The following is a 112,826-nucleotide window of genomic DNA, read 5'->3' as shown; positions in this document are numbered from 1 at the left end:
GACCTCACCGAGCGCGATGGCGAGGCGCTGGGTGAAGGGCGGTTCGATCCGGTGCTGCAGGGCATAGGCGGTTTCAGTTTCATATTCCGACAGAAGCAGACCCGCCGGGGCAAGGTCGAGCTTGTGGAAATAGGTCTTGCGGATGACCTGGCTCAGCGGCACCGGCTCTTCATAGCGCAGGGCGTCATAGATCGTGCCGCTTTCGGCAAATTCGATCTCGGGACGGTAACCGAACATGGTGGTCAGGCTGGCCTGGGGGTCCATGTCGATCGCCAGAACCCGGTAGCCGCGCAGGGCATAGCGCTGTGCGAGGTGAATGGCCGAAGTGGTCTTGCTGGACCCGCCCTTGAAGTTGACGACCGAGATCACTTGCAACCCGTCGCCCTCGCGCCGGCCGGGCAGGTAGGATTCGCCATTGCGGCCGGTACGGGCCATCACCTGGCGGATCATGTCGAGCTCTTCGGCCGAATAGAGCCGCCTGCCGCGGGCATCGGTCTCCACCTCGGGGAAGTCGCCCTCCTGGTGGCGGGTGCGCAGGTTCGACATGCTGATCCCGGTCAGTTCCGAGACCTCGGCCGGATGCAGCTTGCGCAGCGTCTTGCGGCTTTCGGGCTGAAAGCTGTTGCGCATATGGGTGTTGAGCGCCTCGGACAACCGGGCGGCATTGGCGCTGATCGTGCTCGCGATCGAGCCAGGCGGTGGGAGTGGCGTGCTCGTCGTCATGTGCCCTCATGGGTCTCTTAGTGGACCTTGAATGTTTCGTCGCAAGAATGCGTCATAATCGGCATGTTGCGACAACACCAGTGATGGCACGCAACTTACGGTCGGGCAACTTTTTTCTGAGAGGGTCGAACAGAAGGTTACGGGGCACAGTTCAACAAAGATCTCAACTTTGCATCGCAATATGTTGATAAAGAATGATTAAAGCGTGCTTTGGCCGGGGTTTGGCGGGGCGTGCGGGTTGGAGTGTGCCAAGACGCCGATCGGGACGCAAGGGTGTGGATACGAATCAAGTTCCGGCCTGCGGTGCGATGTGGGGTGGCCTAAGGGAAGAAGCGGGGGCCAGCCCCCGCACCCCCGGGATATTTATGGACCAATGAAGGAGGAAGGGCAGGGGCGTGCTGGTCGTGGATTGCATTTGCGGCGGGAAGGGTCGATTTTTCGGATTGAGGGCGCAATCGCCGCGATTTCCGATCTGCGAGGTTCATGAATGAAGCGCGATGAGCTGGGCGACCTTCTGGCCTTTCTGGCAGTCTATGAGGAGAAGAGCTTCACCCGTGCGGCGGCCCGCATGGGCACCTCGCAATCCTCGATCAGCCATACGATCAAGCGGCTGGAAGAGCGGCTGGCCCTGCGGCTGCTGACCCGGACCACCCGCAACATCGCCCCGACCGAGGCAGGCGATCGCCTGGCCGAGACGCTGCGCCCGGCCTTTGCCGATATCGACACGCGGCTGGAAAGCCTGAACGCGCTGCGCGACCGGCCGGCGGGGACGATCCGCATCACCTCCAGCCGCCATGCAACGCAGGATCTGCTGTTTCCCAAGGCGCGGGCGCTAATGGCGGACTACCCTGACATCAACATCGAGATCTCGGTCGACCAGAAGCTGACCGACATCGTCAGCGACCGGTTCGATGCCGGGATAAGGCTGGGCGAGAGCATCGAGAAGGACATGATCGCCGTCCGCATCGGGCCGGACATGCGGATGATCGTGGCGGGCGCGCCCTCCTATTTCGCGCGGCGCGGGCGGCCGCAGACGCCGCATGATCTGACCGGGCACAGCTGCCTGAACCTGCGCCTGCCGACCCTGGGCGGGCTTTACGCCTGGGAGTTCAGCAGGGACGGCCATCCCCTCAATGTGCGGGTGGCGGGGCAGTTCATCACCAATGACGTCGATCTGCTGATCGAATCCGCCCTTGCCGGAGACGGGCTTTGCTGTCTGCCCGACCGCCATCTGCTGCCCTGGCTGCAGAGCGGCCAGCTGGAGGTGACGCTGCACGACTGGGCGCCGGTCTTTTCGGGCTATCATCTCTATTACCCGTCGCGGATGCAGGCCTCGCCTGCCTTCAAGCTCTTGCTGGACCGCCTGCGCTGGCGCGGCGATGCTGCGGCGCTTGACCTCGCCGACCTGGTGCCGCGCGGGTCCAGCTCTGCGCCTGTCAAAGTCCCCGATTCCGGTTGCACATGACGAACGCCTCTTCCACCGACTGTGCCCTGCGCCAGGCCTTCCTCCGCTTTGGTCTGGTCTATTGGGGCGGGGCCTTCCTGTCTTCGGCGGTGTTCTACGCCCTGAAGGTGACGGAGGCTGCCGACTACAGCGATCACATCGCCTATATCGCGGAGAAATTCGTCCGTTACGGGTCGGGCTGGCTGGTGACGGCGGCGATTTCCTACCTGCTTTTCCGCCTGCACAGGCGGGCGAGCCGGCATGGCCCGGCGGAAAGCGCGCTGCCGGTCTTCATCGTGGCGGCTTTCCTTCTGGCGCTGGCCGCAGCGCCGCTTTGGGCGCTGGCCGGTGCGGCGGCGCAGGCGGTGCGTCCCCTGGCCCAGGCGCGCGACTGGAATATGTTCATCAATGACACGGCCCTAGGCGCCGCGCTGTTCTTCGGTTGGTCCTGCCTTTTCATCAGCCTGATCTTCAGCTTTGAACTTCACGAGCGCGGGCTGCGGCTGGCCGCGGCGCGGGAAGAGGCGCTGTCGGCCCAGATGCGCGCCCTGCGCTATCAGGTGAACCCGCATTTCCTGTTCAACACGCTGAACGCGGTGGCCGGACTGATCGAGGAGGGCTCGGCCTCGCGCGCGGAGCGGATGATCCTGACGCTGTCGACCTTCCTGCGCACGACGCTGACGCTCGACCCCTTGCAGGACGTGCCCCTGGCCGAGGAACTGGCGCTGCAGGAGGAATATCTCGAGATCGAGCGCGAGAGGTTCTCTGACCGGATGGTGTTCAGCATCGACCTGCCGCCCGATTTGCGCGCGGCCCTGGTGCCCAGCCTGATCCTGCAGCCGCTGATCGAGAACGCGGTCAAGCATGGGGTCAGTGCCACCATCGGCAGGGTGGAGATTGCACTGCGTGCCCGGAGGGAGGGTGACCGGCTGCTGGTGACGGTCGAAAACGACATGCCGGCGCAAGCAGAGGGCGAGCCACCCGAGGGCATGGGCCTTGGCCTGCGCAACATTGCCGAGCGTCTTGCCGCGCGGTTTCAGGCGGCGGCGCAGCTGACCGCGGGCCCGGTGGCGCCCGGGCGGTTTCGCGCCAGTCTGAGCCTGCCCTGGCGCGAGGCGGGCACGCCCTGACGCTCAGCCCCTTGGCCCGAGGCTCGCGCGCAGCGCCGCGGCATAGGTGCGCCCGACCCGCTGCTCGCTGCCATCGGTCAGGACCACGATCAGGGCGGCAAAGCGGGCCGGCCTGATCCGCGCCACGGCGCTGCGCCGGACGATCGTGCTGCGGTGGATCCGCATGAACTCCCCCGGGTCGAGGCGGCGTTCCAGCGAGGCGAGGCTTTCCTGAAACAGGTAATCCGCGCCGGCAAGATGCAGGCGGACATAGTCGCGTTCGGCCTGGATGCGCAGGATCTGTTCCGGTGCGACCCGCAGAAAGGCGCCCTGCGATTTCACCCAGAAGGCGCCGCCCTGCGCCGCGCGGCGGTTCAGGGCGCGCTTGAGGGCGGTCACCGTCTCTTGCAGCTCGGCGATGCGGTCGCTGTGCAGGCGGTGGGCCGCGGCCGCGCGGGCGCGCTCCATGGCGAGGTGAAAACGCCCCGGCTCGACCGGTTTGGTCACATAATCGACGGCATTGGCGTCAAAGGCGCGCAGCGCGTGGTGATCGAAGGCGGTGACGAAGACCACCGAAGGCGGCGCGGGGGCGAGGAGGTCCAGCACTTCGAACCCGCTGCCGCCCGGCATCTGGATATCCAGAAGCAGGATGTCGGGCGGATGTGTCCTGGCCTGATGGCAGGCCTGGGCCACATCGCCCGCCTCGTCCACCCGGCCGACCCAGGCGATCTTGCCGATCAGGCGGGTCAGCCGGCGCCGGGCGAGGGGCTCGTCATCGACCACCAGAACCGACAATCCGCCCATGCGCCGCTCCACCCCTGGTCCGGCGGCCCGCGCCGCCCTGCGCCTGATTGAACATCGCGGCCCCCTGGCGATCAAGCCCACGTGCCCTTCGTCGCCCCGGGCAAGCGGTTCGTCGAAAATTCCCGGCGCCGGGCGGGGGCAGGGCGCCACCGGCAGGGCAGGGGATGGGACGGATTGCGACCGCCGCCTAACCTTGCCAAAATGATCAGACCGCCACCTGCCGAGGCAGGGCGCGCGGGAAGGACATTTCACGGCTGATTTTTGATCGACACAGGAGATTATCATGGCTGTAGCGCCACAAACCTACATCATCAACGACGACGGCACGCTGTGGCTTTGGGACAGCGCCACCCAGGCCAGCACCAACCTTGGCACCTTCCATCTGGAAGGCTCGGACACCGTGCTGCGCTTTCTGGATGTGGCGGTCGCGCCGGACGGGCAGGTCTATGTCGTGGGCGGCAGCCAGATCTTCCGGCTGGATCTGGAAACCCATCTGGCGACGGCGCTCTTCAACACCTTCAAGGTGATCAGCGCGCTGGAGATCGACCCGCAGGGCCGCTTCATCCTTGGCTATGACAGCCGCGACTTCATCGAGGTCTTCGACCCCGAGACCTTTGCCGTGCTGCAGCATTTCCGCACCGACCCGAAGGCGGGCTCGCTCTTCGGCGGGCCGACTTCGGCCGGGGATCTGGTTCTGGTCGGCAACACGCTGTATTTTGCCGCCAAACACGCGCTTGGCACCTCGCATCCTGACGAGATCATCCTTTACGACCGGACCACCGGCGCGATCATTGACCGCTGGGAAAATCCGCTGGCCGCCGATACCCAGGGGCTGACCCATGATGGAGAGAGCCTGATCGGCTTTGTCGGCCATGTCGCCTATCGCATCACGGCAAGCGGCTATACGCCGCTGCAGGACTTCGGCGCCGGGTGGGATGTGAATGGCGCCTCGGGGACCGTCTCGCTGCAGCGGACGGCGGGGGCGGATTTCCTGCAGGGCACGGCGCTGGACAACCTCATCGCGGCGCTTGGCGGCGATGACACGATCGTGGCCTTGCAGGGCAATGACACGGTGCAGGGCGGGGGTGGCCATGACCTGATCTATGGCGGCGACGGGGCGGACCTTTTGACCGGCGGCACGGGCCTCGACACGCTGCGCGGCGGGGCAGGGGCCGACAGCCTTTATGGCGGCGAGGACAATGACCTGTTCGTGGGCGGCTATGGCGCCGACCGATGCTTTGGCGGCAGCGGCGCGGACCGGATCTACGGCAATGCCGGCGCCGACAGTCTGAATGGCGGTGCGGGCCGAGACCGGCTGACCGGCGGCTCTGGTCCCGACACCTTCGTCTTCACCAGCGCCGCCGAGGCCGGCGACACGATCACCGACTTCTCGAACCGCCCCGGCAATGACGACCGCATCCAGATCCGCGCGGCGGGCTTTGGCGCGGAGATTCCCACCGGGGTGCTTGCGGCGGACCAGTTCCTGATCCGCGCCGACACCCAGGCGCAAGACAGCAACGATCACGTCATCTACAACACCAGCAACCACACGCTGTGGTTCGACGCCAATGGCAGTGCGGCGGGCGGCCTGACCCTTCTTGCCCGGCTGGAACACGCCCCGGTCCTGACCGCCGCGGATTTCCTGATCACCTGAGGCGCGTTTGGTCAGCTTTCCCTTTGCCTTTGCCAGAGCCCCGGTGTCGCCCCGACCAGCCTGGCGAAGGTGCGGGTCAGATGCGCCTGATCGGAAAAGCCACAGCTCAGGGCCACTTCGGCAATCGACGCCCGGGGATGGGACAGCATCTCCTTGGCGCGGGCTATGCGGCGGCGCTTCAGCCATTGGTAGGGCGCCATTCCGGTGGACCTGGCAAAACCATGGCTGAACTGGCTTGTCCGCAGGCCGCAGAGGCCCGCCAGGTCGGAAAGCGCGATGCCGCCCACGAGGCTGATCTCGATCACCTCCTTGGCGATCCGCTCTTGCCAGGTGGTCAGCCCGCCCTTGACCGGCCGGCGGATCGCCAGCCCGCCATATTGTGCGGCAAGGTAGATCCCCAAACTCCACATGTAGTGGTCGGCCAGAAGCGGGTCGATCGTCTCTGGCGCGTCGAAATAGGGATGGATCTGCAGGGCAAGCCGGCGCAGGACCGGGTCGTCGGTGATGTGATATCGCCCACGCCCAAGGCATGTGACCTGCGGCACCTCCAGATCATCGGCAATCTCGCGCAGGAAGCTGCGTTGCAGGATCACTTCCTGGGTATGGCGCGGGGTCTTGAAGTCGATATGCGCCAGATCCGAGACATAAAGAAAATGCGTCTGCCCCCGCCGCACCGGATAGGAATGGCAGCGGTCGCCGAGGAAGACCTCGGTCAGATCGTCATTGAAATGCACCCCGATGCTGTAGGCGCCCTCCCAGGCGGGAAAGTCGGGGTTGGCTTCTGACGGGTTGGCGCTATAGTTGACGTCCGCCGCCATCAGACGGGACCGCGAAAGACCGCGGACCGATAGTTTCAAGTCGGTCTTGCGCGGCAAGCCGATGGGAATCGTCGCGACTTCAACCAGTTTCACATTCAGGGTCATTGCGGTGCTGTCTCCCGAAGGGCGGGTTTCAGGTTACGCAGGATCGCGCGCGTCCGAAACCGGGCCCGCGCGATCTGCCAAAGGGTCAAGACTGGTCTATGCGTCCTGAAGGCGCGCCGCGGCCTGCATGATGAGATTTGCGACAGCGCCGGGATTGGAGATATAGACCGCATGGCTGCCGGGCACCTCGACCACGCTGGCCCCGGCCTGGGCCGCCATCATCCGCTGCGCCGCCGGTGGAATCATCCTGTCTTCGGTCGCGACAAGATACCAACTGGGGCGCGAGCGCCAGGCCGGTGCGCGGATCTGGCCGTTCAACGCCTCCAGCCCCCAGGGCACCTGGGAGTCGGCCAGAAATGAGGCCAGTTCCGGCCGCACATCGGCGGCAAAGGAGGCTGCGAATTTCGTCCGATCCAGCAGCAGAAACCCATCGACCGGCGGTAGAATCGGCGGCACCGGCGCGCCGGGAGGCGGATCGGCGATCAGGCTCGCGACGGATTCGCCGGCATCCGGTGCGAAGGCCGCGATATAGACGACCGCGCTGACCTTCGGATCCGTCCCGGCCTCGGACACCACCGCGCCGCCGTAGGAATGCCCGACGAGGATGACGGGGCCCGAAGCCGCCGCAATGGCGCGCCGCGTGACGGCAACATCACCGTCCAGCGAGAGGGTCGGATTTTGCACGATGATCACCGCGTGGCCCGCTTTCGTCAGGATCTCGTAGACCCCTTCCCAGCCGGACCCATCGACAAACCCGCCGTGGACCAGAACAATCGTGGTTGCGTTCGGCATGACATCTCCAATCGTGCTTTGCCCCGCGCCGCTCCTGACGGCGCCGGGGTCACGGATACCTTTGTCCGGCCCGTGTCGATTGAACGTTCTTGCAGTGCGCGCAAGGTCATTGCCCGATGCGGCAGCCGACGCGCCCGGCGCAAGGGGATCTCCGCAGGTGGCAAAACGGATGGTCCGGGCGGGCCTTTTGACCCACCCGCAAAATGCATCTGGTGATTTGAAGGACCTTAACACGCAGATACTGGCCAGCGGGTTTTCCTGCCCGTCGCCCCCCGGTTGCCGCGCGGTCGGCCGGTTCTTGAGGAGGAAGGGCGGACCCGCAAGAGTCCGATCCCGGGGAAGATCGGGCCAGCGCGCTGGCTGGTGTGGCGCCATTCCTCCGGACGCCGCGCATTGGCTCAGTGGATCAAGGAGCCGCCGTTCACATCAACTTCGGTGCCGGTGCAATAGGCCGACAGGTCGGAGGCGAGGAACAGCGCGCAGCCTGCGACATCGCTCGCCTCGCCGGCGCGTCCCATCGGGATGCCGTCCAGCACCATCTTCTGCTGTTCCGCCGTCAGTTTGCCCGCCGTGATGTCGGTGGCGATGAAGCCCGGGCAGATCGCGTTGACGCGGACATTGTCGGGCGCCAGTTCGCGCGCCATGGCCTTGGTCAGGCCCAGCACCCCGGCCTTGGCCGCCGAATAATGCGGGCCGCCGAAGATGCCGCCGCCGCGCTGCGCCGAGACCGAGGACAGGTTGACGATCGAGCCGGATTTCTGCGCCCGCATCGCCGGGATCACCGCCTGGCTCATGTAAAGCGTGCCGCGCAGGCTGACATCGGTCACCGCCTCGTAATTCTCCGGCCTGATCTCCATGATCTTCAGGGGCTGGGTGATGCCGGCATTGTTGACCAGAACGTCGATCCGGCCCCAGGCCTGCAGCAGGCTCTGCACGGCGGCTTCGCAGGCGGCCTTGTCGACCACGTTGCAGGCGAGGCCGCGGTGGCCCGGGCCCAGATCCGCCGCCGCCGCCTCTGCCGCGCCGGCGTCGAGGTCCAGGATGGCGACCGTGGCGCCGTGGCCGGCAAACATCCGTGCCGTGGCCTTGCCCAGCCCGCGCGCCGAAGCGGCGCCCGTCACGATGACATACTTGTCCTTCAGAAGCTGCATGGCTTCAGTCCTCCCTCATTGGTTTTCCTGACGGATCAGGGGCTTGGCCTTAAAGCCAGGCCTTGATCCGGGCTGCGACCTGATTGACGGTCAGGCCGTACATCTCGTGCAGGGTCGGCAGGGCGCCAGCCTCGAGAAAGGCGTCCGGCAGGCCGATCATGCGGAACTTCGGCGTCACATCCTCGGTCAGAAGCGTGCGCGCCACCGCTTCGCCAAGCCCGCCCACCACGGTGTGGTTTTCGGCCGTCACGACCAGGCGGCCGCCCTTGCGGGCCTCGGCCAGGATGGTTTCGGTGTCGAGCGGCTTGATCGTCGGCACATGCAGCACCGCGGCCGAGACGCCATCGGCCTCGAGCTTCACCGCCGCATCCAGGGCCCGCATCGTCATGAAGCCGGTCGCGATGATCAGCGCATCCTTGCCCTCAAGGATGATCTGCGCCTTGCCAAGCTGGAACTGGTAATCCGGCTTGTGGCGGGTCAGCACGCTGGGCACCTTGCCGCGCGGCAGGCGGGAATAGACCGGCCCCTGATGCGCGGCGATCTGCGGCACCATGCCGAGGATGTCGCAGGCATCGCAGGGGTCGATGATCGTCATGTTGGGCAGGCCGCGGAAGATCGCCAGATCCTCGGTCGCCTGATGGCTCGGGCCATAGCCGGTGGTCAGGCCGGGCAGGGCGCAGATGATCTTGACCGGCAGGTTCTCCTCCGCGATCGCCATGGCGATGAAGTCATAGGCCCGGCGCGAGGCGAAGACGGCATAGGTGGTGGCAAAGGGGTTGAACCCCTCGCGCGCCAGACCCGCCGCGGCCGAGATCAGGACCTGTTCGGCCATGCCCATCTGGTAGAACCGGTCAGGCATTGCCTGGGCGAAGATGTGCAGGTCGGTGTATTTCGACAGATCCGCGGTCAGGCCGACGATCCGGTCATCCGTCTGCGCCGCCGCGACCAGCGCATGGCCAAAGGGCGCCGTGACGGTGTCATAACCCTCGGCGGCGAGCGAGGCGATCATCGCGGTCGTGGCGACCCTTTGCCCGTCGGGGCCAAGCTGCACTTGGCGCGGTTCATATTTGCGCGTCATCGAGGCGAGGGTCATTGCGGCTTTCCTTCTTCCAGCCTGGCCAGCGCCTTGGCCCATTCATCGGCCTCGACCCGTACGAAATGGGTGATCTCGCGGCTTTCGAGGAAATCGACGCCCTTGCACATCCGCGTGTCGAAGATGATGACGCGGGGGCCGGGATGGTCGGTGGTGCGGGCGGCATCGAAGGCCGCCACCACGGCGGCAAGGTCGTTGCCGTCGACCCGCTGGGCATGCCAGCCGAAGGCCGCCCATTTCGCCTCTTCCTGACCCTGGGCCAAGGCATTGCGGGTCGGGCCATCGGCCTGCTGGTTGTTGAAATCGACGAGGCAGATCAGGTTGTTCAGCCTGTGCTGAACGCCCGACATCACCGCCTCCCAGGTCGAACCTTCGCCCAGTTCGCCGTCCGACATCAGGTTATAGACGAAGGCCGGGTTCTTCTTGCGCTTCAGCCCAAGGGCCGCGCCCACGGCGATGCCCAGACCCTGACCCAAGGAGCCGCCGGTGATCTCCATCCCCGGGGTATAGGAGGCCATGCCCGACATCGGCATCCGGCTGTCGTCCATGCCATAGGTCTCCAGCTCGTTCTCGGGCAGGATGCCGGCCTCCATCAGCACGGCATAAAGCGCGATGGCATAGTGGCCGATCGACAGGTAGAAGCGGTCGCGCCCCTCCCATTCCGGGTCTTCGGGACGGTAGGACAGGGCGTGGAAATACGAGGCGGCCAGCACATCGGCCACGCCAAGCGCCTGCCCGATATAGCCCTGACCCTGCACCTCGCCCATCAAAAGCGCCTTGCGCCGGATGTTCCACGCGCGCTGTGCCAGCGACACGTTCGATGCCGCGTGTTGGCGGCTTTGCTCTGCCATCTTGTGCTCCTCACCGGTCGGTCAGACCCTCGAGGGAAGAGATAGCAAGCGGGCGGCAGCCTGTCCGTTACCGATCATTTAGTAACTGTTAAGCCCTGCTTCACAACCCGAAAGGGCGCTCAGGCGCCGTCCTGCCCGCCCTCGGCATCGACGAAGCCGGCGCGCCGTTCGAACCGGATGCGGTGGCCGCGGCTTTCCAGCCAGGACCTTGCGATGGCCATGTCGCGCTGGCCGGTGGTCTCGATCCAGTTGGCAAAGAGCCGGACCGAACGGCGCCCGGTGTGGCGGGCCGGGCAAACCAGCCAATAGGCGGGAAATTCGATCACCTCGAAGACATCGGACAGGGGCACCAACTGGCCGGTGCGCAGCTCTTCGAAGGCGAGGGTGGTGCTTTCCAGGATCACCCCGCCGCCATCCTTGGCCAGTTGCACCGACATGGAGGAGCGGTCGAAGCGGTAGGGATAGGCCAGGGTCGCACCGGCAATGCCATTGCGCGGCAGCCAGGTGTCCCAGCGGAAGTAACCTTTGACCGAATCGATCAGCCGCGCCTTGGCCAGCTGTTCGCGCGGGTCGGCGGAGAGGGCCTGCAATTCCTCCAGATAGGCGGGGGCGCACATCGGCAGGACGAGGTCGTTGACGATGCAGGCCGCATGGAGCCCCGCCCAGCCCCCCTCGCCATAGCGCAGGTCGAGGTCGATCACCTCGGTCTCGAACTCGGAAAAGCTGGGGGTCGCATCGACGCGCAAATCCCAGTTCGGATGGCTGCGGGTGAATTCGATCAGCCTCGGCGCCAGCCACCTGACCCCGAAGGAAGGGCTGACCCGGATCGACAGGTTGTGGCTTTCGCGCTGCCGGACGATGGCGGCGCGCACCTCGCGGATGGATTGGAAGGCCTGGGTGGCGGTCTGGAACAGACGCTCGCCGTCGATGGTCAGGCGCAGGTGGCGCTTTTCCCGGTGAAAGAGCTTGACGCCCAGCTGATGTTCCAGAAGCCGGATCTGCTGACTGACCGCCGAGGCCGAGACCTGCAATTCCTCGGAGGCACGGGCGATGCCGCCGAGCCGGGCCACGGCTTCGAAATGCGCCATGCTGTTGAGGTTGAGATCGCGGGCCATGCCCAAGGTTATGAAGTCTGGCTTCACAGATCAATAAGAATCCAGACTTGCGATAGATTGCCCTCCTGCGGAAGATGGGTCCGGGCGGAGGAGAAACCCGATGACATTGCAAGGATGCAACCCTGCGGGGTTGGGCTGGGCCGTCTTCGGCCCCTGGGGGAGGCTGTGCCATGCCGGTCACTGATCGTCCTGGCCATGCGCTGCTGACGGCGCGGGCCATCGAGAAAAGCTACGGCGTGACAAAGGTGCTGCACGGCGTTGATTTCACGCTGCAATCGGGCGAGATCCATGCGCTTCTGGGCGGCAATGGCGCCGGGAAAAGCACGCTGATCCGGATCATCACCGGAACCATTCCGCGCGATGGCGGCGAACTGACCACGGCCTCGCAGCGCCAAAGCGGGCAGGCGCCGGTCATCGCCGTCGTGCATCAGGAACTGGCCCTGCTGCCGCAGCTGACCGTGGCCGAAAACATCGGGCTGGTGCATGAAAGGCGCGGCTTCGGTCTGCACCGGCCCGCCCTGCAAGCCAGCATCGCCTTCGATGCGCTGCAGCTGATCGACCCGGACATGGCCCGCCGCGTGCTGCATCTGCCCGCAGCCGCGCTTTCTCTGCACGAGGCGCAGATCGTCGAGATTGCCCGGGCCCTGTCCACCGGGGCCGAGATCCTGCTGCTGGATGAACCGACCGCCAACCTCACCTCGCAGGAAACCGCGACGCTCTTTGCCGTGCTGCGGCGGCTGGTCAGCCAGCAGGGCATCGCGGTGGTCTTCGTCTCGCACCGGATGAAGGAGATCCGCCAGCTCTGCGACCGCTGCACCATCATCCGCGACGGGCGCAGCGTGGTCGAGGGGCGGGCGCTGACCGCGCTGACCGACAGTGAGATCGTGGCCGAGATGGGCCAGCCGGCCGGAGAGGCCGCCCACCGCGACCGCAAGCTTTCGGCCGCCGCCGATCTGGTGCTGCACGGGCCGGGCGGGCACCGGATTCTGTGCGCCAGGGGCACGGTGATCGGCCTTGCCGGGGCACCGACCGGGCCCGGCGCCCTGATCGACGCGGCGGTGGGCAATGCCGCCAAACCGCTCTGGCGGATCGAGGGCGAGGGCCTGCCCACCAGCTTTCGCACCCCCGCCGAGGCGATCCGCCACGGCTTCGGCTTCGTCTCGGGTGACCGGCGGGGCAAGGGTATCCTCGCCGACCTGCCGATCTTCGACAATGTCATGGCCGCCCGCCGCATCCGCGAGGGCCGCCGGCTGATCCGCGCCAGCGAAGAGGCCGAATGCAGCGCCCTCGTCGCGGCGCTGAAGCTCAAGGCCGCCTCGACCGGCGATCTGCCGCGCGCGCTTTCGGGGGGCAACCAGCAGAAGCTTCTGGTGGCGCGCTGGCTGGGCCTGCCCTTGCGGGTGGTGGTCTTCGAAGAGCCGACGCGCGGTGTGGACATCGGCACCAAGCGCGAGATCTACGCCCTGATCCGCGGCATGGCGGAGGCCGGCTCGATCATCCTGTGGTGGTCCACCGAAAACGCCGAACTCCTGGAGCTCTGCGACCGCATCCACGCCTTCGACACCGAAGGCATGCCCGCGGGCGAGCTGCCGCAGACCAGTTTCACCGAAGACACAATTGCCGAACTGACGGGGATGGCCGCATGAACGCCTTGCCGAACAAGACCGCCGCCGTGGCGGCCACGATCCACCGCAAGCCCGCGCTCTGGCGCGATTACAGGACCGAGATCGCGATCTTCGCCGCCATCGTCGTGCTGATGCTGGCCGTGGGCGCCTTCGTGCCGCAGGCGCTGAGCGCGGGAAACTTCCGCAACATCCTGCAGGCGGCGGCCCCTCTGGTCATCATGTCGCTGGGCGTGCTGCTGGTCGTCATCACCGGCGGGATCGACCTTTCGGTCGGCTCGGTCTTCTCGCTGACCGGGATGATCACGGCGCTGGCGATGGATCAGGGCGCCGGGGGGCTGGTCGCCTCGGCCGCGGGTCTGGGGGTGGGGCTGGTCTTCGGCGCGATCAATGGCGCCCTGGTCACCCGGGTCGGGCTGGCGCCCTTCGTCGTGACGCTGATCACCTATGCGATCGCGGGCAGCCTGGCCTTCATCGTGACCAACGGGCGGTCCATGCCGATCGGCGCGCCGGACTTCTGGCTGTTGAACGCGGGCCACCTCGTGCCGGGGGTCAAGAACCACATCCTCTTCTGCATCATCCTGATGGTGGTGATCGAATTCACCCTGCGCAAGGTGGTGCTGGGCCGCTGGTTCTATGCCGTGGGCACCTCTGCCGCCGCCGCCCGGCTTCTGGGCGTGCCGGTGCAGCGCACCCGCTTTGCCGCCTATGTCGTCTCTGGCCTGCTGGCCTCTTTCGCGGGGCTGCTGACCGTCAGCTACATCCTGAATGCCGAATCCATGGCCGGGTCGAGCCTGATGCTGCAGGCCATCGCCGCCGTGGTCATCGGCGGGGCCAGTCTCGCCGGCGGCACCGGAAGCGCCATCGGCGCCGTGCTTGGCGCGCTGATGATCACCTGCATCCAGAACGGGGTGAACCTGATCGGGGTCAACAGCTTCTGGCAGGGCTCCGTCACCGGCATGGCGATCCTGATCGCCGTTCTCATCGACCGCTTCGGCAATGCCGGGCGCAGCTGAAGATCATCAAAAAGGGAGGAAACCACAATGATGAAGAAGATCCTGGCCGCCACCACCATCCTGGCCGCATTCACCGGGGCCGCCATGGCCGAGGGCAAGTATACCGTGGCCTATCTGGCCCCCTCGCTGGACATTTCCTACTGGCAATGGGTCGGCTATGGCGTGAAGGAAAAGGCGACCGAGCTGGGCATGGACTATGTCGAATACACCTCGGAAAACTCGCCCGCCAAGCAGATGGACAATGCCCGCACCGCCGTGACCAAGGGCGTCAATGCCATCGTGATCGGGCCGGTGTCCTCGACCTCGACCCCGCCGCTTCTGGACTATCTGGCTTCGGAGAACATCCCCGTGGCCTTTGCCGGCATCGGCCCGCAGCCCGGCCTGACCAATTACACCTCTTCCGTCACCGCCAACAATTACGAGACCGGCAAGGCGCAAGGCAAATTCACCTGCGAGCTGGCCAAGCAGCGCGGCGGCACTCAGGTCGGCATGCTGTCCTTGCCGCAGGACCGCGAGAATGCGCAGAAGTACCTCAAGGGCGCCAAGGAGGCCTTTGCCGCCGATGGCTGCGATCTGGTGCAGGTGCTGGAAACCCGCGGCCTGACGATCAACGAGGCGGTGACCCAAGCCAATGACCTGATGACCGCCCATCCCGATGTGAAGGCGATCTATGGCATGTATGACGAGGCCGGCACCGGCGCCGCCAAGGTGATCGAGACCATGGGCCTGACCGGCAAGGTCGGCATCACCGTCGCCGACGGCAGCCCCACCACGATCGGCCTGCTCAAGTCCGGCGCGATCAACGGCATCTTCTTCCAGGAGGCCGTGGGCCAGGGCATTGACGGCACGCAGCAGGTCTATAACGCTTTGACCGGCGGCAAGGTGACCCAGGACATGGCGCTGGTCATGCCCCTCGTCACCGCCGACAAGATTGACACGCCCGAGGCCAAGGCGGTCATCGCCCGCGTCTTCCCGCCGGCGAACTGAACCCACCCCGTGGCGCCCGGTCCGGGATCGGGCGCCACGCCGTAACCGATCGCAGGAGCAAGCCATGACCGAGATCCCGCTCATCGACCCGCATTTCCACCTCTGGGATCTGGAGACGAACTATTACCCCTGGCTCTCGGACGGGGTGAAGCCCTCGGCCTTCGGCGATTACACGGCGATCAACAAGACCTATCTGATCGACGACTTTCTGGCCGATGCGCGCGGCCAGAACCTGGTCAAGGCGGTGCATCTGGATGTGGGCTACGACCCGAAGGACCCCGCCGGGGAAACCCGCTGGCTGCAGGGCGTGGCCGACAAGCACGGCTTTCCGCATGGCATCGTCGGCTACGCCGATTTCCGCAAGGCCGATGTGGCGGACCTCCTGGACCAGCACCTGCAATACGCGAATTTTCGCGGCATCCGCCAGTCGATGAACTTTCACCCCGATCCGGCCAAGACCTATCTGGCCGAACCCTTCGTCAGCCGCAGCCCCGAATGGCGCCGCGGTTTCAAGGAACTGGCCCGGCGCGGCCTGTCCTATGACCTTCAGCTTTACTTCTGGCAGGTCGACGAATTCATCGACCTCGCCCGCGATTTCCCCGATACCCAGATCATCCTGAACCACACCGGGATGCAGGTCGACGGGCCGCATCTCTTCGCCGGCTGGCGCACTGCGATGCGCCGCCTGGCCGAGGCGCCGAACGTCGCCTGCAAGATCTCCGGCCTCGGGATGGGCGACTGGACCTGGACGACCGAGACGATCCGCCCCTATGTCGAAGCCGCGATCGAGGCCTTTGGCACCGACCGCTGCATGTTCGCCTCGAACTTCCCGGTGGACAAGCTCTTCTCCAGCTATGGCGCGATCTTCGACGCGTTCAGGGCGATCACGGCAGGCTATGCCCATTCGGAGCGCATGGCGCTGTTCCACGACAACGCCGCCCGCTTCTACCGGCTGTAGCGGAAGGATGAGCGATAGAAAGCGCTTCTATCGCTCATCCATTTGCAGTAGATTGAGCGATAGGGAAGGGGCCTATCACTCATGACATGGAATTGGGCGCAAGAGGGCTGGCCGGACTTCCGCTACGATACCCCGGCGCTTGACGCGCTGGAGCGGCGGTTCCTTCTGGCCTCGGGCGAGGTTCTGGGCGCGTTCCGCCATGTCGGGCCGGATGACCGCGCCCAGTTGCAGATCGAATTCCTCAGCGAAGAGGCGCTGCGCACCAGCGCCATCGAGGGCGAGGTTCTGGACCGGATGAGCGTCCAGTCTTCACTCCGCCGTCATCTGGGTCTGGTCCCCGATGCCTATCCCGTCAAACCGCGAGAGCAGGGCGTGTCGGCGATGATGGTCGATGTCTATTCCGGCTTCAACGCGCCGCTGGCGCATGAAACCCTGTTCACCTGGCACGCGATGCTTCTGGCGCATGACCGCAGCCTGCAGGTTTTGGGCGGCTACCGCACCCATGCCGAGGCGATGCAGATCGTCTCGGGCGCGCCGGGCCGCCCGACCGTGCATTTCGAAGCGCCGGCTTCGGCCCGCGTGCCGGGCGAAATGCAGGGTCTGGTGGACTGGTTCAACCGGACGGCGCCGGGGGGACCCACCCCGCTTGCGGCCCTGGCGCGGGCGGGGATCGGCCATCTCTGGTTCGAAAGCATCCACCCTTTCGAGGATGGCAACGGGCGTCTGGGCCGCGCCCTGGCCGAGAAATCCCTGGCGCAAAGCATCGGCCAGCCCAGCCTGATCGCGCTGTCCTTCACGATCGAACGCGACCGCCGGGCCTATTACGACCAGCTGGAGCGGCACCAGAAGACGCTCGACATCACGCCCTGGCTCGTCTGGTTCGGCGAGACCGTGCTGAAGGCGCAGGAGGTGACGCTGACCCGGGTCGCCTTCTTCATCGCCAAGGCGCGGTTCTACGACCTGCACCGCGCGGGGCTGAACGACAGGCAGGCGAGCGCCGTCGCCCGGATGTTCCGCGAAGGCCCCGCCGGTTTCGCCGGTGGCCTCAGCGCCGAGAAATACATCGCGATCACCGGAACCTCACCCGCCACCGCGACGCGGGACCTGCACGACCTGGTGGAAAAGGGCGCGCTGACCCGCACCGGCGAAAGGCGGCATACCCGCTACTGGCTGAACCTCGGCGCCGCGCCGGCCCAGGGCGCTTAGGCCCGGCACCCCACGGATTCACATTCCGCCTCACGCCACCTCATTCGACTTGCCAAGCCCGCAGACCCAGACTGGCCACAGAGATCCATGATCCTGCGCCACGCCGCGGAACTTGCCCGCCGGCGCTGCCAACCGAGGTGAACACCCATGAAACCTTTCCACACCCCCTTGCTGGAGCCCATCCGGTTGGGCGCCATCGACCTTCCCAACCGCATCCTCATGGCGTCGATGACCCGGGCGCGGACGGACAATCCCGGCTTCGTGCCCAATGCGCTGCAGGCGCAGTATTACGCGCAGCGCGCCTCCGCGGGTCTGATCCTGACCGAGGGGACCTGGCCAAGCCGCGCCGGGGTTGGCTTCATCAACGTGCCCGGGCTTTACACCCAGGCGCAGGCCGATGGCTGGCACCGGGTCACCGATGCCGTCCACAAGGCGGGCGGGCGGATCTTCGTCCAGCTTGGCCATATCGGATCGTCGTCGCATCCCGAGCTTCTGGATGGCGCCTTGCCGATGGCCCCCTCGGCGGTGAACCCAGGGTTGCAGGCCTATACGCCCTCGGGCTTCAAGGAGACGGTGGTCCCCCAGGCGATGACGGCCGGCGATATCGCCCGCACGGTGGACGACTATGCCAAGGCCGCTAGGCTGGCGCAGTCCGCCGGGTTTGACGGGGTCGAGCTGCATGGCATCAGCACCTATCTGATCCCGACCTTCCTCTATGAGGCGCTCAATCACCGTACCGATGATTATGGCGGCTCTGCCTGCAACCGTGCCCGCTTTCCGCTTGAGGTGGTCGATGCGCTTGTCGATGCCTGGGCGCCGGATCGGGTCGGGGTCAAGCTCAGCCCCGGCCTCAACGGCGTCGGCAAGTTCATCGCGGGGGCAGAGACGCTCGAGACCTTCACATATCTGATCGGCCAGTTGTCGCTGCGCCATCTGGCCTATCTGCAGCTGATGAACCCGATCAGCGATCTGACCGGCACCCCGCTGGAGGTTCTTGGCCAGCATGTCACGCGGCATTTCCGGCCGCTCTTTGCCGGGCCGCTGGTCGCCAATGGCGGTTACAGTTTCGAGACGGGCAATCAGGTGCTGCGCGACGGGATCGCCGATGCGGTGGCCTTCGGCGCGCCCTATATCTCGAACCCGGATCTGGTCGCGCGGTTTGCGCGGAACCTCGACCTTAGCCCCAGCGATCGCGACACCTATTACGGCGGCGGTGCGGCGGGCTATGTGGATTACCCGAACGCCACCGAAGACGTCGGCGTGTGAAGGACAGGCGGCGCCGGTGGCCTGTGCCACCGGCGCCCTTCTGCCTAGGCCAACCGCTTGTGGGTGGAGGCCGCGGCGATCTGGTCGATGGCCGCGCCCAGCGTCAGATCGAAGGCGGCGGCGTCCAGATCATGGCGGAGCCCCTCCAGCAGGGCGCGGGAGAAGCTGGCGATCATGCCGTGGTTGCAGGCCAGACGCGCGCAGGCCTCGGCGCGCGACAGCCCCCCGGACAGCGCCAGAACGCGCAGCACGCGGTGATGGGCGACGAGCGGGGCATAGGTGTCGGGGTGTTCGGGAAGTGTCAGCTTCAGCATCACCTGAACCGGGCCCTGCAGCGCGTCGAGGTGTCTGGTGATCTCCTCCGCCAGAAGCTGTTCGGCTTTGGCGCGGTCGGGCGTGGCCGTCAGAACCTCGGGCTCGATGATCGGGATCAGACCCGCGGCGAGGATCTGGCCCGCGACGTCGAATTGCTGCGCCACGATGGCGGCGATCCCGGCGCGGTCCGGGCTGCGGATGACCGACCGCATCTTGGTGCCAAGAACGCCGAGCGCCCTGGCCCGGGTGGTCAGGTCGGCAAGGCCTGCGATGGGTTTCATCAGCTGGACGCCCCCGGCCTCGGGCTCCAGCCCTTGGTCGATCTTCAGAAACGGTGCCACGCCGCGATGGCGCAAGTAACGCGGGATCGGCTGCCCCGCGACCGCGCCCTCCATCGTCCGTTCGAACAGGATCGCCGCCAGCACCCTGCTGCCGGAAAAGACTGGCGCGGTGATGATGCGCAGGCGCATCTGGTGGATCAGGGCGAACATTCCGGCCTCGTCGGCCCAGCTGTCGCGCGACAGGCCATAGGCCTGCAGCGTGGCCGCGGTGGAGCCGCCGCTCTGGTCCAGCGCCGCGAACATCCCGGCCCCCGCCCGCAGCTGGGCCATCATTGCCGCGTCATCCATGCCAGACCTCCATCCTGCCAAAGACAGCCCGGCCTGCCGGCGCGGGGCATTCCCGGGCAAGTCTAGCAAGACGGAAGCCCCTGCCGAAAGTGAAGCCTCGTGAGGCGGCATCAGGCGGCGTTTGAACACCCGAAGCGCAGCGCCCATGCCGGTGTGAGACGCCATAAGTCGTTAGGCAGGCTCACAAACTCTCACCCCCGCTCATGCCATCTTTTTGGCCCGCCGGACGGGGTTTGGCTAGCCTTGGGGAACGCAGCCTCAGGAGATCGCACGATGAGCATGCTCAAAACCAAGGATGGCACCGAAATCTATTACAAGGACTGGGGCTCTGGTCAGCCGATCGTCTTCAGCCATGGCTGGCCCCTGACTTCCGATGCTTTCGAGGACCAGATGTTCTTTCTGGCCTCCAAGGGCTACCGCTGCATCGCGCATGACCGGCGCGGGCATGGGCGGTCCAGCCAACCCTGGACCCGCAACGACCTTGACGGCTATGCCGATGACCTTGCCGAGCTGACCGCGGCGCTTGACCTCAAGCATGCCATCCATGTCGGCCATTCCACCGGCGGCGGCGAGGTCTGCCGTTATATCGGCCGGCACGGCACCGGGCGCGTGGCGAAGGTGGCGCTGATCGGGGCGATCCCGCCGGTCATGGTCAAATCCGAAAAGAACCCCGGCGGCACGCCGATCGAGGCTTTCGACCAGATCCGCGCCGCGGTGCTGGCCGACCGGTCGCAATTCTGGATGGACCTGAGCCTGCCGTTCTATGGCTACAACCGGCCCGGGGCCAAGGTCTCGGAAGGGGTGCGCAAGAGCTTCTGGCTGCAAAGCATCATGGCCGGCTTCCCGGCCTCGTACTTCTGCGTCAAGGCCTTTTCGGAGACCGACCTGACCGAGGATCTGAAGAAGATCGACGTTCCGGCGCTGGTCCTGCATGGCGACGATGACCAGATCGTGCCGATCGCGGATTCCGCACTTCTGTCGTCCAAGCTGATCAAGGACGCGAAGCTGGTGGTCTACAAGGGGGCGCCGCACGGGATGTGCACCACCCACAAGGACCAGGTGAACGCCGAACTTCTGGCCTTCATCGAGGCGTGACCTGCCCCGCGCGCCGCGAGCGAACCGGGGCGCATAGCAAAGGCATCCCTTGCACATCCGGGAGATCGGCAATGACCACCAAGGATACACTTACCGCCACGGAAACCGCACGGCGCAACCTTCTGACCGGCGGGGCAGGGCTGGTTGCGGCCTCGGTTCTGGGGATCGGGGGCCTGGCGCTGCGGCCGGCGCATGCCAAGTCGGCGCCTGTCCATCAGAAGATGGTCGGCAGCAGGCTGACCACGTCGGATGGCGCAGAGATCTATGTCAAGGACTGGGGCAGGGGGCGGCCGGTGGTCTTCAGCCATGGCTGGCCCCTGACCTCGGATGCCTTCGAGGACCAGATGTTCCACCTCGCCTCGCACGGGTTCCGCGCCATCGCGGCGGACCGGCGCGGCCACGGCAGGTCAAGCCAGGCCTGGGAGGGTAACGACCTCGACACTTTCGCCGATGACCTGGCCGCCCTGACTGCGGCGCTGGATCTGAAGGATGCCGTCCACGTCGGCCATTCGACCGGCGGCGGCGAGGTGGCCCGCTATATCGGACGGCATGGCACCGGGCGGGTGGGAAAGGTGGTGCTGATCAGCGCCATTCCCCCGATCCGCGCCCAGACGCCCACCAATCCCTTGGGCGCGCCGATTGCGGCCTTCGACGACCTGCGCGCTACCCTGCAGGCCGACCGCACCCAGTTCTGGCAGGATCTGTCGCTGCCCTTCTACGGCTACAACCGCCCCGGCGCGAAGGTCTCGGAGGGTGTGCAGGCGCAATTCGTCCAGCAATGCATGATGGCGGGCTTTCCGGCCTGTTACCTGGGGGTCAAGGCGCAGTCGGAAACCGACCAGACCGAGGACCTCAAGCAGATCGACGTGCCGACCCTGCTGATCCATGGCGAGGATGACCAGCTGGTGCCCATCGCCAATTCCGCCGAACTGGCGCTGCGGCTGATCCCCGGGGCGGTGCTCAGCGTCTATGCCGGTGCGCCGCATGGCCTGCCCACGACGCACAAGGACCGGCTCAACGCCGATCTGCTGGCCTTCTGCTCTGCCTGACCGCGGCGCCCCCTATCCCTTTCCCCCAGTCCGAGGATGAAATCATGCCCCAGAAGACCCAGCATATCATGTCGCGCCGTGGCTTTTGCCTGTGCTGCCTGGCCGCGAAGGGCGCGGCGCTGGCCGGCGCTTTCCTCACCCCGCGCGCGGCCTTTGCCGAGGCGCGGGGCCTCGTCTCGCTCATCAAGGACAGCGCCGCCACTTCGCCGATCACGACGTACAAGTTGCGCGGCAATGTCAGCATTCTGGAAGGGTCGGGCGGCAATATCGCCGTGCTGACCGGCCGCGATGGCAAGGTTCTGGTGGATGGCGGCATCGCCGTCTCGCGCACGCAGATGACCAAGGCGCTGGCCGATCTTGGGCCGGAACCCGTGACCCATCTGATCAACACGCATTGGCATTTCGACCACTCCGACGGCAATGCCTGGCTGAACGCCGAGGGCGCGGCCATCGTCGCGCATGACAACACACGCAAGTACCTCTCGCAGGTGGAGCGGGTCTCGGACTGGGATTACAACTTCCTGCCCCTGCCGGACGAGGGTTTGCCCTCCAAGGTCTTCACCCAAAGCATGGACATGGCGCTGAACGGTGCCACGATCGGCCTGAAATCCTATGGTGCGGCGCATACCGACAGCGACATCTCGGTGACCTTTGCCGAGGCCGATATCCTGCATGCCGGCGATACCTACTGGAACGGGATCTATCCTTTCATCGATTACTCGACCGGGGGCAGCATCGACGGCATGATCGCCGCCTCGGATGCCAACCTGGCCGCCTCCACCAAGTCGACGATCATCATCCCCGGCCACGGCAATCCGGTCAGCAACCGGACCGAGCTGCAGACCTTCCGGGACATGCTGGTGGCCATTCGCGACAATGTCGCTGCCCTGAAGGCCGAGGGCCGCACGCCCGAGGAGGCGGTGGCGGCCAAGCCCACGGAGAAATTCGATTCCGCCTACGGCAGATTCCTCATCGATCCCGGCTATTTCACGCGGCTGGTCTACGAAGGCGTCTGAGATCCTTCGCGCCTTGGACATGCCGCGAGGGAGCGTGCAGATGGAACCGGACGGCCTCCTTTCCTTCACCAGTCAGCACGGGTTCGCGGCAACTCTCGAACGTTTGGAACGCGCCAGTACCCAGATGGGTCTGGCGCTTTTCGCACGGATCGACCATGCGGCGGCGGCGGCCAGCGTGGGTCTTGCCCTGCGGCCCACCGTGGTTCTGATCCTTGGCAATCCGCGCGCCGGGACGCCGCTGATGGAGGCCTGTCCCGGCATCGCCATCGACCTGCCGCTGCGCGTTCTGGTCTGGGAGGATGACGCGGGCCGCGTCCGGATGGTGACCAACGACCCGGCCTGGCTGGCACGGCGCCACGCCGCCGCCCTGTCCGAAGATCCGAAGGTCAAGGCGATGCGGACCGGGCTTGAAGCCCTGCTGACCGCCGCGGGGGCAGGGGAAGACCCGGATCACGCCCCCGATCCCGGCTGACCCCCGGTCGCACCGCGACGAGGCGCCTCAGCGCCGCCCAACGATGCGCCGGATCGCCACATAGAACACCGGCGTCAGCAGCAGGCCAAAGAAGGTGACCCCGATCATCCCGGAAAACACCGCCGTGCCAAGCGCCTGACGCAGTTCCGCCCCCGGCCCTTGCGAGATCACCAGCGGCACCACGCCGAGGATGAAGGCGAAGGCGGTCATCAGGATTGGTCGCAACCTCTGGCGGCTGGCCTCGATCGCGGCGGCGGCGGGGGAGAGGCCGTGGTCGGCCTCGTTCTGCTTGGCAAACTCGACGATCAGGATCGCGTTCTTGGCCGATAGCCCGACCAGAACGATCAGACCGATCTGGGTCAGCACATTGTTGTCCATGCCCCGCAGGCTGACCCCGATCAGCGCGGCCAGGATCGACAAGGGCACGATCATCACGATGGCCATGGGCAGCGACCAGCTTTCGTAAAGGGCCGCAAGGACGAGGAAGGCAAAGACGATCGACAGGCCGAAGACGTAAGTGCCGGTATTGCCCTGGCTCTTCTGTTGCAGTGCCAGCTCGGTCCATTCCGAGGTCACGCCGCGGGGCGCGACCTCGGCCACCAGCTTCTCCATCGCGGCGAGGGCCTCGCCGGTGGAATGGCCGGGGGCGGGGCTGCCCTGCAGCGGGACAGACACCAGCATGTTGTAGCGCTGCACCAGCTGCGGGCCGGTCGCATCGCGGATCGTCACGACCGAACCCAGCGGCACCAGCGCCCCGGTGGCCGAGCGGACCTTCAGCTTGGGGATGCTGTCCTGATCGATGCGAAAGCGCTGGTCAGCCTGGGCGCGCACCTGGAACAGGCGGCCGAAAGCGTTGAAATCGTTGACATAGGAAGAGCCGAGGTTGATCGACAGCGTCTCGAAGATATTGCCGATCGGCACGTTCAGCATCTGCGCGCGGACCCGGTCGATGTCGAGGAAGACCTGCCGCCCGCCGGCCGAGAAGGTGGTGAAGACGCCGGCCAGGTTCGGGTCCTGCTGCGCCTTGCCCATGATCGCATAGGCCACGCCCAGCACGCGCCGCATGTCGCTGCTGTCGGTGTCCTGCAATTGCAGCTTGAAGCCGCCGCCATTGCCGACCCCGGGCACCGAGGGCGGCGGGATCACGATGATGAAGGCCTCGCGCAGGGCCTGCAACCGGCCGGAAAGCTCGCCGATGATCGCGCCGGCGGTGCGGCCGGTCTTGATGCGCTCGTCAAACGAGGTGAAGGGGGTGAAGAGCACCGCCTGGTTCGAGGCATTGGTGAAGGTCGCTCCCGAGAACCCCGCAAAGGCCACCGCGTTGGACACGCCCGGCACTTCCTTCGCGATGTCGGAGGCGGCGCGCAGGACCTTGTCGGTCCGCGCCAGCGAGGCGCTGTCGGGCAATTGGATGACGACGATGGCATAGCCCTCGTCCACCTGCGGGATGAAGCCCGCCGGCACCCGGCCCACGATCCAGACGGTGGCGCCGATCAGCAGGGCAAAGACAGCCAGCATCGCACCCAGCCGCCCCCAGGAGGAAACGAAGGCCCGCACAACGGCGCCATAGCCATGCGACAGCGCCTCAAAGCCACGGTTGAACCCCGCCGCCCCGGCCGCCAGGATCCGCCCCGGCAGAAAGCGCGGCGGCGGCACGTCATGCGGCCGCAAGAGCAGCGCCGCCAGCGCCGGCGACAGGCTGAGCGAGTTGAAGGCCGAAATCGCCGTGGCGACCGAGATGGTCACCGCGAACTGCGAATAGAAGGTGCCGGTGATCCCCGGCACGAAAGTGGTGGGCACGAAGACCGAGATCAGCACGAGCGCAATGCCGATCACCGCGCTCGACACCTCGTCCATCGTGCGGCGGGCGGCCTCGGTCGGCGTCAGGCCAAGGGCGATGTTGCGCTCGACATTCTCGACCACGACGATCGCGTCATCGACCACGATGCCGATGGCAAGGATCAGGCCGAACAGCGTCAGCAGGTTCAGCGAATAGCCCAGAAGCAGCATCACCGCAAAGGTGCCGACCAGAGACACCGGAATGGCGATCAGCGGGATCAGCGCCGTGCGCCAGGATTGCAGGAAGATCAGCACCACCGCCACGACCAGCAGAACCGCCTCGAAGATCGTGTGATAGACCGCCTCGACCGAGGAGCGGATGAACTCGGTCGGGTTATAGACGATCTGGTATTCCAGACCGGTCGGGAAATCCTTCTTCAGCTCCTCCATCGTGGCGATGATCGCATCCGAGGTGCCAAGCGCGTTGGAGCCGGGGCGCTGGAAGATGCCAAGCGCCACGGCGGGCTTGTTGTTGAGGTAGGAGTTGGTCGAATAGTTCAGCGCCCCGATCTCGACCCGCGCCACATCGGACACGCGGACGACGCGGCCATCGTCGGTGGCGCGCACGATGATCTGGCCGAACTCCTTGGGCTGCTGCAAGCGGCCCTGGGTCGTCACCGCCACCTGGAAATCGGCCGCGCCGTCGTTGGGCGGGGCACCCAGCGTGCCGCCCGACACCTGCACGTTCTGTTCGCGGATCGCGGCCACCACGTCGCCCGCCGTCAACCCGAAGGAGGACAGCCGGTCAGGGTCCAGCCAGACCCGCGCCGCAAACTCCCGCTCGCCGAAGATCGAGATGTCGCCGACCCCGTCCAGCCGGATCAGCCGGTCGCGGATCCGCGCCCTCGCATAGTTCGAGACGTAAAGCTGGTCGAAGGTGTCATCCGGCGACAGGATATGCACGACCATCATCAGGTTGGGCGAGCTTTTCGTCGTGGTCAGGCCCAGGCGGCGCACCTCGTCGGGCAGGCGCGGTTCGGCCACCGCCACGCGGTTCTGCACCAGGACCTGGGCCGCGTCGATGTTGGTGCCCAGCTTGAAGGTGATGGTCAGCGCCATCGACCCGTCCGAAGTGGCATAGGAGGACATGTAAAGCATGTTCTCGATGCCGTTGATCTCCTGCTCCAGCGGGGTGGCCACGGTGGCGGCCACGGTTTCGGCATCGGCCCCGGGGTAGCTTGCGCGCACCACGATCGAGGGCGGGGCGATTTCGGGGTATTGTTCGACCGGCAGGCGGAAATAGGCCAGCGCGCCCAGAAGGGTCAGCACGATGGACAGCACCGCGGCGAAGATCGGGCGATCGACGAAAAAGCGGCCCACGCCCTAGTTCTCCGCCACGGGGGGAAGATCGGCATGGACCGGGGTGACCTTGGACCCGGGCCGGGCGCGCATCAGCCCCTCGGTCACGATGCTTTCGCTGCCGTCCAAGCCCTCGCGGATCACGCGGTAGCCGTCGATGCGCGGACCGGGGCGCACCACCTTGGGGGTCACCGTGCCATCGGCGCCGACCGTCATTACCAGCTGGCGGTTCTGGTCCGCCACCAGCGCCGCATCGGGGATCAGGACGCTGTCATGCGGCAGCGAGCCCGGGACATTGACCCGCCCGAACAGACCCGGCGTCAGCACGCCATCGGGGTTGGCAATCAGCGCCCGCACCCGCATCGACCCGGTGGCGGCGTCGATGCGATTCTCGGAAAAGTCGAGCTTGCCGGTGAAGGGGCCAAGCCCCGGATCGGACAGCGTCACCGTCACGTCCAGACCGCCACCGCCCTCCTGCAGGGCGCTGCCGCGGGTGCGGGCATCCTTGGCATAGGCGAGGAAATTGCGCTCGTCGATGTCGAAGTAGAAATAGATCGGGTCCATCGAGACGATCGAGGTCAGCACCGTGTCATCGGCGCGCACCAGATTGCCCGGGGTCACCAGCGTCCGGTCGATCCGGCCGGAAATCGGCGCGCGGATGGTGGAAAAGTCCAGGTTGATCTGCGCCGTGTCCAGCGCCTGGTTGGCCTGTTCCAGGGCCCCGGTCGCGGCCAGAAACTCTTGCCGGCGCTGGTCGAGCAGGCTTTGCGTCGCGGTGCCATTGGCGGTCAGGGCGGTTGCGCGGTCAAACTGCTCCTTGGCGAAATCGTAGCCGGCCTGCGCCACCGAGACTTGCGATTTCGCCTGCTCGAACGCCGACTGGAACAGCCGCTGGTCGATGGTGAAGAGAACCGCGTCCTTGGTGACGAGGGCGCCGTCCTTGAAATCCACATCGCGCAGATAGCCCGACACCCGAGCCCGCACATCGACGGATTGGACCGCCTCGAAACGCCCGACGAATTCGTCATCCTCGACGATGGATTTCTTGATCGGGGTGATCACCGTGACTTCGGGCGGCGTTTGCGCCACCACCATCTGCGCGCCGAAGATCAACATCAGCATCAGGGCGAAAAGGCTACGCGTCATGGACCTACCTTTTTTTGGGGCTCCACCGTCTGCAACACTTCCTTTGCCACAACCATATGGCGTTTTGGCCATTTGCATAGGCGGAATTGCAATTCGGGAGGGCGTCTTTTGAACTTCCTGCGCCTCGGGACCGGCCTTGCCGTATTTCCCGGCGCTGGCACGCAGGCCGACAGGATTGGGGCCTTCCCGCTTAACCCGCGCCGGGGTATCCCTGCCCGCGGCCTTAAAAAGCGCATCTGTTCGGGCTGGACTTCCTGCATTTGTGAAATTTTGGCGACGCGCGCAAAAGATGTTTGCCATTCGTCCTTGGCGATCTAAAGTCCATAATTCAGCAAAAAGGCGGGGACGGCACCCTTGCGACCGAAACCGATCCAAGACATCGAGGACTTGGTTTTCTTCGGGCCATTCAGACTTTCCGCGGCCGGACGGCTGCTGGAACGAAATGGCAAGTCGGTCGCGATCGGGGCGCGCGCGCTGGATATCCTGATCGTGCTGGTCGAACAGGCCGGCCAGACGGTCAGCCAGCAGGACTTGCTGGCCAGCGTCTGGCCCAATCTCAATGTCGCCGAAAGCGCCTTGCGGGTGCATATCAACAAGCTGCGCCAGGTTCTGGGCGAAGCCGATTCCAGCGCGCGCTATGTCCAGAACGTGCCGGGCCGGGGGTACCGTTTCGTCGAGCCGGTCTCGCGCCTGCCCACGGCGAAGTCCTGGACGATCAGCGAAATCCGCTGGGTCCCGCAGCAAAGACTGCCCCCGGCGCCGATCCGCATGGTCGGGCGCGACGCCATCGCCGAAGAGATCGCCACCCGCGTCCGCGCCCATCGTTTCATCACCATCGTAGGCCCGGGTGGCGTGGGCAAGACCACGCTCTGCGTCGCCGTCTGTTACTCCCTTGTCGAGGACTTTGACGGCAAGGTCATCTTCGTCGACCTCGGCGCGATCAGTGACCCGCAGATCGTGCTCGCCAAGATCCGCTCGGCGCTGCAGATTTCGACCGGGATCGAGGCGCTGCCCCTGCTTGTGGCCGTCCTCAGGGGCCACCGCCTGCTTCTCGTGCTCGACTGCTGCGAACATGTCGCCGATGAGGTTGCCCTGATCGCCGAGCGGATCTTCCAGGATGCCGAGGGCTGCCATCTGTTGCTGACCAGCCGCGAGCCGATGCATTGCGACGGCGAGCAGGTCTTCAGCGTGCCGCCCTTGCCGGTGCCCGTCTCGACCGAGGCCCTGACCGCGCGGGAGGCGCTGGCCTATCCCGCCGTCAAGCTTTTCGTCGACAGCGTCAGCGCCCGCGACCAGGGCTTCCAGTTGCAGAACGCCGAGGCGCCGATCGCCGCCAGCATCTGCCAGCGGGTAGACGGGATCGCCCTTGCGCTGGAACTGGCGGCGGGCCGGGTCAGCGCCTTTGGTCTGGCCGAGGTGCACCGCCAGCTCGACGGGCGGATGAAGCTGCTCTGGCAGGGCAGGCGGACGGCGCCGCCACGGCAGCAGACCCTGTCGGCGACGCTGGACTGGAGCTTCAAGCTCCTGAGCCCGGCGGAACAGCTGTTGCTGTGCCGTCTGTCGATCTTTGTCGGCACCTTCACGCTGGAGGATGCCAGGGCGGTGGCGGCCGATGCGCAGCTTTCCGAACTGGAGATTTCGCAGCATCTGGGCAGTCTGGTCGACCGCTGCCTGATCGCGGTCGATCTGACGCGGCCGCCGGCGCAGTACCGCCTTCTGGACATGACGCGGGAATTTGCGCGGGACAAGATCGCGACGGTGGACGAGGTCTTTGCGCTGGCGCGGCGCCATGCCGAATATTTCCTGCAAGTCCTGACCGATGTGGCGGGCACCGGCGCGGGCCAGATGCCGATGCGGCGCAACGTGCCGCCGGCCACCCGGCTGGGCAATGTCCATGCCGCGCTGGAATGGTGCCTTTCGCCCGATGGCGCCCGGGACAGAAGTCTTGGCCTGCGTCTGGTCGCGGCCTCGGGTAATTTTCTTCTGTCGCAGGGCCTGACGATGGATTGCAGAACCCGGGCCAATGCCGCCCTGGCCCGGCTTGGCGCCGAGGAGCGCGGCACGCGGCTGGAACTCGATCTGCTGATCGTCCTGGCCTCGACCCATACGCTGGCCGATTACCCGATCCGCGCCCCGGTCATCGACCGGGCGATTGCGCTCGCGCGGGCACTGGGCGAACGGCGCCTGTCGCGCACCCTGCTTTATGACCGCCTCTACGATCAGGCTTTCTGGGGTCAGCCAGAGATCGCTTTGCAGGCGGCCTTTGCCGCGCGCGCCGAATTGGCCGAGACGGACGACCCGATCGAGCTTGCCATCGCCGAGGCGACGATCGCCTGCATCTCGCATACCTATGGGGCGGATGATCAGGCCTATCGCCATTTCATCACGGCCTTTTCCCATGTCGAGCGCGCCGGCGAAAAGGCGCATGAAGAGATCGACGAACAGGCGTTCCGGCGGATGCGGGCGACGCGGACCAACAATCTTTACACCTGCGGCTTCTTCGATCAGGCGGCGCGGTTGGGCGAGGCCTTCATCGACGAATTCGAGACCTCGAAAGACTATCCCGCCTGCGCCGAAATCATGCCGCGGATCTCCTTCATCTTCGAATGGATGCAGGAATGGCACATGGTCGCCCGGATCTATAACCTCTTCGTCAAGATCCAGATGGACCAGCCCTCGGATCGGCTGAACTATGTGGTCTCGGTGATTTGGTGCCGGCTTCTGATGGTGCGCGGCGAGTTCAAGGAAAGCGTCGCCCGGCTGGAACAGCACCTTGCCGAGGTGCCGCCGCTGTCGCCCGGCCGCTTCCTGCTTTACGCGCCGATGTGTGATGGCCTGACCCGGCTTGGCCGCTTTGACGAGGCTCTGGCCATCATCGACGAGGCGCTGGACTACGAATCCACCTTTGCCGGAACCGGTTTCCGGTCGGAATACCTTCTGCAAAAGGCACGCATCCTGATGGCGATGCGGGGCGCGGACCCGGTCGAGATCGAAAACCTCCTGCGGCTTTCGCTGGCCGCCGCCGTCAGGCAGACCTCGCTCAGCCGCGAACTCGACGCCGCCCTGGCCCTGGCGCAACTGCTGCACGGCCAGCACCGGCCGGCAGAGGCGCGGGCCGTTCTGCAACCGGTCTATGATCGCTTCACCGAAGGGTTCGCCACCAAGGTTATGGTCGAGGCGCGGGAGCTTCTGGACAAGCTCGGCCCTCCGCCAGAGCGGCCTACCTGAGCGCCTGCTGACCCGCGACCGCAGCGGCGCCGTCGTGACGCAGATACCCATGGCCCCGCCTCAGCCATTCAGGCTGGACAGCGCCTTGCGGGCGGTTTCCACCGACCCGTAATAGGCGACCAGCTGCTGGGCAAAATGCATGAAGAGGTCGACGACATGATCCTTGTGCAGGGCGGTCTCGTTCATCGCGATCTGGAGGGTGGCGTCCTCCGCCGCGTCGTGGCGGGGCGGTGCCGGCGCTTCGGTCTTGCCATCTTGGGCGGCCTCTTCGCGCTCCCTCGCTGGCAGGGCATCGGTTTGCGGATCGAAGGCAAAGAAATAGCCGCGGCCCGGAACGCTTTTGACCAGATCACGGTCGGGCCCCAGCACATTGCGCAGGGTGGCGATCTGGAACCGCAGGTTGCTTTCATCCACGATGGTCGAGGGCCAGACCCGCTTCAAAAGTTCGGCCTTGTCGACCACGGTGCCGCGACAGTTCAGCAGCACGACCAGAAGGTCGAAGGCCCGGCTGCCGACGCAGATCACCTCGCCCGAGCGCAGCAGAAGCCGGGATGTCGGCCAGACGCGGAAGTCTCTGAAGGCAATGGCATCCTGCGCCGCAGGGGCCCTGTCATCGCCAGGGGGCACAAAGGCGCTGTCTTGCGGGAAAGGGTCAGGTTTGATCATGTTCAATCCTCCAAGGCGTTCAAATCCGAGGCGCAAGGCCGTGCCGCGCGCCTCACCGGTGCAACAGTGTCGTGGGGCAGATGTTCTGGGATCATGCTCGCTCTTTTGACGGCAGAGCGTGAGTCACGAGTTGTTAAGACATGTTAAGCCCGCGCCGTTGCTGGGAGAGCGTTGGGATTATTCTATGTAATATCAATGGCTTGAAATCGCCTCGGCACCCCGGAGACGCAGGCCCCCGGTGCAGGCGCGTTAACAAGCGGCAGGATCAGCGCTGCTTTCCTGGCCCCTAGCAACCGGACAGGACGGGACCGGGGCAGGGCGGGCCGCCCTCGGATCAGGCCCGGCTTGCACCATCTTGCACCGTCTCTCGGCATATTCTTTGAGCCGACCTTGGCGGCCTGATAGACGGGAAGCGCGCACCGGCTTTGTCACCCTGCGGGAGGTCTGCACATGTCCACTTCTGATCCCGGCGTGGGCCGGGCCATGCGCCGGGGGCTTTGTGGCCTTTGCCCGAATTGCGGCGTGGGGCAGATGTTCTCGGGTTACCTGAGCGTCACGCCGCAATGTCTGGTCTGCGCCGCACCCCTCGGGCGATACCGCGCCGCCGATGGTCCGGCCTTCTTCACCATGACGGTTCTGGGCCTGTTGCTGATCCCGGTGGTCGGCGTGGGCTATGTCAGGTTCCGCCCCGATCCCCTGGTTCTGGCAAGCCTGGTTGCGGTGATCTTCTCGGTCCTGACACTGGTGGTGCTGCGGTTGTCCAAGGGGATGTTCGTGGCCTATCTCTGGGCCACGGATGCGGTCGACGAAGGCGCGTAAGGCCAGCGCGGCCCTGGCAGGACGGGACTTCTCACGACAGTTCATGAAATCTAAACTCACCTCCGTCGCCTTATGCTGCCGCCGCATCCAGGCTTGCGGCGCAGGCGGCGGCCCAAGGCAGATGCAAAGTGAAAGAGTGACGCCATGACCACAGCCGATGTGACAGACCTTCCCCGCAAGGGCGAGCCGCCGGCCATGAGCCTGCGCCGGATGGAGTATCTGCCGGTCTCGCTCTTCGGTTCGGTCATGGGATTGACCGGGCTGAGCGTGGCCTGGCGCCTTGCGGCAGAGCGGTTCGGCCTGCCTCTGGCGGTGGCCGAGGCCATCGGCGTCCTGGCCATCGCGGTCTTCGTGGTTCTGGTGCTGGCTTACGGCGTCAAGGCGATCTCGGCCCCCGATGCGGTTCTGGCCGAGTTCCGCCACCCGATCGCGGGCCCCTTGTTCGGCACTTTCCTGATCAGCCTTCTGCTGCTGCCGATCGTGCTTGTCCCCTATGCGCCAGGGCTGGCGCAGGGGCTTTGGGTTATCGGGGCGGTGGCGATGCTGGCCTTTGCCTGGCATGTGGTCGATCGCTGGATCGGCTTGCCGCAACAGGTGGAACAGGCGGCGCCAAGCTGGCTTGTGCCGGTGGTGGGGCTGCTGGATGTGCCGCTGGCGGTGCCATCGCTTGGCCTGCCGCCGCTGCACGGGCTGATGCTGGCCTGCCTTGCGATCGGGATGTTCTTTGCCATCCCCTTGTTCACCATGGTCTTTTCGCGCGTGCTGTTCCAGCCGCCGCTGCCGAACCATTTGCAGCCGACGCTGATGATCCTGCTGGCGCCCTTTGCCGTGGGCTTTCTGACCTATGTCTCGGTCATCGGCGCGGTGGATGACTTTGCGGCGGCGCTTTACGGGCTGTCGCTGTTCATGCTGGTGGTGCTGGCGGGCCGGCTGCGCCATGTGCTGTTGTGCTGCCCCTTCCGGCTGGCCTGGTGGGCGGTGAGCTTCCCGCTCGCCTCGGCCGCCGTGATGGCGCTGCGCTTTGCCGCAGCAAGGCCGGGCCCCGTGACCGAGGGGGTTGCCCTGGCGCTGCTGGCCCTCGCCTCCTTGACCATCGCCGTGCTGGCGGTTCAGACGCTTTACCGCACTTTGCGCGGCGATCTGCGCCGGATCAGCGGGTGAAAGGCGGTCCGCACCCCGCGCGAAAGCCCGCCTCCGGCGAGGAGGCGGGCTGCATGGGGGCCGGGGCGGATCTCAGCTTGCGCTGACGAAGCGATAGGCGCCGTCCTTGCGTTCGGCATAGCCGACACCCGGATAGGTCCAGTGATAGCCCAGCAGCTTGACCCTGTCGGTCGCGGCCCGGTCGAGCAGCTTTTGCCGGTTGCGGATCGCAAGGTCGGGCAGCGTGTCATAGCCGAAGGCCCAGTCCGGATGCGCGAAGGAGACGATCTGGTTGTTGGCGACATCGGCGGTGATCAGAAGCCCCTCCGCCCCGGCGAGCTCCAGCGACAGATGGCCCGGTGTGTGTCCTGCCGTGTCCAGGACGCGCAGGCCGGTCACCACATCCTCGCCCGGTTTCATCCTCACCACGCGGTCGCGCACCGCCGTCAGATCGCGCTGCGCGCCGCGGAAGAAGTCATGAAAGGCAGCGGGGGCCTTGGTCGCGTAATCGGGGTCCATCCAGAAGTCCCACTCGGTCGCGCCGACATGATAGGTCGCGTTGGCAAAGCGCAATCCGCCATCCTCGGCCAGGGTGGCCCAGATGTGATCGGGATGGGCATGGGTGAAGACCACGCGGGTGACCGAGGCCGGTTCGACCCCCGCGGCCCGCAGGTTTTCGGTCAGCTGCCCGTCGGTGGGCTGGTACCGTCCGGCCGAGCCGATGTCGACCAGGATCACCTCCTGACCGGACCGGATCAGGGGCAGGTTGCAGGGCGCATGGACGATGCCGCCCGGGGCGTCGACCTGGCTCAGCACGGCGGCGCGGTCCGCAGTTGCGCCATCGGGCACCAGAATCTCGCCCGGCAGGGTGATGAACCCGTCGCTGAGGACGGTCACATCGAAAGCGCCGTGGGTGAAGCGGTAGCTCGGCTGCGCCGTGGCACGGGCGGGCAGCGCGCCGGCTGCGGCCACGGCGCCGGCGCCAAGCAGAAGGTCACGACGGGTGATCTTGCCAAGGCTCATGTTCTTTCCTTTCGCGGCGGGAGGGGAAGACAAAGGTCCGGACGCCCCTAGGGTAGCACAAAGCTGACGGTCTGCCGATCGATCACATGATGGGTCGGGTCGGCGAGTTCGACCAGCACCCGGTGCGGACCCGGCGGCAGGCCGACCACGATGATTGTCTGGCCGGTCGCATCGACGAAATGCCAGGGCGCATCGTCCACCGTGATATGGACATGGCCGATCCGTGGCGACACATCCAGCGCACCGGGGCCGAAGACCGGCACCACGCGCAGGTTCTCCGCCCGATACTGGATGAAGACCAGACCGCGCGACAGGGGCTCTGCCAGCGGCGGATCGACGACGAGCCGGGCGGGCGGTTCGGCCTCGATCGCGACGAGGGGCGAGGGTCCGACGATCTCGCGCGCGGTCTGCGCCGGGGCGGGGGTGGCAAGCAGCAGGGAAGCCGTCATGGCAAGCAGATCCTTCTGAAGGTGGGGCATCTTGTGTCCTGTCATCCGGGGAAAGGCGGGGGGAGGTTCGGGTCAGGGCCGCGCGCGGCCCAGAACATCGCGGATCAGCGGCGCCATCTCGTCCAGCCTGAATTTCATGCGGTGCATCTTGAACTCCGGAAGGGCGATGAAGAGTGAAAAAACGCCACGCGGGAGGGTTTCGACCGCGTGGCGCAGTTGGCGGCCTGTCACGGGGAGGGGACAGTCAGGCCGGGTCTTCAGAGAGCAGGACAAGCGTGGCGAGGGGTCGAACACGAGGGGAAAGGCCGGGCCGGGCCGGGCAGGGCGGCGCGCGCTTGGCGCCTTGTGGCGCCTCCGCCTTGTCTGTACCAGCCCCTGTCTTAAGCCTAGGCCGATGCGGCGGATCGATCCAACCAGTTGTCGTGAAAGCGCGCGAGATCAGGGGAGGGCGGGGTCGAGGGGCCCGCTCCGGCGCGCGGTCCGGTCAATGGGTTGCCACCAGATAGGCCGTGATCGCCTTGGCATCCTCCTCCGATATCGGGGCGGCATAGGTCTTGATCATCTTGGCGACTTCGGCTGCCCAGAACGCCTCGCCCATATGGGGCGGCTGATAGTTGATGTAATCGGTCGAGTGGCAGGTGGCGCAATTCGCCTCGGCCGCATCCACACCCGGGCCGGGCGGAAAGGTCGCGGTTTCGTCTGGGACCGTGTAGGTGACGGGCGCTGCCAGGGCGACGATGGGCAGGGTCGCCAGGGCGATTGCCCCGGCATTTCGCAGCATTCGGTTCATTCTCACCTCCTCAGTCGGCCGTGATCCGGGTGGTTTCGACGCTGTTGCGCCCATAGCCCGACGGGTTCCAAAGCGGCTCCATCGGTTGGGTCTGCCCGATCCTGTTGACGGCGCGCACCTGGATCGCGGTCTCGCCCCTTGGCAGGGTGAGGGTGGCGGTCCAGGTGCGGAAGGCGTATTTTCCCAGATCCACGCCCAGGTGAGCGCCCTGCCAGGTCAGGCCGCCATCGGTGGAAAGAGCGACCTCGGTGATGCCATAGCCGCCATCGAAGGCGATGCCGCGCAGGGCCAGGGGTCCCGGCGCCACCCTGGCGCCATCCAGGACATTGGTGATGAAGGAGCGGACGCCGAACCGGTTGATCGGAACCGAGGACAGGACCGCCGCACCCGGTTCCACACAGGCGCAGGCGGTGTCGGGGATGCGGTAGGCCTTGGTCATCCAGAAGGAGTCGAGCGGCTTGTCCAGCACGGTGATCCTGCTCAGATGCTTGACCCAATAGGTGCCGAAATAGCCCGGCACCACCAGCTTGACCGGATAGCCGTTGAGCCAGGGAATATCCGCGCCGTTCATCTGCCAGGCAATCATCACCTCGCCGTCCAGCGCGTGGTTGATTTCCAGCGACTTGATGAAATCGGGGGTATCGTCCAACACGGGCGCATCAAGCCCTTCAAACGCCACGAATTTCGCAGTCTCGCTCACCCCGGCTTTCTCCAGCAGGGTCTTGAGCGGCACCCCCTTCCAAAGCGCGCAGCCCATCAGGCCGTTGCCGGCCTGACCGCCGCCGACGCGCGGGGCGGCAAAGCCGCGGCTGTTGCCGGAACATTGGTGCACCGCCGCAAGCTCCACGGTGTCCAGCGCCATCAGGTCCTTCAGCGCGATGGAGAAGGGCGCATGCACGCTGCCGGCGATCTCGATCCGGTAGGTGTCCGGGTCGATCTCTGTCGGGATGCCTGCCAGATGGTAGCGGACAAAGAACGCATCGTTCGGGGTGAAGGGACCCTCGTCGAAGACCGAAAACGGCGTTTCAAGCTGTGGCGGCCGGGCGGTCAACTGCAGGAGGGGCCGCTTGCCGGGATAGGCCACAAGGTCGCGCGTGCCATTGGCGAAGGGCAGCGTCACCGTCTCGGCCGAGGCCGCGCCCGTCAGCCCCGCCCCGAAGGCCAGCGCCGCACCACCCGCAGAAAAGAGCATTTGCCGTCTGGTCGTCATGGTCGCCTCGCTGGTTGATCTGGCCCTGACCTGCCCCGCCGCTTCCGGGCGAGTCACTTCTTCTGCCGCGCGTTGTGGATGGTCAGGAAGGCGGCGTCCGGGACGAAGCCATCGCGGTTCGGCATCCGGACCTTTGGCAGGCTTGTCCGGTCAAGCACATCATGCGGACCGAGGATGCCGTTGAGGTTCAGGATATAGGCCGAGACGGCGTAAACCTCGTCATCGGTCAGGGTCCCGGGCGCGCTGTAGGGCATGGCGCGGCGGACATAGTCGAAGAGGGTGGTGGCATAGGGCCAGAAGCTGCCGACCGTCTTGACCGGCTTGTCCGAGGCGAGGCTGCCCGCGCCGCCGAAGAGCCTGCCACCGATGCCGCCCTCGCCCCTGTCGCCATGGCAGGCGGCGCAGTTGTCGGCAAAGACCTGTTCGCCCGTCACGGCATCGCCGCTGCCGGGGGGAAGGCCGGTGCCGTCGGGCAGGATGTCGATATCCCAGAGCGCCACCTCCGCCGGTGTCGCCGGGCGCCCGACGGGGTCCGCCGCGGCACCCGCCGCGCCAAGGCCCGTGACGGCCAAACCCAGGGCCGTGATCCTAAGCCAGCACATTGCGCACGTTCCCCTCTGCATCGATCGCCCAGGTCTGCTGGGCGTTGTAATGGAACAGCGCATTGGTCCCGGTCCGCGCGATCAGCTCGGCGCGGCTTGGCTGAAGGTTTCCCGCCTCGTCGGTGGCGCGGCTGGCGATCCTTGCCGGCGTGCCGTCCCAGGTCCATGGCATCTGGAACCGGGTCTGCGCCTTGGGACGGGCTTCCGGGCTGACCTCGGCCTCCTGCCAGCTGGCGCCGCCATCGCTGCTGATTTCAACCTTCAGGATGCGGCCGTAACCGCTCCAGGCCAGACCGGTGATGCGGTTGTAGCCCTTCGCGATCCGCATCATGCCGGAAGGCGCGGTGATGACCGAATTCACCTCTTGTCGCAGCTGAAACTGGCGGGCACGGCCATCGGCCTGCAGTTGGGTATATCGCGCGGTTTCCCAGCGGGTCATGAAAGGCTGGGTGCCGAACTTCAGGCGCCGCAGCCATTTGATGTTGAGGTTGCCCTCGAAGCCCGGCAGAAACAGCCGCAGCGGAAAGCCATGCGCGGGGCGCAGGGGTTCGCCGTTCTGGCCATAGGCGAGCATGCCCTCGGCGATGATCTCATCGGTCAGGGGAATGCTGCGCGCCACCGCCGCGCCGTCGCCACCCTCGGCCAGCATCCAGGTGGAGTTGGGGTCCACGCCAACAAGATCAATGAGATGGGACAAAGGCACCCCGGTCCATTCATGGGTGCTGACAAGGCCATGGGTGTTCTGAACCGTCAGGTCGGGCGCCGCGGATTTCCAGTTCTCCCATCCGTTGCCGGTGCATTCGAGGAAGGCCACCCGCGACACGGCAGGCATGGCGCGGATATCCGCCATGTCCAGCACGATGGCCCTGCCCACCATGCCATGCACCAGCAGCCGATGGGCCGAAGGGTCGATCTGCGGCACCCCGGCATGGCTGCGTTCGTAATGCAGGTCAGAGGGGGTGATGGTGCCGACAAGCTTGTGCAGCGGCGTCTTGGAATTGATCGCCTCGCCGGGGTCGAGCGTGCTGTGGCCCGGGGCGGATTCAAAGACCCTGCCGATCTCGACGAAGTCGGATCGCGCACTGGTCGCCGACAAGGCCTCGCCGGGCCCGCGCGCCGGGACATCGGCAAGGCTTTCCGCCATGGCCCCCTGCGCGAGGCCCGCAACCGCAACGCCCTGCGCGCCGGCCACCAGAAAATTCCGCCGTGTGAGGGCGGGTGAGCCCGGGAAGGACCGGCCAGCGGCAATGGTCTTCTTCGTCATCGTGATCCTCCAGGCCGGCAGAATGCCGGTTGGGTTCGGACGGGCAGATGAGCCCGGCTTGGGATGGTCATTGGTCGCGGGTCTTGAAATGCCGCAGATCTTTCGCGGCAGGGACACTGCGCGCCCATTCCAGAAGCGGCTGATCGAAGTCGGCTCAGACCTTGGTTTCAGAGTATTTTCGCAAGCCGCATTGCGCAAATCAGGCGGCGTGAGTTGTCGTTAAACAGTGCTCGCGCGTGACTTCACCGCATGTCCGTTGTCGCCGCCCGGCCCCCGACCCTCCACCTCATCTGCGACACCTCCCGGCTTGGCACCCGACCCATCCGGACGTCTGGGCGGGAGGTGAGGTGATTGCCTGCCAACGCGATCTCGCCTCTTGGTGCCGGCGGAAGTTCCTGTTAGCCATGGGCGCATGCGCCGGGTCCGTTCCTCAGTCCTTTCCCTTCTGCTGACGCTTGCCGTCGGCCTCGGTTTGGCGACTTCGGCCTTTGCGCACCGCATGCCGACGCAGAAAGAGCTTCAACTGCAGGCCTTGCAGGTCATCGGGCTGGGCCTCGAAGCGGTCTGCGGCGACTTGGAGGAGGGCAGGGGGCCTGCGCCCTGTGCCGACGACACCTGCGGTCTTTGCGCCGCGACCGCCGCCTCGGTGATGCCCGAACCCGCGCTGGTTCCGCTTCCCGCGATCCGCGCCGGTGCCGGCATCGCCTGGCCCTCCGTGGCGGCCGTGCTGCGGCCTTTCGCGGCAACGCGACCGCACGGACAAGGCCCGCCAACCGCGCTCTGACGGTGTGATCTTGGGGCTTTGCGGCCCTTCTTCTTCCCAAGTTCCCCATCGGGCCGGCATCCCGCCGCGCCCTTCTTCGTGCAGGAGCACGCTGATGAAACGCATTCTTCCCCTCGTTCTGGTTCTGGCCTTGCACGCCGGTTCCGCCTTTGCCCATGCCGGTCTGGAAAGCGCCGTTCCCGCCGATGGCGCCACGGTTGCTGCACCCGATGCGCTTGTTCTGACCTTCACCGAAGCCGTCAGCGCCACCTTGAGCGGGGTTGTCGTCAAAGCCGCCGATGGCAGCACGGTCGCCACCGGCGATGCAAAACTTTCCGATGACAAGGTCACGCTGACCATCCCGCTGACCGCGAAACCCGGCGCCGGGGTTTATACCGTCACATGGCACGCTTTGTCGGATGATGGTCACAAGACCCACGGCACCTTTACCTTCACGGTGCAATAGGCCGATGATCGAGACCGCGCTGATCCTGTCGAGGTGCCTTCACTTCGCCGCAGCCATGCTGCTGTGGGGCGCTGCCGGCCTCTATCCCGGCGCGCCGGTGCGGTCCGGCATCGACAGAGCCGCGCGGGTCCTTGCCTTCCTCAACCTGTTTGGCGCGCTGGCGTGGTTTCTGGCCGAAAATGCCATCGCGGGGGAGGGATGGCGGGACGCCTTCAACCCCGATGTCATGTGGGCGATGGCAACCGACACGCGCTTTGGCCTGGTCTGGGTCCCGCACCTGATTGTGGCGGCGGCGCTTGCCGTCTGGTCGTTTCGGCCGCCCGGTTGGACCCTTCTCGTGCTGGCGGGGTTGAACCTTTGCAGCATCGGTCTGACCGGGCATGCGGTTCTGCCTTCGGGCGGGCTTGGACTGGTGCATCAGGCGATTTCGGTTCTGCACCTGCTGTCGGGCGGCTACTGGGTCGGCGCCTTGCCCTTCGTGCTGGCCGAAGTGCGCCGGCCCGTGGGCACGCGGCTGCTGTTGCGGTTCTCGACGGCGGGGCATTGGGCCGTGGCGCTGGTCCTTCTGACCGGAGTTGCAAAGACCGTCCTGATCCAGACCTCTCGCGGGGCATTTGACCCCGCGCCGGTGTGGAGCATCCTTCTGGCAGTCAAGGTCCTCGTGGTTCTGGCAATGACCGGGCTTGCCCTGCACAACCGCTATCGGCTGGTGCCGCAGGGCGCCGATGGTCTGGCCGCCCTGCGCCGGGGAACCTTGGGCGAAATCGCCCTGTCTGCTGGCGTTCTCTTGCTTGTCAGCCTTCTCGCGACGCTGTCGCCGTTCGGCCATGACACATAGTCGCGCGCCCTTTGTGCTCCGCCTCCTGGCGGTTCTGGCGCTGTTGCTCGCCTTGGTCCTTGATATCGGGCTGATGCCCGCCCGCGCGGCTGATGGGCAACAGATCCTCGTGCTCTGTTCCGGGTCCGGGCCGATGCAGTTGGTGCTCGATCCGGTGACGGGCAAGTTCAGCCCCGCCGATCCCGCCCGGAATAGCGCCGGAGGCTGCGACTGGGCGGCGGCACATGGCTGCGGCCTGATCCCAGGCAGGGCGAGTTCGGCACAGATCCTCGAGACCCGCTATGAAACCGCATTTTCCGGTGACGTGGTCTGGCTTGTGGCCCGAAAGGTCACCGCTGTCTGGGCGCGGGGTCCCCCCGTTTCGTTGTGATTGAACCTCAAACCTCAACACATCGGAGACCATGATGGCCACCATCGACCCGGGGCTTGACGCCCCCGCGGTGAAAGACCGCAACCAACGCCTCTATTTCGCCGTCTGGCGCTGGCACTTCTACGCCGCAATCTACGTGATCCCGTTCCTCGTGATGCTGGCCGCCTCCGGCCTGATCATCCTCTGGGTCACCGCGATCGCGCCCGAATATGGCGACCGGATCGCCGTGACACCCGGCGGGCAGGCCCTGAGCCTTTTCGATCAGGAGGCCGCCGCCATCGCAGCCCATCCCGGCGGCAGCGTGGACAAATACATAGCCCCGATCGACGCCGCCAAGCCCGCGATCTTCCGCGTGCAGACAAACGAGGGCGCGATGATGGTGGCGCTCGACCCCTATACCGGCAAGGTCCTTCGCGACCGGCCCGAGGATGGGACCTGGAACGCCTGGGCCACTTCGCTGCACGGGCAGCTCTTGACCGGCATGGACAAGGGCTGGGCCGATTACATGATCGAAACCGCCGCCTCGCTCGGCATCCTCATGGTCTTCACGGGCCTCTGGATGGCTTGGCCCCGCAATGGCGAGGGATTCTCTGCGATGTTCATCCCGCGGCTGTTGGCAAAGGGGCGCGGCTTCTGGAAATCGACCCACCGCGCGCTTGGCAGCTGGATGGGCCTCGTGTTGATGTTCTTCCTGATCTCCGGCCTCGCCTGGGCGGGGGTCTGGGGCGGGCGGATGGTGCAGCCCTGGTCCAGCTTTCCGGCCGAGAAGTTCGGCGCCCCCTTGTCCGACAAGACCGAGGCGAGCCTCAACCACACCGCCGTCAAGGAAGTGCCCTGGGCGCTGGAGCTGACGCCGCTGCCGATGTCGGGTTCGATGCTGGGCAGGCAGGTCCTGCCGGCGGGCACCCCTGTCGTCCTGCAGACCGTGGTGGAAGAGGCCCGCGCGCTCGGCTTTACCGGCCGGTTGCAGGTCACCAAACCCGAAGGCGACACTGGCGTCTGGACCATCAGCCAGGATTCGATGAGCTATGACAGCCCGAACCCCACCGCCGACCGCACCGTGCATCTGGACCAGTACACCGGCAAGGTCCTGGCTGATGTGCGCTTTGCCGATTACTCGGTGATGGGCAAGTCCATGGCGGTGGGAGTGGCGCTGCACGAGGGCCAGCTGGGACCGCTGAACATCGCCCTCAACATCGCCTACTGCCTTTCGGTGATCTTCCTCTGCATCGGCGGTGTGGTCATGTGGTGGATCAGGCGGCCGTCCAAAGCCCTGAACCTGGCGGCACCACCCTTGCCGGACCGGGTGCCGCTGACCGGTTGGGTGGTCTTCTGCGCCATCGTCTTGTCGCTGACCGTTCCCGTCCTCGGGATCACGTTGATCGGCATCATCGCCATCGACCGGATCGTGCTGGCGGCACTCCCCGCCGTGAAGCGCGCGGTATCGTGACCATCCGGCGGGGCCTTCGGGCCCCGCAGCCACAAAGGCCAGACGGCTTAGGGGAGTCGCTGGCCGAACACGAGATCTGGCGGGCGGACGCAACGGTCCCCTGCGTCTTGCAGGCGTTGAACCCTGACGACAGGGCCGGGAATGGCCAAGGGGCCGGCCACCGGAGCCACGGCGCCCTCCGTTGTACAGAGAAGCTTGCGACGGGTGATTTGGCGGCGCAGATCGGCAGAGCCCGGCCATCCTTCCGGATTGTGCAAGGCAAGATCCCGCATTTCCTCAATATTCCTCATTTCTGAAAGGATCTACCCAGCTCTTGCCGGGACATGATTTGCCTCAACCCTGAAGGATCGGCCTGCCGGATGCGGGTCAGTTTGGGGGGTTGCAGGCAGGTCATCGGCGTCTTGCCGTGCCGGTCTATGGCCGGTGGTTCCGGACTGCGTGCCACACATCCTGTCAGAATGCGAAAGTCGACATCACGATGATCAAGGAAATCACCACCGCCGCAACCGCCACGCTGGGCGCAAGCCTGATCGCGGGCGCCGCCAGCGCCGGGCCTGTCACCTTCCACAGCGTTAAGGTCGAGGGGCTGGACATCTTCTACCGCGAGGCCGGTCCCGCCGATGCGCCGACCGTGATCCTGCTGCACGGCTTCCCGTCCTCCTCGCACATGTTCCGCGACCTGATCCCGCTGCTGGCGGACAAGTACCACGTCTTTGCCCCCGACTATCCGGGCTTCGGCCAGTCGAGCGCCCCGCGGGTCAGCGACTACAGCTATACCTTCGCCAATCTGGCCGGCGTGATGGAGGGTCTCATCATGACCCTGGGCCTGCACGACTATGTGCTTTACATGCAGGATTACGGCGGCCCGATCGGGATGCGCCTTGCCACCAAACACCCCGAGGAGGTGCGCGGGCTGGTGGTGCAGAACGCCGTCGTCACGGTCGAGGGCTGGAATCCCGAGGTCGTGAAAGCCTTTGCCCCGGCGTGGCAGAACCGCACGCCGGAGACCGAAAAGCCGCTCCGCGGCGCTTTCACGGCCGAGGCGACCAAGTTCCAGTACACCCATGGCGTCTCGCGCAGCGACCGGGTCAATCCGGATGCCTGGGTCTATGATCAGGCCCTGCTGGACCGCCCCGGCAATGCCGAGGTGCAGGTCGAACTGCTCTACCAGTATCAGGACAACGTGGCCCACTACCCGGAATGGCAGGACTTCCTGAAGCGCAAACAGCCGCCGCTTCTGGTGGAATGGGGCAACAACGACCCCTTCTTCACCCTGGCCGGCCGGGACGCCTTCAAGACCCTGGTGCCGGGTGCGATCGTGCATTCCTACGACGCGGGCCACTTCGCGCTGGAAACCCATGCGCCCGAGATTGCCGCCGAAATGCGCAGCTTCCTCGACGGGCTGCCGAAGTAACCCCGCGCCGCAGCCCGGGCCCCGGGTTCGGGCTGCGCCCCCTTATCTTTCACCTCAAAGCGGTATGCCTGATGCGAAACCTGAAACGAAACGCCCGGACTGCGGGCGCGCTGGCCATGGTGGCGGCGCTTTACCCCCTTGCCAGCCTGGCCGATGACGCCCCGGGCCTGAGCCTGCCCCTCGCGGTCGAGGCGGCCTCGGCGGCGGTAGCGGCCTGCGCGGCGCAGGGCTGGTTCGTCAGCGCCTCGGTCGTGGATATGTCGGGCCGCGTGAAGGTCCAGCTGAAGGGCGATCACAGCACGGTCCACACCCAGACCTCCAGCTTTCGGAAAGCCTATACCGCGGTGACCATGGGGCCGGTGTTTCACTTCGACGCCCTGGGCGACTGGGTGGGCCGTCTGAAGGACAATCCCAACGCGCCGGCGCTGGCGAGCCTGCCCGACATCCTTCTGCTGGCCGGCGCAGTCGCCATCCACCAGAACGGAGAGATGGTCGCAGCGCTTGGCGTCGGCGGCGCGCCGGGGGGCGAGAAGGACGAGGCCTGCGCCGCGGCGGGTCTCGCCAGCATCAAGGACCGGCTGCACCCTTGAGCGGGCGGCCTAGGCTTTCTGCGGCAGGGCCCCGACCGGGCAATTGGCAAGCCGGTCGACCTCGTCCAGCTCCACCGCGTGGCGGCGGCCCCATTCGCAGAGCGCCAGCAACACCGGTTCAAAGCTGAGCCCGAGCGGCGTGGCGCTGTAATCGACCCGGGGCGGCACCTGGCGATAGACCTCGCGGTGGACGATGCCATGTTCCTCCAGCTCGCGCAGCTGCTGGATCAGGACCTTCTGGCTGACCTCGGGCATCAGGCGCTGCAGTTCCGACAGGCGCTGCGGCGCGTCGAACAGGTGGTAGAGGATGATCGCCTTCCAGCGCCCCGAGATCACCTTGAGCGCGCGTTCCGCCGGCAGCGAAGGCAGCCGTTTGGTCTGATCGGCCATACTTACCTCCTGGTCTGTATCAGACAAACTTGTCTGTAACACCAAAAGGGAGGGTACAGTAAACAGCGGTCCTCAGCAACGTCAGCGTCAGGACATGAAGATGAAAGCCGTAGAGATCGACCGCTTCGGCGGCCCGGAGATTTTCGCAACCGTCGAGGTGCCGACCCCCGTGCCGGGCCCGGGTCAGCTGCTGATCCGGGTGCAGGCCGTGGGTGTGAACCTGTCCGATGCGATGATGCGGGCAGACCGCTACGCGATGACCCCTGCGCTGCCCGCGATCCTCGGCTCTGAAGCGGCCGGTCTGGTCGCGGCGGTCGGGGCAGGTGTCAGCGAATTTGCCCCCGGCCAGAGCGTGGCGGCGCCGCTGTTCGTTGCGACCGGGCTTGGCGCCTATGCCGAGTTCGTGGTGATCGATGCGGCGCTGGCCGTCCCTCTGCCCGAGGCGATCAGCTTTGAAGAGGCCGCCGCCGTGCTGAGCCAGGGGCTGACCGCACTATACCTCGTCCGGCAAGTGCCGCCGGCGGGAAAAACCGTTCTGGTCACCGCGGCCGCCGGGGGGGTGGGTTCGCTTCTGGTGCAGCTGGCCAAGCGGGCCGGGGCAAGGGTGATCGCGGCGGCGAGCAGCGGCGCCAAGCTTGACTTTGCCCGCAGCCTCGGTGCCGTGGCGGGCGTGAACTACGCCGCGCCGGATTGGACCCGCGCGCTGCAACAGGCGACGGACGGCACCGGCCCGCAGATCATCTACGATTCGGTGGGCGGCGAGATCACCGCGCAGAACCTGGCCAACCTCGCGCCCGGTGGGGAGATGGTGATTTACGGCGCCCTGAACATCCAGAGCTTTCATCTGGGCGTGCCCGAACTGCTGGGGATGATCTTCAGGAACCAGTCAGTGACCGGTTTCGCCCTGGCCCCCTTGCTGACCCCGGCAGAGCTGCGCTCCGCCATGGCGGAGATCTTCGATCTGATGGCCAGCGGCGCGCTGAAGGTGACGATTGGCGGGCGCTATGCCCTGCAAGACGTCGGGCTCGCCCATGCCGCGCTTGAAAGCCGCGGGACCACGGGCAAGTTGATCCTGCTGCCCTAGGCCCCGCACCGGGGCCGCAGGGTCAGGGCCGCACCGGCGCGGCCTGCAAGCCGGAGATTTTCAGCACGATCATGTCATGGTCGGACAAGGGCCTGCCCGCCGCATCGGTGGAGGCGACGATGTGGCATTCGGCGCTCTCCAAACCCCGTGCCAGAAACCAGTCGAGTTTCATCGCGCGCTCGGGCCAGCGGGTGATCAGGCTGGGGCGCGTCGTCGGGGTGGTTTCGGGTCCGCCGTGGCGGGTGAAGCCGCGGGCGGTGGCAAGGTCGAACAGCGTCTCGTCGCGCCAGTCGCCGCCGATGTGGTTGCCGGTGTTGAGATCGCCGCCGATCAGCAGTGGCAGGCCGGGGAAGGCGGTGTCGAGCGCGTCGATCAGGGCGCGAATCTGGGCTTCGCGGTGGGCCGCATCGGCATTGCTTTCAAGATGGGTGGAGACCATCACGATCGGGCCGGCCTCGGTCTGGATCACGCCGCCAATCGCCATCCGCTCCCCCAGTCGCGGCTGGTCGCCGCCGGAGAGGAACCAGAAACGCGTGCCCGGCAGACGCAGCAGGAAAGGCCGCCCGATCTGCGCGGCCAGAAGGGCATTGCCGTGAAAGCCAAGGCGGTTGTGGTCGTCGCTGCAAAAGCCGCGCTCGGTATCGGAGCCAAGGCCAAGTTCGACGAACTCCACCCCATAGGCGTAGCCGAGCCCCAGGGCCGCCGCGACCTCGGCGGTGGTGTGGGCCTGCCCGGTGCGGGCCATCCCATTGTCCATTTCCGACAAGAGCACGACATCGGCGCCGGAGGCCTGGATCTTTGCGGCGCTGTCGGCGGGGAAGAGGCAGCGTTCCAGGTTCCAGGCCGCGACCGTGATCGGGAAGGAGAGCGGCGGCGAGGGCGGTGTTTCGCCCAGCTCCACCATGGTCATGCAGGGCAGGGCGGCCAGATGGGCGTCATGCGCCGCCACGCTGCGCGGGAGGTCGGCAATCCGGTCCCGCTCGGCCAGGGAGAGGGGGGTGAGCTGCGGGGTGGATGCGAAGATCATGCCGGCACCGCGGCGAGGGTCGGGGCGGCAGGCAGACGCTTGCCACTGACGGTGTCGAACAGGTGCAGCTTCTCTGCCGCGACCGACAGGCGCAATTCCTCCTGCAGCACGACCTTCGGGTCGATCGACAGGACCAGCGCCTGCCCGTCGACATGGCCATGCACCAGACGCTGCGCGCCGAGTTCCTCCACAAAATCGACCTTGAAGGCCAGACCCTGCGTCCCGGCCTGCAGATCCTCGGCCCTGATGCCCAGGGTGATCATGCCCTGCGCGGGGATCATCCGGCCCAGGTCGAGGATCTGGCTGCCGATGCGCAGATGCCGGCCCTCGGCCTCGGCATCGAGGAGGTTCATCGCCGGCGAACCGATGAAGCTTGCCACGAAGGTCGTGGCGGGCCGGTGGTAGATCTCCAACGGTGCGCCGACCTGTTCGATGCGGCCCGCGTTCAGGACGACCAGCCGGTCGGCGAGGGTCATCGCCTCCAGCTGGTCATGGGTCACATAAAGCGAGGTGGTGCCGAGCCGCTTCTGCAAGCGGCGGATTTCGCCCCGCATCGACGCCCTGAGCTTGGCATCGAGGTTGGACAGCGGCTCGTCGAAGAGGAAGGCCGCCGGCTGGCGCACCACGGCACGGCCCATCGCAACGCGCTGGCGCTGGCCGCCGGACAGCGCGCGGGGCTTGCGGTCGAGGTAGGGGCCAAGCTCCAGCATCCGGGCGGCCTCGGCCAGGCGGGCCTCGATCTCGGGCTTCGGGGTTTTGCGGTTCTTCAAGCCATAGGCCATGTTCTCGCGCACGGTCATATGGGGGTAGAGCGCGTAGTTCTGGAAGACCATCGCGATGTCGCGGTCGGCGGGGTCGATCCGGTTGACCACGCGGTCGCCGATCCTGACCTCGCCTGCGGTGATCTCTTCCAGCCCGGCCACCATGCGCAGCAGGGTGGACTTGCCGCAGCCCGAGGGGCCGACCAGCACGATGAACTCGCCATCCGTCACGGTCAGGTTGATGCCGGTGATCGAGGGCGCGGCGCTGCCGGCATAGGTTTTCGACACGTCGGTGATGGTGATCGATGCCATTATTTATCGCTTTCCGTCAGGCCCTTGATGAACCAGCGCTGAAACACCACCACCACGATGACCGGCGGCACCAGCGCCAGAACCGCAAGGGCAAAGGCTTGATTGTAATCGGGGATCTGGCTGCCGACCCAGACCTGCAGGATCTGCTTGATGCCGCGCATCAGGGTGAAGAACCGCTCGTCACTGGTCATCAGCATCGGCCAGAGGTACTGGTTCCAGCCATAGACGAACATGATGATGAAGATCGCGGCCATCATGGTCTTCGACAGGGGCAGGATCACGTCGAAGAAGAACCGGATGGGGCCCGCCCCGTCGATGCGCGCGGCCTCCAGAAGCTCGTCCGGGATGGATTTGAAGAACTGCCGGAAGTAGAAGGTGCCGGTCGCCGAGGCCAGCAGCGGCACGATCAGCCCGGTATAGCTGTTGAGCAGACCCAGCCGCGACATGACCTGATAGGACGGCATGATCCGCACTTCGAGCGGCAGCAGGAGGGTGGTGAAGATCACCCAGAACATCAGCGTGGCAAGGCGGAAGCGGAAATAGACCAGCGCATAGGCCGCCGCCATCGACAGCACGATCTTGCCCGCGGCAAAGCCAAGGCCAAGGATCAGCGAGTTCATCATCATCCGCGCGCCAGTCACCTGGCCGGTGAAGCCGCCCTGACGAGTCAGCACGGTGTGGTAGGTCTCGTATCCATCATCGCCGGGCAGCAGTTGCAGGCCGCCGGTGTGGATCTCGACCGCGGTATGGGTCGAGGTGGTGATCGCAACCACCACCGGCATCACCATGAAAAGCGTGCCGAGGATCAGGATCAGATGGTCAAAGGGGCGTATGCGGTTCATCATCTCACCCGTAATGGACCCGGCGTTCCAGCCAGCGGAACTGCACCAGCGTCAGGACCAGCACGACCAGCATCAGGATCACCGACTGCGCCGACGACCCGCCGATGTCATTGCCGCGAAAGCCGTCGAGATAGACCTTGTAGACCAGGGTGATCGGGTTGTTGGCCGCCTTGTCCTTCACCATCACGTCGATCACCGCGAAAGTGTCGAACAGCGCATAGGTGATGTTGATGATCAGCAGGAAGAACGCGGTCGGCGCCAGCAGCGGCAGGATCGCGGTGAAGAAGCGGCGGGTGCCGTTCCGGCAATCGATCAGCGCCGCCTCGCGCACGCTTTGCGGGATGCTTTGAAGGCCGGACAGGATGAAGATGAAGTTATAGGGCACCTGCTTCCAGACCGAGACGAGGATCATCGCAACCGCGGTGTCAAAGTAGTTGAGGCCCACCTTCATCTCCCACCCGAACCAGCCGGCGAGGGTGACGAAGGGCCCGATATGCTGGTCAAACAGCATCATCCCGATCAGGCCCGCCACCGGGGGCGCTATGGCATAGACCGAGATCAGCGCCGTGCGGTAGGTCGCGCGCGCCCGCACCACCTGATCGGCCTTGACCGCCAGCAAAAGCCCGATACCCAGCGAAAAGGCGGTGACCAGCACGGTGAACAGTGCCGTGAAGCCCGCGATGTGGCGGTATTCGGCGGACCCCAGCGCATCGGTGTAATTGTCAAAGCCCACGAAGGTCGAACCAAAGCCGAAAGGGTCCTCGACATAGAAGGAGGAGGTGATCGCCTGGGCAGAGGGCCAGTAGAAGAAGATCACGATCACCGCCAGTTGCGGCGACAGGAACAGCCAGGGCAACAGCGGCCGGTCGAACTGGACGCGCTTGGCGGGCGCGGGCCGGGCGGTGGCGCGGGCGATCCAGCGGCGGATCGGCCCGGGCGCCGCGGCGGTGGGGATCATGTCGGTCATGCGGTCTTCTTGTCAGCTGGCACCGGGCCAATGGAAAAAGCCGGGCCCGCAGAACTGCGGCCCGGCATCGGGTTCAGGGGCGATCAGCCCGCGGTCTTGGCGAACTTCGCCAGAAGCGCGTTGCCTTCGGTCTCGATGGTCTTGAAGGCATCATCGACCGTGGTTTCGCCCGAGAAGATCTTGTTGAACTCGCGCTCTTCCACCGCACGGATCTGCGGGTAGAAGCCCAGACGATAGCCCTTGGACCATTCGCCGGTCGGCAGCAGCAGCTGCTTGATCCCCACTTCGGCGACCGGGTGCTTGTCATACCAGCCTTCGGCCTTGGAGGCCTCGTAAGCCGCCTTGGTGATGGCGACATAGCCGGTGGCCTGATGGTAGAAGGTCTGGATCTCGGTCGTGGTCAGGAAGCTGAAGAAATCGGCCGTGCACTTGTTTTCGGCTTCGGGCTTGCCCGACATGGCGAAAAGTGCCGCGCCGCCGATGAAGGAGGATTTGTTGCCCTCGCCGATGGCGGCGACATAGGGAATGAAATCGGCCGAGAAGGGCATGGTCGCGGTCTTCGACAGCCCGCCGAACGAACCCGAGGACCCGATCCACAGCGCGACCTTGCCCTCTTCGAAGGGCTTCTGGTTGTCAGCCCAGCCCGCGCCGTAGAAGCCGAACAGGCCCGCGTCATGCCAGGCCTTCAGCTTGGTCCAGAAGGCGATCAGCTCGGGCGCGGTGGCGTTCAGCGTCGTGCCGTCGAGGCTGTCGAAACCGTTGTTGTTCGAGGCCATCTCGATGTTGTTGCGCGAGAAGAAGTTCTCGAACAGCATCCAGGTCAGCTGGCTGGCGGCCAGGGGGACATAGCCGGCCTCTTTCAGCTTGGGCGCCTCGGCCTCGAACTCTTCCCAGGTTTTCGGCGGGGTCACACCGGCTTTTTCGAAGGCCTGGGTGTTGATGTACATGATCGGCGCCGAGGAATTGAACGGCATGCCGATGAACTTGCCGTTCGCATCGGCGTAGAAATAGCGGATGCCGTCGATGAAGGCGGCGCGGTCGAAGGCATGGCCGTTCTGGGTCAGCAGGTCTTCGGCGGGGATCGTGGCCCCCTTGGCCGCGATGATGGTCGCGGCACCGGCATCGAAGACCTGCAGGATGTTGGGCTGTTCGCCGGCGCGGAAGGCCGCGATGCCCGAGGCGAGCGCCTCTTCATAGGTGCCCTTGGAAACCGGGGTGATCGCGCAAGCCGCCTGGGCCGCGTTGAATTTCTCGGCCACCTGGTTGATGACCTGCTCGTTCGCGCCGCCCATGCCGTGCCACCAGGTGATCTGGACGGGTGCGGCAAAGGCCGCGTTGGTGGTCAGCGCCAGCGCGCCGAGGATCGAGAGACAGGTCTTCATCATGGTTCCTTTCGGGAGTTTGCGCGGACCATAGAAAGCCTGGGTAACGGTTTTGCGATGACGACCGGCCCCTGCCGCGCGGCTTTGATCCTCGTGCGGGACGGGGCCGGAATCTCGCAGGTGAAGAGGTCAGCCGCCTTCCCAAGGCAGCCCCATATGCAATAGAGTTTTGCGGAGTTGGAGATTTCGGACCGTGCCTTGCGCAATGAAACTTGCGTGCTGCAAAGACATGACTATGATCGCGGGAAAAGGAAATCCCATGCCGCAGCACCGCCTGAAACCGCAAACCGCCCGAGAGCTTCTGACCCTTCTGGAATCTTCCGACGGGCGTTTGGGCCATGGCAGCCAGCGCCTCGCACAGTTCTTTGCCGCCAATATGGGCGAGGCGGCGATGCTGTCGACTGCCGAGGTCGCGGCGCGCTGCAACGTCAATGCCTCTTCGGTGGTGCGGATGGTGCAGGGGCTGGGCTTTGACGGCTACCGCGATTTTCAGGCGCTTTTGCAACAGCACCTTTCGGCCTCGCTCAGCGGCAAGCCGCTTGGTCTTGCGCCGCTGTCGCGCCCGGACCGTCCGCTGCGCCTGCATCTTCTGGCCGATTCCGGCAGGTCCTTCAACGAGGCGGCCGATGCGGCGGCGCAAGCCTTCCACGCCGCCAATCCGGGGGTGGAGATCACCTCGGACCTGAACGTGTCCCACATGGTCAACCCCAGTGATTTCGCCCGAAGGATCGAGGCCACCCAAGCCGAGGGCCTGATCCTCGTCGCCCGCGAACATCCTGCGATCAACGAGGCCGTGCGGCACCTGACGGCCAAGGGGGTGCCGGTGATCTGCCTGACCACCGATCTGCCCTCTTCCGGGCGGACGGCCTATGTCGGGTCGGATCAATATGCCTCCGGCGCCACGGCGGGCTGGCTGTGCGGGCGGCTCTTGCCGAAGGGCGGGGCGGGGCGGGTGCTTTTCGTCTATTCGGTGCCCTTCCGCTGCCATCAGGACCGCGAACAGGGCTTTCGCCACGTCCTGCGCTCGGAATTTCCCGGGCTGGAGATCGACGAAAAGCTCAGCTCGGACGAAAGCATCGAGGTGATCTATGACGCGGTGCGCCGCTCGATTGCCAAGAACGGGCCGCCTGCGGCGATCTACAATGTCTCGGGTGCCAATCTGGGGGTGGGCCGCGCGCTGGAGGACGAGGGTCTGATCGGCGCCACCCTGTTCCTTGGCCATGAATTGAACAGGAATTCCCGCAGCTTGCTGGAACGTGGCATCATGGACGTGACCATCGGCCACGATTTCGACCGCGAGATTGCCCTCGCGGTCGATTGCATCCGCATGGCGCGGCAGGGGGTGCAGCCGGTCAATCGCATCACGCAAAGCCAGGTCTTCACCCGCTTCAACTGCGCGACGTTCTGAGGGTTACAGCGCCAGCTTGCCCTGCGGCGTCGGCGGCGCGAACTGGTAGCCGCCCCAGACCGACTGGTCGAAATGGATCACGGCGCCGGTCATCATCCCGGCATCCTGCGAGGCGAGGAAGACCACCGCCCGGGCCACCTCTTCGGGCGCCAGCAGGCGCTCAAAGGGCTGCTCGGCCGCCACCTTCTCCAGCCAGTTCGCCTCGGCCCCGTGGTATTCGCGCTGGGTGCGATCCTCGCCATCCGAGGCCATCCAGCCGATGTTCAGCTGATTGACCCGGATCTTGTTGCGCATGGCGGCAAAGGCGGTGTTGCGGGTGAAGGTCGCCAAAGCCGCCTTCGAGGCGCAATAGGGCGCGATGAAGGGCTGCCCCGCCAGCGCCGAGGTCGAGCCGATGTTGACGATGGCACCCGGGGTTCCATCGCGCACCATGCGCCGGATCGCCTCTTGCATCAGAAAGAAGGGGGCCTTGGTGTTGACGGCGAACATCTTGTCGAACAGCGCCTCGTCGGTGGTCAGGATATCGCCCCGGTCGGTGATCCCGGCGGCATTGGCCAGGATGTCGATGCGGCCAAAGGCCTGGTCCAAAGTGTCGAAAACCGCCCGGCAATCGGCCACATGTTCCAGATCGGCCACCACAAAGCGCACAGGGCAGCCGGTTTCGGCCTGGATGGTCTCGGCCACCGCCTCGCCCTTCGCCCGGTTGCGCCCGCAGGTGACCACACCCGCCGCCCCGGCCCTGGCCAGGGCCAGGGCAATCGCAGCACCCAGCCCTTGTGTGCCGCCGGTGACCACCGCGATCTTGCCATCCACTCGGTTCATTCCGCCTTCTCCCCCTTATGCAACGTTTTGTGCGTGATGATATGCAACGAAATATGTATTGACACGCAGAGCAAATTGCAACAGATTTTGCGAAGACGGCGCGGCATTGCAAGATTCGATGCGTGACCGCGCCGCAAGTCCGGGAGAGAGAGAAGATGCTTCGCATTGCCGTTTTGGGCTGTGGCAGGATTGGGCAGATGCACGCGGCCAATGTGGCGCGCCATCCGCGCGCCGAGCTGGTGGCCGTCTATGACGTGAACGCGCCGGCCGCGGATACCGTGGCCAAGGCGCTTGGCGTGCGCGCCGCGACCTCGGCGGCCGAGGTCTTTGCCGCCACCGACATCGACGCCGTGCTGATCGCCACCGCAACCCCGACCCATGCCGATTACATCGAGATGGCGGTGGCGGCGGGCAAGCCTGCGCTTTGCGAAAAGCCCATCGACCTGAGCCTGGCCCGGGTCAATGCCTGTGCGGCCAGGATCGGCGCCACGACGCTGCCGATCCAGCTGGGCTTCAACCGCCGCTATGACCCCGGCCATGCCGCGGCGCGCCAGGCGATGCTGGCGGGCGAGATCGGCGATCTGCATCAGGTCATCATCACCTCGCGCGATCCCGCCATTCCGCCGCGCGCCTATCTGGAGGCTGCGGGCGGCCTCTTCCGCGACATGACGATCCATGACTTCGACCTTGCCCGCTTCATGCTGGGCGAAGAGCCCACGGAAGTCTTTGCCATCGCCGGGGCGCTGATCGACCCCGCGCTCGGGGCTGCGCTGAACGAGGTCGACAGCGCCATGTTCATCCTGCGCACCGCCTCGGGCAAGCAATGCCATATCAACAACTCGCGCACCGCGGTTTACGGCTATGACCAGCGGGTGGAGCTTTTGGGCGCCAAGGGCATGATCCTGTCCGACAACCGCAAACCGCACGAGATGCGGCGCTATTCGGCCCAGACGGTCGAGGCGGCGGCGCCCTATCAGTTCTTCTTCCTGGAACGCTACAACGAGGCCTTCATGGCCGAAATCGACGGTTTCGTCGATTGCGTCGAGAAGGGCGCCAAGCCGCTCGCCAGCTTCGAGGATGGTCGCCGCGCGCTGATCCTGGCCGAGGCCGCCTATCTTTCCCTCAAGGAGCGCCGTCTGGTCCAGGTGGCCGAGATCGCGGGCTGAGCGCCGCCCGCGCGCCCCAACATACCCCGCGCCCTCCCAGGGGGCCCGGGTCCTGATCTTGCGACCTGCGAGGAGGCAGGCCGCAAGGAAGATCCCTTTGCCAGATCGCAAAGGGCCAAAGGCGGTCCGTCTTGCCCCAAGCGGCAGCAGAACCCCAAAACCCAGTGGAGGAAAGAATGAAACTCAGCACGATCCGCCTGTCCCGGCGTCGCACGGCCCAGCTTCTGGCCGGTTCGATGGCACTGGCCCTGACCGCCGGCGCCGCCCTGGCCGGCGGGGCCGATGTGAAGATTGGCTTCACCCCGAAATTCCTGAAGGACGATTTCCAGACCCTGATGCTGGACCTGTCCAAGAAGGCCTTTGCGGCCAAGGGCTTTACCCTGGTCGGCGCACCGGACCCCAATGGCGATATCGCCGCCCAGGTCGATGCCCTGAACAACCTGATGGCCAATGGCGCCAATGTCATCGTCTTTGCGCCGCTGGATTCGGCGGGCATCGTGCCGGCGGTGAAGAAGGCCAACGAGACCGGCGTGCTGGTCTTTTCGATCGACGACGCCCCGGCGGGCGGCAAGGTCACGGCGACGGTGCGGGCGGACAATGTCAATGCCGGCGCTCAAGGCGCCGAAGAGATGGCCAAACGCCTGCAGGACAAGGCCTGCTGGAAGGACGACAGCTGCATCGTTCTGGAGCTTCAGGGTGCTTTGACCACGCCGAACGGGCTTGACCGCTCCAAGGGCTTTGCCGAGACGCTGGCCCAGCTGGCGCCCAAGGTGAAGATCATCCAGCGGCCCACCGAATGGACCGCCGACATGGCCGCCGATGCGGCGCAAAACGTGCTGACGCAGAACCCGAACCTCGCCGGGATCTTCATGGCCTCTGAACTGATGGCCTCGGCGGTGAATGCCCAGCTGGCCGCCGCCGGCAAGGGCGCCGCCGTGGGGGATGCAGCCTCGGTCATCCGCATTGCCATCGACGGCACGCCGCAGGGTCTGCAACTGATCCGCGACAAGGCGCTGGATGCGACCGTCTCGCAGCCGCTGTCGGCCTATGCCGACAAGACCGCCGAGCTGATCGAGCTGGTGATGGGCGGCGGCAAGATCGAGCTGGGCCCGCGCCCGGATGGTCAGGTCATCGATACCCCGGTCGGCCCGCAATATCAGCTGAAGGCGACGCTGGTCACGGCCGAGAATGTCGACTCGCCCGATCTTTGGGCCAACAAGGTCGGCAAGTAAGGGCGGATGGAACCGAATATCATGGACCCCCTGCGACCCATCGTCGAGATGCGCGGCATCTCCAAGACTTTCGGTTCCACGCGGGCTCTGCGGGGCGTGGATTTCACCGTCATGCACGGTGAGGTTCACGCCCTTCTGGGGCGCAACGGCGCGGGAAAAAGCACGCTGGTCTCGACGATGAGCGGGCTTGTCGCCTCGGACACCGGAACCATCCGCATCGCCCAGACCGAGGTCGCGGCCAATGGCCAGCCCTACGCGGCCCGCATCAGGGGCGACATCGCCCATGTGCAGCAGACCCCGCAGCTGTTCAACCTTCTGACCGTGGCCGAGAACCTGTTTCTGGAAAACCCCCTGGTGCAGAAACGCTTCGGCCGGGTCAGTTACAGCCGGATGAAGGCCGAGGCGGAAGCTCTCCTTGGCAAATGGAACATGGATATCCAGCCCGGCGCCCTGGCGGGCGAGCTTGGCGCCGGAACCCGCCAGATCCTGGAGATCATGAAGGCCCTGTCGCGCGGCGTGCCGGTCATCATCCTGGACGAGCCGACCGCCGCCCTCTCCAATGCCGAAAAGCATATCCTGTTCGAGCAGGTCAGGGTGCTGAAGGCCGCCGGTGTCTCCTTCATCTATATCTCGCATCACCTGGACGAGATCTTCGAGATTGCCGACACCGTCACCATCCTGCGCGACGGCCAGGTGGTGAAGGCGCGCGAGAAGGTCAGCGCGCTGGATGTGGAAACCATTGCCGACCTGATGATGGGCGAAAAGACCCACCGTTCGCTGCGCGAGGATCACATGGCGCCGGGTGCCCCGATCCTCTTGCAGGCCAAGGGCGTGCGGGTGCCGCCGAAATACGACCACGACATCGACTTCGCCATCCGCGCCGGAGAGATCGTGGCCCTGGCCGGTCCCGTGGGTTCTGGCAAGGAGGCGCTGGCCATGATGCTGGCCGGGCAGCTGACCTCGCCCCTTGGCCAGATCACCGGAAGGGCAGAGACCCTGCCGACCATCGGCTATGTGCCCACCGACCGCCATGCCAGCGGCTATGTCGGGATGTTGGGCGTGCGCGAGAATGTGGCGATTGGCGGGCTCGACCTTCTGTCCGGCGCCCTGGGGTTCATCGACCGGGGAAAGGAGGCCGCGCATGTGGGTGGTCTTGCCCGCCAGACCAACGTGATCTCCTCCTCGCTGGAGCAGCCGGTCAGCCAGCTTTCGGGCGGCAACCAGCAGAAGGTCGTCTTTGCCCGGGCGCTCTGCCGGAACCCGCAGGTGATCGTGGCGCTCAGCCCGACGCGTGGCGTGGATGTGGGCGCCAAGGAACAACTCTACGCGCTTCTGCGCGGCCTTGCGGCCAAGGGGCTCGGCGTCATCGTCGTCTCGGACGAGGAGGACGAGATCGCCCAGCTGGCCAACCGCGTCGTCATCATCTTCGAAGGCCGGATCGTCGACGAATTGCGCGGGGACTACACGATGAAGGATCTGATCTTGCGCATGGAGGGCGTGGTATGAGCGTGACACAAAAGAAGGGCCAGGGCTTTGCCAGCGCCTTCGTGGCCGGGGGCTATACCATGTATCCGGTCCTTGCGGCCCTGGTCCTGGTGGGCGCCATCGTGGCACCGGCCTTTGCGACGACGATCAACCTGATCAACATTCTGGAACAGGTGAGCGTCCTTGGCCTGACCACCATCGGCCTGACCTTCGTCGTGCTGATCGGTCGGCTGGACCTGTCGCTGGAGGGGATCGTGGGCTTTGCCCCAATGTTCGCCGCCGTCTGCCTGGTGCCGGCCTCTGCCGGGGGCTTCGGGATCGAGCTTCCGGCCTGGACGGGGATGATCGTGGCCCTGGGGGTGGCCGGATTGATCGGCTATTTCAACGGCTTCATGGTGGTGCGGGTGGGGCTCAATCCTTTCATCTCGACCCTTGGCCTGCTGGTTTTGTTGCGCGGCGGGGTGCTGATCATCTCGAACGGGCGGTCGATCTATTCGCCGGGGCTGGCGCTGACCTATCTGGGATCGGCCAAGATCCTCGGGCTGCCGGTCTCGGTCATCGTCTTTGCCCTTGTGGCCTTCGTGGTCGGCCTGATCTTCAAATACCACCGCTATGGCCGCGCCCTCTACGCCATCGGCGGCAACGAGGATGCCGCCCGCGCCGCCGGCATCAATGTGGACCGGGTGATCTGGTCGGCCTTCGTCTTCGCGGCGCTGCTGGCGGGTCTGGCGGGCATCCTGATGACGGGCCGTCTGGACTCGGCCGTGACGACGCAGGGCCAGGGCATCATCTTTTCGGCCTTCGCCGCCGCCGTGATCGGCGGGGTCAGCCTCAGCGGCGGGCGCGGTACCGTGGTGGGGCTGGTCAGTGGCGTCTTGCTGATCGGCGTCATCAACAACCTGCTGACCCTGGCCCAGGTGCCGTCCTTCTATGTGCAAGCCTCGACCGGCGCCGTGATCATCGTCGCCGCCGTGCTGACCACGATCGCCAGCCGCCGCTCCAGCGGGGTGCGCACCAGGACGTGAATCGGGAGCCATAACCACTTGCGGCCCTGCGCCGTCCAAGGTGGCCAACCGCCAGTCGTGGTCTGCTTTAGACACAACGGCTCCAATCAGCAGGGGGCCAGCCTCTGCCCGATCCGGTCGCGCCCGAAAGCCGATGAGGGGAAGGCGGGCCGGCGCTTGTACCGGCCCGCGCGAGGTCAGAGGATGAAGTCGTTCAGCGTATAGGTGCTGGACAGCACGGCACCGTCCTGGATGACCAGCCGGAACTCGAAGGCTCCGTCATTGTCGGTATTGCCCAGGATCACCGTATCCGTCCCGACCGTGACCAGCTTCAGCGTGCCCACGCCACCGCTGCCGAGGACGAAATGCTGTTGCCCGGCCGTGGTGGTATCGGCATCGATCGCCGAAAGGTTGATCTTGTCGCCTACCGCCGCACCTGCACCCTCGAAGGCGATGGCCCCACCGCCGGCCTGGATGATGTCCGCATTCGCGCCGACCGAATGGCTGGCGACCTTGAAGATGAAGACATCGTTGCCAAGACCGCCGATCAGATCGTCCTGTCCGGCGCCGCCCACCAGCTTGTCGGCTCCGGCCCCGCCGGTCAGCACATCGGCGCCGCCGCCGCCGTTGATGGTGTCGTTGCCGTCGCCACCGCTGATCGCGTTGATCCCGCCCGTCCCGGTCAGCGAGTCGCTGCCGATGCCGGAGATCAGGTTCTCCATGTTGATGAAGCTTTCACCGGCGAAGTTGGTCAGGCCGGTGACGAGGTTCACCACATAGTTGCCGCTGAAGGGCGTGGTGTCCAAAGTGTCGATGCCGGCGCCGCCGTCGATCGACTCCGGCGTGCCGAGGACGGCAAAGATATAGTCATCGCCATTGCCGCCGAAGGAGGAATCCGACCCGCCGCCGCCGTTGATCGTGTCGTTGCCATCCCCGCCACTGATCGAATTGGCCCCGCCGGTCCCGGTCAGCAGGTCGTTGCCGATGCCGGAGATCAGGTTCTCCATGTTGATGAAGTTCTCACCGGCGAAGTTGGTCAGGCCGGTGGCGAGGTTCACCACATAGTCGCCGGTGAAGGGCGTGGTGTCCAAGGTATCGGTCCCGGTGCCACCATCGATGGATTCCGGGGTACCAAGGACGGCAAAGATATAGTCGTTGCCATTGCCGCCGAAGGAGGAATCCGACCCGCCCGCGCCGTTGATCGTGTCGTTGCCATCGCCGCCGAAGATGGAATTGGCCCCGATTGTCCCGGTCAGCGAGTCATTGCCGCTGCCGGAGATCAGGTTCTCCATATTCGTGAAGCTTTCACCGGAGAAGTTGGTGAGCCCCGTCGCCAGGTTCACCACATAATTGCCGGTGAAGGGCGTGGTGTCCAAGGTGTCGGTGCCAGCGCCGCCGTCGATGGATTCCGGGGTGCCAAGGACGGCAAAGATATAGTCGTTGCCATTACCGCCGAAGGAGGAATCCGACCCGCCCGCGCCGTTGATCGTGTCGTTGCCATCGCCGCCGAAGATGGAATTGGCGCCGCCGGTCCCGGTCAGCGAGTCGTTGCCGCTGCCGGAGATCAGGTTCTCCATATTGGTGAAGCTTTCACCGGAGAAGTTGGTCAATCCGGTCGCCAGGTTCACCACATAGTTGCCGGTGAACAGCGTGGTGTCCAGGGTATCGGTCCCGGTACCGCCGTCGATGGATTCCGGCGTGCCAAGGACGGCGAAGATATAGTCGTCGCCATTGCCGCCGAAGGAGGAATCCGACCCGCCCCCGCCGTTCAGCGTGTCGTTGCCATCGCCACCGAAGAGGCTGTCGTTGCCGGCGCCGCCGTTGATCGAATTGGCCCCGGTGGTGCCGGTCAGCGTGTCATTGCCGCTGCCGGAGATCAGGTTCTCCATATTGGTGAAGCTCTCGCCCGCAAAGTTGGTCAGGCCGGTCGCGAGGTTCACCAGGTAGTTGCCCGTGAAGAGCGTGGTATCCAGCGTATCGGTGCCAGCGCCGCCGTCGATCGACTCCGGGGTACCCAGCACGGCGAAGATATAGTCGTTGCCATTGCCGCCGAAGGAGGAATCCGCCCCGCCGCCGCCGTTGATCGTGTCGTTGCCATCGCCGCCGAAGATGGAATTGGCGCCGCCGGTCCCGGTGAGCGAGTCGCTGCCGGCGCCGGAGATCAGGTTCTCCATGTTGGTGAAGCTTTCACCGGAGAAGTTGGTCAGCCCGGTGGCGAGGTTCACCACATAGTTGCCGCTGAAGGGCGTGGTATCCAAAGTGTCGACGCCAGCGCCGCCGTCGATCGACTCCGGGGTGCCCAGCACGGCAAAGATATAGTCGTTGCCATTGCCGCCAAAGGAGGAATCCGACCCGCCCGCGCCATTGATCGTATCGTTGCCGTCGCCGCCGAAGATGGCGTTGGCGCCCCCGGTCCCGGTCAGCGAGTCATCGCCGATGCCGGAGATCAGGTTCTCCATGTTGGTGAAGCTTTCACCGAAGAAATTGGTCAGGCCGGTGGCGAGGTTCACGACGTAATTGCCGGTGAAAGGCGTGGTGTCGAGGGTGTCGGTCCCGGCGCCGCCATCGATCGACTCCGGCGTGCCCAGCACGGCAAAGATATAGTCGTTGCCATTGCCGCCGAAGGAGGAATCCGATCCGCCCGCGCCATTGATAGTGTCATTGCCGTCGCCGCCGAAGATGGCATTGGCGCCCGAGGTCCCGGTCAGAGAGTCAGCGCCCGCGCCGGAGATCAGGTTTTCGAAGTTGAGGTAGCTTTCGCCGGAGAAATTGGTCAGCCCGGTCGTCAGGTTCACCACGTAATTGCCGGAAAACAGAGAGGTATCCAGCGTGTCGACCCCCGCGCCGCCATCGGCGATGTCGGTCCCCAGCGAGGCGAAGATCAGATCGTTGCCATTGCCGCCGAACTGCGAGTCCGCCCCGCCGCCGCCGATCATCGTGTCATTGCCGTCGCCACCGAAGATCGAATTGGCGCCTGACGTGCCGGTCAGCGAGTCATCGCCCGCGCCCGAGATCAGGTTCTCGAAGTTGACGTAGCTTTCCCCGATGAAATTGGTCAGCCCGGTCGTCAGGTTCACCACGTAATTGCCGGAAAAGAGCGAGGTGTTCAGCGTATCGACCCCCGCGCCGCCATCGGCGATGTCGGTCCCCAGCGAGGCGAAGATCAGATCGTTGCCATTGCCGCCGAACTGCGAATCCGCCCCGCCGCCGCCGATCATCGTGTCATTGCCGTCGCCGCCGAAGATGCGATTGGCCCCCGAGGTGCCGGTCAGCGAGTCATTGCCCGCGCCCGAGATCAGATTTTCGAAGTTGATATAGCTTTCACCGGTGAAATTGGTCAGCCCGGTCGCCAGGTTGACCACATAATTGCCGGAGAAGATCGAGGTGTCGAGCGTGTCGATCCCCGATCCGCCATCGGCAATGTCGGCGCCAAGGACGGCAAAGATATAGTCGTCCCCATTGCCGCCAAACTGGGAATCCGCGCCGCCGCCGCCGTTCAGGGTGTCATTGCCGTCGCCGCCGAAGAGTTGGTCCGCCGACGTGCTGGGAAACACACCTCCGGGCACGACGACGACAGTACCGGAAACCGTTCCGGGCGTGATGATTTCATTTCCGCTTGATCCGATAAACGTAGCCATTTTGCACCTCGCGTAAATTGCATTGATGAAGGATGAAAGGCAGAACCCCAGATACGCTGGGTCTTTTAAATCGATTAATGAACAACTAAGGAAACGATCTTACGCTTGCGGCTTGATTCTAGCAACAATCGTTCTATTTCATTAAGCCCGAAAATTATATCGCCGCTGTGACATCCTTCGAGGCGAGGGCGCTCCGGCGCGCTTCAGGCGAATCCCGCCCGGCGTCAAAACCGGCGCCGTCAGCGTTAAATCGTCATGCCAAGGCCTCTAAAGGCCGGTTTCCCGCGATCCTGCTCGCGTTTTCGTGATAGGATCGGACCCAAGTCATGCGTCGGGTGGTGCTGATGGATCTATGCCGTCACGGGGCCGGGGTCAGGATCGTACTGGACGAGCCGCTGAAAGACGTGTCGGCCGGTCACCCTTACACGGCGCATGCTTTCTCTGGCCTGCCGGGCATGGCGCCGGAAACGCTGCAGGTGGTTGCGCTGAACAACGGTTTTGCGACCAGTTTGCCCGATCAGCTCTTCAGCAACGCTTTTGCCGCGGCAGAGATCCGTTATGCGGCCTATGGGCGTTTGGCGCCGGCGGAGCCCGATGCCCGGAGCGGGGCGCTGCAGGCCCTTGCGGATGCCTTTCTCGGCGCAGCACCGGCCCCGTCCTGCAACGCGCCTTTCCTGCCGTCGATCTACACCTATTTCGGCCAGTTCATCGCGCATGAAGTGAGCAAGCTCAGCCGCTCCACCGACCCTGTTCCCGGCGATCCGGACACGGTTGCGGGCATGACCAATCTGAATACCGCGAGCTTCGACCTCGACACGGTGCTGTTCGAGGCCAGCAAGTATCCCGGCGAAATTCAGAAAGCCGCGCCCCTGTGCAGCGCCTTCGGCCGCGCGGCCTTGGGCAACACGGCGCCGGGCACCACGCCCGACCTGTCGGACCTGCCGCGCACCGATCTTGGCAGGCCGGTGGTGCCGGATGGCCGCAATGACGCCAATCCGCAACTGGCGCAGCTCCATGTCGCCATCCTGAAGACCTATCAGGCGCTGCTGGAGACCAGCCCCGACGCCGAGGCAGAGCTGACACGGCTGCTGCATGCCATCACGATCCACGACTACCTGCCGAAGGTCATCGATCCCTGTGTCTACCTCGATGTCATGACCGGCGGGCGCAGGCTGGTGCATCCGCAACAGGACGCGAAAAGCTATTTCCTGACCCCGATCGAATTTGCCGCCGCCGCCCAACGCTTTGGCCATGCGATGGTGCGGGGCGCCTATCGGTGGAGCAGGGCAGGGCTGCCCTCCGACCCCTCGCTGCACAATCTGATGCGGCATACATATGTGGGCGAGGGGCTGGCCTTCGACACGGGTCCTGGTCCGAACGACGCGATCCGGCGGCTGCCGTCGAACTGGACGCTGGAGACATCCGACATGCTGCGCTGTCCCGCAGCGCCGGAGCCCAACCTTGCCCAGCTGATCGGCCCGGCCCTGACGGACCCGTTGCAACACCTGCCCGGCATCCATGTTCAGGATGCCGACCCGCTTTCGACGGTGAACCTCGCCGAAAGGACATTGCGGCGCGGGCAAGAGGTCCTGCTGCCCTCGGCGCAAAGCCTCTGGGCCGCGGTCGAGCCGGTCTGCGGCCGGTTCCTGACGCCGGCCGAAATCTGCGGCCCGGTCGGCGGCCCCTTTCATGCCGTCCTGACGATGGCCAATCCCGATGGCCCGCGGCTCGTCGACCGGACGCCCCTGTGGTTCTACATCCTGCGCGAGGCCGAGGTCCTGCAGGGCGGGCGGAAACTCGGGCCGCTTGGCGGTCGCATCGTGATGGAAACGATCCATGCCGCGATCGAGGCGGCGGGAAGCGCGCCGGGGGGCCTGGCCCCTGCGGCGCTGGTCAATCTCTTCACCTGAAAACTTCGGCAAGGAGGCCGCGGTCATGAGCACGATCATCGTCTACAAACGTACCGGGCAGACCAACTTCGTCCTCGACGCGGTCGAGCGGCAGAACGGCATGACCGATGCCGGCAAACTGCTGCGTATTGCCCTGTCCGCCTCTGGTGGAAGCGGCAACGACCAGGACGCCGACGACCGCGTGCGCAAGGTGTTCGACAAGCTGATCAGCGACATGATTCCGCTGACGGCGCTGCACCAATACGAAGTCCGGCTCGAGGAAAGCCGGGGCACGGCGCCGATCTACAAGATCGTGGGCCCTACCGACGGCCTCAAGCGCTATTTCCTGAAGCATCAGAGCAATCTGGTGGCGGGGGACCCGAACAACACCCCGATCCCCGACAACCAGCTGACCGCGGCGCAAAAGGCGCTGAACGGCAAACTGAAGCTGGACATCGGTCTGGACAACTTCGCCAACTCCGGAAACGTCTACAAGATGCGGGTGACGGTGCCGCGGGCGGCGGCGGTCAGCGCGAGCTGGGGTTACCTTTCGACCGAGATCTTCCAGGACGAGAAGGCCATCGAGGCAGCTTCGACCGCGGTCACCCTGGCCGAAAACATCGAAGGCTACCTGATCTCCAGCTTCACCTTCAGCCGCTGCCGCTGATCGCGGACGCGGCCGGCATGGCAAGGCGCAGGGCGCGGGACAGGGCGGCGCGGTCCTCCTCGCGGCGGATCGGGTAGGCCGTGGTGAACCAGGCGTGCACGCTTTCGGCGTCTGGCCTCCCTGCGCCGGCCCAGACCGGCGCAATCTCGGCCATCAGCTGGGCGAAGGCCGCCTGCGCCGCGGCAATCTCACCCTGCCGGGCGAGGGCGGCGGCGAGCCAGCCCTGATTGTCGACGATCTGGTCCCCCGACCGGCGTGCCGCCTCGATGGCAGCCGCATCATCCCCGCCCATGAAGCGCACCGTCGCGGCATAGCACCACTGGTACGACCGCAGCATCGGTGCGAGGGCGATCGCCCGGTCAAGCACCTGTCCGGCCCGCAGGTGATCGCCAAGGAAGGCATAGCCCATCGCGGCCGAAATGGTCGTGGTCGGGCTGAAAGGGTTCAGCGAAAGGGCCAGGTCAAGATGGACAGCGGCCTGATCGAAGCCGCCGGTCAATGCGGCCGACCAGGCCATGGCCAGGTGGTTGCGGGCATCCATCGGGTCAAGCTCGACGGCGAGCGCGGCGCTGTTCCGGGCGACCCTCGCAGCCTCGGCCTCAGGCGCGCAGCCCGGAAAGACGATGTGGCGGACATTGTGGATGCTGGCGAGGCTGGCATGGGCCGGGGCGAAGTCGGGGGTGCGGGAAATGATCCGCGAGAACAGCTCCTTGGCTTCGCGGTCGGCCTCGGGCGTCCAGCGCAGCAGCAGCGACTCGCCGCGCAACCAGTCGTCGTAATCCGCCATGTCGGTCGGCGCGGTGCTGATCCGCTGCGCCAGCCGGTCGGCCGAGACATAGACCTCCAGCGCCGCCGCGATCTTGCCGACGATCTGGCCCTGCACCCCGCGCCATTCCTGGGCCGAGATGCTGTAAAGCGCGCTCCAGGCGATGCGGCGGGCCTTGGGCTCCACCAGCCGCAGGCTGAGGCTGGCGCCACCCTCGGCCATGTCGCAGCGCGCGGACAGAAGGTAATCGGCACCGCCGGACTCTTCCCCTGCCAGGTCCAGCACCGCCCAGGTGCGAAAGCGGGAGAGGTTGTCGAGCAGGTCGGCGCGGAACTTTTCCGCGACCGATTGCGCCTGCGGATCGTCGGCGCTGAAGCTGCCGACGGCAATCTTCGGCAGACGGACGGCTGCGCCGGTCAAAAGCCCGTCCGCGCCCCGCGATGCCGCACCGTGCAGCGACGCGGCAAAGCTGCTGATCTCCTGGCCGGGGGCCAGCTGATAGACATCGCGCAGATGGGCGGAAAGGCGGTCAAACTCCCGCAGGGCCGCCTCCTTGCGGCCGGTTGCCGAGAAATGCCGCATCAGCGCATGGCAGGCCGGTTCATGCCCCGGCTCGAAGGCCAGAAGCGCCTCGGCGGCGGCGCGGAGTGCGGGTTGCGCATCGGCGTGCCGCTCGAGGCAAAGCTCCAGCCCTGCGACAAGCCGATCGCGCCAGATCTCGCGCTGGACCTTGAGCCAGGTGGAAAACAGCGGGCTGATCGCCTCCAGCCCGGACAGCAGCCCCTCGAAAAGCCTGTCAGGCCTGCGCAGGGCCGGCGCCACGATCCCGGCCAGCAGCGACTTGTGCAGAAGATGCAGATCGACCTCGATCGCAGACATGTCCAGCTGCAGCATCGGGCCATCGGCAAGGATCAGGTCGGCCGTGCCCTCGGCGCAGGCATTCGTCAGGCGTCGCGTCTGCGTCAGGGCCTGGCGCGCCTTCCGCGGCTCCTTGCCGGGCCAGAGCATCACCGCGATCCGCCGCGCCTCCAGCCCGTCTTCGGGATCAAGCGCAAGCGCGCCAAGCAAGGCCATGGCGGTGCGGGACCGCAGGGGCAGCGTCGCGCCGGTCTTGGTCTTCAGACGGATGCCGCCCAGAATTTCGAGGCTGAGGTCGACCTTCGCCTGCCGTTTGCCCGCGCCTTCGATCAGCCGATAGGCCCCCAGATCATCGCCGATGTTCTTCAGCAACGGGTGGCCGATTGCGTGAAGGTGATAGCCCGACGAGGGCGCGAGCATGGCGATGACGGGTTGCGAGACGATGATGCCGCCCGGATCGGCCAGGGCCTGCAGCCGTGCCGCGATGTTGACGGCGTGGCCGTAGACGTCGTTGCCCTCCAGCCGCACCTCGCCCAGATGCACGCTGATGCGAAAGCGCGAGGGCGGGTCGACCTCCAGCCGGCAGGTCTGGCGGTGCAGCAGCCTCGCGCAATTCACCGCCTGGCCGGCGCTGGGGAACAGCGCGATCCAGCCATCGCCCGTCGTCTTGACGAGGGTCCCCCCGAACCGCATACTTGCCCGACGCGCCCGATCGAAGCTGCGCTCCATGAAGGCGATCGTCGCCACTTCGTTTCTCGTCATGTGCCAGCTGTAGGCTTCGAGATCGGCAAACATGATGGCTAGAAGCTGGGGTTTGTTCAGCATGCAGCTACCTTGATGGGAACCGGCTTCGGTCATGCTATCTGAAACCGGGAAAAACAGCGAGGAAATGCCGTCGGCAGAGTGGCGGCTGGGGCATCTTGAACCCTTCTTCGACACGCTTCCCATGCCGGGTTTCCCTCAGGTCCGGATCTGTGCGGCACTTCCAAATGCGCGCGCCTTCGAGAAGTGGCCGGATTTCCCCGCCGCCGCCTTGCCCTCCTCGGGCCGCGTGGCAACCGGATGCGGCCTGACCTGGGCGGCCTGCCGGCGCAGCGGGATCGGGGAAGCCGTCGAGCTGATGAAAAGCTGCCTCTGGGGCGACGAAGACCTGATCACGGCCACGGCAAGCGCCCTGGGGTCGCGCGCTGTCCGCCCCGACCGGATCAACGGATTTTCCACCAATCAAGTGCGCGCGCGTGCGAGGACAAATCACACCCTCGCCGGGCATGACTGGGTGCCGGAGCCGTTTCGCGCCGACATGGCCCTCGACTGGATCGAGGCCGAAGAGGTGGCCACGGGGCGGCGCCTTTACGTTCCGGCCGATGCGGTGCTGATCGGGTTGCGCAAGCCAGGCGATGCCGGCGCCGTGGCCGTGGCGGACAGCAACGGCTGTGCCTGCGGCCCGACGCCCGAGGCCGCCATGTGCGCGGGCCTCTTGGAGGTGATCGAGCGGGATGCTGTCGCCAGATGGTGGTACGGCAAAAGAAGGCGGCCGCCCCTGTCCCTGTCGATTCTGGAGGCCCAGCCCGACCTGCGTGCCTTTCTCACCCGGCGCGCGCGGATCTGCCGGCTTTTCGACATCACCACCGATCTGGCCGTGCCCGTGGTCGCCGCCGCCTCTTTCGAGGAGGATGGCACCGTCATCGCCCTCGGCTTTGCCGCAAAGCCGGATCTGGCCGCGGCAGCCCTGGCCGCAACAGTGGAAATGCTGGCGATCGAGACCTCCCTGCCGCCCTGGCGCGATCTGTCCAGTGATCCCAGGGCGCAGGCTTGGGTTAACCAGGCCCGCGCCTGCGACCCGCCCCTGCAGGAGGGGTCCCTCCCGCCCGAAGCCGCGCCGCCGCAAGGTGCGGAGGCGACCTGGCAGCTTGAGGCCTGCATCCATTCCCTGATGGCCCACAGCTGCCAGGTCCTTTTCGTCAATCTCTCCCGCGGGGACTTGCAGGCCCCTGTCTACAAGGCGATCGTTCCCGAGCTTTGTCACATGAAGCCAAGGTTCGGTAAGCCCCGCTTGTTCGCGCCGGATGCCCGCGACCTTGCCCCATCCCTGTGCCGGTCTGATGAGGCCGCTGCTGGACCGGTTCTGCTGTAGCGTCTCTCGAATGAACGGACTGCGCCAGCGCACCTCGGGTCACCGCCGCGTGCTGTGGGAGGCTACCAAAGTGCGATCATCGCTCTACCTCTCCCCAGCAACCCGAACCCGGAGCATTCGATGATCCTCTATGCCGTCACCGCCATCATCTTCCTCGTCCTCGACGCGGTCATGCTGACCCTCGTGATGAAGCCGCTCTTCACCCGGCATCTGGGCGCGGTGATGCGCGAGAGTCCCTTGCTGGTGCCGTCGGGTTTGTTCTACCTCGCTTACGTTGCCGGGCTGGTGTTCCTCGTCTCTGCACCCGCCTTGCGCGACTCCCTTCCGATGCGCGCGGCGCTGCAGGGGGCGGTGATCGGCGCGATGGCCTATGGCACCTATGAATTCACCTCGATGGCGATCATGAAGGATTGGAGCTGGGCGATGGTGGCGACGGATACGATCTGGGGGGCGCTCCTCACCGGTTTTGCCGCCTGGGCGGGGGTGGCGATCATGCTGCGCTTCCAGCTTTGACAGGTCTGCCGCAGGTCAGGGCTGCGGCCGAGATTCAGAACACCGCATGGGCGCCGCGGTCGTCGGCGACCTCTCCCGCGACCAGGCGCCGGTAATGGTCGGCGAGCGTCTCGCTGCCGAATTCCGGTGTCGCAGCGGCATCGTAGCGGCCCTCGGCCTCATCCCAGACCAGCATGGAGTGCGTCGCATAATACCGTCCGATCCGCGCCAGTTCCGCCTTGTCGCGCAGGCGCGGTGAGACCGTGCCGGCGACCGAGAGTGCTGCGACGATGGCGGACATCAGGGCAATCGGCACCGCTTTGAAGCGCGGGGTCTGGCCCAAGGCTGCAAACAGCATTTCACCCTGGGCGCGGGGCGTGATGGCGGGGCCGGGGCCGCCGATTGGCAGGATGCGGTTCTGAAGGTCGGGGTCCGTCAGGCACTGGACCAGATAGCGGCCCAGATCGGCGTTGCCGATCGGTTTGCAGGCGGTCAGTTCGCCGTCGCCGAAAAGCAGAAAGGGCTTGCCCGCGCGCAGGCGGTTCAGCTGGCCCGAGAGGGATTTGAAATAGGCCGTCGGGCGCACGATGGACCAGGTCAAAGGCGCGGCGCGCAACTCGGCCTCGAAGGCGAGTTTGGCCTGCTGGAAGGCCAGCTTCGGCCTTTGCACGCAGATCGCCGACAGAAGGACGAAGTGTTTGACCCCGGCGGCTATGGCCGCGCCGAGGGCCGCGCTGTTCAGGCCATGGTCGATGGCGCGCGCCTCGCGCGTGATGCCGCTGCGCGCGGCGATGCAGGAGATGACGGCCTCGCAGCCATGGTCCCTCATCAGGGAAAGCAGGGCATCCCGGGTCATCGGGCAGGGCAGGGCAAATGCCATGCCGGCAGCGTCAGAGCCCGGGCGCACGGGGGCGGTGACCTTGTAGCCTGCGGCGACGAGGGCCAGAGCCGTCGCGCGCCCGATGGTTCCCGTGGCACCCAGCAGAAGAACGGATCTGGGGGGATGTGTCATGCGGTGAGGTTACATCAGGCCGCGTGGCCAAGGATACCGGATTTTGCCCCTCCGCCCCCAGGCGATCCGGCGTCTGGCCTTGCCCGACCTGCGGCGGCTCGCCCGTCAGGCCGCGTGACGCCGCGCAAGAACGCCCGCCATGGTCTGCCCCATGGCCGAGGGGTTGGGGGCCACGGTGATCCCTGCGGCCGAGAGGATTTCGACCTTCTCCTGCGCGCTTTCGCCAAAGGCGCTGACGATGGCGCCGGCATGGCCCATCTTGCGACCCTTCGGCGCCGAAAGCCCGGCGATATAGGCCACCACGGGCTTGCGCATCCTGTCGCGGACGAAGGCTGCGGCATCGGCCTCCTGCGGGCCGCCGATCTCGCCGATCATCATCACGGCATCGGTGTCGGGGTCGGCCTCGAACAGCTCCAGGATGTCGCGGAAGCTGGACCCGTTGATCGGATCGCCGCCGATGCCGACCGAGGTGGACACGCCGATCCCCAGCGCCTTCATCTGGGCCGCCGCCTCGTAACCCAGTGTGCCCGAGCGCCCGACGATGCCGATCCGCCCCGGCATGTAGATATGCGGCGGCATGATCCCCATGAAGCCGCGCCCGGGCGAGATGACCCCGGCGCAATTCGGCCCTATCAGCCGCATCTTGCGGCTTTCCGGGTAGCGGCGCAGAAAGCGTTTGACGCGCATCATGTCCTGGCTCGGGATGCCGTCGGTGACGCAGACGGCGGTGCGGATGCCGGCATCCGCCGCCTCCATGATCGCGTCTGCCGCGAAGGGCGGTGGCACGAAGATCAGCGAGGCCTCGGCGCCCACCGTGTCGACCGCCTCGCGCACGGTGTTGAACAGCGGGCGGCCGAGGAGGGTCTGGCCGCCCTTTCCGGGGGTGACGCCGCCCACGACATTGGTGCCGTGGCGGATCATGTCGGCGGCGTGAAAGCTGCCGATGCGGCCCGACATGCCCTGCACGATGACGCGGGTCTGTTCGGTGATGAGAATGGCCATGCTGTCCTCCTTCAGGCCGCTTTGTGCGCGGGGGTTTTCGGGCGGGCCGCTACCGCGGCGGCGGCGGCCTCGGCAAGCGTGTCGGCAGAGATCAGCGGCAGGCCGGACCCCTCGATGATGGCCTTGCCCTCTTCGACATTGGTGCCCGCCAGCCGCACCACGACCGGAATCGTCAGCCCGACCTCGCGGTAGGCCTGGACCACGCCATAGGCGACCCAGTCGCAGCGGTTGATGCCGGCGAAGATGTTCACCAGGATGACGGAGACATTGCCATCGGCCAGCACGGTCCGGAAGGCGCGCACCACGCGTTCGGGCGAGGCGCCGCCGCCGATGTCGAGAAAGTTCGCCGGCGCCCCCCCGGCCAGCTTGATCATGTCCATCGTGGCCATGGCGAGGCCTGCGCCGTTGATGATGCAGCCGATATCGCCGTCCAGCCCGACATAGGACAGGCCGTGATCGCCCGCCGTGCTTTCGCGCGGGTCTTCCTGGCTGCGGTCGCGCAGTTCGGCGATCTGCGACTGGCGGAAGAGCGCATTGGTGTCGAAGCTCATCTTGGCATCGAGGGCCACGAGGTCACCGGTGCGGGTGATGACCAGCGGGTTGATCTCGACCATGACCGCATCCAGATCGCGGTAGGCGCGGTAGCAGGCGCGCAGGGTGGTGACCATTTGGGCCACCTGACCGTCCTTCAACCCCAGCTGAAACGCCAGCTCGCGGGCCTGGAATTCCGAGAGGCCCACCGCCGGGTCGATGGTCATTCGGCGCAGGCTGTCGGGGTCGCTGTCGGCGAGGTCTTCGATCTCCATCCCGCCATGGGCCGAGGCCACGATCATGATGCGTTCGGATTTGCGGTCGAGGACGAGGCCGAGGTAAAGCTCCTGCGCTATGTCAGAGGCGCCCTCGACCCACACCCGGTAGACGCCCTTGCCACTGGCATCGGTCTGCTTGGTGACGAGCTGCCTGCCGAAGAGGGTGGCTGCGAAGGCATGCACCTCCTCGGGCGTCTTGCAGAGCTTGACCCCGCCCGCGGCGCCGCGGCCCCCCGAATGGATCTGCGCCTTGACCACCCAGGCGCTGCCCCCCAGTTCCCGCGCACGGTAGCCCGCCTGTTCAGGGCTGTAGGCCAGTCCGCCGCGCGGCACGGGCACGCCGAAGCGGGAGAGGATTTCCTTGGCCTGGTATTCGTGTATGTCCATATTTCCCCCTCTGCGCCCCGAATTTTCTGCGAAAATTCAGGCGCTTGATCCTGTTGACTTGGCATAGGCGCGGGCGGGCTAGCGGGCCGCGATCGCATCCGCCAGAACCAGCACGTTCATCGCCATGCGTTCGGAGGCGGCGTCGATCATCCGCCCGTCCAGCTGGGCTGCGCCCTTGCCCATCGCCTCGGCCTTGCGCAATTCCTCGATGATGCGGCGGGCGCGGGTCACCTCCGGTTCGGGCGGCGAGAAGACCTCGTTGGCCAGCGTGATCTGCGAGGGATGGATGGCCCATTTCCCCTCGCAGCCCAGGGCAGCCGCCCGGCGGGCGCCCTCCTTGTAGCCCTCCGGGTCGCTGAAATCGCCGAAGGGCCCGTCGATCGCCCGCAGGCCATAGGCGCGGCACGCCACCACCATCCGGCTGATCGAGGCATGCCATTGGTCGCCCGGATAATGCGGATTGAGCCCGCCGATGTTGGTGGTCCGCGCCCGCATCGAGGCGGCAAAATCCGCCACGCCGAAATGCAGCGCCTCGAGCCTGCCGCCGAACCGGGCGATGGCCTCGACATTGGCCATGCCGAGGGCGGTTTCGATCAGCGCCTCCAGCCCGACGCGGGTGGCATGGCCCTTGGCCTGTTCGATCTGGTTGACCATCGCCTCGACCATGTAGAGGTCGCCGGTGACACCGACCTTGGGGACCAGCAAGGTATCGACCCGGTCGCCGGCCTGTTCCATCACGTCGACCACGTCGCGGTACATGTAATGGGTATCCAGCCCGTTGATGCGCACCGAAACCGTCTTGCCCTTGGCCCGCCAGTCGATGTCGTTCAGGGCCTGGATCGCGTTCTTGCGGGCCTGCACCTTTTCGGAGGGCGCTATGGCATCCTCCAGATCCAGAAAGACGTAATCCACCGGGCCCTCTGCCGCCTTGTCGATCATCGTGGGGTTGGAGGCCGGCACCGCCAGTTCGGACCGTTGCAGACGGGGCTGGCGCAGGGGGTGAAGGGTGTGGCTCATCTTGGGCTCCTTATAGGGCGGATTATTCTGCGGCGATCCGGGCGGCTTGCGGCGCGGAGAGGGCGTAGACCTCCTGCGCGGCCGCCACACCCGACCCGAAGGGGATCGTGGCCCCTGCCGCCACCAGCGACAGTTCGGCCAGGGCGATGGCGGTCAGGCACATGCCTTCGTTGCTGTCGCCGATATGGCCGATGCGGAAGACCTTGCCCGCCAGCGGCCCAAGGCCCGAGCCGAAAGAGGCGTTGTAGCGGTCATAGCCGATGCGGATCACGTCGCGCGCATCCACGCCCGCCGGCGTGCGGATCGCGGTAACGGTGTCGGACTGCAACGAGGGGCTTTCGGCGCAGACCTCCAGCCCCCAGGCACGCACCGCGGCCCGCACGCCTGCGGCGAGATGGCTGTGGCGGGCGATGATCGCATCGAACCCCTCTTCCAGCATCCGGTCGAGTGCTGCGCGCAGGCCATGCAGCAGCTGGATCGGCGGGGTATAGGGGAAATAGCCGGTCTCGTTGCCGCTGACCTGATCGGCAAAGTCAAAGTAGGCCCGGCGCATCGTCGCGGTCTTGCTGGCCTGCATCGCCTTCGCACTGACCCCCAGAATCCCCAGCCCAGGCGGCAGCATCAGCCCCTTCTGGCTGCCGGTCACCGCCAGATCGACGCCCCATGCGTCCATCTCGAAGGGCAGGCAGCCGATCGAAGAGACGCCATCGACAAAGAGCAGCGCGTCATGAAACGCCTCGTCCATCACCCGGCGCACCGCCGCGATATCCGAGGTCACGCCGGTGGCGGTTTCGTTATGGGTGACGAAGACCGCCTTGATCTCTCCCTTCGTGTCGGCGCCAAGCTTGCGGGCAAATTCGCTGATCGGCGCCCCGGCCCCCCAGGGCAGGTCGATCAGATCCACCTGCAGGCCAAGCCGCTGCGCCATCTGGGCCCAGAGGACCGAAAACTGGCCATGCCGCGCCATCAGCACCCGGTCGCCGGGCGACAGCGTGTTGGTGATCGCCGCCTCCCAGGCCCCGGTGCCGGAGCCGGGGAACAGCAGGACCTGGCCCTTGGCGGTGCGGAACAGGCGCTTGAGGTCGGCGAAGATCCCGAGGTTCAGCGCCCCGAAATCATGCGCCCGGTGATCCTGCATCGGCACGTTCATGGCTTGCCGCACGGTTTCGGGCACGTTGGTCGGGCCAGGGATGAACAGGTGATTGATGCCGGTGCGCATGATGTCCTCCTTGCGTGTCAGGCAGCAATCGCACCGCTTCAATTTTGTGCAAAATGAAAACAAGTTTCGCTGTGACTGCGAGAATTTACAGAATTAAAATTGTGTAATATTGTAAATGCAGCAAACCCGGAATTGTGTGCGATTGTATGCAGAAGACCTTCATCGGCCCGCATCTGCGCCGCCTGCGGCTGGACCGCAAAGAGACGCAAGCCACCATGGCCAAGGCGCTCGGCATCAGCGCCTCTTACGTCAACCTGCTGGAAAACAACGAAAGATCGGTGTCGGTCCAGGTTCTCTTGCGCCTGTTCGAGGCCTATGGCGTCGAGTGGCGCGATATTGCGGACGAGGATGGCACCGCCCAGCTTTCTGACCTGCGCGCCGTGATCCAGGACCCGCTCTTCGCGCGGACCCGGCCCGACCTGCCGCAGCTGCGGGCCGCGCTGGTCCATGCACCGGGGTTGGCGCAAAGCTTCATGACACTGTACCGCAGCTATCAGGTCGTCTCGGACCAGCTTCTGTCCCTGACCGAAAGCGGTGCCGCGCAAAGCTCGGCCTCGCCGGAAGCGGCGGTGCATGATGTCTTCCGCCGCAACCGCAACCACTTTCGCGAGCTGGAGGAGGCCGCCGAAGCCTTCTGGCCCGGCCCCCTCGTCGAGAGGGACGAGATCTATGTCACCCTCAAGCGCCGGTTGCGCGACGCTCTTGGCGTCGCCGTCCGGCTGTGCCGGGTCGAGGATCTGCCCGGTGCGCTGCGCCAATATGACGAATCCCGCCGCGAGATCCTGCTGTCAGAGGCGCTGGATCAGCCCAACCGCACCTTTCAGCTGGTGCATATGGCGGGGCTTCTGGAACAGCGCGCCTTGCTGGACAGCCTGATCGCGCGCAGCGGCATCCTTGAGGCGCGGGGGATAGCACGGCTTAGGGTGGAGCTGGCCAATTACTTCGCCGCCGCCGTCCTGATGCCCTATGCGGAGTTTCTGGCCGAGGCCCGCGCCTCGAAATACGACTTCGACCATATCGCCACCCGCTTTGGCGTCAGTTTCGAACAGGCGTGTCACCGCGCCACCACCCTGCAACGCGAGGGCGCGCAGGGCGTGCCCTTCTTCTTCCTGCGCATCGACAAGGGCGGCAATGTCACCAAGCGGTTCAATGCCACCGACTTTCACCTGGCCGAATATGGCGGGGCCTGCCCGAGGCTGGATGTGCATACCTCGTTCCGCACGCCCGACCGCATCATGCCGCAGTTCGTGGAGATGCCAGACCGCAGCCAGTTCTTCGTGTTCTCCCGCACCGTGGACCGCCCGACCTGGGCGCGGCACACGCAGGACAACCGCCTCGCCGTGGCCATGGGCTGCGCGGTGCAATACGCGCCGGAAATCGGCTATGCCGAAAGCTTCTCGATGTCAGAGGCGCGGCTGACCCAGATCGGCATCAACTGCCGCATCTGCCCGCGCGCCAATTGCGACCAGCGGGCGCATCAGGCGGTCATCCTGACCCAGCCGGTCGATGCCCTGCGCCGCGGCGTCACGCGTTACGACGTCTGACCCGCCACAGGGCGCAAGTGCTGTCGCAACCCTTCAGGGCTTGTCGGGGTTCAGGCGCATCGTGGTGTAGTTCAGCGCCGCCGCGATCGTGACCCAGATCAGGTAAGGCACGAACAACAGCCCGGCGACGCGGTCGACGCCAAAGAAGCTGAAAGTTGCCAACGCGACCGCAAGCCAGAGGCAGACCATCACCACCATGGCGGCGCGGATGCGGTGCAGGCCGAAGTAGATCGGCGTCCATAGGGTGTTGAGCGCGATCTGCAGGGACCAGAGCGCCGTGGCGTTGCCATTGCCCGCCGCCTGCGCCACGCGCATCCCGGCCAGCGACATCAGCAGGTAAAGCGAGGTCCAGGCCACCGGAAACACCCAGCGCGGCGGGGTCCAGCTGGGCTTGTTCAGCGCATCATACCAGGCGCCGGGCTGGATCATCGCCCCGGTCGCCGCGGCGGCGCCGCAGGCGGCCAGATAGGTGAAAAACACGCTCCAGTCCATCAAGGTCCCTCCCTGGGTTTCCCGATAGCTAGTTCAGGCCCGCGCACGATCCAATAGTTTTTGCGTGCGATCCCGCGACTCGAGCTGTGTGAGGGCGGCAAAAACCGCATCGGACCGGCTGAACCGCGCCTGCTGGACTGCCGTGGCCTCGACAAGGAACGCGACCTCCGGCTGGGGCGGGGCGTGAAGGATCGCCGACTTCGGCAGCAGGGTCGATGCCCCGGCACGCAAGAGGGACAGTCCCAGCCAGCCGAGCTTCTGCCCGGTCGAGGTGCGGGCGCGGCGGGTGACGCTGTCATAACCCTGCCGCGCCACGGCGCCGCCGATTCCGGCATAGATATGGCGCGCGGCGAAGATGCCCGGGCGGCAGGACAGGGGCAGCCCGGCCAGACCGGCCTCGGACCGCAGGTAAAGCGCCTGCGCCTCGTCCAGAAGGCGGCGCGTCACATCTTGCAGGCGGGGGTCGGGGAGGGGGTTGCCCAGCAGCGCTTCGGGCTGAAGACCCTCGGCCGAAAGCCAGTCCAGCGGCAGGTAGATCCGCCCGGCCCTGGCATCCTCGCCCACGTCACGGGCGATGTTGGTCAACTGCATGGCAAGGCCCAGATCGCAGGCCCGCGCCAGCGCATCGGCGTCGCGCACCCGCATCAGCACGCACATCATCACGCCGACGGCGCTGGCCACGCGGGCGCAATAGGCGCGAAGGTCGGGCAGGGACGGGTACCTTTTGCCAAGGGCGTCCCAGGCCAGACCCTCCAGCAGGGCCTCGGGCAGGGCGCGGGGCATCGCGAAATCCTCGACCACCGCGGCAAAGGCCCGGTCCGCCGGGGCATTGCGCGGGCGCCCGGCGTAGACGGCATCCAGCCGGTCGCGCAGGCCAAGGACGGCGGGCGCCTTCTCGGCCCCTTCGTCCACCGCGTCATCGGCGAGGCGGCAGAAGGCATAAAGCGCCAGCGCCGGGTCGCGCACCTTGCCGGGCAGCAGGCGCGAGGCCGCGTGGAAAGACAGCGATCCGGTGCGGATCGCCGCACGGCAATGGGCAAGGTCGGCCGGGGCGATCATTCTGCCGCCATCCGCAGGCCGAGGGGGCGCGGCGCCTCGGGGACCAGCTTGCCCAGAACCTCGGCCGAGGCGATGACCCCCGGCAAACCCGCGCCCGGATGGGTGCCCGCGCCGACAAGGTACAGGCCCGCCGCTTCCTCCGAGATGTTATGCGGGCGGAACCAGGCCGATTGCAGGATGCGCGGCTCCAGCGAGAAGCCGCTGCCATAGGGCGAAAGATAACGGCTTTCGAAACTGTTCGGCGTGAAGACCAGCTGTTGGCTCAGATGGTCGCCAAGCCCGGGCAGGAGCCGCTCTTCCAGCATGGCCTGCACCTTCCGGCGGTAGGGTTCCGCTTCGGCCTTCCAATCGGTGCCGCCAAAGCCCAGATGCGGCACGGGCGACAGGGCATAGAAGGTGTCATCGCCCGCAGGCGCCACCGAAGGGTCGGTGACAGAGGGGCGATGGACGTAAAGGCTCATGTCCTCGGCCAGCCTGCCGCGGATGAAGATGTCGCGGATATGGTCCTTGTAGCGCGGCCCGACGAGGATCGTGTGATGCCCGACCTCGGGCCATTTGAGCCGCGTGCCCCGGGTGCCGAAATACCAGACGAAAAGCCCCATCGACCAGCGTTTGCGCGCCAGCTTGCCGGGGGTCCAGCGCTTGCGGGGATGGTTGCGCAGCAGATGGTCATAGGTATGGCCAGCATCGGCATTGGCCACCACGACATCCGCGGGCAGCATCTGGCCATCGGTCAGCCTGACGCCCCGGGCGCGGCCCTCTGCCAGCAGGATTTCGTCCACCTGCGCATTCAACTGCACCTGTCCGCCCTGCGACCGGATCACCCCTGCCATCGCCAGGGCAATCGCACCGACGCCGCCCATGGCGTAATGCACGCCGAAGGCCTTCTCCAGATGGCTGACCAGAATGTACATCGAGGTCACATGGAACGGGTCGCCGCCGATGAAGAGCGGATGGAAGGACAGGGCAAAGCGCAGCCTTTCATCCTTCACCCGGGCTGCGGCATGGGCATGGACCGACCTGTCGGCCCTGAGCCGCGCAAAGGTCGGCAGCACCTTCAAGAGATCGGCGAAGCGGTGCATGGGTCTGCGGCCCAGATCCTCGAACCCGAAGCGATAGCGCCGCTCGCTGTCGCGCAGGAAGCGGTCGTAGCCGGCCAGATCGCCCGGCGCCAGCCGCGCCACCTCGGCCCGCATGGCGGTGTCCGAAGGGTAAGCAGTGAAGGAGGAGCCATCCTGGAACCGGATCTGGTAGAAAGGGTCCAGCGCGCGCAGGTCCACGTCCTGATCGAAGTCGCGCCCGCAGGCGGACCAAAGCTCGCGCAGGCCCTGCGGCACGGTCACGATGGTCGGGCCCAGATCGAAGCGGTGCCCGCCTTGGGTGATGGAGGTGCCGCGCCCGCCCGGCATGTCCAGGCGGTCGATCACCCGCACCCGGTAGCCCTTGGCGCCAAGCCGCATCGCCGCCGCCAACCCGCCGAGGCCCGCCCCGATCACAATCGCATCCGCCCCCGAACTGGGTGGCAACGGGCGAAGGGGAGAGTCGGCATGTGTCAGCATGGAATTACGATATACTGTCCAATCTAATTTACAATACTTGCTTGTGGCCTGCAAAATTTTTGCATTTCCCCTTTGATACCGCCGCAAGAAATGTCAATCTGGCGTGACAGAGCCGGGGGGATTGCCATCAATACCGTGAGTCTCAGCCTCTTCCGCTTCTCGGGCCTTGCCGCCCGGCTCTGGGTGATTTGGCAGATGGGCGCGGCACGGCTGGCCTTTCTGAACATGCCGGAGGTGGGGTTCCTGAAGCTCTGCGGCTCTGGCACGGGCGAGGGGTTCACGCCCCGGCCCAACTTCGGCATCTGGGCGATTCTGGCGACCTGGCCCGATGCGGCGACGGCGCGGCGCGGCTGTCAGAGCGCCGCGATCTATGGCCGCTGGCAGGGCATGTCGGCCGAACACTGGACGATCCTGCTGGAGCCCGTCTCGGTCCGCGGCGCCTGGTCGGGGGTGCAGCCCTTCACGCCTGACGCGGCGCCCGACAGACCGGAAGAGACGCGCCCGATCGCCGTCCTGACCCGGGCCACGCTGCGCGCCTCGCGCTTCCTGAAGTTCTGGCGCCGGGTGCCCGACATTTCGGCGGTGATCGGGCAGGACCCCAACGTGATCTTCAAGATCGGCATCGGCGAGGTGCCCCTGCTGCACCAGGTCACCTTCTCGATCTGGCCGGACGTCGCCGCGATGGCGCATTTCGCGCGGGGCGACGGGCCGCATGGCCGCGCCATCAAGGCGGTCCGGGCCGAGAACTGGTTTTCCGAAGAACTCTACGCCCGGTTCCGCATCCTGGACGATTGGGGCAGCTGGGGCGGCTGCCGCCCGCTGGGAGGCGAGGGCGAGAGATGAGCCAGCCTTTCCCCTTTTCCGCCATCGTCGGCCAGGAGATGATGCGCCAGGCCATGGTGCTGACCGCGATCGATCCCGGCATCGGCGGGGTTCTGGTCTTTGGCGACCGGGGCACCGGCAAATCGACGGCGGTCCGCGCCCTCGCGGCCCTTCTGCCAGAGATCACGACCGTCGAGGGCTGCCCGGTGAACTCGGCCCGGGTCGAGGATGTGCCCGACTGGGCCGGTCCGGTGGCCGGGCGGCTGGTGAAGCGGCCGACCCCGGTGATCGACCTGCCGCTGGGTGCGACCGAAGACCGTGTCGTGGGGGCGCTCGACATCGAACGCGCTTTGACGCGGGGCGAGAAGGCTTTCGAGCCGGGGCTGCTGGCGCGGGCCAACCGGGGCTATCTTTACATCGACGAGGTGAACCTGCTGGAGGATCACATCGTCGACCTTCTTCTCGACGTGTCGCAGTCGGGCGAAAACGTGGTCGAGCGGGAGGGCCTGTCGATCCGCCACCCGGCGCGCTTCGTTCTGGTTGGTTCCGGCAACCCCGAGGAGGGAGAGCTGCGCCCGCAACTGCTTGATCGCTTTGGCCTTTCGGTCGAAGTCGTCTCGCCGCGCGATGTGGAAACCCGGGTCGAGGTGATGCGGCGGCGCGATGCCTATGAAAATGATACGGCTTCCTTCCTGAAGAAATGGCGGGCGCGCGACAGCGCCCTGCGCAAGGCCATCCTTGCCGCCCGTGCGGCCTTGCCCCTCTTGAAGACGCCGGGCCAGGTGCTGCACGATTGCGCGTCGCTCTGCATCGCCCTGGGGTCGGATGGCCTGCGCGGCGAGTTGACGCTGCTGCGGGCGGCGCGGGCGCAGGCGGCTTTCGAAGGCGCTGCCACGGTCACGCGGGCGCATCTGAAAAGCGTGGCGATCAGCGCGCTGTCGCATCGGCTGCGGCGTGATCCCTTGGATGAGGCGGGCTCCGGGGCGCGCGTGGCGCGGATTCTGGCCGATACCCTGCCTTGAGCGGCCCGCTCTCCGCGTGGGACAGGGTTCAGACCGCGGTGGCGCTGCTGGCGGTGGATGGGGCAGGGGTCAAGGGGCTTTGGCTGCGCAGCCGTGCCGGGCCGGTCCGCGACCGCGTGACGATGGCGCTGGCCCCGTCGCGGCGGGTGCATCCGGGGATCGACGACGCCGCGCTTTTCGGCGGTCTCGATCTTGCCGCCACCCTGGCCGGCGGCCGCTTGGTCCGCAGCCGGGGCCTGCTGGGAGAGGCCGCACCTGTGACCCTGACCATGGCCGAGCGCTGCCCGCCCGGCCTGTCCGCCCGCCTGTCGCGCTGGCTGGACGATCCGGGCCCCTGCCTGATCGCCCTGGACGAAAGCGCCGAGGAGGGCGAGGGGCTGACCGGGGCGCTGGCCGATCGTCTGGGCCTGTTTCTGGATCTGGGGGAGGTTGTCTGGTCCGACACCGCGCCCCTGCCGCCCGACCCGGCGCGGGTGGATGCCGCGCGCCTGGCCCTTGCCACAACCGCTCTGCCGCCGGGTTGTCTCGCCGACCTCACCCGGGCGGCCTTTGCCCATGGCATCGCAAGCCTGCGCGCCCCGCTTCTGGCCCTTGCCGCCGCACGGGCGCTTGCGGCCTGGCGGGGCGAGGCCGTCGCTTCGCAGGAGTCGATCCGCCACGCCGCCGAACTGACGCTGGCCCATCGCGGCACGCCCCCGCAGGCGGCGGAGGACGGCGAAACGGCCCCGCCACCGCCGGAGCCCCGTGAAGATGGCGGGGAGCCGAGTGCGCAAAGCGAAGGCCTGCCCGACGAGATCCTGCTCGAGGCGCTGCGCGTCGCGCTGCCCGCCGATACCCTGGCGCAGATTGCCGCCGCAAAGGCCGCGCGCGCGGCCACGGGGGCGGGGGCCGGGGCGGATCGCAAGGGCAACCACCGCGGGCGGCCCCTGCCGTCGATGCCCGGCATGCCGGGGTCGGGCAAGCGCATCGACATCGTGGCCACGCTGCGCGCCGCAGCACCCTGGCAGAGCCTGCGCCGCCCGGGTGAATGGCGCGAGGGCCAGCCGCTCGCGATCCGCAAAGCCGACCTCCGGGTGAAACGCTATCAGGAAAGCTCTGACCGGGTGCTGATATTTGCCGTCGATGCCTCTGGCTCGGCGGCCTTCGCGCGGCTGGCCGAGGCCAAGGGCGCGGTCGAGATGTTGCTGGCCCAGGCCTATGCCCGGCGCGACCATGTGGCGCTGGTGGCCTTTCGCGGGCAGAGGGCAGAGCTGTTGCTGCCGCCCACCCGCTCGCTTGTCCAGACCAAGCGCCGGCTGGCGGCCCTGCCGGGCGGGGGCGGCACGCCGCTGGCGGCCGGGCTGCGGCTGGCCTTCGATCTGGCGCTGCGGACAAGGGCGCGCGGCATGACCCCGACGCTGGCCCTGCTGACCGACGGGCGGGGCAACATTGCCCTGGATGGCACAGCCAACCGCGACCGGGCCGAGGCGGACGCGGTGCACATGGCGCGCGCGCTACGCAGCGCCGCGGTGCCCGGGCTGGTGATCGACACGGCAAACCGCCCGCAACCGGCCCTGCGCCGCTTGGCCGAGGTCCTTGACGCCGCCTATCTTGCCCTGCCGCGCGCCGATGCCCAAAGACTGTCCCAGGCGCTGCAAGCCGCGCTGGGGCCCTGAATGCGCCCGCCCGACATCCCCCCCGACTGGCCCTTCAGCCACGCCTCGCGCCACATCGCCTGCGCGCCGCATCTCTGGCATGTGCAGGATCTGGGCACCGGCCCGACCCTCTTGCTGATCCATGGTGCAGGCGGCGCCACGCATAGTTTCCGCCATCTGATCCCCCATCTTTTGGCCGATCACCGCGTGATCGCCATCGACCTTCCGGGCCAGGGCTTCAGCGTCCTCGGCGCCCGGCACCGCTGCGGGGTTGACGCCATGGCCGAGGATCTGGCCCGGCTTGTCGCCCAGCAGGGATGGGAGCCTGCGGCCCTCGTCGGGCATTCCGCCGGCGCCGCCATCGCCCTGCGCCTGGCAGAGATCCGGCCGGTCCGGGCCGTCATCGGCATCAATGCGGCCCTTGGCAAGTTCGAAGGGCTGGCGGGCTGGCTCTTCCCGGCGATGGCGCGGCTTCTGGCGCTGACCCCTTTTGCGGCGCAGATTTTCAGCCGGATGGCGGGCACGCCTTCCAAGGTGCGCCAGCTGATCACCTCCACCGGCTCGCAGATCGACGCTGCGGGTCTGGCGCAGTATCTGCACCTCGTGCGGATGCCGAGCCATGTGTCGGCCACGCTGGCGATGATGGCGCAGTGGAACCTCGATGCGATGACGGACAGGCTGGGCCGGCAGAATACTCCCTGCCTTTTCATCACCGCCTCCGGCGACCGCGCGGTGCCGGCCAGCGTCTCGCAAAAGGTCGCGCTTGCCATGCCCAATGCCCGTTGGGTCAATCTGCCCGGCTATGGCCATCTGGTGCATGAAGAGGCCGCCGACACGGTCGCCCGCATCCTGCGCGACTTCCTCGCCCTGGGGGAAGCAACCGGCCGGCCCCCGTCCTGAAGGCTGCAAGGCCCGACCCGACCGCCGACCAATCGGCAATCCGTTCAAATTTTCTGAAATCTCTTGCCAGATAAAAGCAGCGCGCTAACTTCGTCCGCACCGAGGAAAACGGAGACATTCAGATCTCTGAGTCCATTGGCGCCTGTGACTTTGGGGGAGGTCAAGATGTCTGGTCCCGTGGTCTTGGACAGAGAACAGCTCGCCTTGGCGATTTCGGAAGTCGAGGCGCTTGCCCAGACCTTGCCGAAAGCCGCGGTCGCGCAGTTCGCGCAGGAGGTCGTCCGGCGCGTGGCCGACAACCTCGTCGTCCCCTTGCCGCGCGAGGTCTTTCCGACATCGGAAGAGATCGACGCCCTGAGCGAGGCCCTGCTGGACGGCGATGACGGCACGGCCATCGCCCTGATAGAACAGGCCCAGAAAAGCGGCGCGCATTACGAAGCGGTCTGCCAATCCTATCTGGCCGAATCCGCCCGCAGGCTCGGCAGCTGGTGGGACGAGGACAAGGTATCCTTTTACCGCGTCACCGTCGCCGCCGGGCGCATCTACACCATCCTGCGCCTTCTGCGGCTGCACCGCCCGGTCCAGCTGCAGAACCTGCGGCGCTCGGCGATCTTTGCCGCCGTCCCGGGCGAGGATCACACGCTTGGCATCACGATTGCCACCGACATGGCCCGCGCGCGCGGCTGGGACATCGAGCTTTTCGTCGGCCGCTCGCATGAGGACCTGGTCGAGGTGCTGGGCCGCAGGGAGACGGTCCTGATCGGGCTGTCGGCGGGCACCAGGCGGGTTCTGCCGGCCCTGATCAAGCTGATCGTGGCGCTGCGGATCAGCAATCCGGGCGCCAAGATCATGATCTGCGGGCAGATCGCGGTGAACAACCTCAATCTGGAGGGGATCACCGGGGTGGATGCGGTCGCGGCGGATTTCGAACAGGCCTTGGCGCAGATGGAACGCTTTGTCATCGCGGGTACGACCTAGGCCGCTCAGGGCCAGTTCGCCCGCCGCGGCACCCGCAAGGCCAGCATCGCCTTGATGAGCGGTGAACGGAAGCGGCCCAGATCCAGCGCCTCGTGGACGCCGGTCACAGCCTCGCCGTCGAGCGTGGTTTGAACCAGGGACCGGCTGTAGAACGGGGCGTCGAGCAGGGCCCTGGTCTGGCGGGGATGCTGGCCGGGGTCGCAGCGGGTGGCGCGCGCAATGCCCCAGCCGCTGCGCCGCAGCGCTGCAAGCGGCGGCGGGGCGCTTTGCGTCACCCCACCATCCGCCGCCACGTCCAGACACAGCGCCAGGGTTGACCCATCCACCCGCGTCCCATCGTAAAAGCAGGTCGTGCCGCCATTGGCCCTTGGATAGCGGCCCCAGGTCCAGCGGTGAAAATCCGCCTCAAGCGCAGCCCGGCCGAAGTTCGCGTCGAAATAGCCGTGGCCGTGCCAGACGTGACCCTGCGACAGCTCCACCTCGATCCGGGCCGAGGGCGCGAAGGGGCGCCAGATGTGCCGCCCGTCCGCGGTCAGGGCGGCCTCCACCCCGGTGATGGCCGTGGGGATCAGGCGGATCTGGCCGCGCACCCGGCTGATCAGCGGAAAGGACGATACCTCGTCGACATCGATGATCAGGCTGCCATTTGCCCAAGTCATCCGGCTTCCGCCGACGGCAAGGCTGTTGCGGCTGCGCCGCACCGCCGGGCGCCCGCGGTCCGTCATGGTGAAACGGGACCCTGCGCCATAAGTCACCACATTGATGCAGCAGTGGTTTTCCGGATCGCGCCGGCCCGACCAGGCGTACCACGGCGAGAAGACCGAGCCGATGAAGCCGATGACGCTTACCGCGCGCGACCCGTCAGCCGCAACGCCATCGACATACCACCATGCATAGCCATCCGGGCAAACCTCGATCCCGAAGTCAGGTCGCTCAAGATCGCCTCGGCCGCGTGCCTGCCGGACAAGGCCGCCATCGGCACGCCCGCGCCCGGATGCGCCCCGCCCCCCGCCAGATAGAGGCCCGGCAGCGCCGTCCGGCTCCCCGGCCGCTGAAAGCTCGCCCGCAGCCCATGCGGCGACCGTCCGTAGATCGCCCCCTGCGAGCCCGGGAACAGGGCCGCAAAGCCGTGCGGCGTCATCAGGGCCTGATCCGGGGGCAGCTGATCGAAGGTCAGGCCGAAGCGGGCCAGTTTCGGAAAGGTTCTGGCGCGACATTCGCTGACCTCATGCGGGGAAAGGGAGGGTTTGGGCGGGGCGTTCATGATGATCTCGAACCGTTCGGGCCCGGTGGCGGGGCCCAGGGCGCGGTCCTGCGCGCAAAGGTAAAGCGTGGCGTCTTCCGGCATCCGACCCTGGCCGATCGGGGAGAATTCCAGCGCCGGATCACGGCCGAAAAACACGTTGTGGTGGATGAGATCGGGGCCGCTGACACCGGCTGCAAAGGACCAGACCCAGGCCGACAGGCTGCGCGGATGCGCCTGTGTGGGCTGCAGCGCCTGTTGCGGCCCGTTGCCCAGCAATCCGGCCAGCAGGGCCGCCGGATCGCCGTTGAAGACCACCGCGTCGCATTTCAGGTTGCGGGCGTTCGCCAGCACAACCTCGGTCACGCGCCCGGATTTGCGCGCAATTTTCACCGCCGACGCGCCGTACAGTTGCGTCACGCCCAGCCTGTCCGCCAGATCGGCCAGCGCGCGCGCCAGCCGGTGCATGCCGCCCGCGACTGCCCAGACCCCCTGCGCCTCGGCCGTCCAGATCAGGGCCAGAACAGCGGGCGACAGATTCGGCATGCCCCCGACATAGGTGGCGTAGCGGCCAAACAGCTGGCGCAGCCGCGGGTCGGTGAAGCTATGGCTCAGCTGCCGCGCCAGCGTGGCACGGGGCAGCAGGGCCGACCAGATCGCAGGCCTGCGCAGGCTTTGCAGTAGGATGCCCGGCACATCGGGCTTTGCGGCCTGCATCATCGCGGCATCGAAGGCCTGATAAAGCTGCAAGGACAAGCGGTTGAAGCGGATGAACTCTGCTTCGGCCACCGGCCCGGCAAAGCTTGCGATGGCGGCGGCGCTGGCCTCTGTCTCGGAAAAAAGGTCGAGCGGGCCGGAATCCTGCCAGAAATGCCTCGCCAGAATCGGCTGGGCGATCAGGGTCAGATGATCCTCCAGCCTTTCGCCGGCAGCGGCGAAGAGGTCGTCGAAGACGTGGCGCAGGGTCAGAACCGTCGGCCCCGCATCGACCGGCCCTGCAGCCGAGGGCACCGTCCGCATCTTGCCGCCCGGCGTGGCCTGCGCCTCGACGAGCGTCACGGACAGTCCGGCGATGGCAAGCCTGATCGCCGCGCAAAGGCCCCCGATGCCCGCGCCGATGACCACGACCTTTGCCGTCTCTCCGGTTTTTCTCATAGCGGATTGTTGACTCACAGGCCGAAACTGTCCAGTATTATTTACACTGTATTGTCTATCATGCGTTACAGTACAGCGCTCGGCTTTTTGCAAGGAGGACGCGATGTCCATCACGGCGCGACTTGATGCTGCCACGGCTTCGGTGTTGAAGCGGGCCATGGGTGGGGCGGATGCGCCCGGCAAACTCGCCTCCGCGCTCCACTATGCGGTGACCCCGGGCGGGGCGCGGATCCGGCCGACAATCCTGATCAGCGTGGCGATGGCCTGCGGCGACGACCGGCCCCAGCTGGCCGATGCGGCGGCGGTGGCGCTGGAGCTGATCCATTGTGCGAGCCTCGTCCATGACGACCTGCCCTGCTTTGACGACGCCGATCTGCGGCGCGGCAAGGCGAGCGTCCACAAGGCCTATTCCGAACCGCTCGCGGTCCTGACCGGGGACAGCCTGATCGTTCTGGCTTTCGACGTTCTGGCCGCCGCCGCGGGTCAGGATGCCGACCGCGCCCTGAAGATGATCCGCGTCCTGTCGCATCGCACGGGTATGCCGCACGGCATCTGCGCCGGCCAGGGCTGGGAGAGCGAGGCGCAGGTCAACCTCTCGGCCTATCACCGTGCCAAGACCGGCGCACTCTTCATCGCGGCCACCCAGATGGGGGCGATCGCGGCGGGTCAGGAGGCCGATCTTTGGGAAGAGCTTGGCGCCCGCATCGGCGAGGCCTTCCAGGTGGCCGACGATCTGCGCGATGCGCTTTACGATGTCGAAACGCTCGGCAAGCCTGCGGGCCAGGACGCGACGCATGGCCGGCCGAACGCGGTCAGCGAGCTGGGCGTGCAAGGGGCCATCCGGCGCTTGCGCGATATTCTGGGGGGTGCCATCTCCTCGATCCCGGCCTGTCCCGGCGAGGCGATGCTGGCCGAGATGGTGCGCCGCTATGCCGAACGCATGACCCCGGTGGCCCCGGCCCTGCATCAGGCCGGCACCCCGCTTTGACATGACAGCCTTGCCCGGCGTCAGACCCGCGCGAAACGGATGGCTGCTGCGGCTGGTCGCGTCGCGCGGCTTTCAGGTCTGGGCCGCGCGCATGCCCTTCCTCCGACGCCTGGCGCGGCGCGAAGGGGAAAGGCTCTTCGACCTCGTGGCGGGGTTCGTCAATTCGCAAGTACTTGCAGCGCTTGTGGAATTGCGCATCCTTCACCTTCTTGCGGAAGGCCCGATCTGCCCGCGCCTTCTGGCGGATCTTTGCGGGATTGCCCCCGACCGGATGCAGGTCCTGCTGCAGGCGGGGGCCGGCTTGGGCCTGTTGCGGCGCCACAGGAACGGCGATTTCGGCCTGGCCCTGCGCGGCGCATCGCTGCTGGCCGTGCCGGGGCTGGAGGCGATGATCCTGCATCATCGCAGCCTTTATGCCGATCTGGCCGACCCGGTGAAGCTGCTGCGCAGCGATCAGCCGACCGCGCTTTCGCTGTTCTGGCCCTATGTGTTTGGCGCGGCGGGGGCGGTCGATCCGGTTGTGACGGCGCGCTATTCCGACCTGATGGCCGACAGCCAGATCCTCGTGGCAGAAGATGTCCTGGCCCTGACCGACCTTTCCGCGGTGGGCCGTCTGATGGACGTGGGCGGCGGGGCCGGCACCTTCCTGGCCGCCGTCGCTGCCCGCTATCCCGCCATCGCTTTGGACCTTTTCGATCTGCCCGCCGTGCTGACGGGAACCGAGGCGCGGCGGCTGCAATCCGGGCTCTCGACCCGCGTCACGCTGCACCCCGGCAGTTTCCGCGACGATCCTTTGCCGAGGGGAGCCTCTGCCATCAGCCTGATCCGGGTGCTGTATGACCACGATGATTCTACCGTCGCCCGGCTTCTCGCCTCGGTCCACGACGCCTTGCCTGCGGGCGGCCGCCTGATCGTGGCAGAGCCGATGTCGGGCGGCGCAACTCCGGACCGAATTACCGATGTGTACTTTGCAGTTTACACCCTTGCGATGCAAACCGGGCGCACCAGATCAGCCGCAGACATCAGTGCGGCCCTGGCGCGGGCGGGATTCGTAAACATATGTTACAAAAGAGGATTCCGGACTTTTGTCACCTCGGTCATCACCGCCGAGAAAGCGAAACCCTAAAGAGATCGTTACCCGAATGTCTATTTTGTTTGACAGTTAAAACTGTAAGTTTAGTATGACACTCAGGACGTAACCGGCAAAGCAGTCACCTTCGGGATTCCTTGCGGCAGGTTCGGGAGAGCGATCATGAAAACCAGCGCCGTCATCCTGTCAGGGCCGCAAGACCTTTCGCTTCGTGAGGTTTCGCTGATCCGGCCGGGCGCGGCGGATGTCGTGGTCGAGGTGGCGCATTCCGGCATTTCGACGGGCACGGAAAAGCTCTTCTGGTCCGGAACGATGCCGCATTTTCCCGGCATGGGCTATCCGCTCGTCCCCGGCTACGAGGCCGCGGGCGAGGTGGTGGAGGCCGGGGCGGAATCGGGTCACGCGGTCGGCGATCATGTCTTCGTGCCGGGCGCCAGCTGTTTTGAGGCAAACGACGCCGGTCCTGTCCGGGGGCTTTTCGGGGCGGCTTCGCGGGTTCTGGTCACGCCGGGGGCGCGGGTCACGCGGATCGACGCGGGGTTCGGCGCGCAAGGCGCATTGCTGGCGCTGGCCGCCACGGCCCGGCATGCCCTCGCCGGGTTCGACCGCGCCTTGCCCGATCTGATCGTGGGTCACGGGGTTCTGGGCCGGCTTCTGGCGCGGCTGACCCTGGCCGCCGGGGCGCCGCCGCCGACGGTCTGGGACACCAATCCCGCGCGCCATCACGGGGCTGTCGGTTACGAGGTGATCCGGCCCGAGGCGGATTCGCGCGGCAATTACAAGGCGATATACGACGCCTCCGGCGCGCCGGATCTGCTCGACAGCCTGATCGGGCGCATCGCCAAAGGTGGCGAAGTGGTGCTGGCGGGCTTTTACACCCAGCCGATCGCCTTCGCCTTCGCGCCTGCCTTCATGAAGGAAGCCCGCTTCCGCATCGCGGCGGAATGGGCGGCGGAGGACATGGTGGCGACACGGCAGCTCGTCGAATCCGGCGCCCTGTCCCTGGCGGGGCTGGTCACCCACACCCGACCGGCCGCCGCGGCACCCGCCGCCTATGCAACCGCCTTCACCGACCCCGACTGCCTCAAAATGATCCTCGACTGGAAGGGCCACGCATGACGCTCGACATTCCGAACCTCAAAGACTTCGATGCAAGGTTGCGGTCCGAAGCGGCCGAGGCGCCGACATTGGAGGTGCCGCAGGGCGAGCCGACCAAGAAGACGCAGATCATCGCGATCTACGGCAAGGGCGGGATCGGCAAGAGCTTCACGCTGGCCAACCTCAGCCACATGATGGCCGAGATGGGCAAGCGCGTGCTGCTCATCGGATGCGATCCGAAGTCCGACACCACGAGCCTGCTGTTCGGCGGCAAGGCCTGTCCCACGATCATCGAAACCTCGACCCGCAAGAAGCTTGCGGGAGAGGAGGTCAGGATCGGTGATGTCTGCTTCAAGCGCGGCGGCGTCTTTGCGATGGAGCTTGGCGGGCCCGAGGTGGGGCGCGGCTGCGGCGGTCGCGGAATTATCCATGGATTTGAACTGCTTGAGAAGCTGGGCTTCCATGAATGGGACTTCGATTATGTGCTGCTCGACTTCCTCGGCGACGTGGTCTGCGGCGGTTTCGGCCTGCCGATCGCGCGCGACATGGCGCAGAAGGTGATCCTGGTCGCCTCGAACGACCTGCAGAGCCTTTATGTGGCCAACAACGTCTGTTCGGCGGTGGAGTATTTCCGGCGCCTGGGCGGGAATGTCGGGATCGCGGGCCTTGTCATCAACAAGGATGACGGTACCGAAGAGGCGGCGGCCTTCGCGCAATCGGTCGGCATTCCGGTGCTGGCGGCCATTCCGCAAGATGATGATCTGCGGCGGAAAAGTGCGAATTATCAGATCGTTGGCAGCGCAGAGAGTATCTGGGGCCCGATGTTCGCCCAATTGGCGGATGCCGTGGCGCTTGCGCCGCCGGTGCGCCCGGCCCCCCTGTCGCAGGATGGCTTGCTCAACCTGTTTTCGGCGGAAACCACCGGCAAGGACTTTGTGCTGACGCCCGCCACCGATGCCGACATGCGCGGCAAGAGCGCGGTTCTGAAAAAATCTCTCGAAGTGGTGTATGACAATGTCTAGCCTCGAGGCGCTTTCAAATTTCCTCGCGGATCTTGCCCGCAGGGCCGGCGAAAGACGCCGGACATGAGCGAGATCGCCTATGAGCAAGGGCAGGCTGCCCCCCTGACCCTGGACGGGCCCGCGCAAGAGGCCGGGCCGCTGGCGGCGGACGGGATCGGCTGTCATGCCGGGGCCGCGACGATGGAAGCGGCGGCGCGGGCTGCCGGGAATTCGGAACTGCTCGATCAATATGCGAAGGACTACCCGCAGGGGCCGCATGACAAGCCGCAAAGCATGTGTCCGGCCTTCGGGTCCTTGCGTGTGGGTCTGCGGATGCGGCGGGTTGCGACTGTCCTTTCCGGTTCGGCGTGCTGTGTCTATGGGTTGACCTTCGTGAGCCATTTCTACGGGGCGCGGCGCTCTGTCGGATATGTACCCTTCAATTCTGAATCTTTGGTTACCGGCAAGTTGTTCGAAGACATCCGCGATGCGGTCCACGAACTTGCCGACCCGGCGCGCAACGATGCGATCGTGGTGACGAACCTATGCGTGCCCACGGCCAGTGGCGTGCCGCTGAAGCTTTTGCCCAGCGAAATCAACGGCGTGCGGATCGTGGGCATCGACGTGCCGGGCTTCGGCATCCCGACCCATGCCGAGGCCAAGGATGTTCTTGCCGGTGCCATGCTGAAATATGCCCGGGCCGAGATCGAGGCGGGGCCGGTGGCGGCGCCGGCAGCGGGGCGGTCGGACCGGCCGCAGGTGGCGCTGCTGGGCGAGATGTTCCCGGCTGACCCGATGATGCTGGGGGCGATGCTGGCGCCCCTGGGCCTGGCCTGCGGCCCGGTGGTTCCCTGCCGCGAATGGCGCGAGCTTTATGCCGCCCTCGATTGCGATGTCGTGGCGGCGATCCATCCCTTCTATACCGCCGCGGTGCGCGAGTTTCAGGCGGCGGGGCGCAAGGTTGTCGGCTCGGCCCCGGTTGGGGTCGATGGCACGGCCGCATGGCTTGCCGCGATCGGAGAAGCCTATGGCATTGATCCCGCAAGGGTTTCCGCCGCGCAGAATGCGTTCCTTCCGGCAATCAAGGCTGCTTTGGCGGGGGCGCGGATCACCGGGACCGTCACGCTTTCGGGCTATGAAGGCTCCGAACTTCTGGTGGCGCGGCAGCTGATCGAGGCCGGGGCCAATGTGCCTTACGTCGGGACCGCGCTGCCCAAAACCCCGTGGTCGGCCCCGGATGTCGACTGGCTCGAGTCGAAGGGCGTCAAGGTGAAATTCCGCGCCGCGCTGGAGGATGATTGTTCGGCGATGGAGGCGATCCGCCCGGATCTTGCGATCGGGACGACGCCCCTGGTGCAGAAGGCAAAAGAGCTTGCGATTCCAGCGCTTTACTTCACGAACCTGATCTCGGCCCGTCCCTTGATGGGGCCGGCGGGGGCGGGGTCGCTGGGCCAGGTGGTCAATGCGGCCATCGCGGGCAAGGCGCGGATGGAGGGGATGAAGGCCTTCTTCGCAGGTGTGGGCACCGGCGATACGGCGGGCATCTGGGAGGGTGCCCCCAACCTGCGGCCCGACTTCCGCGAGCTGCACCAGAAGAAGCTCGACCGCGCCGCGAAAGCCTCCAAGGCGGAGGAAATGATATGAAAACCGCGGTCTTCCTTGCGTCTTCCTTTGGTCTTCCTTTCGGGAAGACAGGGGGGAAGACAGGCACCCGGAGGAGCTTGCCATGTTAGTGCAGGATCACGACCGGGCAGGCGGCTATTGGGGGGCCATCTACGCCTTCTGCGCCGTCAAGGGTTTGCAGGTCGTCATCGACGGGCCGGTGGGTTGCGAGAACCTGCCCGTCACCTCGGTCCTGCATTACACCGATGCCTTGCCGCCGCATGAGTTGCCCATCGTGGTGACGGGTCTGGGCGAGGAGGAGCTTGGCCGTGACGGCACCGAAGGGGCGATGCGGCGGGCGTGGAAGACGCTGGACCCGGCGCTGCCTGCGGTGGTGGTCACCGGCTCGATCGCCGAGATGATCGGCGGGGGTGTCACGCCGATGGGCACCAATATCCAGCGCTTTCTGCCGCGCACGATCGACGAGGACCAGTGGCAGACGGCGGACCGCGCGATGACCTGGATCTTCACCGAATTCGGCCAGACCAAGGGGCGGATGCCGCCCGAGGCCAAGCGCGACGGCAAGCCGAGGGTCAATATCCTCGGGCCGATGTATGGCGTCTTCAACATGGCCTCCGACCTGCACGAGATCCGCCGGCTGGTCGAAGGGATCGGCGCCGAGATCAACATGGTGATGCCTTTGGGCGCCCATGTGGCCGAGATGCGCCATCTGGTGAACGCCGATGTCAACGTGGTGATGTACCGCGAGTTCGGCCGCGGTCTGGCCGAGGTTCTGGGCAAGCCCTATCTGCAGGCGCCGTTCGGGATCGACTCCACGACGAAATTCCTGCGCAAGCTGGGCGAATTGCTGGACCTCGACCCCGAGCCCTTCATCGCGCGGGAAAAGCATTCGACGCTGAAGCCGGTCTGGGATCTGTGGCGCTCGGTCACGCAGGATTTCTTCGCCACGGCCTCTTTCGGGATCGTCGCGAACGAGACTTACGCCCGCGGCATCAGGGCTTATCTCGAAGGTGATCTGGGCTTTCCCTGCGCCTTCGCCGTGGCCCGCATTCCCGGCAAGAAGACCAACAACGCGGCGGTGCGCGGGCTTTTGACCCAGCATCGGCCCCTGGTCGTCTTCGGCTCGATCAACGAGAAGATCTATCTGGCAGAGATGAAGGGCGGCTTCGGACCCGCGCCCAGCTTCATTCCGGCAAGCTTTCCGGGGGCGGCCATCCGCCGCGCCATCGGCACGCCGATGATGGGTTATTCGGGCGCGGTCTGGGTGTTGCAGGAGGTCTGCAACAGCCTCTTCGACGCGCTTTTCCACATTCTGCCGCTCGGCACCGAGATGGACTCGGCCGCGGCCACCCCCACCACGCTGCGCCGCGATTTCCCCTGGGATGCCGATGCGCAGGCGGCCTTGGACAGGATCGTGAACACCCACCCGATCCTCACGCGGATCAGCGCGGCGCGCAGCCTGCGGGATGCGGCCGAAAAGGCCGCGCTGGATCAGGGGGCGGAACGGGTGGTCAGGGAAACCGTGGAGGCCTTGCCCGGCGCAAGGTTTTCGCAAAACGAGGGAGAGAGGACATGAGCTATTCCAACGTCAACGTTGCGATGCACCACGTCAAACGCGTGTCGAAGGCCGAGTTCTTCGTCTACTTCGCGCTGATCTTCACCCTGGCGCTGGGGCCGCACAGCCTGGGCTGGACCTATCAGCTGATCCGGCACGCAAGGCTGCCGCGGCTGTCCCCGGTGGCGCGGGCCCGCAAGGACGCGCAGGCGGTGACGCCGATGATTTTCCGCGGGTGACCGCAACAGAATTCGCAACTCCGCGCCGCGCAGGCCGCGCGGGATGGCGAAACATCGGAGGGGCATTCCGCCCACCGTGGCCCGGCCGCAGGGAATGCGGCGTCAGTCCGAATATCCGGAGGATACTATGGCTGATAGAACTGACCTGTCCTTCACAGGTCTAACTGACCAGCAGGCGCAAGAGCTGCACTCGGTCTATATGAGCGGGCTTTGGTTGTTCGTGACCATCGCCGTGATCGCGCATGTGGCCGTGTACATCTGGCACCCGTGGTTCTGAGGGGGGGAACACAGACATGAGCAAGTTCTACAAGATCTGGCTGATCTTCGATCCCCGTCGCGTCTTCGTGGTCCAGGGCGTTTTCCTGTTCCTGCTGGCCGTGATGATCCACCTCGTGCTGCTGTCCAACCCGGCCTACAACTGGCTGGACATCGCGGCAGCCAAGCATGGCTATCTCACCCAGGCGGAGCCAGCCAAGGCTCCCTGAGAGGTGCTGCATCTGGTGCGGGCGACCAAGGGTTCGGCCGCACCAATTCAACCGGTTCACCAGAACACCAGACGGTCCCGCCGCGCTCAGACGCGGTTTTCGGAAGACCCGTCCAATGGCGGAGAGGGAAGCATGGCACTGCTCAGCTTCGAACGAAAATACCGCGTGCCGGGTGGCACGCTTGTCGGCGGGAACCTGTTCGACTTCTGGGTCGGGCCCTTCTACGTCGGCTTCTTCGGTGTCACGACACTGTTCTTTGCGGTGCTGGGCACCATGCTCATCCTGTATGGCGCGGCGATGGGGCCGACCTGGAACCCCTGGCTGATCTCGATCAACCCGCCGGATGTGACCAACGGGCTTGCGGCGGCGCCCCTCTTGAAGGGCGGGCTCTGGCAGATCATCACCTTCTGCGCCCTGGGCAGTTTCGTCAGCTGGGCGCTGCGCGAGGTCGAGATCTGCCGCAAGCTGGGCATCGGGCTGCATGTGCCCTTCGCCTTTTCGATCGCGATCTTCGCCTATGCGACGCTGACGGTGATCCGGCCGATCCTGATGGGGGCCTGGGGCTATGCCTTTCCCTACGGGATCTTCAGTCACCTCGATTGGGTCAGCAACACCGGCTACACCTACGGGAATTTCCACTACAACCCGGTCCACATGATCGCGGTGAGCTTCTTTTTCACCAATGCCTTCGCCCTGTCGCTGCATGGCGGCCTGATCCTGTCGGCCGCCAACCCCGGCCGCGGCAAGGTGATGAAGACGCCCGACCACGAGGACACCTTCTTTCGCGACCTGATCGGCTATTCCGTCGGCACGCTCGGCATCCACCGCCTGGGCATGCTGCTTGCGATCAACGCGGCCTTCTTCAGCGCGATCTGCATCATGATCTCGGGGACGATCTGGTTCGACCAATGGGTCAACTGGTGGAACTGGTGGCTGGAGCTGCCGATCTGGGCCAATGTGCATGGGGGCGTAAATGGCTGAGTATCAGAACTACTTCACCCAGGTGCAGGTGACCGCCGCCCCCGAGATGGGCATGGTCGAGGATGTCGAGACCGGCAACCGCACGAAAAGCGCCCGCTATTCCACCCTGCTCGGCTGGTTTGGCAATGCGCAGCTGGGGCCGGTCTATCTGGGCACCTTCGGGGTGATCAGCCTGGCCTGCGGCGCCATCTGGTTCATGATCATCGGCTTCTGGTTCTGGCATCTGGCGGGCTATAACCCCGCGGTCTTCGTGCGCGACCTGCTCTGGATGTCGCTGGAACCGCCGGCGCCGGAATGGGGCCTGCGGATCCCGCCGATGGGGCAGGGCGGGCTCTTCCTCGTGGCGGGGTTCTTCTTCCTGATCTCGCTCTGGTGCTGGTGGATCCGCACCTATCTGCGGGCCGAGGCGCTGGGGATGGGCAAGCACATTTCCTGGGCCTTCGCGGCGGCGCTTTGGCTGGTGATGGTGCTGGGGCTGATCCGCCCGGTCCTGATGGGCCATTGGTCAGAGGCGGTGCCCTACGGCATCTTCCCGCATCTGGACTGGACCAACCTCTTCAGCCTGACCTACGGCAACCTGTTCTATAACCCCTTCCACGCGCTTTCGATCGCCTTCCTCTATGGCTCTGCCCTGCTCTTTGCGATGCATGGCGCCACGATCCTGTCGGTGACAAGGCTCGGCGGCGACCGCGAGCTGGAACAGATCATCGACCGCGGCACCGCGGCGGAGCGCGCCGCGCTGTTCTGGCGCTGGACCATGGGCTTCAACGCCACGATGGAGGGGATCCACCGCTGGGCCTGGTGGTTTGCCGTGCTGGTGCCGATCTGCGGCGGGATTGGCATCCTGCTGACCGGGACCGTCGTGGATAACTGGTACGTCTGGGCGCAAGACCACGGCTACGCGCCGCTGAACCCATAGGAGCGATCATGTCTGACGAACAGCTGTACGAAGGCCAGAGCCATCTGATCCGCCTGCGGGTCTGGGCCCTGGGGCAGATGGTCTGGGGCGCCTTCATCGCGGGGGTGGTTCTGGCGGCCATCGGCGCGGTGGTGCTGGCGATCTGGGGCATCAGCCAGCTTCTGCCCGAGCAGAGCAAACAGATGCCCTCACCCTATGGCGCGCTGGAGGTGATCCAGACGCAAGACACCGTCTGAGGACGCCGCAGGCGCGGCGCCCTTCGCCCCGCCTGCCACGATGTTCGGGCCATGTGCCGGCCCGGGCCTGGGTGCATTCCACAGCCCGGTTCCCTCCTGCTGGCGACAGGAACCTGGTGCCGTGTGCCTGCCACACCCGGCACCTTTTTTCATCATGAGGCGGAAACCATGACCCGTGACACCCCCCTTCTCGACAAGATCCGTTCCCCCGCCGATCTGAGGGGGATGCCGGATGCCGATCTGGCCCGCCTGGCCCAGGAATTGCGCGCCGAGGTGATCGACACCGTGTCGCAGACCGGCGGGCATCTCGGCTCCTCGCTGGGCGTGGTGGAGCTTTCGGTTGCCATCCATGCCGTGTTCAACACGCCGGTCGACAAGCTGATCTGGGATGTCGGCCACCAGTGCTATCCCCACAAGATCCTGACCGGGCGGCGCGACCGGATGCTGAGCCTGCGGCAGGGTGGCGGCTTGTCGGGCTTCACCAAACGCACGGAAAGCGTCTTTGACCCTTTCGGTGCGGCCCATTCCTCCACCAGCATTTCGGCGGCCCTGGGCTTCACCATCGGGCGCGACATGGGGCAGCCCACCGGCGATGCGATTGCGGTGATCGGCGATGGCGCGATCACGGCGGGCATGGCCTATGAGGCGATGAATGCCGCAGGGCACCTCGGCAAGCGGCTCTTCGTCATCCTCAACGACAATGACATGAGCATCGCGCCCCCGGTCGGGGCCTTGAACAAATACCTCAACGGCCTGTCGGCCCATGCCCCCTTTGCGGCCCTGCGCGGCATGGCCGAGGGGTTCGAGGCCGCCTTGCCCGGCCCCCTGCGCGATGGCGCGCGGCGGGCGCGGGCCTTGGTCACCGGCATGCCGGGCGGTGGCACCCTGTTCGAGGAGCTGGGATTTTCCTATGTGGGCCCGGTGGATGGCCATGACATGACGGCGCTGCTCGGCACCTTGCGGGCGGTGCGGGCGCGGGCGACTGGGCCGGTGCTGATCCATGCGGTGACGGTCAAGGGCAAGGGCTATGCCCCGGCAGAGACCTCGGCCGACAAATACCATGGGGTGGCAAAGTTCGACGTGCCCTCCGGCGCGCAGGCGAAATCGCGGTCGAATGCGCCGGCCTATACGTCGGTCTTCGGCAAGGCCCTGACCGAAGAGGCCAGCCGCGATGGCCGCATCGTGGCGGTGACGGCGGCGATGCCCTCGGGCACCGGGCTTGACATCATGGCGCAGCGCTTTCCGGCACGGGTCTTCGATGTCGGCATCGCCGAGCAGCACGGCGTGACCTTTGCGGCGGGGATGGCGGCCAGCGGGCTGAAGCCCTTCGTGGCGATCTACTCGACCTTCCTGCAGCGGGCCTATGACCAGATCGTGCATGATGTGGCGCTGCAAGGCCTGCCGGTGCGCTTTGCCATCGACCGCGCCGGTCTGGTCGGCGCCGATGGGGCGACCCATGCCGGGGCCTTCGACGTGGGTTATCTCGCCAATCTGCCGGGCTTTGTGGTGATGGCCGCGGCGGATGAGGCGGAACTGGTCCACATGGTCGCCACCGCCGCCGGCCATGACGCCGGGCCGATCGCCTTTCGCTATCCGCGGGGCGAGGGCGTCGGCGTGCAGATGCCCGAACGCGGCGAGGCGCTGCCGATCGGCCGGGGCCGCGTGCTGCGCGAGGGGAGCGATCTGGCCTTCCTCAGCTTCGGGGCGCATCTGGCGGAATGCCTGCAGGCTGCCGAGGTGCTTGCGGCGCAGGGCATTTTCGCGACCGTGGCCGATGCCCGCTTTGCCAAGCCGCTGGATACCGCGCTGATCGACCAGCTGGCCCGCCATCACGGCGCCCTGGTGACGGTGGAGCAGGGGGCGGGCGGTGGCTTTGGCGCGCAGGTCCTGCAATACCTCGCCAATTCCGGCGGGCTGGATCACGGGCTGCGCTTGCGCACCATGACCTTGCCTGACCGCTTCATCGACCAGGCGAGCCCGGCGGAGATGTACAGGGATGCCGGGCTGACGGTGGAAGATATCATCCGCATGGGGCAGGGCCTGACCACGGCGCAGAGGTCCTCGCCTGCGGCCTTCCGGCGGGCCTGAGAGACAGGAAAGCCCCCGACAACCGCGGGGGCTTTCCTATCTTGGAAGCAGGGTCAGGCCTGACGGGTCTGACCCCTTGCGCCTGCCTTCAGTTCGAGGGAGCGGCGGGGGCGGGGGCTGCGGTGCCATCCGCCGGGGCCGCGGCGGCCGGCGGGCTGAACTGCGACAGATAGGCGTAGACATCCTCGGCCGTCGCGGCATCCTTGACCTTGAAGGACATCTTGGCCACGGCGCCGGGATTGTCGGTCTGCTTTGACAGGAAGGCCTTGGGGTTCTGCACATATTCGACGAAATGCGCTTCATCCCAGACCAGCCCGGCCTTGCCGGCGGCAACCATCGAGTCACCGTATTTGAAGCCTTCGTAGGTGCCGGCCGTGCGGCCGAAGACGCCGTAGAGGTTCGGGCCGATCTTGGCGCCCTTGCCTGCCAGCACCTTGCCGTCCGGGTCTGCGACCGTGTGGCAGGTCTGGCATTGCTTGAACACCTGCTCGCCCTTGGTGGCATCCCCGGCGGCGAAGGCTGGGGCCGCTGCGGTGGCCAAAACCGCGATCATGGCCAATTTCAATCTCATCAGGACCTCCCTCATGCTCGGTTCGTTTTATACGGACCCGGCGGCATGTCGGATCACATATTCAGTAGGTCGGGCCCCCGCGCCGGGGCCTCGGCTGACCCCTGCTCAGTGCCCTCTCGCACTCCTGTCAGGCGACCGCGCGGGACAGGGCGCAATGCTGCCAGAGCGCCTGCAGTGCACCGGCCAGATGGTCGATGTCGGCATCGCTGTGGAAGGGCGAGGGCGTGATGCGCAAACGCTCGGTCCCCTTGGCGACAGTGGGATAATTGATCGGCTGCACATAGATGCCCCAGTCGCGTATCAGGATATCCGAGATCATCCGGCACTTGACGGGATCGCCGATCAGCACGGGGATGATATGGCTGTCATTGGCCATGTGCGGGATGCCCAGACGGTCCAGCCGGGCGCGCAACCGGGCGACCTGGCGCTGCTGCTGGGCGCGTTCGACCCCGGAGGTCTTCAAATGGCGGATCGAGGCGGTGGCCGCCGCGGCCACGGCCGGGGGCAGGGCGGTGGTGAAGATGAAGCCGCTGGCAAAGCTGCGGATGAAATCGCACAGCGCCGCCGATCCGGTGATATAGCCGCCGACCACGCCAAAGGCCTTGCCAAGCGTGCCCTCGATCAGGTCGATCTGGTCGGCCAGCCCCTCGCGTTCGGTGACGCCGCCGCCGCGCGGCCCGTACATGCCCACGGCATGCACCTCGTCGATATAGGTCAGCGCGCCATGCGCCTTGGCGACCTGCACGATCTCCTTGATCGGGGCGATGTCGCCGTCCATCGAATAGACGGATTCGAAGGCCACCACCTTGGGCCGGTCGCCCACGGCGGCCAGCTTGCGGTCCAGATCGCGCCAGTCGCTGTGCTTCCAGATCACCTTGTCGGCGCGCGAGTGGCGGACTCCCTCGATCATGCTGGCATGGTTGCCGGCATCCGAGAAGATCACGACGCCCGGGATGCGGCTGCCCAGGGTGGACAGCGCCGCCCAGTTCGACACATAGCCCGAGGTGAAGAGCAGCGCCGCCTCCTTGCCATGCAGATCGGCGAGTTCCGCCTCCAGCAGCAGGTGCTTGTGGTTGTTGCCCGAGATGTTGCGCGTGCCGCCGGCGCCGGTGCCGCTTTCGTGGATGCAATCGACCATGGCCTTGACGACATCGGGGTGCTGGCCCATCCCGAGATAATCGTTCGAGCACCAGACGGTGATCTCCTTGACCTCGCCATCCTTGTGGTTGGCGGCGCGGGGAAAGGCGCCGCGTTTGCGTTCAAGCTCGGCAAAGGTGCGGTAATTGCCTTCGGCCTTGAGGGCATCGAGCTGGCTGCGGAAGATCTGGTCAAAGTCCATTGGCGTCCTCAAGCTTCTTGTGGGGTTTTGCGGCGTCTTTCTGAAGATCGGGCATCATCCAGCGCCACAATTTTTCATCCGGCAGGGGCAGCACCATGAACCAGTGCTCCAGCAGCGCCAGAAGGCAAAGGCAGGTCAGAAGCGCATAGCCGACCGACATGCCGGGGTGGTCGACATTGATGGCCCGTTCCAGCAACAGCGCCGAAAAGACCGTCAGGGCCGAGACGGAAATCGGGAAGAAGACGCTGATCCGGCCGAGGCGGAAGTGGCTGGCCAGATGGGTCAGGGGCTTGGGCAGAAACTGCGTGTTGATGCGCGGCACGCCGAGGAACAGGTTCAGCTTGGCAAAGACCCGCGCCACGAAGAGCAGGGCGAAGGTGCCGAAGGCGAAGGGGTTGGCGGCGTGCAGGCTGGCCAGTCCGAGGCCCGCAAGGGTTGCGACCAGAAGCGCCTCGTGCCAGGCGATGGTGCCCACCGCGCGCCAGAAGCGGTCGCGCGGACTGACGAAGGGCGGGCAGGGCTGGCGGTTGGGGCCGGTGATGACACCGGAGAGAAAGGCCAGCTCGATCCAGGCCCAGAGCGCCAGTGCGGCGAGAAAGGCCATGTAGATGCCATTGGCGGACAGGTCGGGCAGGCTGGCCCGCGCCGCCGCCACCCCCACCGCCAGAAGCGGCAGGCCGATGACGACAGAGTTCACATGGTCCTGTTCGGTGCCATTGTCGGCCACCCTGACCCGCCACAGGATGATCCCGGTGGAGAACCACCAGAGAAACAGCGTGATCACGGCGGCGAACCAGGGGCTGTCGCTCATCCCGGCCTCCCCTGGCCCAGGGGCAAGGGCGGCCGGACGCCGGGGCGCGCCCGCCCCGAACCCCCGGCCGCAGGGTGGGTGGCGGTCAATAGACCGGCTCCAGCCGCACGTCCTTGGGCGGGGCGCGGTGGATGACCGGGATCGTGTAAAGCGCCGCGAAGGACAGGGCCGCCTTGATGGCGCCGCGCTTGTGCTTCAGCCAGCCGCCGACCCCGCCCTGCCGCTTGCCCGCATCCATCTGGCCGAAGGCGTCGCGCATCCGGCGCAGGTTGGGCAGCCAGCGCTTGTGGTCGATGTCCACCTCGATCGGGAAGACCTGGCGCGCGATGGTGGAGGTCTTGCGATAGACCTCCTGATCGTACCATTCGATGTCGACGCCAAGCGCCTTGTGAAACTCCGGGCGCTGGTGGTCGCGCACGAACATGGTGGAATAGACCGCCGTCAGAAAGAAGCGGATCCACAGCTTGTTGGCGAAGGAATTGGTCAGCTTCGGGTCGGTGCGCATCAGAAGCGCGAAGGCCTCGCCGTGGCGGAATTCATCGTTGCACCACTCGCGGAACCATTTGAAGATCGGATGGAAGCGGTGATCGGGATGCGCCTCGAGGTGGCGGAAGATCGTGATGTAGCGGGCGTAACCGATCTTTTCCGACAGATAGGTCGCGTAGTAGATGAATTTCGGACGGAAATAGGTGTATTTCTTCGCCTTGGTCAGAAAGCCGAGGTTCACCGCCACCCCGGCCTCGCGCAGGGCGTCGTTGATGAAGCCGGCGTGCCGGGCCTCGTCGCGCGACATGAAGCCGAAGAGGGCGCAGATGTCGGGATTGTTGCCGCGCCGCTTCATCTCCTTGTAAAGCACGCAGCCGGAAAACTCGGCGGTGCAGGAGGAGACGAGGAAGTCGATGAACTCGCGCTTGAGCTTGGGCTCCATGCCGTCCCAGTTGGCGTCCCATTCGGTCCATTCCACGGTCTTCTTGAAATGGCCCTTGTTGGGATCGCTGGCCATTTCGGCCAGAAGCGCGTCCCAGTCCTTGCGGACGGGGGTGACGTCGATCCGGTCCATCTCGTCAAAGTCGGTGGTGTAGAAGCGCGGGTTCAGAAGGGTGGTTTCGGTGGCCATCGCCTGGGTGTCTTGCGGCTGGGCGGCGGCCAGTTCGGCATAGTCGGCTTCGAGAGCCTTGGGGGTCGCGTTCATAGCGTCACCTCGTCCGAGAAGGAAAACTCGCAAAGCTCCATGAAGCCGAAGTCGCCGGTCATCCTTGTCCACAGGCGTTCAAGGGCAGAGGCGCGGGTGATGGTGGCCTGGCGGTCCTCGACGATCACCTCGCCGTAAGCGGCGAGGATCGGGCGGCCATGGACCAGGACCTCGTCGCCGGGATGGACGATGGCCCCGTTGTTGAAGCGGACGTGGGCATGCAGGCTGTCGAACCGATGGCTCACCTCGACGGTGCAGGGCACGTCCTCGGCGTATTTTCTGAAGATTCCCATGATTTGGTTCCCATTGTTGGTTGTCAGTTCTGAGGTCATCAGTGCTGTGACATGAGCCGTTCGAATGCGGCCCTGTTGTCGGACCCGAAGGCGCCGAGTTCGGCAGACCATCCGGTATAGGGGTCAAGTGCGGAGAGGCGGCCATTGGCGTATTCCACAATCCGCACCGGCAGCAGTTTATCGACACCGGCCGTCAGGCGTGCGCGCTCCATCCCGTTCTGAATGACGGTTATGAAGCCGCCATGCGGCAGGTCCATCAGTTGCGTGCCATCGGGGGCCAGAACGGTCACGGCCTGGGCGCCGCCGCCTTTCAGGATGATGTCACGCTCTGCCACGATGGCAGCAGGCTTGGGCACGCCGACATGCGGGCGCCCGGTCAGGACGGCAAAGCTGACGAGCGCCAGGCTTGCCAGGACAAGCGCCAGCATCGCCCAGAGCAGGGGCTTGGGGATCATCTCGCGCTGGGTGGAGGGGCGCGCCATCTGGCGGGCGGCCGCGATATGGGCCGCGGCCTGGGCTGCGGCGGAACGTCTGGGTGTGGGGCGGGCCTGGGCTTGCATCATCATCACTCCGCCGCGAGGGACAGACCGCCCGGCACAAGCGCCACCTGCGGTTCGTTGAGCCGGGTTTCCGCCGCCTGCGCCAGAAGGGTGGCGACGCGGGCCGCATCGGGGATGGCACGCAGCGCGGGCTGGGTATGTGCGAAGTGCCAGGGCCGGACATGCGGCCAGCAGACGAGGTAGGAGATCCGCGTCTCGCCCAGGGTTTCCAGCGCGATGGTGCCGGTGCCATCGGACCTGACCGCGCAGGAGGCATTGGCAAGCTGGCGGAACGGCAGGTTCAAGGTGACGGTCAGCGCCGCCCCGATCCGCATCGCCACCCGGGCGCTGGTGATGGTGTAGAGCGTCGCCCGCGCCTGCACTGCCGCCATGGCGGTCAGGATCAGGCAGACCACCAGCCCGATGCCCAGATAGGGCAGCATCACCGCCAGAACCTCCGCCGGGCCTTCGGCGATCACGCTGGCGCGCCAGAGCGCCAGCACGACGAAGTAGCCCGCCACCCAGCTGATCTTGAAGGCGTCCCGCGCCAGGGCGAAGGTCGCGGGCCGTCCCTGCCACAGGACCTCCTCCCCCGCGGGGGGGCGCTCGGGCAGGCCGGGCACAGGCTCGGTCGCGAAATCGTCATGGGCGGGCGGGGTCTGGTGATTGGTCATGGCCAGACCCCTAAGGCTGCCAGGACAAGGGGCCGCCCTTGCGCTTGTCGGCGGCGTAAAGCGTGCCGCCCGCGTAGTAGCCGCTGATCTTGTCCTCTTCCAGCAGGGTGACTTCGGTCATCGACCGGGTGATCGGCACGCCGTCGAAGAGGTCCGAGGACAAGGCGTTGATGCGCACCCGGTCCTTCCAGATCTTGACCATCGGCATCGGCACCAGACGCTTGCCGCCCGAGTTCAGGTCGATCTCCAGATAGCGCACCAGCTGCTCGGGGGCATCCACCCACATGTCGGAGATGCGGCCGATCACTTCGTTGTCGCCCGCCTGCACCGGCAATCCCCGCGGATCGCGACCGGCCGAGACGGTGAAGGCCGGGGCCATCGCCATCGGCACGATCTTGTTGTGGCCGTGGCCATCCAGTTCGGGAATGTCGCGCCGCGGCGCCCAGGAGGCCGGGCCCACGCCATCCCGCATCGGGTCGCCCAGGGGCGCATGGGGGAAGCCTTCCGAGACGGCGGTGCGGCCCAGGGCCACCTCGCGCGCCTCACGCGCCCCGTTGGGCACGCTCACCTCGCCCCGGCCATGCGGCAGCAGGAAGGTCTTGGGCTTGGGCACCGGGAAGGGGCCCTGGTTCCGGGCCGGGGTGCCGTCCTCCATCTCCAGCGGGTAGCCTTCGCGCATGTTTTCGGTTTGCAGATAATAGACCAGCAGGGCGAAGAAGCCCCAGAAGAGCCAGATCGCCAGCGAGGCGAGGTCGAAGTTTCCGAAGAAGTGAACGCCGAGCATTGTGATGTCCTCCGCAGGTCAGTTGGGGAAGTCGGCAAGACCGAGCCGGGTGGATTTGGCCGCGGTCTGCGGATGAAAGAGGGTGACGCGGACCAGAGGGGCCATCGCGATCAGCGTCGCAAACAGGATGACGATCTCGGTCATGTAGACGCAGGCATAGCCGAAGGCGGGCGAGATCAGCGCAGCCCCCAGTTTTCCCGACAGCGCATAGGCGCCCGCCACGTCGCGCAAGCCGCCGCCCATGGCGATGGAGAGGCCGGTGGCCGTGGCCTGGGCCGCCCCCCAGGCGCCCAGCACCAGACCGCGCCCCGCCATGCCCTGTTCGGGCAGCGCCATTGCCGCGATCAGCGTCGAGACGGCGAAAAGCCCCGAGCCCATGCCGATCGCATAAGACCCGAGGAAGAACAGCACCTCCGAATGCAGGGGTGCTGCCAGCGCCACCGCCAGAAAGGCGCCGACGCCCAGAAGAATGCCGCGCCCGGCCATGCGGAAGGTGTCCTGGCCCTGTCCGATCCAGTGCCCGGCCAGGATGAAGCCCGTCAGCACCCCCATCGCATAACAGGCGCTGAGCACCGTGGTGGAACTGACGGTCAATCCCAGGATCTCGGCGCCATAGGGTTCCAGAAGCACGTCCTGCATCTGAAAGCCGAAGGTGCCCATCAAGACCACCAGCAATAGCCGCCCCGCCGTACCGCTGGCCATCAGGTCGCGCCAGCCCTCGTGGAAGATCGGCCGGGTCTCGGCCATTTCCTCCTTGGTCATCGGGCGGACCTTCTCCTGCTTCCACAGGGCGATGACGTTCAGCACCATGGTCGCCACGGCGCAGCCCTGCACGACGCGGATCAGCTTGATCTCGTTGAACTCGCGCAGCAGCGTGCCGAGGACCAGCGCCGATACCGCCATCCCGAGCAGCGACATGACGTAAAGCAGCACCACGACGCGGGGCCGCGTCGCCTCGGTCGCGCGGTCGGAGGCGAGCGAGAGGCCGGCGGTCTGGGTCATGTGCATGCCCACCCCCGTCATCAGGAAGGCCACCGAGGCCAGCGCCTTGCCGGCCCAGACCGGCCCGTTGGCCTGGTCGCCCGACAGCACGATCAGCGCGAAGGGCATGATGGCGAGGCCGCCCATCTGCCAGAGCGAGCCGAACCACAGGTAGGGAATCCGCTTCCAGCCGATCCAGCTTTTGTGGGTGTCGCTCTTGTGGCCCAGAAGCGCGCGGAACGGTGCCGAAAGCACCGGCAGCGCGATCATCAGCGAGACGACCGTGGCGGGCACCCCCAGCTCGACGATCATCACCCGGTTCAGCGTGCCGATCATCAGGACATAGGCCATGCCGACCGAGACCTGGAACAGGCCCAGCCGCAGCAGCTGCCCCAGCGGCAGCTCGTCCGAGGCGGCATCGGCAAAGGGCATCCAGCGATAGCCCAGCTTCTGGATATGCTTGGACTTGATGAGGATCATGGCCGGTACTCCAGACATTCCGAGATGTAGAAACCGCGCGACACGCGGTCGACCTTGTGGAGCCTGCCCTCCATGGCCCGGTGCAGGCTCGCGAAGGCCTGCGGCACCATGGTGGGCGAACGGTCTGCGCGCGGGAAGAGTTTGCCCAGGGACCAGAAGGTCATCAGGAAGGCGGTTTTCGGCGCCACGGTGAAGACGACGGACCTTTCGGTCCTGTGCCCCAGGCGCGCGAGCGCCGCCGCAAGATCGGCGCGGCCATAGTAGATCAGGCTGTCCATCGCGACGACGAAGTCGAAGCGGCCATGGTCGCCGGTCATGTCGCCCGCGGCAAAGGCGACCTTGCCCCGATGTTCGGCGGGCAGGCGCGCCCGGGCGATGCCCACCAGCTGCGGCGAGATGTCCACCGCCACCACATCGGCCCCGCGCGCGGCCAGCTCCGCCGTCATCTGGCCCGCGCCGCAGCCGGCATCCAGAACCCGGGCGCCGCGCAGATCGGAGGGCAGGCGCGACAGCATCAGCGCGCGCATCCGGTCGCGCCCCTCGCGGACGGTCTGGCGGATGCGCGACACCGGCGCATCCGAGGTCAGCCGCTCCCATGCCTTGGTGGCAGAGCGGTCGAAGTAATCTTCGACGCGGGTGAGCGTGCCCGCATAGGTCCGGGTCTGGTCAGCCATCAGTCAAACCCCAGCAGTTCGAAGATTTCCCGGTCGGGCAGCGGCGCGGGCGAGGACCCCTCGCCCTGCACCGAACGCCAGAGCGTATCGGCCAGCCGCATGTATTCGGCGCGGGCCATGACGATGTCTTCGCTGTCGTCCATCGCGAACAGCGTCTTCTTCTTCAGGCGCGAGCGGCGGATGGCGTCGATGTCGGGCATATGGGCGATGCGGTTGAAGCCGACGCGGGCGCAGTAGCGGTCCACCTCGTTGGTCTCGCGCGAGCGGTTGGCGACGCAGCCGGCCAGCCTGACCTTGTAATTGCCCGACTTGGCCTGCACGGCGGCGATGATGCGGTTCATTGCATAGATGCTGTCAAAGTCGTTGGCGGTGACGATCACCGCGCGGTCGGCATGCTGCAAGGGGGCGGCAAAGCCGCCGCAGACCACGTCGCCCAGCACGTCGAAGATCACCACATCGGTGTCGTCCAGCAGGTGGTGCTGCTTCAGGAGCTTCACCGTCTGGCCCACGACATAGCCGCCGCAGCCGGTGCCGGCCGGCGGCCCGCCCGCCTCGACGCATTTCACCCCGTTGAAGCCCTCGGCGACATAGTCTTCCGGCCGCAGCTCCTCGGCATGGAAGTCGACCTCCTTCAGGATGTCGATGACCGTGGCCTGCAGCCGCCCCGTCAGGGTGAAGGTGCTGTCATGCTTGGGGTCGCAGCCGATCTGCAACACCCGCTTGCCCATCATGGAAAAGGCCGCGCTGAGGTTGGACGAGGTGGTGGATTTGCCGATCCCCCCCTTGCCATAGACCGAAAAGACCTTGGCCCCTTCGATGCGCGCCTCGGCATCCTGATGGACCTGAACCGAGCCTTCGCCGTCCAGCCCGCGCAAATTCGGTATCGCATCAAGGCTCATGCTTCTGCCCCTTTCATTGGTCCAGAAATATCCCCGCCGGAGGCTCCGGCGCCGGGGTCATGCGGAAGGGTCGAGGACCGGTTCATTCGGCGGCGATCCCTTCCAGGCGGTCTTCCAGCTCGTCGGCGGCGCGTTGCAGCGCGGCCAGCGTGGCCGGGTCCGGTTTCCAGTAACGGCGGTCGGAGGCTTCGATCAGGCGGTTGGCCATCCGCGCGCTGGCCTGCGGGTTCAGCGAGGCCATCCGCTTGCGCATGGCCTCGTCCAGCACGAAGGTTTCCGACAGGCGCTGATAGACCCAAGGGTCGACGGCCTCTGCCGTGGCGGACCAGCCCATCGTGTTGGTGACATGGGCCTCGATCTGGCGGACACCCTCGGCCCCGTGCTTCAGGAGCCCCTCGTAGAATTTCGGGTTCAGCGCGCGCGCGCGGCTTTCAAGCGCGATCTGGTCGCGCAGGGTGCGGATCTTGCCGGTGCCGCGGGTCTGGTCGCTGATATAGACCGGGGTCTCGGCGCCGCGCTGGCGTTTGACGGCGCGGGCGATGCCGCCCAGCGTGTCGAAGTAATGATCGACCGCGGTCACCCCCAGCTCGACCGATTCCAGGTTCTGATAGGCCATCTCGACATTCTTCAGCGCCTTCTTCATCAGCGCGGCCTGTTTCACCGGCTTGCCGTTCAGGCCATAGGCAAAGCTCTTGCGCGCCTCGTAGGCATCGGCCAACTCGTCCTCTTCGCCAAAGGCAGAGCTGTCGACCAGCTGGTTGACATTGGACCCATAGGCCCCCGCCGCATTCGAGAACACCCGCAGCGCGGCGGTCTGCATGTCGCAGGACATCTGCTCGGCATAGGCCAGGGCATGGGCGCGGATGAAGTTCTGCGACAGGGGCTCCTCCGCCATGGCGCATTTGTACGCGGCCTCGGCCAGCATCCGGGTCTGCAGGGGCAGCAGGTCGCGGAAGATGCCCGACAGGGTCATCAGCACATCGATCCGCGGACGGCCGAGCTGGGCCAAGGGGATGAGGTCGGCGCCCGACAGGCGGCCATAGCTGTCAAAGCGCGGCCGCGCCCCCATCAGCGCCAGCGCCTGCGCGATCGGCCCGCCATCCGACTTGATGTTGTCCGAACCCCAGAGGACCAGCGCGATCGACCGCGGCAGGGTGGGATGGGCGGCCAGAAGCCGGTCGGCCTGGGCCATGCCATCGCGCAGCGCAAACTCGGTCGGCATCCGGAACGGGTCGAAGGCGTGGATGTTGCGCCCGGTCGGCAGGATCTGGGGCGAGCGGATCAGATCGCCGCCCGGCACCGGGGCGATGAAACGGGCGGAAAGGGCGCGCAGAAGCCCGGGGATTTCGGTCTCCGCCTGCAACTGGCGGTCAATCCGGTCGCGGGCGATGTCATCCATCGGCGGCAGAAGGTCGAGGTATTCGGCCCGGGCCTTCGCACTCATCGGGCGCCCCACCACATGCAAGCCGTCCGGGATCAGCGCATCCTCGGCCTCGAGCAGTTTCAGCCAAAGCGCCTCGGGCTTCAGGCCCGCCATGTCGACGACGGCCGCCTGTTCGGCGATCAGGGCTTCCAGATCGGCCCGTTCGGGCGCCGCGGGGGCGAGCGCGCGCCAGCGGGTGAGGCTGTCCTTCAGCTCGATCAGGCCCTTGTAAAGCCCGGCCTGCGCCAGGGGCGGGGTCAGATGGGTGATGGTCACGGCATTGGCGCGGCGCTTGGCAAGCGTGGCTTCGGACGGGTTGTTGGCGGCATAGAGGTAGATGTTGGGCACCTCGCCGATCAGCCGGTCGGGCCAGTCGGCGGCGCCGAGGCCGGCCTGTTTGCCGGGCATGAACTCCAGGGCGCCATGCATGCCGAAATGCAGCAAGGCATCGACCTGAAAGCTGTTGCGCAGCCAGAGGTAGAACTGGACGAAGGCATGGGTCGGGGCAAAGCCGCGTTCGAAGAGCAGGCGCATCGGGTCGCCTTCGTAGCCGAAGCTCGGTTGCAGGCCCACGAAGACATTGCCGAACTGGCGGCCGAGGATGAAGAGATGGCGCCCGTCGCTCTGGACCTTGCCGGGGGCGGGGCCCCAGACGGCCTCGACCTCCCGCAGGTGTTTCGTGCCGCGCAGGATGCTGTCGGCATCGACGAAGGCCGCGACATTGGCGGGCTGGCCGTAGCTTTGCGCATTGCCGCCCAGCACGGCTTCGCGCAGGTCATCGACGCTGGCGGGCACCTCGAGGCTGTAGCCGTCAGCCCGCATCGCCTGCAGCGTGTTGTGCAGGCTTTCGAAGACCGAGAGATAGGCGGCGGTGCCCGCGGCGCCGGCATTGGGCGGAAAGCCGAAGAGGACGATGCCGACCTTCTTTGCGGCGTTGCGCTTCTGGCGCAGGCTGGCGAGGCGGTGGGTCTTCTCGGCGAGGGAGGCCACGCGTTCGGGGCAGGGCGCCATGGCGCGGTTGTCGACAGAGCCCTTGCACATCAGGGGGCAGCCGCTGCAGCCCTCCAGCCCATGGCGCCCGGCAAAGACGGTCGGGTTGGTCGCGCCGTCGATCTCGGGCAGGGCGATCAGCATGGTGGTTTCGATTGGCCCAAGACCGGTGCCCGCGGCGGCCCATTGGCCCAGCGTCTGAAACTCCAGCGGGTGGGCGGCGATATAGGGCACATCCAGCGCCGAGAGCGCCTCGACCGCCGCCGGACTGTCGTTATAGGCCGGGCCGCCGACGAGAGAGAAGCCGGTCAGCGACAGGATCGCATCGATCGGCCGCGCGGTCCGGAAATAGCTGTCGATGGCGGGACGGCCGTCAAGGCCGCCGGCAAAGGCCGGGATGCAGGCGATGCCCCTCGCCTCGAGTGCGGCGATCACCGCATCGTAATGCGCGGTGTCCGAGGCGAGGACGTAAGAGCGCAGCATCAGCAGGCCGACGGTCAGCCGGGCCCCCGCGGGGCGGGGCAGGGCGGCAAGGTCGGTGGTGATGCGACCGGGCAGGGCCGGGTGATAGAGGCCGACATCGGGATAATCGACCGGGGCCTTTGCGGCACCACCGCGCCAGTCCTTGCGGGCGGCATAGCGCCCGATCAGGAAGCGGATCATCTGTTCGATATTGTCGTCCGACCCGCCGAGCCAATATTGCATGCAGAGGAACCAGGCGCGCAGGTCCTGCGCCTTGCCGGGAATCCAGCGCAGGATCCGGGGCAGGCGGCGCAGCATCGACATCTGCTTCTGGCCGCAATTGGCGGAGGTTTTCGCAGCGGGTTTCAGCTTCTTCAGCAGGGCCATCGCGGCCGAGGCGGGACGCGCCATATCGAGATCGCCCATCCGGGTCAGCCTGACGATGGCGCTGTCGGCGATCAGGCCGACGAAGGCATCGGCGCGGGTGCGGGCCTCGGTCAGGGCGGGGAGGATGGCGGTGATATGTTCCTCGATGAAGATCAGGTTCGCCACGACGATATCGGCCGTCTTCAGCGCCAGTTTGCAGCGGGCGAGGGCGGCGGGGTTTTCAGCCCATTCGGCGGCGGCATGGACCTCGACGTTCAGGCCGGGGAAGTCCTTGGCCAGGCGCGAGGCGATGCGGGCGGTCGGGCCTGCGGCATGCTGGTCGAGGGTCACAACCACGATGTTGTAGCAAACCCGGGTTCCGGTGAGGGGGCTGTCAGCGCGCATAATGGGCCTTGGCCTCATAGAGGGTTGCGATGGAGATGGCGGTGACGCCGCGGGTCTGGGCATAGGTCTCGGTGTTGCGGCGGGCCTTGCCGCGGACGAAGAAGGGGATCTTTTTCAGCTCGTTTTCGGCATCCGACAGCCAGACGATCTGACCCGAGGGCCGGGGCGCGGTAACGGTGGAAGAGGATGCGACCTCTGCGGGCATCGAGCCCGCTTCGGCCGCGGCCGCAGGGGCGGCTTCGGCGCGGATGTCCGGCGTCGCCTCGCGCGGCTGATGCCGGTTGCCGTGATGCGAGGCGCCGGCGGCGTCATGAAATTCGAAATCCTCGCGGAACATGTGGAGGAGATGCTCTTCGAGGCCCATCACCAGGGGATGCACCCAGGTGTCGAAGATCACGTTGGCGCCTTCCCAGCCCATCTGCGGCGCATAGCGGGCCGGGAAATCCTCGACATGGACCGGGGCCGAGATCACGGCGCAGGGGATGCCGAGGCGCTTGCCGATGTGACGCTCCATCTGGGTGCCGAGGATCAACTCGGGCTGCAGGGCGGCGATGGCGGCCTCGACCTCGAGGTAATCGTCGGTGATCAGCGCCTCGACGCCGTAATCTCGCGCCAGGGCACGGATCGGACGGGCCATTTCGCGGTTGAAACAGCCAAGGCCTGCCACCTCGAACCCCATCTCGTCGCGGGCGATGCGGGCGGCGGCGGCGACATGGGTGCCGTCGCCGAAGAGGAAGACGCGCTTGCCGGTGAGATAGGTCGAATCCACGCTGCGCGTCCACCAGGGCAGGCGCAGGCGCGCGG

The 112,826-nt window shown here is 66.2% G+C and carries 102 protein-coding genes (1 of these 102 running past the window's edge); 52 read left to right on the top strand and 50 right to left on the bottom strand.

All coding sequences use genetic code 11. The features are described from left to right. On the bottom strand, positions 1-723 hold the 5' portion of the coding sequence (gene repA, locus AC1DZT_RS11395) for a plasmid partitioning protein RepA (protein ID WP_478006754.1). It extends 480 nt beyond the left edge of the window; only the first 723 of its 1,203 coding nucleotides appear in the window; it begins with the start codon at positions 721-723; its stop codon lies beyond the left edge, outside the window. Positions 724-1,210: 487 nt separating this feature from the next. Between repA and AC1DZT_RS11390 the strand changes: the two genes are divergently transcribed. After that, positions 1,211-2,188 carry a LysR family transcriptional regulator gene (locus tag AC1DZT_RS11390; protein WP_478006753.1) on the top strand — a complete coding sequence of 326 codons (978 nt, stop codon included), beginning with the start codon at positions 1,211-1,213 and terminating at the stop codon, positions 2,186-2,188. Beyond that, positions 2,185-3,297, top strand: coding sequence for a sensor histidine kinase (locus AC1DZT_RS11385; RefSeq protein ID WP_478006752.1), 1,113 nt, complete (start codon positions 2,185-2,187; stop codon positions 3,295-3,297). Before AC1DZT_RS11390 ends, AC1DZT_RS11385 begins: the two co-directional genes overlap by 4 nt. Positions 3,298-3,300: 3 nt before the next feature. On the opposite strand, the gene AC1DZT_RS11380 is transcribed toward AC1DZT_RS11385, so the two are convergent. Next, positions 3,301-4,080 (bottom strand): LytR/AlgR family response regulator transcription factor, encoded by a 780-nt coding sequence (locus AC1DZT_RS11380; RefSeq protein WP_478006751.1) that lies wholly within the window; start codon positions 4,078-4,080, stop codon positions 3,301-3,303. 283 nt (positions 4,081-4,363) lie between these two features. On the opposite strand from AC1DZT_RS11380, the gene AC1DZT_RS11375 reads away from it, so the two are divergent. Continuing rightward, entirely contained in the window at positions 4,364-5,734 is a 1,371-nt protein-coding gene (locus AC1DZT_RS11375) for a calcium-binding protein (protein ID WP_478006750.1), read from the top strand. Positions 5,735-5,745: 11 nt separating this feature from the next. On the opposite strand, the gene AC1DZT_RS11370 is transcribed toward AC1DZT_RS11375, so the two are convergent. The 6 genes from AC1DZT_RS11370 to AC1DZT_RS11345 all read right to left on the bottom strand — a co-directional run bounded on the left by AC1DZT_RS11370 (position 5,746) and on the right by AC1DZT_RS11345 (position 11,659). Further along, positions 5,746-6,657 carry a helix-turn-helix domain-containing protein gene (locus AC1DZT_RS11370; RefSeq protein WP_478006749.1) on the bottom strand — a complete coding sequence of 304 codons (912 nt, stop codon included), beginning with the start codon at positions 6,655-6,657 and terminating at the stop codon, positions 5,746-5,748. A gap of 96 nt (positions 6,658-6,753) precedes the next feature. Continuing rightward, positions 6,754-7,449 carry an alpha/beta fold hydrolase gene (locus AC1DZT_RS11365; RefSeq protein ID WP_478006748.1) on the bottom strand — a complete coding sequence of 232 codons (696 nt, stop codon included), beginning with the start codon at positions 7,447-7,449 and terminating at the stop codon, positions 6,754-6,756. 398 nt (positions 7,450-7,847) lie between these two features. Then, complete coding sequence (locus AC1DZT_RS11360) at positions 7,848-8,600, bottom strand: SDR family NAD(P)-dependent oxidoreductase (protein WP_478006747.1); 753 nt, start codon at positions 8,598-8,600, stop codon at positions 7,848-7,850. Positions 8,601-8,649: 49 nt separating this feature from the next. Beyond that, positions 8,650-9,693, bottom strand: coding sequence for a transketolase family protein (locus tag AC1DZT_RS11355; RefSeq protein WP_478006746.1), 1,044 nt, complete (start codon positions 9,691-9,693; stop codon positions 8,650-8,652). Beyond that, positions 9,690-10,544 (bottom strand): transketolase, encoded by an 855-nt coding sequence (locus tag AC1DZT_RS11350; RefSeq protein ID WP_478006745.1) that lies wholly within the window; start codon positions 10,542-10,544, stop codon positions 9,690-9,692. The genes AC1DZT_RS11355 and AC1DZT_RS11350 overlap by 4 nt, the downstream gene beginning before the upstream one ends. 119 nt (positions 10,545-10,663) lie before the next feature. Beyond that, complete coding sequence (locus AC1DZT_RS11345; RefSeq protein ID WP_478006744.1) at positions 10,664-11,659, bottom strand: LysR substrate-binding domain-containing protein; 996 nt, start codon at positions 11,657-11,659, stop codon at positions 10,664-10,666. A gap of 170 nt (positions 11,660-11,829) precedes the next feature. Here AC1DZT_RS11345 and AC1DZT_RS11340 point away from each other — a divergent pair, with 170 nt between their 5' ends. The 6 genes from AC1DZT_RS11340 (at position 11,830) to AC1DZT_RS11315 (ending at position 18,714) form a co-directional block, all read left to right on the top strand. Then, entirely contained in the window at positions 11,830-13,305 is a 1,476-nt protein-coding gene (locus AC1DZT_RS11340) for a sugar ABC transporter ATP-binding protein (protein ID WP_478006743.1), read from the top strand. Beyond that, positions 13,302-14,297: an ABC transporter permease gene (locus AC1DZT_RS11335; RefSeq protein WP_478006742.1), complete on the top strand. Its 996-nt coding sequence runs from the start codon at positions 13,302-13,304 to the stop codon at positions 14,295-14,297. The genes AC1DZT_RS11340 and AC1DZT_RS11335 overlap by 4 nt, the downstream gene beginning before the upstream one ends. Before the next feature lie 27 nt (positions 14,298-14,324). Beyond that, entirely contained in the window at positions 14,325-15,284 is a 960-nt protein-coding gene (locus tag AC1DZT_RS11330; RefSeq protein WP_478006741.1) for a substrate-binding domain-containing protein, read from the top strand. 64 nt (positions 15,285-15,348) lie between these two features. Then, a complete protein-coding gene (locus tag AC1DZT_RS11325) occupies positions 15,349-16,242 on the top strand; it encodes an amidohydrolase family protein (protein ID WP_478006740.1) in 894 nt (297 codons plus the stop codon). An 81-nt stretch (positions 16,243-16,323) separates the two neighbouring features. Beyond that, positions 16,324-17,448, top strand: coding sequence for a Fic family protein (locus tag AC1DZT_RS11320; protein WP_478006739.1), 1,125 nt, complete (start codon positions 16,324-16,326; stop codon positions 17,446-17,448). A gap of 147 nt (positions 17,449-17,595) precedes the next feature. Next, complete coding sequence (locus AC1DZT_RS11315; protein WP_478006738.1) at positions 17,596-18,714, top strand: alkene reductase; 1,119 nt, start codon at positions 17,596-17,598, stop codon at positions 18,712-18,714. Between the two features lie 44 nt (positions 18,715-18,758). Here AC1DZT_RS11315 and AC1DZT_RS11310 read toward each other — a convergent pair whose 3' ends face one another. Beyond that, on the bottom strand, positions 18,759-19,658 hold the full coding sequence (locus tag AC1DZT_RS11310) for a fructose bisphosphate aldolase (protein WP_478006737.1): 900 nt from the start codon (positions 19,656-19,658) through the stop codon (positions 18,759-18,761). 273 nt (positions 19,659-19,931) lie between these two features. Here AC1DZT_RS11310 and AC1DZT_RS11305 point away from each other — a divergent pair, with 273 nt between their 5' ends. The 4 genes from AC1DZT_RS11305 to AC1DZT_RS11290 all read left to right on the top strand — a co-directional run bounded on the left by AC1DZT_RS11305 (position 19,932) and on the right by AC1DZT_RS11290 (position 23,290). Further along, complete coding sequence (locus tag AC1DZT_RS11305) at positions 19,932-20,753, top strand: alpha/beta fold hydrolase (RefSeq protein ID WP_478006736.1); 822 nt, start codon at positions 19,932-19,934, stop codon at positions 20,751-20,753. Between the two features lie 71 nt (positions 20,754-20,824). Further along, a complete protein-coding gene (locus AC1DZT_RS11300; RefSeq protein ID WP_478006735.1) occupies positions 20,825-21,802 on the top strand; it encodes an alpha/beta fold hydrolase in 978 nt (325 codons plus the stop codon). A gap of 44 nt (positions 21,803-21,846) precedes the next feature. Continuing rightward, positions 21,847-22,818, top strand: a complete 972-nt coding sequence (locus AC1DZT_RS11295) for an MBL fold metallo-hydrolase (protein ID WP_478006734.1) — start codon at positions 21,847-21,849, stop codon at positions 22,816-22,818. A gap of 40 nt (positions 22,819-22,858) precedes the next feature. After that, a complete protein-coding gene (locus AC1DZT_RS11290; protein ID WP_478006733.1) occupies positions 22,859-23,290 on the top strand; it encodes a DUF302 domain-containing protein in 432 nt (143 codons plus the stop codon). Between the two features lie 27 nt (positions 23,291-23,317). Here the strand turns inward: AC1DZT_RS11290 and AC1DZT_RS11285 are convergent, their stop codons facing one another. Together AC1DZT_RS11285 and AC1DZT_RS11280 are read right to left on the bottom strand one after the other, a co-directional pair. Beyond that, a complete protein-coding gene (locus AC1DZT_RS11285) occupies positions 23,318-26,449 on the bottom strand; it encodes an efflux RND transporter permease subunit (protein ID WP_478006732.1) in 3,132 nt (1,043 codons plus the stop codon). A gap of 3 nt (positions 26,450-26,452) precedes the next feature. Then, positions 26,453-27,574: an efflux RND transporter periplasmic adaptor subunit gene (locus tag AC1DZT_RS11280; RefSeq protein ID WP_478006731.1), complete on the bottom strand. Its 1,122-nt coding sequence runs from the start codon at positions 27,572-27,574 to the stop codon at positions 26,453-26,455. 387 nt (positions 27,575-27,961) lie between these two features. Between AC1DZT_RS11280 and AC1DZT_RS11275 the strand changes: the two genes are divergently transcribed. Further along, positions 27,962-30,802: an ATP-binding protein gene (locus AC1DZT_RS11275; protein ID WP_478006730.1), complete on the top strand. Its 2,841-nt coding sequence runs from the start codon at positions 27,962-27,964 to the stop codon at positions 30,800-30,802. Positions 30,803-30,862: 60 nt separating this feature from the next. Here the strand turns inward: AC1DZT_RS11275 and AC1DZT_RS11270 are convergent, their stop codons facing one another. Beyond that, on the bottom strand, positions 30,863-31,468 hold the full coding sequence (locus AC1DZT_RS11270; protein ID WP_478006729.1) for a winged helix-turn-helix domain-containing protein: 606 nt from the start codon (positions 31,466-31,468) through the stop codon (positions 30,863-30,865). 450 nt (positions 31,469-31,918) lie between these two features. Between AC1DZT_RS11270 and AC1DZT_RS11265 the strand changes: the two genes are divergently transcribed. Both AC1DZT_RS11265 and AC1DZT_RS11260 read left to right on the top strand, forming a co-directional pair. Then, positions 31,919-32,287, top strand: coding sequence for a DUF983 domain-containing protein (locus AC1DZT_RS11265; RefSeq protein ID WP_478006728.1), 369 nt, complete (start codon positions 31,919-31,921; stop codon positions 32,285-32,287). Between the two features lie 144 nt (positions 32,288-32,431). Further along, complete coding sequence (locus tag AC1DZT_RS11260) at positions 32,432-33,448, top strand: SLAC1 anion channel family protein (protein ID WP_478006727.1); 1,017 nt, start codon at positions 32,432-32,434, stop codon at positions 33,446-33,448. A gap of 72 nt (positions 33,449-33,520) precedes the next feature. Here AC1DZT_RS11260 and AC1DZT_RS11255 read toward each other — a convergent pair whose 3' ends face one another. From AC1DZT_RS11255 to soxC, 6 genes are all read right to left on the bottom strand, one after another. Then, positions 33,521-34,450, bottom strand: coding sequence for an MBL fold metallo-hydrolase (locus AC1DZT_RS11255; RefSeq protein ID WP_478006726.1), 930 nt, complete (start codon positions 34,448-34,450; stop codon positions 33,521-33,523). A gap of 47 nt (positions 34,451-34,497) precedes the next feature. Further along, positions 34,498-34,929 (bottom strand): DUF6130 family protein, encoded by a 432-nt coding sequence (locus tag AC1DZT_RS11250; RefSeq protein WP_478006725.1) that lies wholly within the window; start codon positions 34,927-34,929, stop codon positions 34,498-34,500. Positions 34,930-35,383: 454 nt separating this feature from the next. Next, a complete protein-coding gene (gene sorB, locus AC1DZT_RS11245) occupies positions 35,384-35,689 on the bottom strand; it encodes a SorB family sulfite dehydrogenase c-type cytochrome subunit (protein WP_478006724.1) in 306 nt (101 codons plus the stop codon). A 10-nt stretch (positions 35,690-35,699) separates the two neighbouring features. Next, positions 35,700-36,899, bottom strand: a complete 1,200-nt coding sequence (sorA, locus tag AC1DZT_RS11240; RefSeq protein WP_478006723.1) for a SorA family sulfite dehydrogenase catalytic subunit — start codon at positions 36,897-36,899, stop codon at positions 35,700-35,702. A 53-nt stretch (positions 36,900-36,952) separates the two neighbouring features. Continuing rightward, positions 36,953-37,501 carry a c-type cytochrome gene (locus AC1DZT_RS11235; RefSeq protein WP_478006722.1) on the bottom strand — a complete coding sequence of 183 codons (549 nt, stop codon included), beginning with the start codon at positions 37,499-37,501 and terminating at the stop codon, positions 36,953-36,955. Next, positions 37,488-38,765, bottom strand: coding sequence for a sulfite dehydrogenase (soxC, locus tag AC1DZT_RS11230; protein WP_478006721.1), 1,278 nt, complete (start codon positions 38,763-38,765; stop codon positions 37,488-37,490). Before soxC ends, AC1DZT_RS11235 begins: the two co-directional genes overlap by 14 nt. Before the next feature lie 499 nt (positions 38,766-39,264). Between soxC and AC1DZT_RS11225 the strand changes: the two genes are divergently transcribed. From AC1DZT_RS11225 to AC1DZT_RS11195, 7 genes are all read left to right on the top strand, one after another. After that, positions 39,265-39,549: a hypothetical protein gene (locus AC1DZT_RS11225; protein WP_478006720.1), complete on the top strand. Its 285-nt coding sequence runs from the start codon at positions 39,265-39,267 to the stop codon at positions 39,547-39,549. Positions 39,550-39,643: 94 nt separating this feature from the next. Further along, positions 39,644-39,994, top strand: a complete 351-nt coding sequence (copC, locus tag AC1DZT_RS11220; protein WP_478006719.1) for a copper homeostasis periplasmic binding protein CopC — start codon at positions 39,644-39,646, stop codon at positions 39,992-39,994. 4 nt (positions 39,995-39,998) lie between these two features. Continuing rightward, positions 39,999-40,832 (top strand): CopD family protein, encoded by an 834-nt coding sequence (locus tag AC1DZT_RS11215; RefSeq protein ID WP_478006718.1) that lies wholly within the window; start codon positions 39,999-40,001, stop codon positions 40,830-40,832. Positions 40,833-40,884: 52 nt separating this feature from the next. Next, the gene (locus AC1DZT_RS11210; RefSeq protein ID WP_478006717.1) at positions 40,885-41,202 is read left to right on the top strand and encodes a hypothetical protein; all 318 of its coding nucleotides are present in this window, start codon (positions 40,885-40,887) and stop codon (positions 41,200-41,202) included. 34 nt (positions 41,203-41,236) lie between these two features. After that, complete coding sequence (locus AC1DZT_RS11205) at positions 41,237-42,652, top strand: PepSY-associated TM helix domain-containing protein (protein WP_478006716.1); 1,416 nt, start codon at positions 41,237-41,239, stop codon at positions 42,650-42,652. A gap of 478 nt (positions 42,653-43,130) precedes the next feature. Continuing rightward, complete coding sequence (locus AC1DZT_RS11200; RefSeq protein WP_478006715.1) at positions 43,131-44,066, top strand: alpha/beta fold hydrolase; 936 nt, start codon at positions 43,131-43,133, stop codon at positions 44,064-44,066. A 71-nt stretch (positions 44,067-44,137) separates the two neighbouring features. Next, entirely contained in the window at positions 44,138-44,656 is a 519-nt protein-coding gene (locus tag AC1DZT_RS11195; protein ID WP_478006714.1) for a GlcG/HbpS family heme-binding protein, read from the top strand. A gap of 9 nt (positions 44,657-44,665) precedes the next feature. Here the strand turns inward: AC1DZT_RS11195 and AC1DZT_RS11190 are convergent, their stop codons facing one another. Beyond that, entirely contained in the window at positions 44,666-45,046 is a 381-nt protein-coding gene (locus AC1DZT_RS11190) for a winged helix-turn-helix transcriptional regulator (protein ID WP_478006713.1), read from the bottom strand. Positions 45,047-45,146: 100 nt separating this feature from the next. Here AC1DZT_RS11190 and AC1DZT_RS11185 point away from each other — a divergent pair, with 100 nt between their 5' ends. Next, complete coding sequence (locus tag AC1DZT_RS11185) at positions 45,147-46,130, top strand: quinone oxidoreductase family protein (protein ID WP_478006712.1); 984 nt, start codon at positions 45,147-45,149, stop codon at positions 46,128-46,130. Positions 46,131-46,152: 22 nt separating this feature from the next. Here the strand turns inward: AC1DZT_RS11185 and AC1DZT_RS11180 are convergent, their stop codons facing one another. The 5 genes from AC1DZT_RS11180 to AC1DZT_RS11160 all read right to left on the bottom strand — a co-directional run bounded on the left by AC1DZT_RS11180 (position 46,153) and on the right by AC1DZT_RS11160 (position 51,424). After that, positions 46,153-47,157, bottom strand: a complete 1,005-nt coding sequence (locus tag AC1DZT_RS11180; protein WP_478006711.1) for an endonuclease/exonuclease/phosphatase family protein — start codon at positions 47,155-47,157, stop codon at positions 46,153-46,155. Further along, positions 47,154-48,230, bottom strand: a complete 1,077-nt coding sequence (locus AC1DZT_RS11175) for a sn-glycerol-3-phosphate import ATP-binding protein UgpC (protein ID WP_478006710.1) — start codon at positions 48,228-48,230, stop codon at positions 47,154-47,156. Before AC1DZT_RS11175 ends, AC1DZT_RS11180 begins: the two co-directional genes overlap by 4 nt. Beyond that, complete coding sequence (ugpE, locus tag AC1DZT_RS11170) at positions 48,230-49,072, bottom strand: sn-glycerol-3-phosphate ABC transporter permease UgpE (RefSeq protein WP_478006709.1); 843 nt, start codon at positions 49,070-49,072, stop codon at positions 48,230-48,232. Before ugpE ends, AC1DZT_RS11175 begins: the two co-directional genes overlap by 1 nt. Positions 49,073-49,076: 4 nt before the next feature. Then, the gene (locus AC1DZT_RS11165; protein ID WP_478006708.1) at positions 49,077-50,039 is read right to left on the bottom strand and encodes an ABC transporter permease subunit; all 963 of its coding nucleotides are present in this window, start codon (positions 50,037-50,039) and stop codon (positions 49,077-49,079) included. 83 nt (positions 50,040-50,122) lie between these two features. Beyond that, positions 50,123-51,424 carry an extracellular solute-binding protein gene (locus AC1DZT_RS11160; protein ID WP_478006707.1) on the bottom strand — a complete coding sequence of 434 codons (1,302 nt, stop codon included), beginning with the start codon at positions 51,422-51,424 and terminating at the stop codon, positions 50,123-50,125. A gap of 256 nt (positions 51,425-51,680) precedes the next feature. Here AC1DZT_RS11160 and AC1DZT_RS11155 point away from each other — a divergent pair, with 256 nt between their 5' ends. Further along, positions 51,681-52,829, top strand: a complete 1,149-nt coding sequence (locus AC1DZT_RS11155) for a substrate-binding domain-containing protein (RefSeq protein WP_478006706.1) — start codon at positions 51,681-51,683, stop codon at positions 52,827-52,829. 3 nt (positions 52,830-52,832) lie between these two features. On the opposite strand, the gene AC1DZT_RS11150 is transcribed toward AC1DZT_RS11155, so the two are convergent. Further along, the gene (locus AC1DZT_RS11150) at positions 52,833-53,651 is read right to left on the bottom strand and encodes an SDR family oxidoreductase (protein WP_478006705.1); all 819 of its coding nucleotides are present in this window, start codon (positions 53,649-53,651) and stop codon (positions 52,833-52,835) included. Between the two features lie 155 nt (positions 53,652-53,806). On the opposite strand from AC1DZT_RS11150, the gene iolG reads away from it, so the two are divergent. From iolG to AC1DZT_RS11130, 4 genes are all read left to right on the top strand, one after another. Next, positions 53,807-54,817 (top strand): inositol 2-dehydrogenase, encoded by a 1,011-nt coding sequence (gene iolG / locus AC1DZT_RS11145; RefSeq protein ID WP_478006704.1) that lies wholly within the window; start codon positions 53,807-53,809, stop codon positions 54,815-54,817. 176 nt (positions 54,818-54,993) lie between these two features. Next, entirely contained in the window at positions 54,994-56,049 is a 1,056-nt protein-coding gene (locus AC1DZT_RS11140) for a sugar ABC transporter substrate-binding protein (protein WP_478006703.1), read from the top strand. 21 nt (positions 56,050-56,070) lie between these two features. After that, positions 56,071-57,555 carry a sugar ABC transporter ATP-binding protein gene (locus AC1DZT_RS11135; protein ID WP_478006702.1) on the top strand — a complete coding sequence of 495 codons (1,485 nt, stop codon included), beginning with the start codon at positions 56,071-56,073 and terminating at the stop codon, positions 57,553-57,555. Further along, the gene (locus AC1DZT_RS11130; RefSeq protein ID WP_478006701.1) at positions 57,552-58,559 is read left to right on the top strand and encodes an ABC transporter permease; all 1,008 of its coding nucleotides are present in this window, start codon (positions 57,552-57,554) and stop codon (positions 58,557-58,559) included. Before AC1DZT_RS11135 ends, AC1DZT_RS11130 begins: the two co-directional genes overlap by 4 nt. Before the next feature lie 176 nt (positions 58,560-58,735). On the opposite strand, the gene AC1DZT_RS11125 is transcribed toward AC1DZT_RS11130, so the two are convergent. Then, the gene (locus AC1DZT_RS11125) at positions 58,736-62,092 is read right to left on the bottom strand and encodes a beta strand repeat-containing protein (RefSeq protein WP_478006700.1); all 3,357 of its coding nucleotides are present in this window, start codon (positions 62,090-62,092) and stop codon (positions 58,736-58,738) included. Positions 62,093-62,502: 410 nt separating this feature from the next. Between AC1DZT_RS11125 and AC1DZT_RS11120 the strand changes: the two genes are divergently transcribed. Continuing rightward, positions 62,503-64,086, top strand: a complete 1,584-nt coding sequence (locus AC1DZT_RS11120) for a peroxidase family protein (protein ID WP_478006699.1) — start codon at positions 62,503-62,505, stop codon at positions 64,084-64,086. Between the two features lie 25 nt (positions 64,087-64,111). Continuing rightward, complete coding sequence (locus AC1DZT_RS11115; protein WP_478006698.1) at positions 64,112-64,732, top strand: hypothetical protein; 621 nt, start codon at positions 64,112-64,114, stop codon at positions 64,730-64,732. Here AC1DZT_RS11115 and AC1DZT_RS11110 read toward each other — a convergent pair. Then, positions 64,716-67,181: a BTAD domain-containing putative transcriptional regulator gene (locus AC1DZT_RS11110; RefSeq protein WP_478006697.1), complete on the bottom strand. Its 2,466-nt coding sequence runs from the start codon at positions 67,179-67,181 to the stop codon at positions 64,716-64,718. The genes AC1DZT_RS11115 and AC1DZT_RS11110 overlap by 17 nt on opposite strands. A 64-nt stretch (positions 67,182-67,245) precedes the next feature. Between AC1DZT_RS11110 and AC1DZT_RS11105 the strand changes: the two genes are divergently transcribed. Further along, positions 67,246-68,490, top strand: coding sequence for a YcaO-like family protein (locus AC1DZT_RS11105; RefSeq protein ID WP_478006696.1), 1,245 nt, complete (start codon positions 67,246-67,248; stop codon positions 68,488-68,490). Between the two features lie 120 nt (positions 68,491-68,610). Beyond that, a complete protein-coding gene (locus AC1DZT_RS11100) occupies positions 68,611-69,003 on the top strand; it encodes a DUF2177 family protein (RefSeq protein ID WP_478006695.1) in 393 nt (130 codons plus the stop codon). 34 nt (positions 69,004-69,037) lie between these two features. On the opposite strand, the gene AC1DZT_RS11095 is transcribed toward AC1DZT_RS11100, so the two are convergent. From AC1DZT_RS11095 to AC1DZT_RS11075, 5 genes are all read right to left on the bottom strand, one after another. Then, positions 69,038-69,994 carry an NAD(P)H-binding protein gene (locus AC1DZT_RS11095; RefSeq protein ID WP_478006694.1) on the bottom strand — a complete coding sequence of 319 codons (957 nt, stop codon included), beginning with the start codon at positions 69,992-69,994 and terminating at the stop codon, positions 69,038-69,040. Between the two features lie 105 nt (positions 69,995-70,099). Next, a complete protein-coding gene (gene sucD / locus AC1DZT_RS11090; RefSeq protein ID WP_478006693.1) occupies positions 70,100-70,996 on the bottom strand; it encodes a succinate--CoA ligase subunit alpha in 897 nt (298 codons plus the stop codon). 11 nt (positions 70,997-71,007) lie between these two features. Beyond that, a complete protein-coding gene (locus tag AC1DZT_RS11085; protein ID WP_478006692.1) occupies positions 71,008-72,192 on the bottom strand; it encodes a malate--CoA ligase subunit beta in 1,185 nt (394 codons plus the stop codon). 78 nt (positions 72,193-72,270) lie between these two features. Beyond that, positions 72,271-73,209: an HpcH/HpaI aldolase/citrate lyase family protein gene (locus tag AC1DZT_RS11080; protein ID WP_478006691.1), complete on the bottom strand. Its 939-nt coding sequence runs from the start codon at positions 73,207-73,209 to the stop codon at positions 72,271-72,273. A gap of 22 nt (positions 73,210-73,231) precedes the next feature. After that, positions 73,232-74,428: a pyridoxal-phosphate-dependent aminotransferase family protein gene (locus AC1DZT_RS11075; RefSeq protein WP_478006690.1), complete on the bottom strand. Its 1,197-nt coding sequence runs from the start codon at positions 74,426-74,428 to the stop codon at positions 73,232-73,234. Between the two features lie 146 nt (positions 74,429-74,574). Here AC1DZT_RS11075 and AC1DZT_RS11070 point away from each other — a divergent pair, with 146 nt between their 5' ends. Next, complete coding sequence (locus tag AC1DZT_RS11070; protein WP_478006689.1) at positions 74,575-75,972, top strand: helix-turn-helix domain-containing protein; 1,398 nt, start codon at positions 74,575-74,577, stop codon at positions 75,970-75,972. 33 nt (positions 75,973-76,005) lie between these two features. Here the strand turns inward: AC1DZT_RS11070 and tspO are convergent, their stop codons facing one another. The 3 genes from tspO to AC1DZT_RS11055 are packed head-to-tail and all read right to left on the bottom strand — an operon-like array spanning position 76,006 to position 79,082. After that, a complete protein-coding gene (gene tspO / locus AC1DZT_RS11065; RefSeq protein ID WP_478006688.1) occupies positions 76,006-76,464 on the bottom strand; it encodes a tryptophan-rich sensory protein TspO in 459 nt (152 codons plus the stop codon). A gap of 33 nt (positions 76,465-76,497) precedes the next feature. Next, positions 76,498-77,523 carry a 15-cis-phytoene synthase gene (crtB, locus tag AC1DZT_RS11060; protein ID WP_478006687.1) on the bottom strand — a complete coding sequence of 342 codons (1,026 nt, stop codon included), beginning with the start codon at positions 77,521-77,523 and terminating at the stop codon, positions 76,498-76,500. Then, the gene (locus tag AC1DZT_RS11055) at positions 77,520-79,082 is read right to left on the bottom strand and encodes a phytoene desaturase (protein ID WP_478006686.1); all 1,563 of its coding nucleotides are present in this window, start codon (positions 79,080-79,082) and stop codon (positions 77,520-77,522) included. Before AC1DZT_RS11055 ends, crtB begins: the two co-directional genes overlap by 4 nt. A 90-nt stretch (positions 79,083-79,172) precedes the next feature. On the opposite strand from AC1DZT_RS11055, the gene crtA reads away from it, so the two are divergent. From crtA to AC1DZT_RS11030, 5 genes are all read left to right on the top strand, one after another. Then, positions 79,173-79,925 (top strand): spheroidene monooxygenase, encoded by a 753-nt coding sequence (crtA, locus tag AC1DZT_RS11050; protein ID WP_478006685.1) that lies wholly within the window; start codon positions 79,173-79,175, stop codon positions 79,923-79,925. Then, on the top strand, positions 79,922-80,926 hold the full coding sequence (gene bchI / locus AC1DZT_RS11045; protein ID WP_478006684.1) for a magnesium chelatase ATPase subunit I: 1,005 nt from the start codon (positions 79,922-79,924) through the stop codon (positions 80,924-80,926). The genes crtA and bchI overlap by 4 nt, the downstream gene beginning before the upstream one ends. Beyond that, the gene (locus AC1DZT_RS11040) at positions 80,923-82,581 is read left to right on the top strand and encodes a magnesium chelatase subunit D (protein WP_478006683.1); all 1,659 of its coding nucleotides are present in this window, start codon (positions 80,923-80,925) and stop codon (positions 82,579-82,581) included. Before bchI ends, AC1DZT_RS11040 begins: the two co-directional genes overlap by 4 nt. Continuing rightward, positions 82,582-83,460 (top strand): alpha/beta fold hydrolase BchO, encoded by an 879-nt coding sequence (gene bchO / locus AC1DZT_RS11035; protein WP_478006682.1) that lies wholly within the window; start codon positions 82,582-82,584, stop codon positions 83,458-83,460. 165 nt (positions 83,461-83,625) lie between these two features. After that, positions 83,626-84,438, top strand: coding sequence for a cobalamin B12-binding domain-containing protein (locus AC1DZT_RS11030; protein WP_478006681.1), 813 nt, complete (start codon positions 83,626-83,628; stop codon positions 84,436-84,438). Between the two features lie 5 nt (positions 84,439-84,443). Here AC1DZT_RS11030 and crtC read toward each other — a convergent pair whose 3' ends face one another. Together crtC and crtD are read right to left on the bottom strand one after the other, a co-directional pair. Further along, positions 84,444-85,277 carry a carotenoid 1,2-hydratase gene (crtC, locus tag AC1DZT_RS11025; protein ID WP_478006944.1) on the bottom strand — a complete coding sequence of 278 codons (834 nt, stop codon included), beginning with the start codon at positions 85,275-85,277 and terminating at the stop codon, positions 84,444-84,446. 5 nt (positions 85,278-85,282) lie between these two features. Then, on the bottom strand, positions 85,283-86,836 hold the full coding sequence (crtD, locus tag AC1DZT_RS11020; protein WP_478006680.1) for a 1-hydroxycarotenoid 3,4-desaturase CrtD: 1,554 nt from the start codon (positions 86,834-86,836) through the stop codon (positions 85,283-85,285). Positions 86,837-86,939: 103 nt separating this feature from the next. Here crtD and AC1DZT_RS11015 point away from each other — a divergent pair, with 103 nt between their 5' ends. The 13 genes from AC1DZT_RS11015 to dxs all read left to right on the top strand — a co-directional run bounded on the left by AC1DZT_RS11015 (position 86,940) and on the right by dxs (position 99,139). Continuing rightward, positions 86,940-87,824, top strand: coding sequence for a polyprenyl synthetase family protein (locus tag AC1DZT_RS11015; RefSeq protein ID WP_478006679.1), 885 nt, complete (start codon positions 86,940-86,942; stop codon positions 87,822-87,824). Between the two features lie 10 nt (positions 87,825-87,834). After that, complete coding sequence (locus tag AC1DZT_RS11010; protein WP_478006943.1) at positions 87,835-88,950, top strand: methyltransferase; 1,116 nt, start codon at positions 87,835-87,837, stop codon at positions 88,948-88,950. Between the two features lie 126 nt (positions 88,951-89,076). Further along, positions 89,077-90,033 carry a chlorophyll synthesis pathway protein BchC gene (gene bchC, locus AC1DZT_RS11005; RefSeq protein ID WP_478006678.1) on the top strand — a complete coding sequence of 319 codons (957 nt, stop codon included), beginning with the start codon at positions 89,077-89,079 and terminating at the stop codon, positions 90,031-90,033. Continuing rightward, a complete protein-coding gene (locus AC1DZT_RS11000; protein ID WP_478006677.1) occupies positions 90,030-91,034 on the top strand; it encodes a chlorophyllide a reductase iron protein subunit X in 1,005 nt (334 codons plus the stop codon). Before bchC ends, AC1DZT_RS11000 begins: the two co-directional genes overlap by 4 nt. A gap of 63 nt (positions 91,035-91,097) precedes the next feature. After that, positions 91,098-92,657, top strand: coding sequence for a chlorophyllide a reductase subunit Y (gene bchY / locus AC1DZT_RS10995; protein WP_478006676.1), 1,560 nt, complete (start codon positions 91,098-91,100; stop codon positions 92,655-92,657). A gap of 82 nt (positions 92,658-92,739) precedes the next feature. Further along, complete coding sequence (gene bchZ, locus AC1DZT_RS10990) at positions 92,740-94,212, top strand: chlorophyllide a reductase subunit Z (protein ID WP_478006675.1); 1,473 nt, start codon at positions 92,740-92,742, stop codon at positions 94,210-94,212. Beyond that, positions 94,209-94,430, top strand: coding sequence for a cytochrome PufQ (gene pufQ, locus AC1DZT_RS10985; RefSeq protein ID WP_478006674.1), 222 nt, complete (start codon positions 94,209-94,211; stop codon positions 94,428-94,430). The genes bchZ and pufQ overlap by 4 nt, the downstream gene beginning before the upstream one ends. Positions 94,431-94,557: 127 nt before the next feature. Then, the gene (pufB, locus tag AC1DZT_RS10980; protein ID WP_478006673.1) at positions 94,558-94,707 is read left to right on the top strand and encodes a light-harvesting antenna LH1, beta subunit; all 150 of its coding nucleotides are present in this window, start codon (positions 94,558-94,560) and stop codon (positions 94,705-94,707) included. A 16-nt stretch (positions 94,708-94,723) separates the two neighbouring features. Beyond that, a complete protein-coding gene (gene pufA / locus AC1DZT_RS10975; protein WP_478006672.1) occupies positions 94,724-94,915 on the top strand; it encodes a light-harvesting antenna LH1, alpha subunit in 192 nt (63 codons plus the stop codon). A 132-nt stretch (positions 94,916-95,047) separates the two neighbouring features. Further along, positions 95,048-95,896: a photosynthetic reaction center subunit L gene (pufL, locus tag AC1DZT_RS10970; RefSeq protein WP_478006671.1), complete on the top strand. Its 849-nt coding sequence runs from the start codon at positions 95,048-95,050 to the stop codon at positions 95,894-95,896. Then, positions 95,889-96,815 carry a photosynthetic reaction center subunit M gene (gene pufM, locus AC1DZT_RS10965; RefSeq protein ID WP_478006670.1) on the top strand — a complete coding sequence of 309 codons (927 nt, stop codon included), beginning with the start codon at positions 95,889-95,891 and terminating at the stop codon, positions 96,813-96,815. The genes pufL and pufM overlap by 8 nt, the downstream gene beginning before the upstream one ends. Before the next feature lie 8 nt (positions 96,816-96,823). Continuing rightward, positions 96,824-97,051, top strand: a complete 228-nt coding sequence (gene pufX / locus AC1DZT_RS10960; protein WP_478006669.1) for an RC-LH1 core complex protein PufX — start codon at positions 96,824-96,826, stop codon at positions 97,049-97,051. Between the two features lie 168 nt (positions 97,052-97,219). Continuing rightward, positions 97,220-99,139 carry a 1-deoxy-D-xylulose-5-phosphate synthase gene (dxs, locus tag AC1DZT_RS10955; RefSeq protein WP_478006668.1) on the top strand — a complete coding sequence of 640 codons (1,920 nt, stop codon included), beginning with the start codon at positions 97,220-97,222 and terminating at the stop codon, positions 99,137-99,139. Positions 99,140-99,227: 88 nt separating this feature from the next. Here the strand turns inward: dxs and AC1DZT_RS10950 are convergent, their stop codons facing one another. From AC1DZT_RS10950 to AC1DZT_RS10890, 13 genes are all read right to left on the bottom strand, one after another. Continuing rightward, the gene (locus AC1DZT_RS10950; protein ID WP_478006667.1) at positions 99,228-99,710 is read right to left on the bottom strand and encodes a c-type cytochrome; all 483 of its coding nucleotides are present in this window, start codon (positions 99,708-99,710) and stop codon (positions 99,228-99,230) included. Positions 99,711-99,837: 127 nt separating this feature from the next. Continuing rightward, complete coding sequence (hemA, locus tag AC1DZT_RS10945) at positions 99,838-101,049, bottom strand: 5-aminolevulinate synthase (protein ID WP_478006666.1); 1,212 nt, start codon at positions 101,047-101,049, stop codon at positions 99,838-99,840. Beyond that, a complete protein-coding gene (gene puhE, locus AC1DZT_RS10940; protein ID WP_478006665.1) occupies positions 101,039-101,860 on the bottom strand; it encodes a putative photosynthetic complex assembly protein PuhE in 822 nt (273 codons plus the stop codon). Before puhE ends, hemA begins: the two co-directional genes overlap by 11 nt. 85 nt (positions 101,861-101,945) lie before the next feature. Then, the gene (gene acsF / locus AC1DZT_RS10935; protein ID WP_478006664.1) at positions 101,946-103,052 is read right to left on the bottom strand and encodes a magnesium-protoporphyrin IX monomethyl ester (oxidative) cyclase; all 1,107 of its coding nucleotides are present in this window, start codon (positions 103,050-103,052) and stop codon (positions 101,946-101,948) included. Next, positions 103,049-103,345, bottom strand: a complete 297-nt coding sequence (locus AC1DZT_RS10930; protein WP_478006663.1) for a hypothetical protein — start codon at positions 103,343-103,345, stop codon at positions 103,049-103,051. The genes acsF and AC1DZT_RS10930 overlap by 4 nt, the downstream gene beginning before the upstream one ends. 38 nt (positions 103,346-103,383) lie before the next feature. Further along, positions 103,384-103,908: a photosynthetic complex assembly protein PuhC gene (puhC, locus tag AC1DZT_RS10925; RefSeq protein WP_478006662.1), complete on the bottom strand. Its 525-nt coding sequence runs from the start codon at positions 103,906-103,908 to the stop codon at positions 103,384-103,386. A gap of 2 nt (positions 103,909-103,910) precedes the next feature. Further along, complete coding sequence (gene puhB, locus AC1DZT_RS10920) at positions 103,911-104,558, bottom strand: photosynthetic complex putative assembly protein PuhB (RefSeq protein WP_478006661.1); 648 nt, start codon at positions 104,556-104,558, stop codon at positions 103,911-103,913. Positions 104,559-104,568: 10 nt separating this feature from the next. Further along, positions 104,569-105,342, bottom strand: a complete 774-nt coding sequence (puhA, locus tag AC1DZT_RS10915; RefSeq protein ID WP_478006660.1) for a photosynthetic reaction center subunit H — start codon at positions 105,340-105,342, stop codon at positions 104,569-104,571. Positions 105,343-105,360: 18 nt separating this feature from the next. Further along, entirely contained in the window at positions 105,361-106,800 is a 1,440-nt protein-coding gene (locus AC1DZT_RS10910) for a PucC family protein (RefSeq protein ID WP_478006942.1), read from the bottom strand. After that, positions 106,800-107,477 carry a magnesium protoporphyrin IX methyltransferase gene (bchM, locus tag AC1DZT_RS10905; protein WP_478006659.1) on the bottom strand — a complete coding sequence of 226 codons (678 nt, stop codon included), beginning with the start codon at positions 107,475-107,477 and terminating at the stop codon, positions 106,800-106,802. Before bchM ends, AC1DZT_RS10910 begins: the two co-directional genes overlap by 1 nt. Next, positions 107,477-108,376: a ferredoxin:protochlorophyllide reductase (ATP-dependent) iron-sulfur ATP-binding protein gene (gene bchL / locus AC1DZT_RS10900; RefSeq protein ID WP_478006658.1), complete on the bottom strand. Its 900-nt coding sequence runs from the start codon at positions 108,374-108,376 to the stop codon at positions 107,477-107,479. The genes bchM and bchL overlap by 1 nt, the downstream gene beginning before the upstream one ends. Before the next feature lie 82 nt (positions 108,377-108,458). Continuing rightward, positions 108,459-112,022: a magnesium chelatase subunit H gene (locus AC1DZT_RS10895; RefSeq protein WP_478006657.1), complete on the bottom strand. Its 3,564-nt coding sequence runs from the start codon at positions 112,020-112,022 to the stop codon at positions 108,459-108,461. Then, on the bottom strand, positions 112,012-112,826 hold an 815-nt coding region (locus AC1DZT_RS10890; RefSeq protein ID WP_478006656.1), incomplete at its 5' end, for a nitrogenase component 1. The genes AC1DZT_RS10895 and AC1DZT_RS10890, both read right to left, overlap by 11 nt.

This window comes from Rhodobacter sp. P1_C2, assembly GCF_056406375.1.
The sequence above is the reverse complement of the archived record's forward strand: the minus strand, read 5'-3'. Positions and strand labels throughout refer to the sequence as shown.

Bases quoted from the DNA above. Each gene is read 5' to 3' on its own strand.
- AC1DZT_RS11390 (WP_478006753.1), top strand. From the start codon at position 1,211: ATGAAGCGCGATGAGCTGGGCGACCTTCTGGCCTTTCTGGCAGTCTAT.
- AC1DZT_RS11385 (WP_478006752.1), top strand. From the start codon at position 2,185: ATGACGAACGCCTCTTCCACCGACTGTGCCCTGCGCCAGGCCTTCCTC.
- AC1DZT_RS11380 (WP_478006751.1), bottom strand. From the start codon at position 4,080: ATGGGCGGATTGTCGGTTCTGGTGGTCGATGACGAGCCCCTCGCCCGG.
- AC1DZT_RS11375 (WP_478006750.1), top strand. From the start codon at position 4,364: ATGGCTGTAGCGCCACAAACCTACATCATCAACGACGACGGCACGCTG.
- AC1DZT_RS11370 (WP_478006749.1), bottom strand. From the start codon at position 6,657: ATGACCCTGAATGTGAAACTGGTTGAAGTCGCGACGATTCCCATCGGC.
- AC1DZT_RS11365 (WP_478006748.1), bottom strand. From the start codon at position 7,449: ATGCCGAACGCAACCACGATTGTTCTGGTCCACGGCGGGTTTGTCGAT.
- AC1DZT_RS11360 (WP_478006747.1), bottom strand. From the start codon at position 8,600: ATGCAGCTTCTGAAGGACAAGTATGTCATCGTGACGGGCGCCGCTTCG.
- AC1DZT_RS11355 (WP_478006746.1), bottom strand. From the start codon at position 9,693: ATGACCCTCGCCTCGATGACGCGCAAATATGAACCGCGCCAAGTGCAG.
- AC1DZT_RS11350 (WP_478006745.1), bottom strand. From the start codon at position 10,544: ATGGCAGAGCAAAGCCGCCAACACGCGGCATCGAACGTGTCGCTGGCA.
- AC1DZT_RS11345 (WP_478006744.1), bottom strand. From the start codon at position 11,659: ATGGCCCGCGATCTCAACCTCAACAGCATGGCGCATTTCGAAGCCGTG.
- AC1DZT_RS11340 (WP_478006743.1), top strand. From the start codon at position 11,830: ATGCCGGTCACTGATCGTCCTGGCCATGCGCTGCTGACGGCGCGGGCC.
- AC1DZT_RS11335 (WP_478006742.1), top strand. From the start codon at position 13,302: ATGAACGCCTTGCCGAACAAGACCGCCGCCGTGGCGGCCACGATCCAC.
- AC1DZT_RS11330 (WP_478006741.1), top strand. From the start codon at position 14,325: ATGATGAAGAAGATCCTGGCCGCCACCACCATCCTGGCCGCATTCACC.
- AC1DZT_RS11325 (WP_478006740.1), top strand. From the start codon at position 15,349: ATGACCGAGATCCCGCTCATCGACCCGCATTTCCACCTCTGGGATCTG.
- AC1DZT_RS11320 (WP_478006739.1), top strand. From the start codon at position 16,324: ATGACATGGAATTGGGCGCAAGAGGGCTGGCCGGACTTCCGCTACGAT.
- AC1DZT_RS11315 (WP_478006738.1), top strand. From the start codon at position 17,596: ATGAAACCTTTCCACACCCCCTTGCTGGAGCCCATCCGGTTGGGCGCC.
- AC1DZT_RS11310 (WP_478006737.1), bottom strand. From the start codon at position 19,658: ATGGATGACGCGGCAATGATGGCCCAGCTGCGGGCGGGGGCCGGGATG.
- AC1DZT_RS11305 (WP_478006736.1), top strand. From the start codon at position 19,932: ATGAGCATGCTCAAAACCAAGGATGGCACCGAAATCTATTACAAGGAC.
- AC1DZT_RS11300 (WP_478006735.1), top strand. From the start codon at position 20,825: ATGACCACCAAGGATACACTTACCGCCACGGAAACCGCACGGCGCAAC.
- AC1DZT_RS11295 (WP_478006734.1), top strand. From the start codon at position 21,847: ATGCCCCAGAAGACCCAGCATATCATGTCGCGCCGTGGCTTTTGCCTG.
- AC1DZT_RS11290 (WP_478006733.1), top strand. From the start codon at position 22,859: ATGGAACCGGACGGCCTCCTTTCCTTCACCAGTCAGCACGGGTTCGCG.
- AC1DZT_RS11280 (WP_478006731.1), bottom strand. From the start codon at position 27,574: ATGACGCGTAGCCTTTTCGCCCTGATGCTGATGTTGATCTTCGGCGCG.
- AC1DZT_RS11270 (WP_478006729.1), bottom strand. From the start codon at position 31,468: ATGATCAAACCTGACCCTTTCCCGCAAGACAGCGCCTTTGTGCCCCCT.
- AC1DZT_RS11265 (WP_478006728.1), top strand. From the start codon at position 31,919: ATGTCCACTTCTGATCCCGGCGTGGGCCGGGCCATGCGCCGGGGGCTT.
- AC1DZT_RS11260 (WP_478006727.1), top strand. From the start codon at position 32,432: ATGACCACAGCCGATGTGACAGACCTTCCCCGCAAGGGCGAGCCGCCG.
- AC1DZT_RS11255 (WP_478006726.1), bottom strand. From the start codon at position 34,450: ATGAGCCTTGGCAAGATCACCCGTCGTGACCTTCTGCTTGGCGCCGGC.
- AC1DZT_RS11250 (WP_478006725.1), bottom strand. From the start codon at position 34,929: ATGCCCCACCTTCAGAAGGATCTGCTTGCCATGACGGCTTCCCTGCTG.
- sorB (WP_478006724.1), bottom strand. From the start codon at position 35,689: ATGAACCGAATGCTGCGAAATGCCGGGGCAATCGCCCTGGCGACCCTG.
- sorA (WP_478006723.1), bottom strand. From the start codon at position 36,899: ATGACGACCAGACGGCAAATGCTCTTTTCTGCGGGTGGTGCGGCGCTG.
- AC1DZT_RS11235 (WP_478006722.1), bottom strand. From the start codon at position 37,501: ATGTGCTGGCTTAGGATCACGGCCCTGGGTTTGGCCGTCACGGGCCTT.
- soxC (WP_478006721.1), bottom strand. From the start codon at position 38,765: ATGACGAAGAAGACCATTGCCGCTGGCCGGTCCTTCCCGGGCTCACCC.
- AC1DZT_RS11225 (WP_478006720.1), top strand. From the start codon at position 39,265: ATGCCGACGCAGAAAGAGCTTCAACTGCAGGCCTTGCAGGTCATCGGG.
- copC (WP_478006719.1), top strand. From the start codon at position 39,644: ATGAAACGCATTCTTCCCCTCGTTCTGGTTCTGGCCTTGCACGCCGGT.
- AC1DZT_RS11215 (WP_478006718.1), top strand. From the start codon at position 39,999: ATGATCGAGACCGCGCTGATCCTGTCGAGGTGCCTTCACTTCGCCGCA.
- AC1DZT_RS11205 (WP_478006716.1), top strand. From the start codon at position 41,237: ATGGCCACCATCGACCCGGGGCTTGACGCCCCCGCGGTGAAAGACCGC.
- AC1DZT_RS11200 (WP_478006715.1), top strand. From the start codon at position 43,131: ATGATCAAGGAAATCACCACCGCCGCAACCGCCACGCTGGGCGCAAGC.
- AC1DZT_RS11195 (WP_478006714.1), top strand. From the start codon at position 44,138: ATGCGAAACCTGAAACGAAACGCCCGGACTGCGGGCGCGCTGGCCATG.
- AC1DZT_RS11190 (WP_478006713.1), bottom strand. From the start codon at position 45,046: ATGGCCGATCAGACCAAACGGCTGCCTTCGCTGCCGGCGGAACGCGCG.
- AC1DZT_RS11185 (WP_478006712.1), top strand. From the start codon at position 45,147: ATGAAAGCCGTAGAGATCGACCGCTTCGGCGGCCCGGAGATTTTCGCA.
- AC1DZT_RS11180 (WP_478006711.1), bottom strand. From the start codon at position 47,157: ATGATCTTCGCATCCACCCCGCAGCTCACCCCCCTCTCCCTGGCCGAG.
- AC1DZT_RS11175 (WP_478006710.1), bottom strand. From the start codon at position 48,230: ATGGCATCGATCACCATCACCGACGTGTCGAAAACCTATGCCGGCAGC.
- ugpE (WP_478006709.1), bottom strand. From the start codon at position 49,072: ATGAACCGCATACGCCCCTTTGACCATCTGATCCTGATCCTCGGCACG.
- AC1DZT_RS11165 (WP_478006708.1), bottom strand. From the start codon at position 50,039: ATGACCGACATGATCCCCACCGCCGCGGCGCCCGGGCCGATCCGCCGC.
- AC1DZT_RS11160 (WP_478006707.1), bottom strand. From the start codon at position 51,424: ATGATGAAGACCTGTCTCTCGATCCTCGGCGCGCTGGCGCTGACCACC.
- AC1DZT_RS11155 (WP_478006706.1), top strand. From the start codon at position 51,681: ATGCCGCAGCACCGCCTGAAACCGCAAACCGCCCGAGAGCTTCTGACC.
- AC1DZT_RS11150 (WP_478006705.1), bottom strand. From the start codon at position 53,651: ATGAACCGAGTGGATGGCAAGATCGCGGTGGTCACCGGCGGCACACAA.
- iolG (WP_478006704.1), top strand. From the start codon at position 53,807: ATGCTTCGCATTGCCGTTTTGGGCTGTGGCAGGATTGGGCAGATGCAC.
- AC1DZT_RS11140 (WP_478006703.1), top strand. From the start codon at position 54,994: ATGAAACTCAGCACGATCCGCCTGTCCCGGCGTCGCACGGCCCAGCTT.
- AC1DZT_RS11135 (WP_478006702.1), top strand. From the start codon at position 56,071: ATGGACCCCCTGCGACCCATCGTCGAGATGCGCGGCATCTCCAAGACT.
- AC1DZT_RS11130 (WP_478006701.1), top strand. From the start codon at position 57,552: ATGAGCGTGACACAAAAGAAGGGCCAGGGCTTTGCCAGCGCCTTCGTG.
- AC1DZT_RS11120 (WP_478006699.1), top strand. From the start codon at position 62,503: ATGCGTCGGGTGGTGCTGATGGATCTATGCCGTCACGGGGCCGGGGTC.
- AC1DZT_RS11115 (WP_478006698.1), top strand. From the start codon at position 64,112: ATGAGCACGATCATCGTCTACAAACGTACCGGGCAGACCAACTTCGTC.
- AC1DZT_RS11110 (WP_478006697.1), bottom strand. From the start codon at position 67,181: ATGCTGAACAAACCCCAGCTTCTAGCCATCATGTTTGCCGATCTCGAA.
- AC1DZT_RS11105 (WP_478006696.1), top strand. From the start codon at position 67,246: ATGCCGTCGGCAGAGTGGCGGCTGGGGCATCTTGAACCCTTCTTCGAC.
- AC1DZT_RS11100 (WP_478006695.1), top strand. From the start codon at position 68,611: ATGATCCTCTATGCCGTCACCGCCATCATCTTCCTCGTCCTCGACGCG.
- AC1DZT_RS11095 (WP_478006694.1), bottom strand. From the start codon at position 69,994: ATGACACATCCCCCCAGATCCGTTCTTCTGCTGGGTGCCACGGGAACC.
- sucD (WP_478006693.1), bottom strand. From the start codon at position 70,996: ATGGCCATTCTCATCACCGAACAGACCCGCGTCATCGTGCAGGGCATG.
- AC1DZT_RS11085 (WP_478006692.1), bottom strand. From the start codon at position 72,192: ATGGACATACACGAATACCAGGCCAAGGAAATCCTCTCCCGCTTCGGC.
- AC1DZT_RS11080 (WP_478006691.1), bottom strand. From the start codon at position 73,209: ATGAGCCACACCCTTCACCCCCTGCGCCAGCCCCGTCTGCAACGGTCC.
- AC1DZT_RS11075 (WP_478006690.1), bottom strand. From the start codon at position 74,428: ATGCGCACCGGCATCAATCACCTGTTCATCCCTGGCCCGACCAACGTG.
- AC1DZT_RS11070 (WP_478006689.1), top strand. From the start codon at position 74,575: ATGCAGAAGACCTTCATCGGCCCGCATCTGCGCCGCCTGCGGCTGGAC.
- tspO (WP_478006688.1), bottom strand. From the start codon at position 76,464: ATGGACTGGAGCGTGTTTTTCACCTATCTGGCCGCCTGCGGCGCCGCC.
- crtB (WP_478006687.1), bottom strand. From the start codon at position 77,523: ATGATCGCCCCGGCCGACCTTGCCCATTGCCGTGCGGCGATCCGCACC.
- AC1DZT_RS11055 (WP_478006686.1), bottom strand. From the start codon at position 79,082: ATGCTGACACATGCCGACTCTCCCCTTCGCCCGTTGCCACCCAGTTCG.
- crtA (WP_478006685.1), top strand. From the start codon at position 79,173: ATGTCAATCTGGCGTGACAGAGCCGGGGGGATTGCCATCAATACCGTG.
- bchI (WP_478006684.1), top strand. From the start codon at position 79,922: ATGAGCCAGCCTTTCCCCTTTTCCGCCATCGTCGGCCAGGAGATGATG.
- bchO (WP_478006682.1), top strand. From the start codon at position 82,582: ATGCGCCCGCCCGACATCCCCCCCGACTGGCCCTTCAGCCACGCCTCG.
- AC1DZT_RS11030 (WP_478006681.1), top strand. From the start codon at position 83,626: ATGTCTGGTCCCGTGGTCTTGGACAGAGAACAGCTCGCCTTGGCGATT.
- crtD (WP_478006680.1), bottom strand. From the start codon at position 86,836: ATGAGAAAAACCGGAGAGACGGCAAAGGTCGTGGTCATCGGCGCGGGC.
- AC1DZT_RS11015 (WP_478006679.1), top strand. From the start codon at position 86,940: ATGTCCATCACGGCGCGACTTGATGCTGCCACGGCTTCGGTGTTGAAG.
- bchC (WP_478006678.1), top strand. From the start codon at position 89,077: ATGAAAACCAGCGCCGTCATCCTGTCAGGGCCGCAAGACCTTTCGCTT.
- AC1DZT_RS11000 (WP_478006677.1), top strand. From the start codon at position 90,030: ATGACGCTCGACATTCCGAACCTCAAAGACTTCGATGCAAGGTTGCGG.
- bchY (WP_478006676.1), top strand. From the start codon at position 91,098: ATGAGCGAGATCGCCTATGAGCAAGGGCAGGCTGCCCCCCTGACCCTG.
- bchZ (WP_478006675.1), top strand. From the start codon at position 92,740: ATGTTAGTGCAGGATCACGACCGGGCAGGCGGCTATTGGGGGGCCATC.
- pufQ (WP_478006674.1), top strand. From the start codon at position 94,209: ATGAGCTATTCCAACGTCAACGTTGCGATGCACCACGTCAAACGCGTG.
- pufB (WP_478006673.1), top strand. From the start codon at position 94,558: ATGGCTGATAGAACTGACCTGTCCTTCACAGGTCTAACTGACCAGCAG.
- pufA (WP_478006672.1), top strand. From the start codon at position 94,724: ATGAGCAAGTTCTACAAGATCTGGCTGATCTTCGATCCCCGTCGCGTC.
- pufL (WP_478006671.1), top strand. From the start codon at position 95,048: ATGGCACTGCTCAGCTTCGAACGAAAATACCGCGTGCCGGGTGGCACG.
- pufM (WP_478006670.1), top strand. From the start codon at position 95,889: ATGGCTGAGTATCAGAACTACTTCACCCAGGTGCAGGTGACCGCCGCC.
- pufX (WP_478006669.1), top strand. From the start codon at position 96,824: ATGTCTGACGAACAGCTGTACGAAGGCCAGAGCCATCTGATCCGCCTG.
- dxs (WP_478006668.1), top strand. From the start codon at position 97,220: ATGACCCGTGACACCCCCCTTCTCGACAAGATCCGTTCCCCCGCCGAT.
- AC1DZT_RS10950 (WP_478006667.1), bottom strand. From the start codon at position 99,710: ATGAGATTGAAATTGGCCATGATCGCGGTTTTGGCCACCGCAGCGGCC.
- hemA (WP_478006666.1), bottom strand. From the start codon at position 101,049: ATGGACTTTGACCAGATCTTCCGCAGCCAGCTCGATGCCCTCAAGGCC.
- puhE (WP_478006665.1), bottom strand. From the start codon at position 101,860: ATGAGCGACAGCCCCTGGTTCGCCGCCGTGATCACGCTGTTTCTCTGG.
- acsF (WP_478006664.1), bottom strand. From the start codon at position 103,052: ATGAACGCGACCCCCAAGGCTCTCGAAGCCGACTATGCCGAACTGGCC.
- AC1DZT_RS10930 (WP_478006663.1), bottom strand. From the start codon at position 103,345: ATGGGAATCTTCAGAAAATACGCCGAGGACGTGCCCTGCACCGTCGAG.
- puhC (WP_478006662.1), bottom strand. From the start codon at position 103,908: ATGATGCAAGCCCAGGCCCGCCCCACACCCAGACGTTCCGCCGCAGCC.
- puhB (WP_478006661.1), bottom strand. From the start codon at position 104,558: ATGACCAATCACCAGACCCCGCCCGCCCATGACGATTTCGCGACCGAG.
- puhA (WP_478006660.1), bottom strand. From the start codon at position 105,342: ATGCTCGGCGTTCACTTCTTCGGAAACTTCGACCTCGCCTCGCTGGCG.
- bchM (WP_478006659.1), bottom strand. From the start codon at position 107,477: ATGGCTGACCAGACCCGGACCTATGCGGGCACGCTCACCCGCGTCGAA.
- bchL (WP_478006658.1), bottom strand. From the start codon at position 108,376: ATGAGCCTTGATGCGATACCGAATTTGCGCGGGCTGGACGGCGAAGGC.
- AC1DZT_RS10895 (WP_478006657.1), bottom strand. From the start codon at position 112,022: ATGCGCGCTGACAGCCCCCTCACCGGAACCCGGGTTTGCTACAACATC.